The organism is Raoultella sp. T31 (genome assembly GCF_002806725.1).
In the GTDB taxonomy this organism is placed as follows: Bacteria; Pseudomonadota; Gammaproteobacteria; order Enterobacterales; family Enterobacteriaceae; genus Klebsiella; species Klebsiella electrica.
In genome coordinates, this window is the sequence record NZ_PIBO01000006.1 from 1 (window position 1) to 115,343 (window position 115,343).

99 protein-coding genes, 3 tRNA genes, 1 other RNA gene and 5 pseudogenes (1 of these 108 running past the window's edge) are annotated in these 115,343 nt (G+C 55.1%); 39 read left to right on the forward strand and 69 right to left on the reverse strand.

Translation table 11 applies throughout. The features are described from left to right. The 4 genes from CWM52_RS05785 to CWM52_RS05800 all read left to right on the forward strand — a co-directional run. Positions 1-157: non-coding RNA, RtT sRNA (locus CWM52_RS05785), on the forward strand; the annotation flags it as partial. A 40-nt stretch (positions 158-197) separates the two neighbouring features. Further along, a tRNA-Val gene (locus CWM52_RS05790) sits at positions 198-273 on the forward strand. Between the two features lie 46 nt (positions 274-319). After that, positions 320-395, forward strand: a tRNA-Val gene (locus tag CWM52_RS05795). Positions 396-398: 3 nt separating this feature from the next. Further along, positions 399-474: transfer RNA gene (locus tag CWM52_RS05800), tRNA-Lys, on the forward strand. Between the two features lie 212 nt (positions 475-686). Here the strand turns inward: CWM52_RS05800 and CWM52_RS05805 are convergent. Continuing rightward, positions 687-1,613: a LysR family transcriptional regulator gene (locus CWM52_RS05805; protein ID WP_100683213.1), complete on the reverse strand. Its 927-nt coding sequence runs from the start codon at positions 1,611-1,613 to the stop codon at positions 687-689. An 89-nt stretch (positions 1,614-1,702) separates the two neighbouring features. On the opposite strand from CWM52_RS05805, the gene CWM52_RS05810 reads away from it, so the two are divergent. After that, entirely contained in the window at positions 1,703-2,701 is a 999-nt protein-coding gene (locus tag CWM52_RS05810) for a bile acid:sodium symporter family protein (protein WP_100683214.1), read from the forward strand. Here the strand turns inward: CWM52_RS05810 and CWM52_RS05815 are convergent. The 3 genes from CWM52_RS05815 to zipA all read right to left on the reverse strand — a co-directional run bounded on the left by CWM52_RS05815 (position 2,698) and on the right by zipA (position 6,036). Beyond that, complete coding sequence (locus tag CWM52_RS05815; protein WP_013878164.1) at positions 2,698-2,916, reverse strand: DUF3820 family protein; 219 nt, start codon at positions 2,914-2,916, stop codon at positions 2,698-2,700. The two genes, CWM52_RS05810 and CWM52_RS05815, sit on opposite strands and share 4 nt — an antisense overlap. Position 2,917: 1 nt before the next feature. Then, positions 2,918-4,933, reverse strand: coding sequence for an NAD-dependent DNA ligase LigA (gene ligA / locus CWM52_RS05820; protein WP_100683216.1), 2,016 nt, complete (start codon positions 4,931-4,933; stop codon positions 2,918-2,920). Positions 4,934-5,007: 74 nt separating this feature from the next. After that, positions 5,008-6,036 (reverse strand): cell division protein ZipA, encoded by a 1,029-nt coding sequence (gene zipA, locus CWM52_RS05825; RefSeq protein ID WP_165785350.1) that lies wholly within the window; start codon positions 6,034-6,036, stop codon positions 5,008-5,010. Between the two features lie 230 nt (positions 6,037-6,266). Here zipA and cysZ point away from each other — a divergent pair, with 230 nt between their 5' ends. The 5 genes from cysZ (at position 6,267) to crr (ending at position 11,162) form a co-directional block, all read left to right on the forward strand. Beyond that, a complete protein-coding gene (cysZ, locus tag CWM52_RS05830; protein ID WP_100683383.1) occupies positions 6,267-7,028 on the forward strand; it encodes a sulfate transporter CysZ in 762 nt (253 codons plus the stop codon). A 201-nt stretch (positions 7,029-7,229) separates the two neighbouring features. Next, the gene (gene cysK, locus CWM52_RS05835) at positions 7,230-8,201 is read left to right on the forward strand and encodes a cysteine synthase A (protein WP_095100420.1); all 972 of its coding nucleotides are present in this window, start codon (positions 7,230-7,232) and stop codon (positions 8,199-8,201) included. 379 nt (positions 8,202-8,580) lie between these two features. Continuing rightward, positions 8,581-8,838, forward strand: coding sequence for a phosphocarrier protein Hpr (gene ptsH / locus CWM52_RS05845; protein WP_000487600.1), 258 nt, complete (start codon positions 8,581-8,583; stop codon positions 8,836-8,838). A 44-nt stretch (positions 8,839-8,882) separates the two neighbouring features. Next, positions 8,883-10,610 carry a phosphoenolpyruvate-protein phosphotransferase PtsI gene (gene ptsI, locus CWM52_RS05850; RefSeq protein ID WP_100683219.1) on the forward strand — a complete coding sequence of 576 codons (1,728 nt, stop codon included), beginning with the start codon at positions 8,883-8,885 and terminating at the stop codon, positions 10,608-10,610. Between the two features lie 42 nt (positions 10,611-10,652). Next, positions 10,653-11,162, forward strand: a complete 510-nt coding sequence (gene crr, locus CWM52_RS05855; RefSeq protein ID WP_003861316.1) for a PTS glucose transporter subunit IIA — start codon at positions 10,653-10,655, stop codon at positions 11,160-11,162. Positions 11,163-11,203: 41 nt separating this feature from the next. Here crr and CWM52_RS05860 read toward each other — a convergent pair whose 3' ends face one another. Next, positions 11,204-11,443: a cytoplasmic protein gene (locus CWM52_RS05860; RefSeq protein WP_100683220.1), complete on the reverse strand. Its 240-nt coding sequence runs from the start codon at positions 11,441-11,443 to the stop codon at positions 11,204-11,206. Further along, on the reverse strand, positions 11,440-12,306 hold the full coding sequence (pdxK, locus tag CWM52_RS05865; RefSeq protein ID WP_100683222.1) for a pyridoxine/pyridoxal/pyridoxamine kinase: 867 nt from the start codon (positions 12,304-12,306) through the stop codon (positions 11,440-11,442). The genes CWM52_RS05860 and pdxK overlap by 4 nt, the downstream gene beginning before the upstream one ends. Before the next feature lie 82 nt (positions 12,307-12,388). On the opposite strand from pdxK, the gene ptsJ reads away from it, so the two are divergent. Beyond that, positions 12,389-13,684 (forward strand): transcriptional regulator PtsJ, encoded by a 1,296-nt coding sequence (gene ptsJ / locus CWM52_RS05870; RefSeq protein ID WP_100683223.1) that lies wholly within the window; start codon positions 12,389-12,391, stop codon positions 13,682-13,684. Positions 13,685-13,816: 132 nt separating this feature from the next. Continuing rightward, positions 13,817-14,218, forward strand: a complete 402-nt coding sequence (locus CWM52_RS05875; protein ID WP_100683225.1) for a YybH family protein — start codon at positions 13,817-13,819, stop codon at positions 14,216-14,218. On the opposite strand, the gene cysM is transcribed toward CWM52_RS05875, so the two are convergent. The 9 genes from cysM to CWM52_RS05920 all read right to left on the reverse strand — a co-directional run bounded on the left by cysM (position 14,215) and on the right by CWM52_RS05920 (position 21,739). Next, positions 14,215-15,126, reverse strand: a complete 912-nt coding sequence (gene cysM, locus CWM52_RS05880) for a cysteine synthase CysM (RefSeq protein WP_100683226.1) — start codon at positions 15,124-15,126, stop codon at positions 14,215-14,217. The two genes, CWM52_RS05875 and cysM, sit on opposite strands and share 4 nt — an antisense overlap. Positions 15,127-15,245: 119 nt before the next feature. Beyond that, the gene (cysA, locus tag CWM52_RS05885) at positions 15,246-16,340 is read right to left on the reverse strand and encodes a sulfate/thiosulfate ABC transporter ATP-binding protein CysA (RefSeq protein WP_100683227.1); all 1,095 of its coding nucleotides are present in this window, start codon (positions 16,338-16,340) and stop codon (positions 15,246-15,248) included. Next, positions 16,330-17,205: a sulfate/thiosulfate ABC transporter permease CysW gene (gene cysW / locus CWM52_RS05890; protein WP_100683229.1), complete on the reverse strand. Its 876-nt coding sequence runs from the start codon at positions 17,203-17,205 to the stop codon at positions 16,330-16,332. Before cysW ends, cysA begins: the two co-directional genes overlap by 11 nt. Then, positions 17,205-18,038 carry a sulfate/thiosulfate ABC transporter permease CysT gene (gene cysT / locus CWM52_RS05895; RefSeq protein ID WP_100683231.1) on the reverse strand — a complete coding sequence of 278 codons (834 nt, stop codon included), beginning with the start codon at positions 18,036-18,038 and terminating at the stop codon, positions 17,205-17,207. Before cysT ends, cysW begins: the two co-directional genes overlap by 1 nt. Beyond that, entirely contained in the window at positions 18,038-19,054 is a 1,017-nt protein-coding gene (locus tag CWM52_RS05900) for a sulfate ABC transporter substrate-binding protein (protein WP_100683232.1), read from the reverse strand. Before CWM52_RS05900 ends, cysT begins: the two co-directional genes overlap by 1 nt. 192 nt (positions 19,055-19,246) lie before the next feature. Next, complete coding sequence (locus CWM52_RS05905) at positions 19,247-20,146, reverse strand: Dyp-type peroxidase (protein ID WP_100683234.1); 900 nt, start codon at positions 20,144-20,146, stop codon at positions 19,247-19,249. A 94-nt stretch (positions 20,147-20,240) separates the two neighbouring features. Further along, positions 20,241-20,816: an RpoE-regulated lipoprotein gene (locus tag CWM52_RS05910; protein WP_100683235.1), complete on the reverse strand. Its 576-nt coding sequence runs from the start codon at positions 20,814-20,816 to the stop codon at positions 20,241-20,243. Positions 20,817-20,877: 61 nt separating this feature from the next. Further along, positions 20,878-21,327 (reverse strand): DUF2919 domain-containing protein, encoded by a 450-nt coding sequence (locus CWM52_RS05915; protein WP_100683236.1) that lies wholly within the window; start codon positions 21,325-21,327, stop codon positions 20,878-20,880. Next, positions 21,314-21,739: a GNAT family acetyltransferase gene (locus tag CWM52_RS05920; RefSeq protein WP_100683238.1), complete on the reverse strand. Its 426-nt coding sequence runs from the start codon at positions 21,737-21,739 to the stop codon at positions 21,314-21,316. Before CWM52_RS05920 ends, CWM52_RS05915 begins: the two co-directional genes overlap by 14 nt. A 210-nt stretch (positions 21,740-21,949) precedes the next feature. Here CWM52_RS05920 and amiA point away from each other — a divergent pair, with 210 nt between their 5' ends. Further along, positions 21,950-22,825, forward strand: coding sequence for an N-acetylmuramoyl-L-alanine amidase AmiA (gene amiA, locus CWM52_RS05925; protein ID WP_100683240.1), 876 nt, complete (start codon positions 21,950-21,952; stop codon positions 22,823-22,825). Further along, entirely contained in the window at positions 22,822-23,721 is a 900-nt protein-coding gene (hemF, locus tag CWM52_RS05930; protein ID WP_100683241.1) for an oxygen-dependent coproporphyrinogen oxidase, read from the forward strand. Before amiA ends, hemF begins: the two co-directional genes overlap by 4 nt. A 377-nt stretch (positions 23,722-24,098) precedes the next feature. On the opposite strand, the gene maeB is transcribed toward hemF, so the two are convergent. Then, positions 24,099-26,378, reverse strand: coding sequence for an NADP-dependent oxaloacetate-decarboxylating malate dehydrogenase (gene maeB / locus CWM52_RS05935; protein WP_100683243.1), 2,280 nt, complete (start codon positions 26,376-26,378; stop codon positions 24,099-24,101). A gap of 288 nt (positions 26,379-26,666) precedes the next feature. Between maeB and tkt the strand changes: the two genes are divergently transcribed. Next, the gene (gene tkt, locus CWM52_RS05940) at positions 26,667-28,661 is read left to right on the forward strand and encodes a transketolase (protein WP_100683244.1); all 1,995 of its coding nucleotides are present in this window, start codon (positions 26,667-26,669) and stop codon (positions 28,659-28,661) included. On the opposite strand, the gene CWM52_RS05945 is transcribed toward tkt, so the two are convergent. The 3 genes from CWM52_RS05945 to aegA form a co-directional block, all read right to left on the reverse strand. Next, complete coding sequence (locus tag CWM52_RS05945) at positions 28,630-29,697, reverse strand: DUF1176 domain-containing protein (RefSeq protein ID WP_100683246.1); 1,068 nt, start codon at positions 29,695-29,697, stop codon at positions 28,630-28,632. The two genes, tkt and CWM52_RS05945, sit on opposite strands and share 32 nt — an antisense overlap. A gap of 66 nt (positions 29,698-29,763) precedes the next feature. Then, complete coding sequence (nudK, locus tag CWM52_RS05950; RefSeq protein WP_100683247.1) at positions 29,764-30,360, reverse strand: GDP-mannose pyrophosphatase NudK; 597 nt, start codon at positions 30,358-30,360, stop codon at positions 29,764-29,766. A 57-nt stretch (positions 30,361-30,417) separates the two neighbouring features. Continuing rightward, complete coding sequence (gene aegA, locus CWM52_RS05955; protein ID WP_100683249.1) at positions 30,418-32,400, reverse strand: formate-dependent uric acid utilization protein AegA; 1,983 nt, start codon at positions 32,398-32,400, stop codon at positions 30,418-30,420. A gap of 376 nt (positions 32,401-32,776) precedes the next feature. Here aegA and acrD point away from each other — a divergent pair, with 376 nt between their 5' ends. Beyond that, entirely contained in the window at positions 32,777-35,890 is a 3,114-nt protein-coding gene (gene acrD, locus CWM52_RS05960; RefSeq protein WP_100683250.1) for a multidrug efflux RND transporter permease AcrD, read from the forward strand. Positions 35,891-36,027: 137 nt separating this feature from the next. Here acrD and ypfM read toward each other — a convergent pair whose 3' ends face one another. From ypfM to CWM52_RS05975, 3 genes are all read right to left on the reverse strand, one after another. Then, complete coding sequence (gene ypfM, locus CWM52_RS05965; protein WP_100683384.1) at positions 36,028-36,087, reverse strand: protein YpfM; 60 nt, start codon at positions 36,085-36,087, stop codon at positions 36,028-36,030. A 617-nt stretch (positions 36,088-36,704) separates the two neighbouring features. Next, complete coding sequence (locus tag CWM52_RS05970; protein ID WP_100683385.1) at positions 36,705-37,280, reverse strand: recombinase family protein; 576 nt, start codon at positions 37,278-37,280, stop codon at positions 36,705-36,707. 178 nt (positions 37,281-37,458) lie between these two features. Next, positions 37,459-38,334 carry a hypothetical protein gene (locus CWM52_RS05975; protein WP_100683252.1) on the reverse strand — a complete coding sequence of 292 codons (876 nt, stop codon included), beginning with the start codon at positions 38,332-38,334 and terminating at the stop codon, positions 37,459-37,461. Positions 38,335-38,932: 598 nt separating this feature from the next. On the opposite strand from CWM52_RS05975, the gene CWM52_RS05980 reads away from it, so the two are divergent. Continuing rightward, positions 38,933-39,751 (forward strand): chaperonin, encoded by an 819-nt coding sequence (locus tag CWM52_RS05980; protein WP_100683254.1) that lies wholly within the window; start codon positions 38,933-38,935, stop codon positions 39,749-39,751. 80 nt (positions 39,752-39,831) lie between these two features. On the opposite strand, the gene CWM52_RS05985 is transcribed toward CWM52_RS05980, so the two are convergent. The 9 genes and pseudogenes from CWM52_RS05985 to CWM52_RS06025 all read right to left on the reverse strand — a co-directional run. Continuing rightward, positions 39,832-40,611 carry an SMODS domain-containing nucleotidyltransferase gene (locus CWM52_RS05985; protein WP_100683256.1) on the reverse strand — a complete coding sequence of 260 codons (780 nt, stop codon included), beginning with the start codon at positions 40,609-40,611 and terminating at the stop codon, positions 39,832-39,834. Further along, positions 40,608-41,117 (reverse strand): SLATT domain-containing protein, encoded by a 510-nt coding sequence (locus CWM52_RS05990; protein ID WP_100683257.1) that lies wholly within the window; start codon positions 41,115-41,117, stop codon positions 40,608-40,610. The genes CWM52_RS05985 and CWM52_RS05990 overlap by 4 nt, the downstream gene beginning before the upstream one ends. Before the next feature lie 67 nt (positions 41,118-41,184). Beyond that, the gene (locus CWM52_RS05995; RefSeq protein ID WP_100683259.1) at positions 41,185-41,652 is read right to left on the reverse strand and encodes a DUF6392 family protein; all 468 of its coding nucleotides are present in this window, start codon (positions 41,650-41,652) and stop codon (positions 41,185-41,187) included. Beyond that, the gene (locus tag CWM52_RS06000) at positions 41,652-43,331 is read right to left on the reverse strand and encodes an S-type pyocin domain-containing protein (protein ID WP_100683260.1); all 1,680 of its coding nucleotides are present in this window, start codon (positions 43,329-43,331) and stop codon (positions 41,652-41,654) included. Before CWM52_RS06000 ends, CWM52_RS05995 begins: the two co-directional genes overlap by 1 nt. A 17-nt stretch (positions 43,332-43,348) precedes the next feature. Continuing rightward, a complete protein-coding gene (locus tag CWM52_RS06005) occupies positions 43,349-44,047 on the reverse strand; it encodes a hypothetical protein (protein WP_100683262.1) in 699 nt (232 codons plus the stop codon). A gap of 168 nt (positions 44,048-44,215) precedes the next feature. Continuing rightward, on the reverse strand, positions 44,216-44,572 hold the full coding sequence (locus CWM52_RS06010) for a hypothetical protein (RefSeq protein ID WP_100683264.1): 357 nt from the start codon (positions 44,570-44,572) through the stop codon (positions 44,216-44,218). A gap of 11 nt (positions 44,573-44,583) precedes the next feature. Continuing rightward, positions 44,584-45,084, reverse strand: a pseudogene (locus tag CWM52_RS27070) (hypothetical protein); the annotation flags it as partial. A gap of 37 nt (positions 45,085-45,121) precedes the next feature. Next, a pseudogene (locus CWM52_RS06020) lies at positions 45,122-46,631 on the reverse strand (IS3 family transposase). 47 nt (positions 46,632-46,678) lie between these two features. After that, positions 46,679-47,125 (reverse strand): annotated as a pseudogene (locus CWM52_RS06025) (recombinase family protein); the annotation flags it as partial. Between the two features lie 49 nt (positions 47,126-47,174). Between CWM52_RS06025 and CWM52_RS06030 the strand changes: the two are divergent. Genes CWM52_RS06030 through CWM52_RS06040 form a run of 3 tightly spaced genes read left to right on the forward strand, consistent with a single transcriptional unit; the run spans position 47,175 to position 48,892 of the window. Further along, positions 47,175-47,531 carry an ArsC family reductase gene (locus tag CWM52_RS06030; protein WP_100683267.1) on the forward strand — a complete coding sequence of 119 codons (357 nt, stop codon included), beginning with the start codon at positions 47,175-47,177 and terminating at the stop codon, positions 47,529-47,531. Positions 47,532-47,534: 3 nt separating this feature from the next. Then, positions 47,535-48,662 (forward strand): succinyl-diaminopimelate desuccinylase, encoded by a 1,128-nt coding sequence (gene dapE, locus CWM52_RS06035; RefSeq protein ID WP_032695538.1) that lies wholly within the window; start codon positions 47,535-47,537, stop codon positions 48,660-48,662. 29 nt (positions 48,663-48,691) lie between these two features. Then, a complete protein-coding gene (locus CWM52_RS06040) occupies positions 48,692-48,892 on the forward strand; it encodes a YpfN family protein (RefSeq protein ID WP_004866145.1) in 201 nt (66 codons plus the stop codon). A 91-nt stretch (positions 48,893-48,983) separates the two neighbouring features. Here the strand turns inward: CWM52_RS06040 and ypfH are convergent, their stop codons facing one another. The 6 genes from ypfH to dapA all read right to left on the reverse strand — a co-directional run bounded on the left by ypfH (position 48,984) and on the right by dapA (position 55,638). Next, positions 48,984-49,682, reverse strand: coding sequence for an esterase (gene ypfH / locus CWM52_RS06045; protein WP_100683268.1), 699 nt, complete (start codon positions 49,680-49,682; stop codon positions 48,984-48,986). Positions 49,683-49,758: 76 nt separating this feature from the next. Continuing rightward, entirely contained in the window at positions 49,759-51,759 is a 2,001-nt protein-coding gene (locus tag CWM52_RS06050) for a tRNA(Met) cytidine acetyltransferase TmcA (RefSeq protein WP_100683270.1), read from the reverse strand. 12 nt (positions 51,760-51,771) lie between these two features. Next, positions 51,772-52,644, reverse strand: coding sequence for a neutral zinc metallopeptidase (locus tag CWM52_RS06055; protein WP_100683271.1), 873 nt, complete (start codon positions 52,642-52,644; stop codon positions 51,772-51,774). 121 nt (positions 52,645-52,765) lie between these two features. Continuing rightward, the gene (purC, locus tag CWM52_RS06060) at positions 52,766-53,479 is read right to left on the reverse strand and encodes a phosphoribosylaminoimidazolesuccinocarboxamide synthase (protein ID WP_100683273.1); all 714 of its coding nucleotides are present in this window, start codon (positions 53,477-53,479) and stop codon (positions 52,766-52,768) included. Between the two features lie 229 nt (positions 53,480-53,708). Then, positions 53,709-54,743: an outer membrane protein assembly factor BamC gene (bamC, locus tag CWM52_RS06065; RefSeq protein ID WP_100683275.1), complete on the reverse strand. Its 1,035-nt coding sequence runs from the start codon at positions 54,741-54,743 to the stop codon at positions 53,709-53,711. A gap of 16 nt (positions 54,744-54,759) precedes the next feature. After that, complete coding sequence (gene dapA / locus CWM52_RS06070) at positions 54,760-55,638, reverse strand: 4-hydroxy-tetrahydrodipicolinate synthase (protein WP_100683277.1); 879 nt, start codon at positions 55,636-55,638, stop codon at positions 54,760-54,762. Positions 55,639-55,791: 153 nt separating this feature from the next. On the opposite strand from dapA, the gene CWM52_RS06075 reads away from it, so the two are divergent. Next, a complete protein-coding gene (locus CWM52_RS06075) occupies positions 55,792-56,361 on the forward strand; it encodes a glycine cleavage system transcriptional repressor (RefSeq protein WP_165785351.1) in 570 nt (189 codons plus the stop codon). Between the two features lie 3 nt (positions 56,362-56,364). Beyond that, positions 56,365-56,835: a thioredoxin-dependent thiol peroxidase gene (gene bcp / locus CWM52_RS06080; RefSeq protein ID WP_100683280.1), complete on the forward strand. Its 471-nt coding sequence runs from the start codon at positions 56,365-56,367 to the stop codon at positions 56,833-56,835. Between the two features lie 79 nt (positions 56,836-56,914). Here the strand turns inward: bcp and CWM52_RS06085 are convergent, their stop codons facing one another. Beyond that, on the reverse strand, positions 56,915-57,982 hold the full coding sequence (locus tag CWM52_RS06085; protein ID WP_100683281.1) for an AI-2E family transporter: 1,068 nt from the start codon (positions 57,980-57,982) through the stop codon (positions 56,915-56,917). 225 nt (positions 57,983-58,207) lie between these two features. Here CWM52_RS06085 and bepA point away from each other — a divergent pair, with 225 nt between their 5' ends. Both bepA and arsC read left to right on the forward strand, forming a co-directional pair. Continuing rightward, positions 58,208-59,671, forward strand: a complete 1,464-nt coding sequence (gene bepA / locus CWM52_RS06090; RefSeq protein ID WP_100683282.1) for a beta-barrel assembly-enhancing protease — start codon at positions 58,208-58,210, stop codon at positions 59,669-59,671. 9 nt (positions 59,672-59,680) lie between these two features. Then, a complete protein-coding gene (arsC, locus tag CWM52_RS06095; protein WP_100683283.1) occupies positions 59,681-60,040 on the forward strand; it encodes an arsenate reductase (glutaredoxin) in 360 nt (119 codons plus the stop codon). 96 nt (positions 60,041-60,136) lie between these two features. Here arsC and CWM52_RS06100 read toward each other — a convergent pair whose 3' ends face one another. From CWM52_RS06100 to bglK, 5 genes are all read right to left on the reverse strand, one after another. Continuing rightward, the gene (locus CWM52_RS06100) at positions 60,137-60,838 is read right to left on the reverse strand and encodes a DnaA inactivator Hda (protein ID WP_071824600.1); all 702 of its coding nucleotides are present in this window, start codon (positions 60,836-60,838) and stop codon (positions 60,137-60,139) included. Positions 60,839-60,932: 94 nt separating this feature from the next. Continuing rightward, positions 60,933-62,222 (reverse strand): uracil permease, encoded by a 1,290-nt coding sequence (uraA, locus tag CWM52_RS06105; RefSeq protein WP_100683284.1) that lies wholly within the window; start codon positions 62,220-62,222, stop codon positions 60,933-60,935. A gap of 96 nt (positions 62,223-62,318) precedes the next feature. Then, positions 62,319-62,945 carry a uracil phosphoribosyltransferase gene (gene upp, locus CWM52_RS06110; protein ID WP_100683285.1) on the reverse strand — a complete coding sequence of 209 codons (627 nt, stop codon included), beginning with the start codon at positions 62,943-62,945 and terminating at the stop codon, positions 62,319-62,321. 183 nt (positions 62,946-63,128) lie between these two features. Continuing rightward, on the reverse strand, positions 63,129-64,559 hold the full coding sequence (locus tag CWM52_RS06115; RefSeq protein ID WP_100683286.1) for a 6-phospho-beta-glucosidase: 1,431 nt from the start codon (positions 64,557-64,559) through the stop codon (positions 63,129-63,131). A gap of 10 nt (positions 64,560-64,569) precedes the next feature. Beyond that, positions 64,570-65,463, reverse strand: coding sequence for a beta-glucoside kinase BglK (gene bglK, locus CWM52_RS06120; RefSeq protein ID WP_100683287.1), 894 nt, complete (start codon positions 65,461-65,463; stop codon positions 64,570-64,572). 265 nt (positions 65,464-65,728) lie between these two features. Between bglK and purM the strand changes: the two genes are divergently transcribed. From purM to ppx, 4 genes are all read left to right on the forward strand, one after another. Beyond that, positions 65,729-66,766, forward strand: a complete 1,038-nt coding sequence (purM, locus tag CWM52_RS06125; protein WP_100683288.1) for a phosphoribosylformylglycinamidine cyclo-ligase — start codon at positions 65,729-65,731, stop codon at positions 66,764-66,766. Further along, complete coding sequence (purN, locus tag CWM52_RS06130; RefSeq protein ID WP_100683289.1) at positions 66,763-67,404, forward strand: phosphoribosylglycinamide formyltransferase; 642 nt, start codon at positions 66,763-66,765, stop codon at positions 67,402-67,404. Before purM ends, purN begins: the two co-directional genes overlap by 4 nt. A gap of 274 nt (positions 67,405-67,678) precedes the next feature. Beyond that, on the forward strand, positions 67,679-69,739 hold the full coding sequence (gene ppk1 / locus CWM52_RS06135; protein ID WP_100683290.1) for a polyphosphate kinase 1: 2,061 nt from the start codon (positions 67,679-67,681) through the stop codon (positions 69,737-69,739). Between the two features lie 3 nt (positions 69,740-69,742). Beyond that, positions 69,743-71,281 (forward strand): exopolyphosphatase, encoded by a 1,539-nt coding sequence (gene ppx, locus CWM52_RS06140; RefSeq protein WP_100683291.1) that lies wholly within the window; start codon positions 69,743-69,745, stop codon positions 71,279-71,281. Positions 71,282-71,324: 43 nt separating this feature from the next. Here the strand turns inward: ppx and CWM52_RS06145 are convergent, their stop codons facing one another. After that, positions 71,325-73,562: an EAL domain-containing protein gene (locus CWM52_RS06145; protein ID WP_100683292.1), complete on the reverse strand. Its 2,238-nt coding sequence runs from the start codon at positions 73,560-73,562 to the stop codon at positions 71,325-71,327. A gap of 353 nt (positions 73,563-73,915) precedes the next feature. On the opposite strand from CWM52_RS06145, the gene CWM52_RS06150 reads away from it, so the two are divergent. Next, positions 73,916-74,107 (forward strand): YfgG family protein, encoded by a 192-nt coding sequence (locus tag CWM52_RS06150; protein WP_049268412.1) that lies wholly within the window; start codon positions 73,916-73,918, stop codon positions 74,105-74,107. 42 nt (positions 74,108-74,149) lie between these two features. Here CWM52_RS06150 and CWM52_RS06155 read toward each other — a convergent pair. Beyond that, a pseudogene (locus CWM52_RS06155) lies at positions 74,150-75,069 on the reverse strand (LysR family transcriptional regulator). A 72-nt stretch (positions 75,070-75,141) separates the two neighbouring features. Between CWM52_RS06155 and CWM52_RS06160 the strand changes: the two are divergent. Next, positions 75,142-76,344: an MFS transporter gene (locus CWM52_RS06160; protein WP_100683294.1), complete on the forward strand. Its 1,203-nt coding sequence runs from the start codon at positions 75,142-75,144 to the stop codon at positions 76,342-76,344. 26 nt (positions 76,345-76,370) lie between these two features. Here CWM52_RS06160 and CWM52_RS06165 read toward each other — a convergent pair whose 3' ends face one another. Further along, a complete protein-coding gene (locus tag CWM52_RS06165) occupies positions 76,371-77,255 on the reverse strand; it encodes a LysR family transcriptional regulator (RefSeq protein ID WP_100683295.1) in 885 nt (294 codons plus the stop codon). Between the two features lie 94 nt (positions 77,256-77,349). Between CWM52_RS06165 and CWM52_RS06170 the strand changes: the two genes are divergently transcribed. Further along, positions 77,350-78,342: a nitrilase family protein gene (locus CWM52_RS06170; protein ID WP_100683296.1), complete on the forward strand. Its 993-nt coding sequence runs from the start codon at positions 77,350-77,352 to the stop codon at positions 78,340-78,342. 65 nt (positions 78,343-78,407) lie between these two features. Here the strand turns inward: CWM52_RS06170 and guaA are convergent, their stop codons facing one another. Further along, a complete protein-coding gene (gene guaA, locus CWM52_RS06175) occupies positions 78,408-79,985 on the reverse strand; it encodes a glutamine-hydrolyzing GMP synthase (RefSeq protein ID WP_100683297.1) in 1,578 nt (525 codons plus the stop codon). A gap of 65 nt (positions 79,986-80,050) precedes the next feature. Continuing rightward, positions 80,051-81,517, reverse strand: coding sequence for an IMP dehydrogenase (gene guaB, locus CWM52_RS06180; RefSeq protein ID WP_100683298.1), 1,467 nt, complete (start codon positions 81,515-81,517; stop codon positions 80,051-80,053). Positions 81,518-81,675: 158 nt separating this feature from the next. Between guaB and xseA the strand changes: the two genes are divergently transcribed. From xseA to CWM52_RS06195, 3 genes are all read left to right on the forward strand, one after another. After that, a complete protein-coding gene (gene xseA / locus CWM52_RS06185; protein WP_100683299.1) occupies positions 81,676-83,049 on the forward strand; it encodes an exodeoxyribonuclease VII large subunit in 1,374 nt (457 codons plus the stop codon). 68 nt (positions 83,050-83,117) lie between these two features. Next, positions 83,118-84,143, forward strand: coding sequence for a M4 family metallopeptidase (locus tag CWM52_RS06190; RefSeq protein WP_100683300.1), 1,026 nt, complete (start codon positions 83,118-83,120; stop codon positions 84,141-84,143). After that, entirely contained in the window at positions 84,144-84,494 is a 351-nt protein-coding gene (locus CWM52_RS06195) for a protealysin inhibitor emfourin (protein ID WP_100683301.1), read from the forward strand. On the opposite strand, the gene CWM52_RS06200 is transcribed toward CWM52_RS06195, so the two are convergent. Further along, positions 84,491-84,712, reverse strand: coding sequence for a zinc ribbon domain-containing protein (locus tag CWM52_RS06200; RefSeq protein ID WP_100683302.1), 222 nt, complete (start codon positions 84,710-84,712; stop codon positions 84,491-84,493). The genes CWM52_RS06195 and CWM52_RS06200 overlap by 4 nt on opposite strands. Positions 84,713-85,150: 438 nt before the next feature. Here CWM52_RS06200 and CWM52_RS06205 point away from each other — a divergent pair, with 438 nt between their 5' ends. Genes CWM52_RS06205 through CWM52_RS06220 form a run of 4 tightly spaced genes read left to right on the forward strand, consistent with a single transcriptional unit; the run spans position 85,151 to position 90,228 of the window. Further along, a complete protein-coding gene (locus CWM52_RS06205; protein ID WP_227521264.1) occupies positions 85,151-86,704 on the forward strand; it encodes an ABC transporter substrate-binding protein in 1,554 nt (517 codons plus the stop codon). Continuing rightward, positions 86,682-87,647 carry an ABC transporter permease gene (locus CWM52_RS06210; RefSeq protein WP_100683304.1) on the forward strand — a complete coding sequence of 322 codons (966 nt, stop codon included), beginning with the start codon at positions 86,682-86,684 and terminating at the stop codon, positions 87,645-87,647. The genes CWM52_RS06205 and CWM52_RS06210 overlap by 23 nt, the downstream gene beginning before the upstream one ends. Further along, complete coding sequence (locus tag CWM52_RS06215; RefSeq protein ID WP_100683305.1) at positions 87,637-88,497, forward strand: ABC transporter permease; 861 nt, start codon at positions 87,637-87,639, stop codon at positions 88,495-88,497. The genes CWM52_RS06210 and CWM52_RS06215 overlap by 11 nt, the downstream gene beginning before the upstream one ends. Next, the gene (locus CWM52_RS06220; protein ID WP_100683306.1) at positions 88,498-90,228 is read left to right on the forward strand and encodes an ABC transporter ATP-binding protein; all 1,731 of its coding nucleotides are present in this window, start codon (positions 88,498-88,500) and stop codon (positions 90,226-90,228) included. Between the two features lie 102 nt (positions 90,229-90,330). On the opposite strand, the gene der is transcribed toward CWM52_RS06220, so the two are convergent. From der to CWM52_RS06270, 10 genes are all read right to left on the reverse strand, one after another. After that, positions 90,331-91,809: a ribosome biogenesis GTPase Der gene (gene der / locus CWM52_RS06225; protein ID WP_100683307.1), complete on the reverse strand. Its 1,479-nt coding sequence runs from the start codon at positions 91,807-91,809 to the stop codon at positions 90,331-90,333. Between the two features lie 191 nt (positions 91,810-92,000). Continuing rightward, positions 92,001-93,179, reverse strand: a complete 1,179-nt coding sequence (gene bamB, locus CWM52_RS06230; RefSeq protein WP_100683308.1) for an outer membrane protein assembly factor BamB — start codon at positions 93,177-93,179, stop codon at positions 92,001-92,003. A 10-nt stretch (positions 93,180-93,189) separates the two neighbouring features. Beyond that, the gene (locus CWM52_RS06235; RefSeq protein WP_100683309.1) at positions 93,190-93,810 is read right to left on the reverse strand and encodes a YfgM family protein; all 621 of its coding nucleotides are present in this window, start codon (positions 93,808-93,810) and stop codon (positions 93,190-93,192) included. Between the two features lie 34 nt (positions 93,811-93,844). Beyond that, the gene (hisS, locus tag CWM52_RS06240; protein WP_100683310.1) at positions 93,845-95,119 is read right to left on the reverse strand and encodes a histidine--tRNA ligase; all 1,275 of its coding nucleotides are present in this window, start codon (positions 95,117-95,119) and stop codon (positions 93,845-93,847) included. 91 nt (positions 95,120-95,210) lie between these two features. Then, a complete protein-coding gene (gene ispG / locus CWM52_RS06245) occupies positions 95,211-96,332 on the reverse strand; it encodes a flavodoxin-dependent (E)-4-hydroxy-3-methylbut-2-enyl-diphosphate synthase (RefSeq protein ID WP_100683311.1) in 1,122 nt (373 codons plus the stop codon). A 26-nt stretch (positions 96,333-96,358) separates the two neighbouring features. Beyond that, a complete protein-coding gene (gene rodZ, locus CWM52_RS06250) occupies positions 96,359-97,345 on the reverse strand; it encodes a cytoskeleton protein RodZ (RefSeq protein ID WP_100683312.1) in 987 nt (328 codons plus the stop codon). A 272-nt stretch (positions 97,346-97,617) separates the two neighbouring features. After that, on the reverse strand, positions 97,618-98,784 hold the full coding sequence (locus CWM52_RS06255) for a bifunctional tRNA (adenosine(37)-C2)-methyltransferase TrmG/ribosomal RNA large subunit methyltransferase RlmN (protein WP_100683313.1): 1,167 nt from the start codon (positions 98,782-98,784) through the stop codon (positions 97,618-97,620). A 334-nt stretch (positions 98,785-99,118) separates the two neighbouring features. Then, positions 99,119-99,550 (reverse strand): nucleoside-diphosphate kinase, encoded by a 432-nt coding sequence (gene ndk, locus CWM52_RS06260; RefSeq protein WP_100683314.1) that lies wholly within the window; start codon positions 99,548-99,550, stop codon positions 99,119-99,121. Positions 99,551-99,710: 160 nt separating this feature from the next. Further along, positions 99,711-102,035, reverse strand: coding sequence for a peptidoglycan glycosyltransferase PbpC (pbpC, locus tag CWM52_RS06265; RefSeq protein WP_100683315.1), 2,325 nt, complete (start codon positions 102,033-102,035; stop codon positions 99,711-99,713). After that, a complete protein-coding gene (locus tag CWM52_RS06270) occupies positions 102,036-106,985 on the reverse strand; it encodes an alpha-2-macroglobulin family protein (RefSeq protein ID WP_100683316.1) in 4,950 nt (1,649 codons plus the stop codon). A gap of 209 nt (positions 106,986-107,194) precedes the next feature. Between CWM52_RS06270 and sseA the strand changes: the two genes are divergently transcribed. Further along, positions 107,195-108,043 carry a 3-mercaptopyruvate sulfurtransferase gene (sseA, locus tag CWM52_RS06275; RefSeq protein ID WP_100683317.1) on the forward strand — a complete coding sequence of 283 codons (849 nt, stop codon included), beginning with the start codon at positions 107,195-107,197 and terminating at the stop codon, positions 108,041-108,043. A 99-nt stretch (positions 108,044-108,142) separates the two neighbouring features. Here the strand turns inward: sseA and CWM52_RS06280 are convergent. The 10 genes and pseudogenes from CWM52_RS06280 to iscS all read right to left on the reverse strand — a co-directional run. Beyond that, positions 108,143-108,274 (reverse strand): annotated as a pseudogene (locus CWM52_RS06280) (enhanced serine sensitivity protein SseB); the annotation flags it as partial. Between the two features lie 76 nt (positions 108,275-108,350). After that, positions 108,351-109,127: an enhanced serine sensitivity protein SseB gene (sseB, locus tag CWM52_RS06285; protein WP_100683318.1), complete on the reverse strand. Its 777-nt coding sequence runs from the start codon at positions 109,125-109,127 to the stop codon at positions 108,351-108,353. A 97-nt stretch (positions 109,128-109,224) separates the two neighbouring features. Continuing rightward, positions 109,225-110,511, reverse strand: coding sequence for an aminopeptidase PepB (gene pepB / locus CWM52_RS06290; protein WP_100683319.1), 1,287 nt, complete (start codon positions 110,509-110,511; stop codon positions 109,225-109,227). 191 nt (positions 110,512-110,702) lie between these two features. Continuing rightward, positions 110,703-110,903: a Fe-S cluster assembly protein IscX gene (gene iscX, locus CWM52_RS06295; RefSeq protein ID WP_100683320.1), complete on the reverse strand. Its 201-nt coding sequence runs from the start codon at positions 110,901-110,903 to the stop codon at positions 110,703-110,705. A 1-nt stretch (position 110,904) separates the two neighbouring features. Next, positions 110,905-111,240 carry an ISC system 2Fe-2S type ferredoxin gene (gene fdx / locus CWM52_RS06300; RefSeq protein WP_004866372.1) on the reverse strand — a complete coding sequence of 112 codons (336 nt, stop codon included), beginning with the start codon at positions 111,238-111,240 and terminating at the stop codon, positions 110,905-110,907. 1 nt (position 111,241) lies between these two features. Further along, positions 111,242-113,092, reverse strand: a complete 1,851-nt coding sequence (gene hscA, locus CWM52_RS06305) for a Fe-S protein assembly chaperone HscA (protein WP_100683321.1) — start codon at positions 113,090-113,092, stop codon at positions 111,242-111,244. Positions 113,093-113,107: 15 nt separating this feature from the next. Continuing rightward, positions 113,108-113,623, reverse strand: coding sequence for a co-chaperone HscB (gene hscB / locus CWM52_RS06310; RefSeq protein WP_100683322.1), 516 nt, complete (start codon positions 113,621-113,623; stop codon positions 113,108-113,110). A gap of 193 nt (positions 113,624-113,816) precedes the next feature. Continuing rightward, a complete protein-coding gene (iscA, locus tag CWM52_RS06315) occupies positions 113,817-114,140 on the reverse strand; it encodes an iron-sulfur cluster assembly protein IscA (RefSeq protein ID WP_004866380.1) in 324 nt (107 codons plus the stop codon). A gap of 15 nt (positions 114,141-114,155) precedes the next feature. Further along, on the reverse strand, positions 114,156-114,542 hold the full coding sequence (gene iscU / locus CWM52_RS06320; RefSeq protein WP_004866383.1) for a Fe-S cluster assembly scaffold IscU: 387 nt from the start codon (positions 114,540-114,542) through the stop codon (positions 114,156-114,158). A 26-nt stretch (positions 114,543-114,568) separates the two neighbouring features. After that, positions 114,569-115,343, reverse strand: partial view of a cysteine desulfurase gene (gene iscS / locus CWM52_RS06325; protein ID WP_100683323.1) — the 3' portion only. It continues 440 nt past the right edge of the window; the window shows 775 of its 1,215 coding nt (coding positions 441-1,215); its start codon lies off the right edge, out of view — the gene reads right to left on this strand; it ends in the stop codon at positions 114,569-114,571.

Genomic DNA, 115,343 nt, shown 5'->3' on the forward strand with positions numbered 1-115,343 from the left:
GAGCAGTTGACTTTTAATCAATTGGTCGCAGGTTCGAATCCTGCACGACCCACCACTCACTACCACGGTGGAACGGTAGTAAAACGTGAAGGATAACGTTGCATTAGCAACGGCCCACAGGGCAAGGCGAAGCCGAGTCATCCTGCACGACCCACCGCTTACTTTGATTAGTAAGATGTTGTATCCAGCGCAGTATCGGGTGATTAGCTCAGCTGGGAGAGCACCTCCCTTACAAGGAGGGGGTCGGCGGTTCGATCCCGTCATCACCCACCACTTTCTCGCCAGCTGGATTTCTTGTCAAAATGTGAAGTACCGAAGTGGGTGATTAGCTCAGCTGGGAGAGCACCTCCCTTACAAGGAGGGGGTCGGCGGTTCGATCCCGTCATCACCCACCACTCGGGTCGTTAGCTCAGTTGGTAGAGCAGTTGACTTTTAATCAATTGGTCGCAGGTTCGAATCCTGCACGACCCACCAATGTAAAAAGGCGCCCTAAAGGCGCCTTTTTGCTATGCGCAGAATTTAACGATTCGAACCTGCGGCAGGTTCGACAAAATCGTCGGGAACGATTTTGCATCGCCGCCTGCGGCGACCCGTAGGGCGAGTCTCAGGATGAGACGAGTGATATCCTGCACGACCCACCCGCTCTCCCCCTCACTTTTCTGTTATTTCTTAGCGCCACACCGACCTCACCGCTGATACAGCGGATCGTCGGTTCTGCCTGCGGTCAGCGTATTTCCCTCTTCACGCACGACTTCCCACAGCGCCTGCGCGGCGGTAGAGAGTGAGCGGTTTTTACGCTGCGCCAGCATCAGCTGACGCTCAACAACCGGGGTGAGTCGCTTGACCCGCAAATGACTGCCTTGGGGCAACGGCAGCGCCAACGCCGGTAGAATGCTGATGCCAATGCCTGACTCCACCATTGGAAAGAGCGTAGCAGGATGCCCAATCTCCTGCACAATACTGGCGTCAATGCCAAAATGCGCCAGGGCGGCATCAATCAACGGTCGGCTACCAGAGGCATAATCCTGCAATACCAGTCGCTGGTGGTGAAGCTCCTGCCAGCTAACCGATGCCCTTTCGGCAAAAGGATGATCCTCCCGACATAAAAGCAAAAAAGGTTCCGCCAGCACCGTTTCACATTGCAGATCGGTCGCCGCACCGGGATCGATAACAATACCGAAATCCACCTCCCCCTGGCGAATGCTTTCCAGCACCCATTGCTGCGGACGATCGTGCAGAACAAAGTCGATCTGCGGATAACGTTGATTACTGTGCGCAATACATTGTGGGATCAGGTGCGCTGAAATCGTCTGACTGGCGGCTACCCGTACGGTTCCGGTTAACTGCTGTCCGACCCGTCCGGCATCACGCAGCGTACTGTTCAGTTCATCCAGCAGCCGCTCAAGACGACCGGCCAGCTGCTGTCCCGCCTCCGTCAGCACCACCTCCCGGGTCGTACGGTCGAGCAAACGAACGCCGGTTTGGTGTTCCAGCTCTTTTACACTATGGCTGACCGCAGACTGACTAAGACCAATCATCTCCCCTGCCCGGCTGAAGCTTTTTGCTCTGGCGACGGTGACGAAGACCTTTAACTGGCGAAGCGAATAATTCATCTTTTTTATTCATGAATGGATGCAATAAATTAATTTTATTTCTCAAAATAGAAAAAGCACAATAGCGATATCGATTTTCAGGAGCGTTTATGAAACTTTTCCGCATTCTTGATCCCTTTACTCTGACTCTTGTCACCGTGGTGCTGCTGGCCTCTTTTTTCCCGGCCCGCGGCGAATTTGTTCCCTTCTTTGAAAATTTAACCACCGCCGCTATTGCGCTGCTGTTTTTTATGCACGGGGCAAAACTCTCCCGCGAGGCCATCATCGCCGGCGGCGGCCACTGGCGCTTGCATCTGTGGGTTATGTGCAGCACGTTTGTGGTGTTCCCGGTTTTAGGCGTTCTGTTTGCCTGGTGGGCGCCGATTAATGTCGACCCTGCGCTGTATACCGGATTTGTCTATCTGTGCATTCTGCCTGCAACCGTTCAGTCGGCTATTGCCTTTACCTCGCTGGCGGGTGGTAACGTCGCGGCAGCCGTCTGCTCTGCATCAGCTTCGAGTCTACTGGGGATATTTATTTCGCCACTATTGGTCGGTGTGCTGATGAATCTGCATGGCGCTGGCGGCAGCCTGGAACAGGTCGGCAAGATTATGCTGCAACTTCTGCTGCCGTTCGTTCTTGGCCACCTCTCTCGCCCATGGATTGGCGATTGGGTTGCCCGGCATAAAAAGTGGATCTCAAAAACCGACCAGACTTCGATTCTGCTGGTGGTCTATTCCGCATTCAGCGAAGCGGTTGTGAACGGTATCTGGCACAAAGTCGGCGTCGGTTCGTTGCTCTTCATCGTCGCCGTCAGCGTGGTTCTGCTGGCTATCGTGATTGCCATCAATATCTTCGTCGCACGCAAATGTGGCTTTAACAAAGCTGATGAAATCACGATTGTTTTCTGCGGTTCGAAAAAGAGCCTGGCAAACGGCATACCGATGGCCAACATTCTCTTCCCGACTTCGATTCTGGGGATCATGGTGCTGCCGCTGATGATTTTCCACCAGATCCAGCTGATGGTGTGCGCCGTACTGGCCCGACGCTACAAACGGCAGGCTGAAGCACGGCTGGCGCAGGAGAAAACCCGCGCCTCTGAGGCCTAACGCGGCTGCTTCAAGGGCTGAACCAACTGGGTCAGCCCTTCCGTTTTAATCAATAAGGTTAATGCCATCAGCTCGCCAAGATGGCCGGCAGGAAACTGGTCTTTACGGGCAAACCACAGCAAATACTCTTCCGGCACATCAATCAGGCGACGGCCTTTGTATTTGCCAAACGGCATTTCCGTATTGGCAATCTCTATGAGCTGAGCTTTATCCACGTTATTCTCCCAGCAGCCGCAGCATTTCGGCTTCGTCAATGACGGCAATGCCCAGTTCCTGAGCTTTAGCAAGCTTAGAGCCCGCCGCTTCACCGGCAATCACCAGATCCGTTTTCTTCGAGACGCTGCCGGCGACTTTCGCCCCCAGCGCCATCAGCCGCGCCTTCGCATCATCGCGAGAAAGCTGGCTGAGACTGCCGGTCAGGACAACCGTTTTACCGGCAAACGGACTGTCAATTCCCTCGGCATTAACCACCACCGGCGCAGGCCAGTTGACCCCTTCGGCGCGAAGCTGCGCGATCACATCGCGGTTGTTCTCTTCAGCAAAGAAGTGAAAGACGTGCGTGGCCACGACAATCCCCACATCCGGAACTTTTTGCAGTTCCTCAATAGAGGCCTGCTCCAGCGCTTCAATCGTGGCAAAACAGGACGCCAGCCCGGCGGCCGTTGCTTCGCCGACTTCGCGAATGCCTAATGCGTAGAGAAAACGAGCAAAGGTGGTTGCTTTCGATTTTTCCAGGGCATTAACCACGTTTTGTGCTGATTTAGGCCCCATACGATCCAGGCCGGTGAGCTTCCCGGCGGTTAAGCGAAACAGATCCGCCGGGGTGTGGACGTACTCTTTTTCAACCAACTGGTCGATAATTTTGTCCCCCATGCCCTCCACATCTAACGCGCGGCGGGAGACGAAATGTTTTAATGCTTCCTTGCGCTGAGCGCCGCAAATCAATCCGCCGGTACAGCGCGTTACCGCCTCGCCTTCGACCCGCTCGACATCAGAGTTGCACACCGGACAATGGGTCGGGAAGACGATTTCTCGCGTCTCCTCCGGGCGCTCTGAAAGTACGACGTTGACGACCTGCGGAATCACGTCCCCCGCGCGGCGAATCACCACTTTATCGCCAATTCGCAGCCCCAGACGCTCTATTTCATCGGCGTTGTGCAAAGTAGCATTGCTCACCAGAACACCGGCCACATGCACCGGCTCCAGGCGAGCCACCGGCGTGATGGCTCCGGTACGCCCCACCTGAAACTCTACGTCGCGCACGAACGTCATTTGCTCCTGCGCCGGGAACTTAAACGCCACCGCCCAACGCGGCGCACGGGCCACAAAGCCAAGCTGTTCCTGAAGCACCAGGGAATCGACTTTGATGACCACGCCATCAATATCAAAACCTAAATTCGGACGGTCTTCTTCAACTTTACGATAGTAAGTGAGCACTTCCTCTGGGGTATGGCAAAGTTTCACCCGGTCGCTCACCGGCAGCCCCCATGCTTTAAACTGCTGCAGACGGCCGGAATGACTCTCCGGCAGCTCACCGCCATTCAGCGCGCCTACGCCGTAGCAAAAGAAAGTAAGCGGTCGCTTCGCCGTAATTCGCGGATCGAGCTGACGCAGAGAGCCTGCCGCCGCGTTGCGTGGGTTAGCAAACACTTTCCCTCCGCTACGACGGGCCTCTTCGTTAATTTTTTCGAAGCCGGCCTGTGGTAAGAAGACCTCGCCGCGAACCTCCAGCCGCAGTGGAATATTATCGCCACGCAGTTTCAGCGGAATGGCGCGAATGGTCCGGACATTGGCGGTGATATCTTCGCCGGTGGTGCCGTCGCCACGGGTTGCCGCCTGAATCAGCACGCCGTTCTCATACAAAATGCTGACCGCCAGCCCGTCCAGCTTTAGCTCACAGCAATAAATCAGGTCATCACTGCTCTTCAGTCGATCCTGAACGCGCTTATTGAAGGCAAGGAAGCTCTCTTCATCAAAGACGTTGTCCAGCGACAGCATCGGAACCTCATGGCGAACCTGGCTGAATGACGCCAGCGGGGCCGCGCCCACGCGTTGGGTTGGGGAGTCAGGGGTAATCAGTTCCGGGTGCTGAGCTTCAAGCTCGCGCAGTTCGCGCATTAAGCGGTCATATTCCGCATCGGCAATCTCCGGGGTATCCATAACGTGGTACAGATATTCATGATGGCGAAGCGTGGTTCGCAGTTCAGTTAGCTTTTGTTCGATCGGTTCCATATCACACCATCAATGATAAAAAACCCCCGGCAGGCGGGGGTTCTGGATTGGTAGACGAAACGCCGGGGAATAAATCAGGCGTTAGCCTCTTTAACTTCACGAATACGGTCCTGATATTCGCGCAGTTTTTGCGGGGTCATCATCCGACGCTGATCGTCCAGCACCACACCACCGACTTCATCGGCAATATACTGTGCGGATTGCAGCATCAGTTTAAAGTTCTGTAGCTCATCACCAAACGACGGCACCTGCATAAAGATCGTGACCCCAGGCGTGGTCATATCGGCCATACCGTCAGGGTTGAAGGTACCCGGTTTAACCATATTTGCCAGGCTGAACAGAACCTGACCGCTGCCGTCCGGGCTGAGATGGCGATGAAAGATATTCATATCACCAAATTTAAAGCCCGCCTGCTGGATGCTGTTAATCAGCACTTCGCCGTTAATCTGCGAGCCCTGATGCGCAGAAACGTTCATGACGATAACCGTTTCTTTGCGTTCTTTTGGCTGCGGCGCTGGCTGCTGAGGCTCGGAGACCTGCGGTTCAGTTGTTGGCTGAGGCTGTGCGGCGACAGGCTGCGGCGCCGGCTGCTGTACCTGAGCAGGCTGCGGCGGCGCACTCTGAACAACCGCCTGCCGAGGCGCTTGCTGAGGCTGATACTGCGGCGGCACAGGTTGCTGCGGCGCGACAGGTTGCGGTGGCTGTTGCACCTGAGGAGACGGCACATGAGGCTGTGGCGCCTGATGCTGAGCGGGCTGCTGCCGTACCGGTTCTTCCGCACGCACAGGCTGCTGCACCTGACGCTCGTAAGGAGGCTGATATTGGTGTTGCGGCGGCGCCTGACGAGGTGCTTCTTGCTCCCCATGCACGCCATTTGGGGCGTGGTTAACCCGGTGAACGCGAACTTCACCTACGCCTTCAACATCGTCATCAAAGTCATCGTTCTCAGACTCTTCGTCATCGCGAGACTTCATACGTTTCAGTGGGCGATCGCGAAACATCGAAGAACGTTCTTTACGGCTGGTCCAGAAACCGTGTACCAGTAAAGCGAGTATGGCGATCGCGCCAACAATGATTAATATCAGACGCAAATCCTGCATCATTATATTCTCTGTTGTTCTAACACCTTGCCACCACGGCAAACATTTACTCACTAAGAGTATTTGCCGATTACGTCGAGTGCAAGTGTGTCTACCGCTTTCACTACATAAAGATGAACTAAATCGTGCTTTTTGCTGTTTTTTCGAACATTTCCTAACTGGTTATTGTCTGGCAACCCGATAAAATAAGCGCGCATTCAGTTAGGATGTCAAAAGAGGAGCATCGCCTGACCATGGTTTCAACATCCGCATCTACCCCGCGTAGCGGCGTCTACTATTTTTCGCAGGGCTGGAAACTGATCGGGCTGCCGGGGATTCGTCGTTACGTTTTTTTGCCTTTGTTAGTTAACATCATTCTGATGGGCGGCGCCTTCTGGTGGCTGTTCACCCGCCTGGATAGCTGGATCCCATCCTTAATGAACCATGTCCCGGACTGGCTACAGTGGCTGAACTATCTGTTGTGGCCCATCGTGGTCATCTCTATTCTGTTAGTGTTCGGTTACTTCTTCTCCACCATCGCCAACTGGATTGCCGCGCCGTTTAGCGGCCTGCTCACCGAGCAGCTCGAAGCCCGTCTGACCGGCGCCACGCCGCCGGACGTGGGCATTTTTGGCATCATGAAAGACGTGCCGCGCATTATGAAGCGTGAGTGGCAGAAGTTTGCCTGGTACCTGCCGCGCGCTATCGTACTGCTGATACTCTATTTCATTCCTGGGATTGGACAGACTCTGGCACCGGTACTGTGGTTTCTGTTTAGTGCGTGGATGCTGGCCATTCAGTATTGCGATTATCCGTTTGATAATCACAAGGTCCCTTTTAAAACTATGCGCGAGGCGCTGCGTACCCGTAAGGTCACCAATATGCAGTTTGGCGCTCTGACCAGCTTATTTACGATGATCCCGGTGTTAAACCTGGTCATTCTGCCGGTCGCCATTTGCGGCGCAACGGCCATGTGGGTCGATTGCTATCGCGATAAACACGCCATGTGGAAATAGCCGTCCTCTCCTTGCGTCTCAATGCTTCAGGCCAACAAAAGCGCGGCCTGAAGCACAGCGGCTATATACCGCGCCTTATTCCTTCTGGCTTACCATTATTCCCCTTCCGAATATAGATATGCTAAATCCTTACTTCCGCATATTCTTTAAGCGGGTATGCTGAAGCCGTACTCCCAAATTTCATACAGTTAAGGACGGGCCATGAGTAAGATTTTTGAAGACAACTCCCTGACTATCGGCCACACGCCGTTAGTACGACTGAACCGAATCGGTAACGGGCGCATCCTGGCAAAGGTTGAATCACGCAACCCGAGCTTCAGCGTAAAATGCCGAATCGGTGCCAATATGATTTGGGATGCCGAAAAACGCGGTGTACTGAAAGCAGGCGTTGAACTGGTTGAACCGACCAGCGGCAACACCGGTATCGCTCTCGCCTACGTTGCGGCAGCGCGCGGTTATAAGCTGACGCTGACCATGCCGGAAACCATGAGTATTGAACGTCGTAAGCTGCTGAAAGCACTCGGTGCGAATCTGGTGCTGACCGAAGGTGCGAAGGGCATGAAAGGCGCCATTCAGAAAGCAGAAGAGATTGTCGCCAGCGACCCGGAAAAATATCTGCTGCTGCAGCAATTCAGCAATCCGGCAAACCCGGAAATTCATGAAAAGACCACCGGTCCGGAGATCTGGGAAGATACGGACGGCCAGGTGGATGTCTTTATCTCTGGCGTCGGCACCGGCGGTACGCTGACCGGCGTGAGTCGCTATATCAAAGGCACTAAAGGCAAAAAAGATCTGATCACCGTGGCGGTTGAGCCGACCGACTCCCCGGTTATCGCGCAGGCGCTGGCAGGCGTTGAGCTGAAGCCTGGTCCCCATAAAATTCAGGGTATCGGCGCCGGCTTTATTCCGGGCAACCTTGATCTGAAACTGGTTGATAAAGTGGTGGCTATCACCAACGAAGAAGCCATCTCTACCGCACGTCGTCTGATGGATGAAGAAGGCATTCTGGCCGGTATCTCATCCGGCGCGGCCGTCGCTGCCGCACTTAAGCTCCAGGAAGATGAGGCCTTTACCAATAAGAATATTGTGGTTATCCTACCGTCCTCGGGTGAGCGTTATTTAAGCACCGCGCTGTTTGCCGATCTCTTCACCGAGAAAGAACTGCAACAGTGATGCCAGTTCGTTAATATTGTGTAAAAAAGCACCTTTTCAGGTGCTTTTTTGTGGCATACGTCAAAGTTTTACCCCTCCTGGCATTGATTCACCGCGTAGGGTCTGGTATTTAACCAACACATTTATTTTGATGCGCGAAATTATTCATAATTGGATTTCCATAAGCTGAATCGATTTTATGATTTGGTTCAAGACTTCCTTTCGCTGCATAATGTTTAATGACGTGCCAGACGTCCACGGCCAGATGGTCTGCACAGCGAATATGCTGCTGACAACTTAGCCAGACACGTAGTGCCGACGCTAACAATACAGGCTAAAGCCTTGCCGTTAGGCTAGACTTTAGGTCCACAACACTAAACCTATAAGTTGGGGAAATATAATGTTCCAGCAAGAAGTTACCATTACCGCTCCGAACGGTCTGCACACCCGCCCTGCTGCTCAGTTTGTTAAAGAAGCAAAAGGCTTCACTTCTGAGATCACTGTAACCTCCAACGGCAAAAGCGCCAGCGCCAAAAGCCTGTTCAAACTGCAGACTCTGGGTCTGACTCAGGGTACCGTCGTCACCATCTCCGCTGAAGGCGAAGATGAGCAGAAAGCAGTTGAGCATCTGGTAAAACTGATGGCTGAACTCGAATAAGTTCACGGGTTCTTTTTAATATCAGTCACAAGTAAGGTAGGGTTATGATTTCAGGCATTTTAGCATCCCCGGGTATCGCTTTCGGTAAGGCTCTCCTGCTGAAAGAAGACGAAATTGTCATCGACCGGAAGAAAATTTCTGCCGATAAGGTTGATCAGGAAGTCGAACGTTTCCTGAGCGGCCGCGCCAAGGCCTCCGCCCAGCTGGAGGTCATCAAAACCAAAGCTGGTGAAACTTTCGGTGAAGAAAAAGAAGCCATCTTCGAAGGGCACATCATGCTGCTGGAAGATGAGGAGCTCGAGCAGGAAATCATAGCCCTGATTAAAGATAAGCAGATGACTGCCGATGCGGCAGCAAATGAGATTATCGAAGGTCAGGCCACTGCCCTGGAAGAGCTGGATGATGAATACCTGAAAGAACGTGCGGCTGACGTACGTGACATCGGTAAGCGCCTGCTGCGCAACATCCTTGGTCTGGCTATCATCGATCTGAGCGCGATTCAGGAAGAAGTTATTCTGGTTGCCGCCGATCTGACTCCGTCAGAAACCGCACAGCTGAACCTGAACAAGGTGCTGGGCTTCATCACCGACGCCGGCGGCCGTACCTCCCACACCTCTATCATGGCGCGTTCCCTTGAACTGCCTGCCATCGTGGGCACCGGTAGCGTCACCACCCAGGTGAAAAACGGCGATTATCTGGTCCTTGATGCGGTGAATAACCAGGTTCTGGTTAACCCGACCAACGAACAAATCGAAGAACTGCGTAAACTGCAGGTCCAGGTCGCTGAAGAGAAAGCGGAACTGGCCAAACTGAAAGATCTGCCGGCGATTACGCTGGACGGACATCAGGTTGAAGTCTGCGCCAACATTGGTACCGTCCGTGACGTCGATGGCGCAGAGCGCAACGGCGCGGAAGGCGTAGGTCTGTACCGTACCGAATTCCTGTTCATGGACCGCGATGCGCTGCCGACTGAAGAAGAGCAGTTTGCCGCCTATAAAGCGGTTGCCGAAGCGTGCGGTTCGCAGGCCGTTATCGTTCGTACCATGGACATTGGCGGCGATAAAGAGCTGCCGTACATGAACTTCCCGAAAGAAGAGAACCCGTTCCTGGGCTGGCGTGCCGTGCGTATCGCGATGGATCGTAAAGAGATCCTGCGTGACCAGGTACGCGCCATCCTGCGCGCCTCTGCGTTCGGTAAGCTGCGCATCATGTTCCCGATGATCATCTCTGTTGAAGAAGTGCGCGCGCTGAAGAAAGAGATTGAGATCTACAAACAGGAACTGCGTGACGAAGGTAAAGCATTCGACGAAAAAATCGAAGTCGGCGTGATGGTTGAAACACCGGCAGCGGCAACGATTGCCCGTCATTTAGCGAAAGAAGTGGATTTCTTTAGTATCGGAACCAATGATTTAACACAATATACTCTGGCAGTTGACCGTGGTAATGATATGATTTCACATCTTTACCAACCAATGTCGCCATCTGTTCTGACGCTGATTAAGCAAGTTATTGATGCTTCCCATGCCGAAGGCAAATGGACTGGCATGTGTGGTGAGCTTGCGGGCGATGAACGTGCTACACTTCTGTTGCTGGGTATGGGTCTGGACGAATTCTCTATGAGCGCCATTTCCATCCCGCGTATCAAGAAGATTATTCGTAACACGAACTTCGAAGATGCGAAAGTATTAGCAGAGCAGGCTCTTGCTCAACCGACAACGGACGAGTTAATGACGCTGGTTAACAAGTTCATTGAAGAAAAAACAATCTGCTAATCCACGAGATGCGCGGCCCAAATTACTGCTTAGGAGAAGATCATGGGTTTGTTCGATAAATTGAAATCTCTGGTTTCTGATGACAAAAAAGACTCCGGAACTATTGAGATTGTTGCTCCGCTCTCTGGCGAGATCGTCAACATCGAAGACGTGCCGGATGTGGTTTTTGCGGAAAAAATTGTGGGTGATGGCATTGCCATCAAACCTACCGGCAACAAAATGGTTGCGCCGGTAGACGGTACCATCGGTAAAATCTTTGAAACCAACCATGCATTCTCTATTGAATCTGATAGCGGCATTGAGCTGTTTGTTCACTTCGGTATTGATACCGTTGAACTGAAAGGCGAAGGCTTCAAACGCATTGCCGAAGAAGGTCAGCGTGTGAAAGTCGGTGACCCGGTCATCGAATTCGATCTGCCGCTGCTGGAAGAGAAAGCCAAGTCAACCCTGACTCCGGTTGTTATCTCCAACATGGATGAGATCAAAGAACTGATCAAACTGTCCGGTAGCGTGACCGTGGGTGAAACCCCGGTTATTCGCATCAAGAAGTAATTCTTGCCGCAGAAAAAATGGCGCCTTTTGGCGCCATTTTTCTATAGGATCGATTTTACCGGCTGAAAGTATTTCTCCCGGGAGAGCACCTTCATCCCCTCCGGCCCACTTTCCAGAATCCGCCGTTCGCTATCTGAAACCAACAGTTCGCACTGGTATCCTCCTGTCACGCCAAACAGCGACCGGGCTACGCAGACATCCTCCAGGGCATCATGACCGGTGGTATCAAAATAACCGACAATACGCCCCTGCTGACGTACGACTAAACGATAGCTCTTCATGCGCTCACCTCCAGCGGTGGCAGGATCAGTTCATCGCACCCCTGCCGATCGGTCCAGGTCATGACAGCCAGCACACGCTGCGCCGCAGCCTTCGTCGCCGCGCCCAGCGCCAGCCCCGATAGCAGGCCGCTAATCAGCTCGGCGCAAAACAGGTCGCCGGTTCCCTTCAGGTCCGTTTCAACTCGTGGATGAACCACCACCTCAACCGAATCAGCCGTCACCACCAGAACGTTAATCGTTGCGCTGTCCATTCCCGGAGCGCTGGTAATCACCACCCACTTCAGCGAGTCGGATAGAAGACTGCGCGCGGCAGCGATGGCCTCCTGCTGATGACGGCAGGGCATCCCGCTCAGCGTTTCCAGCTCAAACAAGTTAGGCGTTATCCCCTGCGCCAACGGCAGCAGATGAGTACGATAGGCATCCGGAATTTCCGCCTTCACGTAAATCCCGCTATCAACATCGCCAATGACCGGATCAACAAGAATACAGAGCTGCGGGTGAGATTCGCGGATCCGGCGTAACCACTGCGCCAGACGTTCTATCTGTACCGCACTGCCCATATAACCCGTGGTCACCGCCCGTAATTCGCGCAGCGCGTCACGCTCTTCCAGCGCCTGCAGGTAGCCCACAAACCACTCTTCCGGAATCACGCCGCCATAGAAGGTATCGTAGTGTGGCGTATTACTGAATAACACCGTCGGCACGGCCATCACCCGCAGTCCATGCAGCTTAATGGCCGGTACCGCGATACTGTTACCGACGCTGCCGTACACGACCTGCGATTGCACGGCGACGATGTCGACCTCTAGCGCCCGGCTCTTGTCGTTGAAGAGCACTGATTGTATTTCGTCTTGTTGGCCCATCCCTTCTCCCTCCGCTGGACAGCGGGTCATACTCTGATTATCATTCGTCCTATGCTAAAATTCATTTTGTCATAGGTCAATAATGATCGTTGGAAAAACCGCCGGTGAAATTTTTGATAACATCCGCCATCTGATCCAAAGCGGAGTATTAAAACCCGGAGAAACGCTGCCTCCGGTGCGTGAGCTGGCTGCTGAACTGACGGTTAACCGCAACACCGTCGCTGCGGTCTATAAACGGCTGGTCACCTCCGGACTGGCCGTCAGTCAGGGGCGCAACGGTACCGTCATTAAATCGGCGAATGCCCCCCTGGCGCAGGAAGGCGGAGATCCTTCTTCCCCCCTCAGAGACATCTCCGGCGGCAACCCTGATCCCCGCCGCCTGCCGGATCTCGCTCGCTACCTGAATCAGCTCTCGGTGACCCCACACCTGTACGGCGATGCTGCCGTGGAACCGAATCTGGCGGCCTGGGCACAGCGCTGGATGCACCAGGATCTGGGAATCCATGCGGAGATTAACCTGACCAGCGGCGCCATCGACGCGCTGGAGCGGTTGCTTTGCGCCCTGCTTCTGCCCGGCGATGACGTTGTGGTTGAAGACCCCTGCTTCCTCAGCAGTATCAATATGCTGCGCTACGCCGGATTTAATGCCTGCCCGGTAGCCGTCGACGAAGAGGGGATATTGCCTGACGGGCTGGAGCAGGCTTTACGCAGCGGCGCGCGAGCCGTCATTTTGACCCCGCGTGCGCACAACCCGACCGGCTGTAGCTTCAGTGAAGCCAGGGCCGCGGCTGTTCGCGAGATTCTGACTCGCTACCCGCAGGTGCTGGTGATTATTGATGACCACTTCGCATTGTTATCGGCAACGCCCTGGTACTCCCCTCTGCCCGCCACCACTCAGCGCTGGGCGCTGGTACGCTCCCTGTCAAAAACGCTTGGGCCGGACCTGCGCCTGGCGTTTGTCGCCAGCGACAGCGCCACCTCGACCGCGCTACGTCTGCGGCTCAATGCCGGAAGCCAGTGGGTCAGTCATCTGCTGCAGGGTTTTGCCTTTGCCTGCCTGAATGATAGCGCTTTTAGCGCCTCGCTGACGGAGAGTCGACGCCATTATCGTCGGCAGAATGAAAAACTGGCCGCCGCCCTGGCCCAGCGCGGTTTTCCCTCTTACCCGCCGGGAGATGGCCTCAATTTCTGGCTACCGCTAACGGAGCCGAGTCAGCCAATAGCTTTGCGCTTAGCGCGCGCCGGCTGGTTAGTCCGCGAAGGGGAAGCGTTCGGTATTCGTACGCCATCGAACGGTCTTCGGCTATCGCCGGGGACGTTAAGCGATGACGAGATTGAGCGCCTGGCTGATGATTTACACCTTGTTCTACAGCCCTGACGCAAGTGGCCAGCGCTTTATCCGTTCCGCACAGGAGATCCGCTGCCAGGATTATCGCGAGATGAGCCAGAAGCGGTGGACATTTCTCGCTAATCTGCTGACCCATTTTCTACGCTACCCCCGGAGGCATTCATGGTAAACCCGCCGCTCAAAGCCGTCATTGAAGCGTGTGACCGCGCGATATCGCAGGAAGACTACGAGACGTTAATGGACTATTACGCCGAGGATGCCCTGCTGGTGGTGACGCCGGAACGGGTCGTGAAAGGCAAGGAGAACATCCGTAAAGCCTTTCTCGCCATTGCCGACTACTTTCAGCACCGGCTGGTGGTGACGCAAGGCAGGATGGAGATACTGGAAGGCGGCGACACTGCGCTGGTGATTATGGAAACCCGGCTGGATATCCCGACGACGGAGGGGGGAACCACCCAGGTCACGCGCCACGCCACCTATGTTTTTCGCCGCCAGGAGCAGCGCTGGCTGTGTACCGTAGATAACTCCTACGGTACCGACCTGCTGGACTCGCCTGCCCGTTAAATGCCCGCCCCCTGGCTAAAGTGCTCTTCGCCAAACACCCCGGTAGACAGGTAGCGATCGCCGCGATCGCAGACGATCGCCACCACGACCGCGCCGGGGTTTTCACGCGCGATGCGTAACGCGCCGGCTACCGCACCGCCGGAGCTGACGCCGCAAAAAATCCCTTCCCGCACTGCCAGCATACGCATGGTGTTTTCCGCGTCCTGCTGATGAATATCCAGCACCGCATCAACCAGCGAAGCATTAAAAATTCCCGGCATATACTCTGCCGGCCAGCGCCGAATCCCCGGAATGCTGCTGCCCTCTTCCGGCTGTAATCCCACGATGCTCACCGGCTTATTCTGTTCACGCAGAAAACGGGACACGCCGGTAATCGTGCCGGTGGTGCCCATACTGGAGACAAAATGGCTGATTCGCCCGGCGGTCTGCTGCCAGATTTCCGGCCCGGTGGTGGTGTAATGCGCATAAGGGTTGTCGGGATTATTGAACTGATCCAGCAATTTCCCTTCGCCGCGCTGAGCCATTTCCGCCGCCAGATCGCGCGCGCCTTCCATCCCCTGCTCTTTGGTGACCAGAATCAGTTCGGCACCGTAGGCCAGCATCGCGGCGCGGCGTTCCTGGCTCATGTTGTCCGGCATCAGGAGCTTCATCTGATAGCCTTTCAGCGCGGCAATCATCGCCAGCGCGATACCGGTATTCCCGCTGGTGGCTTCTATCAGGACATCGCCGGGCTTTATTTCACCGCGTTTTTCGGCTTCAACGATCATTGAAAGCGCGGCGCGGTCCTTGACTGAACCCGCCGGGTTGTTGCCTTCCAGTTTGACCCAGATTTCACTGCCGTTGTCCGGTCCCATGCGCTGAAGCTTGACCAGAGGGGTATTGCCGATAGTGTGTTCAAGTGTATTCACGATTTTTACTCAATAAAAAAGCCGGGTTGCGCGCAGCGATCCCGGCCTACAAGACGTAGTGATAACTGTAGGCCCGGTAAGCGCAGCGTCACCGGGCGATAAACATATTCAATAAACTATCAGGCTGACTCCGCCAGAGCAATATCCTCACGCGGCTCTATCCGCTGATTGCCGTTATACAGTCGCGCATTCTGTAAGCCGACGAACAGTCGCTCACCGCGATACGGCGCGACATCGCCCGGCAGCACGACGGTCAGCGGTTCGTCATACCACCCCAATGGCTGAACAACTAATTGGGTGTAGTGCCCTTTCGGACTGGCTTCCAGTACCTGGACCGGCAGCGGTGAATCGAGGCTGGTACGGCGACTGATATCCACTTCCCACGGGCGCAGGAACAGATCCACCGGCCCTTGATAAGCCGGGGTATACCCCAGCGGCCAACGATGGGCGCCGACATGGAACTGACCGCCGCGCACAATCCCTTTCAGGCGGTTAACCTCGCCCATAAACTCCAGGACAAAGCGGGTGGACGGTTCACGCCAGACCTGTTCCGGCGCATCGGCCTGCTCGATATTGCCCTGGCTCATGACCACCACGCGATCGGCTACTTCCATCGCTTCCTCCTGGTCATGGGTCACGAATACGCTGGTAAACTTAAGCTCTTCATGCAGTTGACGCAGCCAGCGACGCAGTTCTTTACGCACCTGAGCGTCCAGCGCGCCGAAGGGTTCATCGAGCAGCAGAATTTGCGGCTCCACGGCCAGCGCACGTGCTAACGCCACGCGCTGCTTCTGCCCGCCGGAAAGCTGCGCCGGGTAGCGATCGGCAAGATGAGCCAGCTGCACCATTTCCAGCAGCCGGGTGACTTTCGCTTTGATCCCGGCGGCATTCGGACGTTCACGGCGCGGCAACACCGTCAGCCCAAAAGCGATGTTCTCAAAGACCGTCATATGACGGAACAGCGCATAGTGCTGGAAAACAAAGCCCACTTTACGGTCACGGGCGTGAACGCGGCTCACGTCGGTGCCATGAAAACGAATATGGCCGCTGGATTGATTCTCCAGGCCGGCAATAATACGCAGCAGCGTGGTTTTGCCGGAGCCGGATGGCCCCAGCAGCGCGACCATCTGTCCGGAAGGGATATCCAGAGAGATATCATTCAGCACCTGAGTGCGTCCAAAAGATTTCTTAATATTGACAATCTCAATGCTCATGATTCCCCTCCAGTTGCGCGCGTTTTTCCTGATTGGCCAGACGCCATTGCAACATACTCTTTAAAAACAAGGTCAAAATAGCCATTAACGTCAGCAGAGCGGCGGCGGTAAAGGAACCGACGGTGTTGTAATCCTGCTCCAGCAATTCAATCTGCAGCGGCAGCGACAGAGTTTCACCGCGAATCGAGCCCGAAACCACCGAAACGGCGCCGAACTCCCCGATAGCGCGCGCGTTGGTCAACACCACGCCGTACAACAGCGCCCAGCGGATGTTCGGCAAAGTCACCCGACGGAACATCTGCCAGCCGGAGGCGCCGAGCAGAATCGCCGCTTCATCTTCGTTACTCCCCTGACTCATCATCACCGGAACCAGCTCACGCACCACAAACGGGCAGGTAACGAAGATGGTGGCCAGCACCATGCCCGGCCAGGCGAACATAATTTGCAGGTTATGCGCATCCAGCCAGCCACCGAGCGGGCCGTTGGAACCGTAGAACAGCAGATAGACCAGACCCGCCACCACCGGCGAGACGGCAAAAGGAATATCCAGCAGCGTCAGTAGCAGCTGGCGGCCTGGGAAGTTAAAACGCGTCACCAGCCATGCCAGCAGCGTACCGAAAACCAGGTTAACCGGTACGGTAATCAGCGCAATCATCACCGTCAGCCAGATTGCATGCAGCATGTCCGGGTTAGCCAGATTTTGCAGCACCGGCATCAGCCCTTTGCTGAAGGCCTGGACGAAGATGTAGACCATCGGCACGATCAGAATGAAGGCAGAAACCAACATTCCGGTGCCAATCAGAAACCATTTCCTCCAGTTGATGCGGGGAGCATCGTAACGCTTCAATTGAGTAACTTCCGCCATTAGTGACCTACCACACGTCGACCAAAGCGACTTTGCAGGGTGTTGATGGAAAACAGCAGCAGCAGCGAAGCCGCCAGGATCACCGACGCAATCGCGCTCGCCGCCGGGTAATCAAACTCCTGCAAACGAATAAAAATCATCAGCGAGGTGACTTCGGTTTTCCATGCGATGTTGCCGGCGATAAAAATCACCGCGCCGAATTCGCCCAGGCTGCGGGTAAACGATAGCGCAATCCCAGCCAGCAGCGCCGGAGAGAGCTCAGGCAGCACCACTTTGCGGAAACTCTGCAGGCGGGTGGCGCCCAGCGTTTCCGCCGCTTCTTCATATTCCGGCCCCAGCTCTTCGAGTACCGGCTGTACGGTACGTACCACGAAGGGGATGCTGGTAAAGGCCATGGCGACCGCGATACCGAGCCAGGTATAGGTCACCTTGATATCAAACTTCGCCAGCCACTCGCCGTAAAAACCGTTAACCGAAAACAGGGAAGCCAGAGTCAGACCGGCAACCGCCGTCGGCAGGGCAAACGGCAGATCCATCAACGCATCGAGCAGCGTACGGCCCGGAAAACGATAGCGCGTCAGAATCCACGCCATCAGCAGGCCAAATACGCCATTAAAAATTGAGGCGACAAACGCCGACAGCAGGGTCACTTTATAGGCCGCTACCACCTGCGGGTTGGTGACGACATCCCAGTATTGACTCCAGGTCATCTGCGCCAGTTGCATCACCAGCGCACTCAGGGGGAGCAGTAAAATCAGACAGACAAACAGCAGGCTGGTGCCGAGGCTCAGGGTAAACCCCGGCAGCACGCGCTTAGATGCAGCAGCAAACATTACTTACGCCCCGCCGCCAGTAGTTTGTCCAGCTCGCCGCCGCTGGCAAAGTGGGTTTTCATCACGTCTGGCCAGGAGCCAAACTGGTCTTCGACGCGGAACAGTTCGGTCTGCGGGAATTTATCTTTCAGCGAATCCATTACCTTCGGGTTATTCACGCGATAGTAATAGTCGGTGACGATGGTCTGCGCCTGCGGGCTGTAGAGCCAGTTCAGATAAGCCTTTGCCGCCTTCTCAGTCCCGTTGGCCTTGACGTTTTTGTCCACCCAGGCGACCGGGAACTCCGCCAGAATATTGACCTTCGGCACGACGACTTCGAAGCCCTGGTCCTCATACTGTTTGCGAATATTGTTCACTTCCGATTCAAAGGTAATCAGCACATCGCCGAGTCCACGTTCAACGAAGGTGGTGGTCGCGCCGCGACCGCCGGTATCAAATACCTCGACGTTTTTCAGGAACTGGGTCATGAACTGTTCGGTTTTCGCTTTATCGCCGCCGTCGGCTTTATCTGCGGCTCCCCATGCCGCCAGATAGGTATAGCGCGCGTTGCCGGACGTTTTCGGATTCGGGAAAATCAGCTTCACGTCCGGGCGCACCAGATCGCTCCACTCATGAATATTCTTCGGGTTCCCCTTACGCACCAGGAACGCCATGGTGGAATAGAACGGCGAGCTGTTGTTCGGCAGACGGCTTTGCCAGTCGGCGGGAATCAGATTGCCTTTGTCATGCAGGATCTGTACATCCGTCACCTGGTTATAGGTCACCACATCGGCTTTTAAGCCCTGCAATATAGCCAGCGCCTGTTTAGACGAGCCGGCATGAGATTGTTTGATAGTCAGCTTATCGCCGCCGTTATCTTTCGCCCACTGCTGTTCAAACGGCGGATTAAGGGCAGCAAACAGCTCACGGGAGACATCATAAGAGCTGTTCAGCAGCTCAGTCGCCTGCGCCTGCGCAACCAGCAGCATCGAAGCAGCCAGTGCCAGATATCCTTTGTTCAGTGATTTAACTGCCATTGCGCACCCTTATCAATTTGATGATTTTCTGCTGATCATCATATTTATAACGGCGATGAAAGGAGTAACGGTTTTATATACCGTTTGGCGATTTGGAAGTCGAAAAGAGAATAAGCAGTTGGCAAAGCTTTGCCGAAAGCGACTCACCCCGCTCCTTTCCCGTCCAGGAGAGGCTCAGGGTGAGGGGAAAGGTTACAACGCCTGAATACGATCCAGCGACGGAGCGAAGTAGTAGCCGCCGGTCACCGGTTTGGTAAAGCGCAGCATGGCGTCGCGTTTACCATCGGTATCGCCAAACATGCTCAGCAGCTGCTGTTCAATGTTGTGGATACGCGCGCAGTAAGCGCAGAAATAGAGGCCGTGTGTGCCGCTGGCGGTACCGTAAGGCAGGCTCTGACGTACAATCTTCAGCCCTTTGCCGTCTTCTTTTAAGTCGACGCGGCTCAGGTGCGAGGTTGCCGGGCGGTCGTCGCCATCAATCTCTTCGTTGGCTTCTTTGGTGCGGCCAATCATCATTTCCTGATCCGGCACGCTCATGCGATTCAACTGCCTGAGGTTATGCTCCCAGCGCTGAACGAACACATAGCTGCCGCCGGCATCCACGCCATCTTTGATAATCGCCACGTCACGACGAGTCTCAAGACCGGCCGGGTTTTCCGTGCCGTCGACGAAACCGCTCAGGTCGCGCTCGTCAATCCAGCGGAAACCGTGAACCTCTTCTTGCACTTCAATCACATCGCCAAAGGCCGCCACGGCAGCCTGGGCAACGGAGAAATTCACCTCATGACGCGCGGAGAGGATATGAATCAGGACATCGTACTGGGTGGATGGCGCCAGACCCTTGCCGTATACCGGGAAATCTTTAAGCTCTTCGGCACCGACACCGCCGCTCAGCTGGCGCCAGACGTTATTGCCAAAAGCCACCACGGCGCCCAGCTGCGCATCCGGAAATTGCGTTTGAAAGGTCGCTAATTTATCAATAAAGACTTTGCTGGCTTCGCGCAGGGCATTGACGTCCCCTTTGACATTGGCTTCAATCCAAATCGCCGCACGGCAATGTTCCGGCAAAATGCCGCTCTGAACCTGAGACATCGCTCCTCCTGAAATGATACAACCACAACACTGTGGCACTTTTATCGCGCTATTGTACCCGTTTTTTCCCTGTGCCGTGTCCCTTCAGATCAAATTAGCCGCGCCAGATAATTTTGCTGATTTTCCAGTTTTTCAGCGTGTCGTCGGAAGGCATCAGCTCTTCCGGACCATTCCAGTGGCCGGTAAAGGCGTAGCTGATATGCTGACTGCCGTCCGCCTTGCACTCCACCACGGTGCCATTATCGCTTGCGCCTTTCTGACAATGACCAAAGGCTTTGCTGTACAGCTCGCTAAACGGAGTGCCAACCTGAACGCCGCGCTCCGTTTTAATCTCGCTATCCCGCACTTCGATACGGTTGATGGTTCCCCCGTCGCCGTTAATGGTCATCGCGACTTTGTCATCTTTCAGCGCCTCAAAGTAGCGCACGATATTACCGTTGGCCGCTTTCATGCCGCTGCGCAGGCGATAACTCCCGCCAAGCGCATCGCTGATGGCCTGTTCATTGAGCGGCGTTGCCGCCGTCAGTTTACCCACGCCCTGCTCGGTCACTTCCATTGAGGAACCAAACCAGTTCCACGGATAGGCTGCTGACCAGTTAACCGTACTCATCGTGGAGCAGCCGGTTAATGCCAGCGGTAGCGCGCAGAGAAGTAAACGTAGCGATTTCATGACACGGTCCTTTCTTGTTTATTTGACGCCTGTTGGAGTGCAGGATCGGCAAAAAGTGCCGTTAAACTCGATCTTCCTGAAAACAGGCTTTGAGCCGACGGTTGGCTAACAGCCACCAGAAGGCATAGAGATCGGCGACCAGCAGGCCGATAGTCAGCATCGATGGCGACTCGCCGCTCAGCCATAGCAGCGGTTGCCAGAGCAGCAGCAGTGTCTGAGAAAGCACCAGCAGCCAGCGCATTAGCGGCCAGAGACGGGGAAAACGCTGCCGCTGCCCGCTGACGATAAACGCCGCTACCGCCGGAATACCCGGCAATAACCCCAGCCAGAAATTATTGTGATCGGGATAGAACAGGTTCAGTAACACATCGCCCTGTTGACGGGAGGCCCCCGCCATAATGAACAGCACCCAGGTCCGCGCCTGCAGCAGCAGGACGCACCAGAACAGAAACGGCAGCCTGAGCCGACCGTGGGCATCAAAATCAGAGGGGATAAACTCAGTATTCTTCATCTTCAATCAAACGTTTACCCAGACTCAGGACATCGGCATATTCGTAACCAAGTCGTTCATACATCCCCTGCACCACCTCATTATCATCGCGAACCATGATGTTAATTTTCGGGCAGCCGCGAGCAATGAGCTTTTTTTCCAGCCGGTTCAGCAGCGCATTGGCGATACCGCGGCCGCGGTATTCCGGATGCACGCCCAGGTAGTAGGCGGAACCGCGATGACCGTCATAGCCGCCCATCACCGTGCCAACCACCTCGCCATTCACTTCCGCGACCAGAAACAGGCTGACATCGTGGTTAACCTTACGCTCAATGTCCATTTCCGGGTCATTCCACGGGCGCAGAAGCTCGCAGCGCTCCCACAGCGTAATCACTTCTTCGAAATCTTGCTGGCGAAAAACGCGTATCTCCATGGTATTCCCCATTTTTCAGGCTTAAAAACAGCGATTATGGCGCGATTTCAGCGGATAGCCAATATCAGGCGAAATGAAGTGGAAAAAATGGCATAATACGCACTGTCATGTATTGAAATGAAAAGTAAAACAATTCTTATTTTGAATGGTCGTAACGAGAAACGCGATACGATATAACACCAGGTACCACTTGTTTGCAATTCAGGCCGAATGAGCACTTTTAAACCCTTAAAAATACTTGCTTCGCGCCGCCAGGTGCTGAAAGCAGGACTGGCTGCCATGACCCTTTCCGGGGTTTCATCGCAGGTCATCGCAAAAGAACAACCGCTGACAACGTCCAATGGCCACAGTAAACCGGCGGCGAAAAAGGCGGGCGCAAAACGTATCGTTATGCTCGACCCGGGTCATGGCGGTATTGATACCGGCGCTATCGGTCACAACGGTTCCAAAGAGAAACACGTCGTACTGGCGATTGCTAAAAACGTCCGCAGCATCCTGCGCAGCAACGGCATCGATGCACGCCTGACGCGTTCCGGCGATACCTTTATCCCGCTGTACGACCGCGTGGAAATTGCCCACCAGCACGGCGCCGATCTCTTTATGTCGATTCACGCCGACGGCTTTACCAATCCCAGCGCCGCCGGCGCGTCGGTATTTGCCCTCTCCAACCGCGGCGCGAGTAGCGCCATGGCGAAATACCTCTCCGACCGCGAAAACCGCGCCGATGAGGTCGCCGGTAAAAAAGCGACGGCGAAGGACCATCTTTTGCAGCAGGTGCTGTTTGACCTGGTGCAGACCGATACCATTAAAAACAGCCTGACGCTGGGCTCGCATGTCCTGAAAAATATTAAGCCGGTGCATAAGCTGCATAGCCGTAACACTGAACAGGCCGCCTTCGTGGTATTGAAGTCGCCGTCAATCCCGTCCGTACTGGTTGAGACCTCATTTATCACCAACCCGGGCGAAGAAAAACTGTTAGGCACCACCGCGTTCCGGCAAAAGATCGCCAGCGCGATCGCTTCCGGCATTATCAGCTACTTCCACTGGTTCGATAACCAGAAGGCCCACTCAAAGAGACGTAAATGAAGCCCGACGCGCAGCAGGTAAAACGCTATCTCCTCCAGCTCCAGGAGACCATTTGCCAGAAACTGAGCGCCGTTGACGGCGCGGAATTTGTCGAAGACAGCTGGCAGCGCGAAGGCGGTGGCGGCGGTCGCAGCCGGGTTCTGCGCAATGGCGGCGTGTTTGAGCAGGCGGGCGTGAACTTCTCCCACGTTCACGGCGACGCCATGCCAGCTTCGGCAACGGCGCATCGCCCGGAACTGGCCGGCCGTAGCTTTGAGGCGATGGGCGTTTCTCTGGTGGTGCATCCGCGGAATCCCTATGTGCCGACCAGCCATGCCAACGTGCGTTTTTTCATTGCTGAAAAACCCGGCGCAGAGCCGGTGTGGTGGTTCGGCGGCGGGTTTGACCTGACGCCGTTCTACGGCTTTGAGGAGGATGCGATTCACTGGCATCGCACGGCTCGCGATCTGTGCCAGCCCTTCGGCGAAGAGGTGTACCCGCGCTATAAAAAATGGTGCGATGACTACTTCCACCTTAAACATCGCCACGAGCAGCGCGGAATTGGCGGCCTGTTTTTTGACGATTTGAATACCCCGGATTTTGACCACGCCTTCGCCTTTATGCAGGCGGTGGGTAACGGCTATACGGATGCCTTTCTGCCGATAGTTGAGCGGCGCAAAGCCATGCCATATGGCGAGCGCGAGCGGAATTTTCAGCTCTATCGCCGCGGCCGCTACGTGGAGTTCAATCTGGTGTGGGATCGCGGGACGCTGTTTGGCCTGCAGACCGGCGGGCGCACGGAGTCGATTCTGATGTCGATGCCGCCGCTGGTGCGCTGGGAGTATGACTACCAGCCGGAAGAAGGCAGCCCGGAGGCTGCCCTGAGTGAGTTTATCCAGGTCCGCGAGTGGATTTAAGCCGGGCGGCGCTTCCGCTTGCCCGGCCTACGTTATCCCGCAGAGCGGGCTTGCCCGGCTCACGTTATCCTGCTGCCCGGCCCGCGCTATCCTGCTGCTGGCACGCACTATCCTGTAGGTCGGGTTAGCGTAGCGCCACCCGACAAATCTCCTACAACGGCTGAGTCTGCGCCTCGACCACCGCCAGGTTTAATGCCGGGCGGCGCTTCCGCTTGCCCGGCCTACATTATCCCGCAGAGCGGGCTTACCCGGGTCACGTTATCCCGCAAAACGGGCTTGCCCGGCTCACGTTATCCTGCTGCCCGGCCCGCACTATACTGTTGCCCGGCCCTCACGCTCCTGTAGGTCGGGTTAGCGTAGCGCCACCCGACAAACCCTTACAGCGGCTGAGTCTGAGCCTCGACTACCGCCAGCGCGACCATATTGACGATGCGGCGCACGGAAGCGATCGGCGTCAGAATATGTACCGGCTTCGCCACTCCCATCAGCACCGGTCCGACGGTCACCCCTTCCGAACTGGAGACGCGCAGCAGGTTATAGCTAATGCGCGCGGCCTCCATATTCGGCATCACCAGAATGTTGGCCGAGCCTTTCAGCGGGCTGTCCGGCATCCGCTCATGGCGAATACTTTCTACCAGCGCCGCATCGCCGTGCATTTCACCATCGATCATCAGATCCGGCGCCAGCGCTTTTACGCGCTCCAGCGCTTCGCGCATTTTACTGGCTGACGGGCAGTCAGAAGAGCCGAAGTTGGAGTGCGACAGCAGCGCCACGCGCGGCTCAATACCAAAACGACGCACGCTTTCCGCCGCCATCAGCGTGATTTCCGCCAGCTGCTCCGGCGTTGGATCGTTATTGACGTAGGTATCGGCGATAAAGGTGTTGCCGCTTGGCAGCAGCAGCGCATTCATGGCCCCTGCGGTACTAACGCCGTCACGGTAGCCGAACAGCGGTTGAATGACCCCATAATGCTCATGGTAGTCGCCGATGGTACCGCAGATCATGGCATCCGCCTCGCCACGGTGCACCATGATTGCACCAATGACCGTCGTATTGGCAATCACCGCTCTCTGCGCCTGTTCCTGAGTCACGCCCCGGCGTTTCATGAGCTGGTAATACTCGCCCCAGTACTCTTTAAAGCGCGGATCGGATTCATTATTGACGATCTCAAAATCCACGCCGGCTTTGATCTGCAGCCCCAGCTTCTGGAGGCGCATTTCAATCACGCTCGGACGGCCGATCAGAATCGGTTTTGCCAGCCCCAACGACACCAGCTCCTGGGTTGCGTGCAGAACGCGCGTCTCTTCGCCTTCCGCCAGCACCACGCGCTTAGGTTCTTTGCGCGCCTGCGAGAAAATCGGCTTCATGAACAGGTTGGTTTTGTAGACAAACTCACTGAGCTTCTCAATATAGGCGTCAAAGTCGGCAATCGGACGCGTGGCTACGCCGGAGTCCATCGCCGCTTTGGCGACCGCCGGGGCGATCTTGACGATCAGCCGCGGATCGAACGGTTTCGGAATGATATATTCCGCGCCAAAACTCAGATCCTGATCGCCGTAGGCCGAGGCGACCACTTCGCTCTGTTCGGCATGCGCCAGTTCAGCTATTGCGTGGACCGCCGCCAGCTTCATCTCTTCGTTAATCGCCGTGGCGCCAACGTCCAGCGCGCCGCGGAAAATGAACGGGAAGCACAGCACATTGTTGACCTGGTTCGGGTAGTCAGAGCGCCCGGTGCAGATGATGGCATCTTCGCGGACCTGCTTCGCCAGCGGCGGCAGAATCTCCGGTTCCGGGTTAGCCAGCGCGAGGATCAGCGGCGCGCGGGCCATTTTTTTCACCATCTCCGGCGTCAGCACTTTCGGGCCTGAACAGCCGAGGAAGATATCCGCCCCGTCAATCACATCGTCCAGTGTGCGTTTGCCGTCATCCTCTACCGCATAGGCCGCCTTGGTCTCTGCCATGTGAGGCTCACGGTCTTTGTAGATAACGCCCTTCGAGTCGCAGACCACGATATTGTGTTTCTGCATCCCCAGCGCCACCAGCAGATTCATGCAGGCAATCGCCGCCGCCCCCGCACCGGATACCACCATCCGGACGTCGGAGAGATTTTTCTCCACCACTCGCAGGCCGTTAATAATTGCGGCGGTGCTGATAATGGCTGTACCGTGCTGATCGTCATGGAACACCGGAATGTTCATGCGCTCACGCAGCTTTTGCTCAATATAGAAACACTCTGGCGCCTTGATATCTTCGAGGTTGATGCCGCCGAAAGTGGGCTCCAGCGCCGCCACAACATTGATAAACTTATCCGGGTCCAGCTCATCGACTTCGATATCGAACACATCAATACCGGCGAATTTTTTAAACAAAACGCCCTTGCCTTCCATCACCGGCTTACCGGCTAGCGCACCGATATTCCCCAGCCCCAGCACCGCGGTACCGTTGGAGACAACGGCTACCAGGTTGCCACGGGCGGTATATTTGTAGGCGGCCAGCGGATCTTTCTCGATTTCCAGACAAGGTGCCGCCACGCCTGGCGAGTAGGCCAGCGCCAGATCGCGCTGGGTGGCCAGAGGCTTGGTAGGGACAACCTGAATTTTCCCGGGGACGGGAAACTCATGGAAATCGAGGGCGCTTTGTTTCAACTGCTCATCCATTTTATTGTTCCTTTCACGTATCGGTCGTAGGGGGTGTGCGTAATGACTATCCTGGTGCCCACCCTAAGGTGGCGCATAGTATCTCGCCTGACGGCTTTTCAAACTTTGAACACCGCCAAACTCTCGCCATCGCAATGGTATATTTGTTATCGATTTATAATATTTATGTAACCTGATTGCGAAAGCAACAAGAGTCCCGTCTGCTATGCTTTTTAGTTATCCACCCCATCAACGCCTCGACCGACAAGCAACAAAAACTCATGCAACATCTTGTTTCAGGAGTCCATTATGTCCCGAAGAGAACTTGCCAACGCCATTCGCGCCCTGAGCATGGACGCCGTACAGAAAGCCAACTCCGGCCACCCCGGCGCCCCAATGGGGATGGCGGATATCGCCGAAGTCCTGTGGAATGATTTCCTTAAACACAATCCCGTGAATCCGCACTGGTACGACCGTGACCGCTTTGTACTCTCTAACGGTCATGCGTCGATGCTGCTGTATAGCCTGCTGCATCTGACCGGCTACGATCTGCCGCTAGCCGAATTGAAAAACTTTCGCCAGCTCCATTCGAAAACGCCCGGCCACCCGGAGCACGGATATACCCCCGGCGTCGAGACCACCACCGGCCCGCTTGGCCAGGGGCTGGCTAACGCCGTCGGCATGGCGATTGCCGAACGCACCCTGGCGGCGCAGTTTAACCGTCCCGGCCATGACATTGTCGATCACTATACCTGGGTGTTTATGGGCGATGGCTGTCTGATGGAGGGGATTTCCCACGAAGCCAGCTCGCTGGCGGGGACGCTGGGGCTCGGCAAGCTGATCGGTTTCTACGACCATAACGGCATCTCAATCGATGGTAAAACCGACGGCTGGTTCACCGACGATACCGCCGCGCGCTTTCGGGCCTATCACTGGCACGTGATTGGCGATATTGACGGCCACGACCCGCAGGCAATGAAACAGGCGATTCTCGAGGCGCAAAGCGTCACGGATAAACCTTCGCTGATCATCTGCCGCACCGTGATCGGCTTTGGTTCACCGAATAAAGCCGGTTCGGAAGAGTCCCACGGCGCAGCGCTGGGGGAAAAAGAGGTCGCCTTGACCCGCGAGAAGCTGGGCTGGAACTATCCGCCGTTCGAGATCCCCAAAGAGATTTATCAGCAATGGGACGCCCGGCCGCGCGGCGAGCAGGCAGAACAGAGGTGGAATCAGCGGTTCGCCGCTTATCAGCAGCAGTATCCTGACCTGGCGGCGGAACTGAAACGCAGAATGGACGGCGCGCTGCCGGAGAACTGGGGCGATGCGGTGCACGATTACATCGCGCAACTGCAGGCCGAACCGGCGAAAATTGCCAGCCGTAAAGCGTCGCAAAATGCCCTGAACGCCTATGGCCCGCTTCTGCCGGAGCTGCTGGGCGGCTCGGCGGATCTGGCGCCGAGCAACCTCACCATCTGGTCCGGTTCAACATCCATTAAAGAGGACGTCGCGGGCAACTATATTCATTATGGCGTGCGCGAGTTCGGCATGACGGCGATCGGCAACGGCATTGCCCTGCACGGCGGTTTTATCCCCTATACGTCCACCTTCCTGATGTTTGTCGAATATGCGCGTAACGCGGCGCGCATGGCGGCGCTGATGAAGGCCAGACAGATAATGGTCTATACCCATGACTCGATTGGGCTAGGGGAAGATGGCCCCACTCATCAGGCGGTCGAACAGCTGGCCAGTCTGCGGCTGACGCCGAACTTCAGTACCTGGCGCCCCTGCGATCAAGTCGAAACGGCGGTCGCGTGGCAGGCGGCGATTGAACGACAAACCGGTCCCACCGCGCTGATTCTGTCGCGGCAAAATCTGGCGCAAATGGCGCGGACGCCGCAACAGGTGCAGGACATTGCCCGCGGCGGCTACGTGCTGAAAGACGCGGGGGGTAAACCGGATTTAATCCTGATAGCCACCGGTTCCGAAGTGGAGATAACCGTGCTGGCGGCGGAAAAACTGCTCGCCAAAGGGGTTAACGTGCGGGTTGTCTCTCTGCCCTCAACCGATGTTTTCGATGCGCAAGATGAGGCATATCGGGAGTCGGTTCTTCCGGCTAACGTCAGCGCCAGAATTGCCGTTGAGGCCGGTATCGCCGACTACTGGTATAAATATGTCGGGCTGAAGGGCGCCATCGTGGGCATGAGAAGCTACGGTGAATCGGCGCCGGCGGATAAACTCTTCCCGTTCTTTGGCTTCACCGCCGAGCATATCGTCAGTCTTGCGGATGAAATATGTAACGGGTAACCCATAGCGTGGGCCAGGCATCTGGCCCCTGCCAGTTATCGCACTGCGGCTGCTGCGCATAGCGAACCAGGCTAAACCGCTGGCCATCATAGCGCCAGCGGGTCTGAACCCCGCAATCGCCGGGGCCGCGCCCTTTATCCAGCGTCACCAGCTCATGACGTCGCTCATCAATACTGGCATTAATCAGTTCAATATCACGCTCCGCATTGCCCGGCGGCTGGAAGGGCAGCGTCAGACGGACCGGACAGGCCACATACGGCTGCTGGCGCGACACCAGCCAGGCCAGCCAGATGGTGTTGTACGCCCCGGCTTCGCAGCTGACCATCAGTAATACCTTCTCATCCGTCAACGCGGTGAGGCGAATCTCGCGGCGGAGAGGGTCCAGCGAACAGGCGCTGTTGTTCATCCGCTCGTTGCCGTAATCCATCAGGTCATTAAGCTCCTCCCGACTGAGCGGTGATGGCGAAAAGTCGACTTTGCCAACCGCCCGCAGCGCAGGTGCCGGCGGCACGCTAAGCGGCGGCCCTTCGCCCTTCCCCACCCAGGCGGTTTCGCTGCCGACACGCTTTTGATGGCTATCGATGAACAGCAACGCGGCCTTCAGCCCTTGCAGAGAAACACTTTGCAGACCGTTAACCAGGGTTATCGCCCGCCCTTCCTGCACCTGCTGGAGAAAAGCATCGATCGTCACGCTATCCCCGGTGTTGATCAGCTTATCCGCAACCTGCCAGTGTTTATCGGTCAACGCCAGCGGTTTACCGTCAAGCAGAAGACGAGGCGCGATCGGCGCCAGAGCGGCAACCGGATTACCGATACCGCCCAGCTCAATGCGCAGGCTGGCATCGGTAACGGCGCCGGCGCTGCGGCTGAGGGTCATCACCAGCCCATGATGCAGACCAACGTTGCGGGCGACGCAGAAATTCTGATTATTGCAGGTGACCAGCCAGTCACCGAATAGCCGTTGCACCGGCGCCGCCCACGCTCGCGACGTCGGTAGCAAACCGCAAAACAGAAAAAAAAGAACCCGATAAAGCATGCGCGGCACAACCCCAGAGAAGAACGCTCAGAACAGCGGTCATCTTCACCAACGGCAGCACGTTACTCAATCAGATTTATCAGATAACCCCGCCATCAGTCCCGATGTTTGCAGGTATTGCAGCAGGATCACCGCCTTTCCATCGCGTATCTCGCCGTTGGCAACCATCTGCAACGCCTGGTTGAAAGGCAGCTCCAGCACATCGATATCTTCATCTTCAACGCCGCCGCCGCGCGTTTTACGCTGCGCATCGCTGTACTCGGCGATAAAGAAGTGAACAATTTCGGTCACCCCGCCGGGAGACATATACAGCTCGAACAGCTTATGCGCATCGCCCACTTCGTATCCGGTCTCTTCGATGGCCTCTTTGCGGATACAGGCTTCGGGCTCGTCGTTATCCAACAACCCGGCGCAGGTTTCAATCAGCATCCCGTCCTCGTTACCGTTGACCCAGGTGGCGACACGAAACTGACGGACCAGCACGACGGTTTGCTTACGGCGGTTATACAACAGCACCGTAGCGCCGTTGCCGCGATCGTACACCTCGCGCTTATGACGGACCACGCTGCCGTCGCTACGCGTCAGCTCGTAGGTCATATTGCGCAAAATAAAGTAGTTTTCAGAGAGGAGTTTATCTTTGATAACGTTGATGTTGAGTGACATACGGCCCCGCAGCGTGGAATGACGCTGTCATACTACGCTGCGCAGCCGGGTTTGTCGTTAGTGAAGCAGCGCCGATTTTACGCCGAGATAATCCATAATCCCCTGCGCAGCATGACGACCTTCGGCCATCGCCGTCACCACCAGATCGGCGCCGCGCACGGCATCTCCGCCGGCAAAAATTTTGTCGTGCGTGGTCTGATAGCGGTAGCGGCTCTCGACGCTGGCCTTAATCCGCCCCCGGCTATCGAGCTGTACGCCGACGGACTCCAGCCACGGCATCCCGTGGGGATGGAATCCAAAAGCCATGATCACCGCATCGGCCGGCATCACGAACTCGCTGCCCGGCAGCGGCGATGGGCTGCGACGCCCCTGCGCATCCGGTTCGCCCAGCTGGGTGCGCAGAAACCGTACGCCGTTGACCCGGCCGTCGCTATCCCGCTCCAGCGTCACCGGCTGAACGTTAAATTCGAACTCCGCCCCCTCTTCACGCGCGTTTTTCACCTCTTTTTTCGACCCCGGCATATTGGCCTCATCGCGACGATAGGCGCAGGTCACCTTTTTCGCCCCGTGACGTAGCGCGGTGCGCACGCAATCCATCGCCGTATCGCCGCCCCCCAGCACCACGACATTCAGTCCGCGGGTATTGATGTATGGCTCTTCCGGTTTCTCGCTCAGCCCCATAACCTGCTTAGTATTGGCAATCAGGAACGGCAGCGCGTCATAAACGCCTGGGGCCTCTTCATTCGGCAGCCCCGCTTTCATGGAACGATAGGTTCCGGCGCCGATAAATACCGCGTCGTACTCGGCCAGCAAGGTGGTTAACGCCACGTCCTTGCCCACTTCACACTCCAGTTCAAAGCGGATACCCATTTCAGTAAAAATCTCCCGGCGCCGGGCCAGCAGCGACTTTTCCAGCTTGAAGGCCGGAATGCCGAAAGTCAGCAACCCGCCAATTTCCGGATGACGGTCAAAGACCACCGGCTGCACGCCGTTTCGGATCAACCGGTCAGCGCAGGCCAGCCCCGCAGGCCCGGCGCCGATAATGGCGACTTTTTTTCCGCTGTCGACAACCCGGGAGAGATCCGGCCGCCAGCCTTGCGCCAGCGCCTGGTCGGAGATATAGCGCTCGATGTTGCCGATGGTCACCGCGCCATGTTCATCACGCAGCGTACAGGCCCCTTCACACAGGCGATCCTGCGGGCAAACGCGGCCGGTTATCTCCGGCAGGCAGTTGGTCTGATGGGACAGCGTCACGGCGGCGTCGATATCCCCCGCTTGTACCCGTTCAATCCACTGGGGAATATGGTTATGCAGCGGACAGGTCCATTCGCAGATACTGTGTTCACCGCACTGCAGGCAGCGCGCCGAGGCCTGCTGCGCCTGTCCGGCGTTAAAGGGCTGAACTATCTCGGCAAAATCCCTCTTACGGACCGCTGCGGCCCGTTTATCCGCCTCGTTGCGCGATGGCGTTGCCGCCATCTGGCTGACTTTGGTGACAGCTTCCGCTAATGGCATATCGACTGGATGCGCATGCCACGGCTGCGCATCCAGCCGCGCCGTACTCAGGCGCCGCTGTCTGGCCATCGTGGAAAGGGTCGCTTCCGTCGCCAGCTGCAGCGCCTGCGCCGGACAGTGTTGCACGCAGGATGGCCCGCCTTCACGGCCGCTGCACAGATCGCATTTATGCGCGCTGGCTTTCACTTTCCCCGGCTCCGCCGGTAACAGCACGATCGTCATGACGCCAAACGGACAGGCCACCATGCAGGATTTACAGCCGATGCACTTTTCCTCGTCAACCTGCACGCTGTCATTTATCTGGTGAATGGCATCATTCGGGCAACTGCGGGCGCAGGGGGCGCTTTCACAATGGCGACATGTTATTGCGTTACGTTTTTGCTCGTGCTTCATCACGGTTATGCGCGGTAAGAAGCGCTGCGGGGTCAGGACGTGCTGTTCGCCGTTGTGCGCCATCACGCAGGCCACTTCGCAGGCTTTGCAGCCGATGCATTTGCGACTATCGCTGATAATAAAGTGGTTCATGGTATCCTTCGGTCTTCGGTTAATAACCCCTCAATTCGCATGACTATTTATTACCCGACAAAACGGGGCAGGAACAATGTTCATTTGCCCGGAATATTATTTTTCTCGCGATAACCCGTTTTGGATCAAATTCTTTGACTTAAATGAAATTGCGTTTTATTTAACGAAGCAAGCAGAAAAAGTCTGACCATGACAAGCAGACTCGGGGTATGTTGGGGTTTTGCGCAGAGAGTCGGAAAGTTATTTACAGTGTCGCTAAAGCCACACGATAAATTACACTATCTCCTTAATTTCTCCACGTTTGTCGGTGGAGTTGCCTATAGAGTGTCACAGACTGTGCGGTAATAAAAATGTACACAATGAGGTCTCAATTCTGATGGCGAATTTTTTTATCGATCGCCCCATTTTCGCGTGGGTTCTGGCGATCCTGCTCTGTCTGACCGGCACGCTCGCAATCTTGTCACTTCCCGTTGAGCAGTATCCCGATCTTGCGCCACCTAATGTGCGCATTACCGCCAATTATCCGGGGGCCTCCGCGCAAACGCTGGAAAATACCGTCACCCAGGTTATCGAACAAAACATGACCGGCCTCGATAACCTGATGTATATGTCTTCCCAGAGCAGCTCTTCGGGTCAGGCGACGATTACGCTGACCTTTACCGCCGGAACGGACCCCAACGAAGCCATGCAGCAGGTACAAAACCAGCTGCAATCGGCAATGAAAAAACTGCCCCAGGATGTGCAAAATCAGGGGGTGACGGTACGTAAAACCGGTGATACCAACATTCTGACTATCGCGTTCGTCTCGACTGACGGCAGCATGGATAAGCAGGATATCGCCGACTATGTGGCCAGTAATGTTCAGGAGCCGCTCAGCCGCGTTAACGGGGTTGGCGACATTACGGCCTACGGCTCGCAATACTCAATGCGCATCTGGCTGGATCCGGCCAAACTCACCAGCGTACAGATGACGGCAAAAGATGTCACCGACGCCATCAAATCGCAGAACGCACAGATTGCGGTCGGCCAGCTTGGCGGTACGCCGTCGGTTAATAATCAGTCGCTCAATGCCACCATTAACGCCCAGTCGCTGCTGCAAACGCCGCAGCAGTTCCGCGATATTACGCTGCGGGTTAATCCGGACGGTTCGCTGGTGACGCTCGGCGATGTGGCGAAAGTCGAACTGGGCGCGGAAAGCTACGATTACCTCAGCCGCTACAACCGCAACCCGGCCTCCGGCCTGGGCGTGCAACTGGCCTCCGGGGCAAACGAAATGCAGACCGCGGAGCTGGTGCTCAATCGTCTGAATGAGCTGTCGCAGTATTTTCCGCACGGCCTTGAATATAAAATTGCCTACGAAACCACCTCCTTCGTCAAGGCCTCTATCCATGACGTGGTGAAAACGTTGCTGGAAGCTATCGCGCTGGTTTTCCTGGTGATGTACCTGTTCCTGCAAAATATCCGCGCAACGCTCATCCCAACTATTGCCGTACCGGTGGTTCTGATGGGGACCTTCGCCATCCTGTTTGCCTGCGGCTACAGTATCAATACCCTGACGATGTTCGCGATGGTGCTGGCGATAGGCCTGCTGGTGGATGACGCTATCGTGGTCGTCGAGAACGTTGAGCGCATCATGAGCGAAGAGGGTCTTTCGCCGCGTGAAGCGACACGAAAATCCATGGGCCAGATTCAGGGGGCGCTGGTCGGGATCGCCATGGTGCTGTCGGCGGTCTTTATCCCGATGGCCTTCTTCGGCGGCACAACCGGCGCCATTTATCGCCAGTTTTCTATTACCATCGTCTCGGCGATGGTGCTGTCGGTACTCGTGGCCATGATCCTCACCCCGGCACTGTGCGCCACCTTGCTAAAACCGATGAAGAAGGGCGAGGAGCACGGGAAAAAAGGCTTCTTTGGCTGGTTTAACCGTATGTTCAACCGCAACGCCAGCCGCTACGAAACCGCGGTGGGCAAAATTCTTCACCGTTCGCTGCGCTGGATAGCGATCTACGCGCTGCTGTTGGGCGGGATGGTCTTTATGTTCTTACGCCTCCCGACTTCGTTCCTGCCTCAGGAAGACCGCGGCATGTTTCTGACCTCCGTGCAATTGCCGAGCGGCGCAACGCAACAGCAGACCTTAAAAGTCGTGCAAAAAGTTGAGGACTATTTCTTTAGCCACGAACAGGCCAACGTTGCTTCGATTTTCGCTACCGTAGGTTCTGGTCCGGGAGGCAACGGTCAGAACGTCGCGCGCATGTTTATCCGCCTGAAAGACTGGGATGAACGCGATGCGAAAACCGGCACCTCGTTTGCGATCATTGAACGCGCGACAAAAGCCTTTAACAACATTAACGAGGCGCGCGTCTTCGCCACTAACCCACCGGCAATCAGCGGGCTGGGCAGTTCCGCCGGTTTTGATATGGAACTTGAAGACCACGCCGGCAACGGGCACGCGGCACTCATGGCAGCCCGCGACACGCTGCTCGATCTGGCGGCGAAAGATGAGCGGCTGACCCGGGTGCGCCATAACGGCCTTGACGACAGCCCGCAGCTGCAGATTGATATCGATCAGCGAAAAGCCCAGGCGCTGGGCGTTGCCATTGATGATATCAACAACACCTTGCAGACCGCCTGGGGCTCAAGCTACGTAAACGATTTTATGGACCGCGGTCGGGTAAAGAAAGTCTACGTGCAGTCCGCCGCCCCTTACCGCATGCTGCCTGACGATATTAATCAGTGGTACGTGCGCAATAGCAGCGGCACGATGGTGCCCTTCTCGGCATTTGCCACCTCGCGCTGGCAAACCGGTTCCCCGCGCCTGGAACGCTATAACGGCTACTCGGCGGTGGAAATCATCGGTGAAGCGGCTCCGGGCATCAGTACCGGTACCGCGATGGCTATCATGGAAGATCTGACCAGACAGTTGCCCAACGGCTTTGGGCTCGACTGGACGGCCATGTCCTACCAGGAACGGCTGTCCGGCGCGCAGGCCCCGGCGCTGTACGCCATTTCGCTGCTGGTGGTGTTCTTGTGTCTGGCAGCGCTGTACGAGAGCTGGTCTATCCCCTTCTCGGTCATGCTGGTGGTGCCGCTGGGCGTTATCGGCGCCCTGCTGGCTACCTGGATGCGCGGCCTTGAAAACGACGTGTATTTCCAGGTTGGTCTGCTGACGGTCATCGGCCTGTCGGCGAAAAACGCCATTTTGATCGTCGAGTTTGCGAATGAGCTCAACGAGAAAGGGGAAGATTTACTCGCCGCCACGCTGTCGGCCTGTCGCCAGCGTCTGCGTCCGATCCTGATGACGTCGCTGGCCTTTATTTTTGGGGTCCTGCCGATGGCGACCAGCACCGGCGCCGGTTCTGGTAGTCAGCATGCCGTCGGCACCGGGGTGATGGGCGGGATGATTTCCGCCACCATTCTGGCTATTTTCTTCGTTCCGCTATTCTTCGTACTAGTACGTCGACGCTTTCCGCAAAAAGAGCGCCCGCAATAACCTGGCCGGGCCCTGAGCGCCCCGTTGCTTGCCCGCGAAATAACAAAAAGGCGACCATAATAGTCGCCTTTTTTATCTGCTTACAACCGCCAGGCTATTATTTTAGCCGTTCTGTTGCTCTGCTCTCATTGAGGATTTTATCTACGCAGCATACCTTCAATAAAATCTTTCCAGTTCCCTAGTTCATGTTCAATCATAATAGCCTCTCTTATTATTATGGGTAATTTTATGCAAATCGGTTTGGGAAAGGAAGCACGTTAAAGTTATCGCTGCAATTGCTGATAACCTCTTCTACGCTATCATCTCTCGGATTTGCTGCTACTATGAGCCTGAAAATGTAATTTTAATGTGATGCATAGCAACATTTCGCAACATTAGGCCTGTTTTCAGAAAAATTCTACTACCGATATTCTGCTCCTTTCCCCCGTCTGCAGGTAATTTACCGATTATCGTTAACCGTCTGGTTAATATTCGTGCAATGCCTATATCGAGGGTAAAAAGGGATATTTATTCACGCGATTGACGTATTATTTTATACCTCCTTGTGCATTCGGAAATTTCTGAGTTAAGCGCTTAAATCAACGAAAAAGAAAAGGTTTCATTATGCTGACGATGTACGGAATCAAAATACCATAAAACTTACACAAACTTTTCCAGATTAAAGAATTTACTTCTACAATCAATGTATTACTGGAATTACTTCATCGGTGAGTAGAGCGAGATTAGTGCTTCATTTTAATATAACTCTTAGATATCAAAAGGATACATTATTGATGATTTGCCATGTATCCTGTCCCTGTCCCCTTACGCTATATCAGTCTGCAATACTGCCAGTACTGGCAAGCATCTCTTTCTTCACGCGAAACACAGTGGCCCTCCCGCAATCGCACAATTTTGCGATCTCATCTGGTGTGTTCTTCCCTACTTGAAGCATCTCAATGATTTTACTGTGCAATTCTTTGTTCTTTTGCTTGCCCTTGTACTTCTTAGCTTCTTTAGCAAGGGCAATTCCTTCGTTGCGGCGTGATGCGATCATCCCTCGCTCGAATTCCGCGACTGCTCCCATCATGGTTAAGATCAAACGAGATTGTGGGGTGTTATCAAAACTCATTGAATTAGCGAGGAACTGAACAGTGATCCCACGTCCTACGAGGCTGTCAATCATTTCCAGTAAATCGCGGGTATTACGTGCAAGGTGGTCGATTGAATGAGTAATGAGGGTATCACCTTCGCGGAGGTGTGAAAGCAGGTTCAACAATTCAGGTCTTTCGCTGGTGGACTTTCCTGATTCCTTCTCTGTAATAACTTTGTCGCAAACAGGTTCCAGTACTGCCAACTGACGATCAAGACTCTGATCCTTCGTTGAGACTCTCGCATAACCAAAAATCATTTCCCTGCCCTCACTACCGATGAGTATCATTTGAATTGATTGAATGATACAGTATCATTTAAATGTATTCAACATCTAAATGATACTAAACGAGACGCTAAAGCGGAGTATCACAAGGGAGTACCCAAAATAGATCTGCAGCAAATTACACAAAATTAAAATGTTACACTGAGTTTACTTAATCCAAAAAATCTTCAAATACTGTTAAACCAAAACCTTTGTTTATAGAAAATCCGCCAAGAAGACCGATCTCTTCGTAAGAGAAACCGAGAAATGGAAAGTAACCATCTTTTGATAAAACTGGGATGTACATAGTTAAAGATTTTAAATGCGATGCTGTACATATTTGTAAGTGCCCACCAATTGTTGTTGACAGTTCATTTTTGATTATCTGCTGGAGTGCAATTATTGGACCTCTTCCTGTCTGGTATCGAGTTGATAGACATAATTCATTTTTTATTTTTATCATATCTAAAACCTCATTCTTTTTATCTCCTAAAATAACATAAGGAGACTGTTTTAAGTTTTTCTCATCAACTATGATATTATCTGGGTGATTAGGAGTATTTCTGATTACGAATGTTTTGTATGCTTTGTTTTTTTTACAATAACCAAAAAGTACAATTTCACATTTTGCATTTACGGGATGATAATACCCCATGCTCATTATATATTTTTTAGCAATTCTTCCAGTAAGAAATGCTATATCTTCAATACTGGGCATTCGTTCATCTATTGATAGTTCTACTTCTTCACTATCACGAACATGTGATATTTCCGAAAGATTATCTAAGCACATTGTTAAAATATCTTTTACGGCTGTCCCAATTAAAGTACTTCCGGCAAAGCCGTATCCGATATTCAACAAGTTAGTGGGGTTTTGCTTGAATATACTGTCGCCAACATCATACAAGTTGACAGGTAAAGGAAATAATTTAGGTAACGCGTCAGTAATTGGTTCTGCACCACTACACACAAGTGAATCTGAAACAGCCCAAATTCCAGGGAAAAACTCATCTTCATCAGTATTCAACCAACATATAATCGATGTCATTAAAATCAACCTCAAGCATATTAATAAAGCTATTATACATTATCAGAATAAAATCACCCAGTGCTACATTTTCTAATTTATTCTAATATATCCATGAACAAAATTTTTATTGTGCCGCCCCTATACTGCAACAATAGATTCGATATAAGTAAGTAACATTACATAACCTACAATACTTAGCAGTTTATATTCATAAAACTGAATGCGTGGCATAACATTATATACGGAAGTGAGTACAAATGAATCTGTATCCAAAAGAGATTTCTGATCATTCGTTTTTTAGTTAATATAGGCTTAGTGAAAAGTTCGGTACTGGGATCTGAGTAAATGACATTTGGTCGGCGGCGTTGAACCTGATCAGACGAACGAGATTTTAAATCGTGCAGAAAAATACTGACTGTACTTTTTCCTGAGTAAAAGATTACTTAAGGTTTTTTGTCAAAAATCGGGATGCCTGGGACTTGATTATTTTTTGCACTAAAGGCGGGTACCTTAGCCACATGATTAAACGCGAAGGCTGTAAAGTAGACTAAGATAGAAATGCATAGGTTACCCATTTACGATAAAATCAGTCAAGATTGCTATTCCGAGGTTTCTTATGGGTAAAATTTCCGAACGTTTGAGACATGCAAGAATTAGTGAGGGGCATTGCGTCATTTGCGGTTCATATGGTCTATTGAGTAAGGATCATGTGCCACCTCGTTGTGCAACGACTATTCAACCAATGTTTCAAAAAACAGTGTCTGAACATTATTCCTCTGATGAAATAAAACCAATAAATGCTCATGCCGGAGCGACATTTAAAACCATATGCAAGAATTGTAATGGCAACATACTTGGGAGTTTGGATCATGAGATCAAGGTTCCCATCGAGAACTTCATAAATCTAATTAGGCAATATTTAGCTGGTGTTCATTTTTACGGAAATGTTATCTCTACGCCTTTCAATGCAGTACCTTTTTTGCGTGCAATGGTGGGTCATCTGCTCGCGGCAACATCCGTAGAAGTATGCAAAAATGATCTTATTGATAGTGAATATTACACGCCATTAAGAAAATTTGTTTTAGGAGAAAATAATAAAATAGAAGACACTCATGATTTTTATTATTGGTTTTATCCTAACAGGACACAGATAACTGCTCAGCAAACTTCTTTTTTTAACGATGGTCATCTATGTCATTGCAGCTGCATGCACTTCTTTCCCATAGCTTTTTTAATTACATTTAAAGATGAAGGGACATATCCTGCTCATGCATCAAAATTAAAAACTGATGACAAAAAATTATATTTTAATATGACTCAAGGAAATTTGGATTATGTAGCATTTCCCTTCACACCATTGAAAGGGAATCAAATGATGCTGATGACAGATACTTTCACTTCAGCAAGTTACCCTCAAAATAAGCACTTTCTATAGAAAATTAGTACTAATAATATTCAATCTAAGAAATTATAAAGCACAAGGGAAATGCTTGTGCTTTATATAAAATTTCAAGATTAAATTTCAGGCAAAATATTTTTTATTTCTGATTCAGCAGAATAAGGCCATCCACCACTTTCATATGCCTTAGCTGATGATACTGTATTCTTTAATTTATTCACAGCATTTTGCTTCCACTGAGGGGACCAATAGGAACAATGGAGTTGCTCAACAGCATAATAAAAATAGTCTTTGATGTTATAACAAAAAAGAAAATTAATACCTACTATTTTTTGCTCAAGATCATATGACTCAAAAACATAATCTGCATTTGCATTCCAGTACTTTAGTATTCGTATTAATGGCTTGATCAAAGAATAATTACTTCTATTTTTATCTGTTAGCTTACTATTAAAATCATTAGGGTCAGTACTTATCCATGTTTCAAAGTTATTTGCTGGTGCCGGAATTTGATATCCGTAAAACACATTATATACAGCCGGAACCAATTCAAACGTAATATGGTTGAGATTTAGCCTTATTGTTGGATGGCTTTGTTTTCGTTCAGAAGCAGAATAATAACGTTCAACGAAATACTTCAGCCGATTTAGATATGTTTGAGGCTGATACCCTGTGTTATTAAACACAACCATATAATCCACATCAGATTGCGGATCGTATTTTCTTGGCAGCATTGTATATCTGGTGTTAGAACCAAATGTGAAATGATTTATCACATCTGAACTATCAAAATAATATCCAAGTCTATTTTTAAGTGTACTGATAGATGTTGTAATAGTACTATCTTTCAAAATAGCATTCTTCGCAATAGAATCTAAATATGACTGAACGCTCATTCCTTTTCCTTGTCGATAGAATATTGAGTAAAACCATTATTGACATCAGACTGTGTTTTTTCATAAGCCCATCTTGGTATAGTCGGCGAACTTATGTTTAGCTGATTTCTGCGATCAGAAAAGACCTTTATTTTGTCTTTTAGCTCTTTATCTGGGAAATTAATTTCAATTAATTCAATCTCTCGAAAAAGACGTACATCGTTTTTAAGATTATTATACTCTCCTGCTGCAGACTTATGATGCCCTGCTCGTTTGCTTGGATTTAAAGCGGTATTTATAGCAGTTAAACATGTAAGTAAAAATGATATTACTATTGTAATGGTAGTCATATCCTTCAGAGCACTCAAACCTGCTATAGCAGACAAAATAGCTATAGGTATCCCAATGAATAAATTGCATTTTTCCCAAGGGGAAGATGCATTATAATGAGATTTAGAAGAATAAAGAGCATCTTCCTCAATGCGTAAGCATTCTTCTTTTATTTTTTCAATAAGTTGATTGCTCATATCATACCCTATATCCCAATTTATTCAGAAGAAGCAACAGTCCCTAAAAGAAACTGCTGCATAGTGACTACCAGCGAAGTTCTGATGTAGGCAAGAAAGTAACTGCAACAACCATATCTGCCATGTCATAGCGGATTTGCATTGTGATTGGGATATGGAAATCTTCAACAGTAAACCGCTCAATCCTTCCGATTTCCTGCTTCATAATTACTCTCGGCGGGATGCTATTTTCTGGTTCACCAAAGTTTTCATGAACCCACTGGCGAGACATGCTTTTCTTAAGTGGCATTGGTAATTCGTTAGGGAATGTCCAATCACTCAAAGTATCATGTTGTATGCTTAATGTAATTTCTTTAAGCAAACGACCATCACGTTTGAACGCTAAAAAGACGCCCTCTTTCGCCATATCAAGACTAATTGTTGGTGAACCTGATGCTCCTTTGGGATCGCTTTTATAGGTTATCAATCCAGAATCAATCAAATCTTTATAAGATTTACCTAAACTACGGATCAATGCTTCAACATTTACTGTCATTAGTACAATCCTTGCTCTGTATTCAGCTTGTGCATTTTAGCTCTGGCGGATTCAAGTTGTTCTTCAGTAGCCCCATACTCTTTAAGAGTCGGTTTTATTGCATCAAAATTCCGATCCAGGGCACTCCTCAAATTCTTCGCATCTCTTGCAATTTGGTCTGGTTTGTTACGCCCACCGTAAGTTTGACTGATTTTCTGGTGAACTTCTTTTGGCACAACAATCGCAGCTACCTGACCTGCCATTTTCCTGATCAGTTTTTGATCAAGCCCAGGGTACTCATCCATTAAGAATTGTTCAACTGCGGCTCTTGACGGCATATGATCAGCCTCATACTTGCCCTGTCGTGAACGCCCTGTGAAATCCTTGTACAATTCAACTTCCAGTAGCTCTACTGGGGGCTTGCTGAGGTAGATGTAGATCGGCGGGTTTATGTTCCCCGGAAACACCAGAATGTAATCCCGAAAATCCTTTTCTTCCGGTACTGGCGTTGTGGTGATAGTTACGCCCTGAATATCAGGATGTTCAAGCCCCGGAATCGTTACAGTACCCGCCTGTGGGCTGTTATTGCCTGTATTCCAGCTAACTTGCGATCCCGGCGTACTCGCTGGTGTCCACGTGATCAGTGGTTTATCGCTTAGCTCGTCGCCCCAAAATTCATAGCTACCATCCCTTTGTTTTTCCAGTATACGAACACGAACCTGATCATGCCCGCTTTCAGTACTGGTATGATAACCAACGGCTTTTAACCGCCCGGTTTCATCGTCAGTTATCCAGTTATAGCGTACTCGGGTTGGTACGGTTCCTTTGCTGTGTGCGACTTCCAGTAATTTTTCAGGCGTAAGCAGATCGCTCTTTTCACCCTTGAGTTTTGACTGAACAATCGCCCCCATAACAACAAACGGTAAATTCATCGCAAGCGAGCCGCTCCAGACTTCCGGGCCTGAAAGGTGCTTCATGGTATGCGTAAGGGCTTTGGCTGCGTCCTGATTCGCTTTTGCTGTAGCCACTCCTGCCGCTGCTGCCATTCCGGCTTCGGCTGAACCGCCCATAACAACCGGAGGTGGGGGAAGTGGCATTGCTTCCGCTTCACCAAAGAAGAAGCCAGTTACTTTATCGAACAGTGATTTTTTCTTCGGTGGCTCTGGCGGTGGTGGTGAAGTTTTTTTCTTCTTCGCGGCTTGTGCGTGCTGTTCTGGCTCAGGGACTGCCTGCGATGGAGCAGACTGATAGAAACTCATCTCGCTAATGTTAGCTTGTGGCTCGTCTGCCGTTCCTGCATCAGTATTGCCAGTACCACGAAGTATTGATTTAGCGAATACCGGAACGGCTGATACAGCAGCATTACTACCCGTAAACGATGATGAAGGGGCGATATTTGCTGATGTAGCAAATGCTTTCCTTTCTGGTGAAGAATGTCCCGTATAACCAGATATTGCTATGACATAGTTATCTTTACAATTACAAAGGACTTGATCGCCGTCACCGACTAAAAAATCACTATCGGTATACCCTGAATAAGTTGCATTGATTTCAAAGGAAGCCTTACATACATCACACCATGCCTTATCACCATTGACCACGAGGGGGTCACGGCCATCAGTAATCGTTGACGATGCACTAACAATATGACCTTTTGTTGTTTTGTTACCTAATTTGGCAATCTGCCTTTGTCTTCCCATAACAAAATCCCTTTAATTTAGTGTACTTTTGAGGACGCAACACCTTCAGGTGACGAAACAACCCATTCACCCCGAAAATAAGTCATGACACTTACATGAGTATTGGCAGTCAATAGCGGTTTATCGGTCACATTGGCCTGTGATATTGCTTTTCTTGCCATCTCTTCAATACTATTTTTCGACATTTCATTCAGGTGCTGAATGTTCTGACAGTAAGCGTTAAAATGTACTTTCCAGTATTCGTCTACAGACTCAAAGAAATCTTCTGAAAAATTTAAAATCGCGGGATTGGTGTTTTGATCGATAACGTCACTAATGGGGAATCCAACAGGGAAGTACACAGTACGGTATATCCCGGTGGTTTTGATCAAACGTCTGAAATCATCCCCGGTAAAGCCAAAAATAATCATAACCCAGTACTTTGATTGTTTGGCCTTTCTTTCAAGCATCATCTGAGTGACGTTGAAATCGGTAAACGGATAGACAGCCCAAACGTCACCATCCCGTTGATTCATGACCAGGCTATTGATAGTCGCATCAAGTCTGGATGTGTAGAGGGCGAGGCCATCCGGTACGTCACCATGCCCTCCGACCCATTGCGGCTCGAGCCACGGTGTACCGTTAGCCATTTCAGAAACGCGAGCCACGCCCCACAAAGGGAGCATTGAATAGTACTGGTTTTCACCGGGGGAGCAAAAATAGAGTTCCTGTTCCATAACATCCTGTACTTACGCTATTTTTTGAGCTGTTATTGTCACATGACTGGTAAGGTTATGTACAGTCTTTGTACAGTACAATGAGTGCTACAGAGGATTCAAAAAATTAAAAAAGCACAGCATTACCATTAAAAAAGGCCGCTTTCGCGACCTTGTTTAGCACCATGCTCATTGAGAACGATCAAGTACCATGTATGTTGGTTGGCACATGCTGCCTCGCTCCTGTAGCCAGTAATAATCCAAATCGGCTACACGCACATTCAGTCCTGAATCTACGCGATTGATCTGTAATTTTAACCCTACAGTTTCCTTGTACGATAAACCAGATTTAACGACGTACTTGTACTTAACGCCGCTTTCTTCCTCAAAAGATTTGAGATAAGGGGTACTCTGCTTCTGGATTTCTTTCAGACAAATAACTTCCCCATCAATTACGAACGGCTTTTCAGTTTTCCCGTCTGGTACTGCCGCTATTGACGAAACAGAAACACAAAATAACATAGCTGCGATAGAAGCCTTTTTCATTTCAATATTCCTTATTGAAGGTCAGTACTTAATACTTCACCAGTGTCAGCATTGAACGTACAGGAGTACGCTATATTTTTAAAAGCCCCAAAGCCGTTTTGAGCCTGTGCTCTGTGCCCGTAAAGAGTGACTAATTTCCTGCTTTTGTCGTACCAGCTATATGACGAGAATTTTGGTTCAGTAATTCCATCAGTCCATTTAAACTGGTATTGAGCAGACTTTTCAACAGCAACCTTACAAATATAATCCCCGCCCTCATGTTTCGAGGCATAGCAATAAGCATCATCAAAACATTTAGCTTCTTCTTCCTTCGCTTTCCGTTCTTTTTCTGCGGCAAGTACAGCATCCTGAGCCGCCTTATCTGCTGCTTTAATGCGTTGTTCCTCGGCAAATTTGGCGTAATCAGCAACATTCGAAATATTATTTTCACGGGCAACAGAAAACTCTTTCCCGTCTTTAAAACCAAGTTTTTGTGCTCTGGCCTCATCGCTTGAGGGGCGGGCAGCACTTGCCCGGTAAGTGTCAAGATAGTTGGCACCCCCGGTTGATTTAGGCTGCCTGTTTTTCCCGCTCGGGATTCAGCATCACCTTGCCTGTCGGTTGCCAGTTCCGTGTCCTGCCTGACCAGCGTTCAGGCCGTTGCGCTTTTGCCATCTGGTACACTTCATCCCGCTTCTTCAGCACCCTGCCATCTTCACCTCTGTGCCGTTGGCCTGGCGTCACATATCTGATGCCGCTATGTCGATGCGTTTCGTTATACCAATGGGTAAAATTCTCTACCCATTCACGCGCATCATCTAACTTGTCGAACCCCGATGACGGCCACTGCGGCACATATTTCAGCGTCCTGAACAGCGATTCCACATACGCGTTATCGTTACTGACCCCTGTCCTGCTGTGAGACGGCGTTATTGCCAACTCATGAAGCTTCATTTGCAACGTCTGCGACTTCATCGCCGCTCCATTGTCCGCATGCAGCACTGGCGGACATGGCCAGCATCCTTCCCGACGTACCGTGCGTCGTATCAGGGCTGCTGCCTGCTCACCACTTTCTGTTTCATGTACTTCATATCCCACTATTTTCGGCTGGAGAGGTCTTCCACCAGATACAGGTAGAACCAGCGACCCTTTACGGTTGACGGAACCCATGTGATGTCCCATGTCCACACCTGATTCGGCCCACTGGCTTGCCAGCTCCTTGCCGGGGTGACTTTCTGTGCCGCTCGTTGTCGTCCCCGGCGATGCGCCTCTCCATGCCGACGCAGCACTCGACAGAAGGTTGACTCACTCGCCAGATATATTCCTTTATCAGCCAGCTCCGGGACGATTTGTGACGGTGGCAGACTGGCATACGCGGGTTGATGGCACACCGCCAGTCTCTGTTGCTCTTCTTGCGCACTTAACCGGTTCGCCGGAGATGACCTGACTGCGCCAGTGCGTTTGTCTTCTGTCGAGGTTTGCCAGCGTCGCCACGTTCGCTCACTTAACCCGGCTTCAGTGAGCGACACCGACAACCGGGCTCCTGACACCATCGCTTCGCGCACATAACCTGTCAGGACCTGTCGCTCTGTACCGGATGTCAGTCGTCCTCGTCGGTTTCCCCGTAGTAGTGCAACTGCTTTCGCAGTACCAGTATCGCTGCCGCCTCCGCCAGCGCTTTTTCCTTACGTATCAGTTCGCGTTTTAGTTGCTTGTTTTCTTTTTGTATCGGCTTAAGCGCGACTTTGTCATTGGGCGAAGATACCTGCAAAAACCCTTGTTTCCACTGACTAATCTGCTCAGGATAAAGCCCTTTCTTACGGCAGTATTGCGCAAGTTCTGCTTCACTGAGTGTGGCCGTTTCGATAATCACAGCCAGCCGGACATCAGCTGACCATTGGTCGGTAGTTTTGTTTGCGCCTGGCACCGGTATTCCCTCTGCTTTCGCCTTATTACGCCAGTAATAGAGGGTAGCTTCCGATATCCCTTCCCTCTGTGCAACGGCGGTGACGGTCATGTTGTAGGGCGGTAGTAATTTAGCCAGTGCGGCTGATTTACGTTCTGGTGAAATACGCTTCACTGTTTGTTCCCATCTTGTCATTCGTGTTTTCGATGGGGGGGTGACAACTATCCTGACAGAGGGGGTTCCGACTTAATCTTAGATTCTTCATAAGCACGTTCGGCCACCATCATCGCAAAACTTAGTGAATTAGGGTACCTACGCCCAATTGGTAGATTTTTACTCACATCAATCAGTTCAATCTGTGACCGATCTAACTCAGACAGATACTGAACACATTTAAACGGATTTTCACGAGAAAATCTGTCTAAGGACTCCACAAGAAGTACGGACCCCTTTTCAATCAGTCCTTCTCTGACCTGAGCAAAAAACCTTCCCAAACCAGCGGTATCGTGCAAATGTTCTGCTTTAAACGCGGACAAACCTTTATCAATAATCAACTCATACTCTGGATCGAAATCCTGTGCTTCGGCATTATCATTGAAGTACTTGATCAGCATCGATTCTTGCCGATCTAAACCATCACCCTGAACTTGTCGTTCTGAACTGACACGTAGATATAGGTATCACTTATTCATGACTACTAATCCATCTCAAAAAAGTTTGTGTACTCTTTATGGTATCAAAAACTGCGACACCATTAAAAAGGCCCGCCGCTGGCTGGAGGCGAATCAGATGGCCTATCAATTCCATGATTATCGTGCCGATGGTCTGGATCGCGAGCTGTTAAACACCTTTATCGCCGAACTGGGCTGGGAAGCCCTGCTCAACACCCGCGGCACAACCTGGCGCAAACTGGATGAAACAGTGCGTGCCGGTATCAATAACGCCGATGCTGCCGCCGGGTTGATGCTGGAAATGCCGGCAATTATCAAACGCCCATTGCTCTGCGCGCCCGGGCAGCCTATGCTGCTGGGTTTCAGTGAACTCACTTATAAGAAGCTTGTTAACGAGGTATAGTCTATGTCTTGCCCGGTCATTGAGCTGGCTCAGCAGCTTATTCGCCGCCCTTCCCTCAGCCCCGATGATGCGGGATGTCAGGCGTTAATGATTGAACGCCTGCGTGCGATTGGTTTTACCGTCGAACCGATGGATTTCGGCGATACCCAAAACTTCTGGGCCTGGCGCGGGCGCGGTGAAACGTTGGCCTTTGCCGGCCATACCGATGTTGTTCCGGCCGGCGATGCCGACCGTTGGATTAACCCGCCCTTCGAACCTACTATCCGCGACGGCATGCTGTTCGGCCGCGGCGCGGCAGATATGAAAGGCTCGCTGGCAGCCATGGTGGTTGCCGCCGAGCGCTTTGTCGCCCAGTATCCGAACCATAAAGGTCGTCTGGCCTTTTTGATCACCTCTGATGAAGAGGCCAGCGCGCACAACGGCACGGTGAAAGTCGTCGAAGCGCTAATGGCCCGTAACGAACGTCTGGACTACTGTCTGGTCGGCGAGCCGTCAAGCACCGAAGTCGTCGGCGACGTGGTCAAAAACGGTCGTCGCGGCTCACTCACCTGCAACCTGACCATTCACGGCGTGCAGGGCCATGTCGCTTACCCGCATCTCGCCGATAACCCGGTGCACCGCGCGGCTCCTATGCTGACGGAGCTGGTGGGGATCGAGTGGGATAAAGGCAATGAATTTTTCCCTCCCACCAGCATGCAGATAGCCAACGTACAGGCGGGTACCGGGAGCAATAACGTGATCCCCGGCGACATGTATGTTCAGTTCAACTTCCGCTTTAGCACCGAACTGACCGACGAAATGATCAAAGCCCGCGTCGTCGAGCTGCTGGATAAATATCAGCTGCGCTATACCCTGGACTGGTGGTTGTCTGGCCAGCCGTTCCTCACCAGCCGTGGCAAACTGGTCGAAGCGGTGGTGAATGCCATTGAGCACTATAATGAGATCAAACCCCAGCTGCTGACCAACGGCGGCACCTCTGACGGCCGCTTTATCGCCCGCATGGGTGCGCAGGTGGTCGAGCTGGGTCCGGTGAATGCGACAATTCACAAAATCAATGAATGTGTTAACGCCGCCGATCTGCAGCTGCTGGCGCGGATGTATCAACGCATCATGGAACAACTGGTCGCCTGACGACCTCGACCTGAAAAGAGGAAGCGCACATGGAATGGCTAATCAACCACTGGTGGATTCTGGTGCTGGTATTTTTGGTGGGCGTCATGATTAACGTGATTAAGGATCTTAATCGCGTTGACCACAAAAAGTTTCTCGCCAATAAGCCGGAGCTGCCGCCCCATCGCGATTGTAACGATAAGTGGGACGATGACGACGACTGGCCGAAGCACGACCAGCCGAAGAAGTAAGACCCCCGGTCAATCCCACCCCTCCGGGAGTCCCCCGGATAGCGGCGTGATACGCCTTATCCGGGGAGTACGTTCACGAGATAATATTCGATTAGAGCAATTCGATAATATCGTCGTCTTTCGGCGTACTGCCGCTTAACGCCTCGTCAAAATAGTGCTTCGGCACGGTATAGCGCAGACGTTCAAGGGCAAACTGTATGCTGCTATCGTCAATCGCATGCCCCAGATCCTCGACGATATCCAGCGTCACATCGCCGCCAGCCTGCTGGAGCGCCTCCTGGGCCGAAACCGCCCACGCCAGATCGATAACGCGATCTTCGCCGCCGTGGATCAGATGGATGGTCGTGGCGGTGGTCGCCGACTGCGGAAGCGTCGCATACCGTCCATTAAAGGCGATAACCCGCGATGCCAGCCCCGGCTCGGCTTTGATGCTCTCCAGAGACATAATCGCCCCCTGCGAGAAACCAATCAGCGCCGTCGCCCGCGGGCCGACGCCGCTCTGTTTTTGCCAGTAGCGAACGGTCTCAATAAAAGTCGGCATAATGGCATCAATCCGCGACTGACGATTTTCTTCCGTCACCCCCTGAACCGAGAACCACTGGCGGCCCGGCGGCGGGCCGCAAGGCTCGGCACCACCGATGCTGACGATCAGCGCATCCGGGAACTGCGGCGCAAACAGACTGCCGATTTGCCCCATTGCAACCGGGTTATCGCCGACGCCATGAAACAGCAACAGCAGCTGTTGGGCAGGTGTCGCAGGGCTTTGCACAATAAAATGGTCGTGTTTCATGGCTGTCTCCTTAGTTTACGTGGGCAGTTTACGCCGCGCGCGGAATATAACCATGACATTTAACTGAATGAGTTAGTTAAAAAAATTGCAGTTGCCCGACCTGCTGGCGCAGCCTCTGCGCCCGCGATGCGTCCAGGTCCAGCAGCGCCAGTCCCGCTTCTTCGCGCAGCCTGACCAACAGCGCTTTGCGTCCGGACAGACCCAGCCCGGTACAAATCTCCACTTCATCCTGGCGCTGCAGACGGGCGCGAAGTGCCGGAAGCGGCAGCCCGGTGTGTAACAGTAGCCGATTCAGGCTGCCAACCACCGCCGGCAGCGGGCGATGGGCAAACGCGAAGCCCGCCACATCCAGCCAGTCGTCTTCCGTAAGCATAGCTGCTGGCGCCTCCGGCTGCGGAAATAACGCTTCCCGCCACTCCCGCAGCCAGAACTCATCGCGCGCCAGGCGCTGCGACTCCCGCAGCACCAGTTCGTGCCCCGCAGAGCTTAACGGATAAAGCGCCATCGCCGTGTAGCACCCGCTGCTTGCCTCGCGATGGGTCCCTAAACGTACCAGCGTAAAACCGCAGCGCTGCCAGAAGCGCCCTAACTCCGGCGTATAGCCAAAGCTGACCGAAAGATAATCGAGGCCGTCGCTTTGCGCGACCGCACGGGCGACCAGAGCCTGACCAAGCCCCTCGCGCTGGCGGGCCGGGTGCACGGCGATACGGGTGATTCGCTGCGCCAGTAGCGTGGGCGCCAGCGGGCTTCCGCCGTGGGCGGCCAGCGACTGCGCCACCAGATTGCCGCGCGGGCGGCGAAAGCCGGCCCATACCGCCCGGCTCAGGGCGGGATCAAGCCCGCCCTCTTCCACCCGCCATAGAGCCCCGGCCACGCCATTCTCCGTGCGGGCGCAGGTAAAATGCTGGCCCGGCGCATCCATCATCCGCCGCAAATCCAGCGGCGATGTGCGGTAATGCGCGCCGGAGAGCAGTTGATACATAGCCTCGGCGAGCCCGGCATGTTGCCGCCAGCTGTCCTGCTCCACCGCCGCAAACGCGACCTCTCCCGATGGAGTGTGGGCAAAAGCTTCGTCGCCAAACAGCAGCAATTCGCTGACCAGCGCTTCCAGCGGGCACCCCGGAGCCCAGCGAACGGGCGTGACCAGATTAAACTGGCGCAAGTGGGGAAAGCTGGCGCAAAATTTGAGCAAAAAGCCGCGCCCGGTGCCTTCATAGCCCTGTACGGTCGTGGTCAGTAAGGTGCGAGGAAAACGGGCGACCAGTTGGCGAAGCAGCGGCGCGGGAATGGCTGCCGCTTCATCGACGACCAGCCATGATGCCTGAGCATTGCTGGCCAGCAATGCATCCGGTGCCATAAAGCGAAAAGCGTCTCCAGCGAAGGTCGCCATCACCTCGGTTGCGCCGCGCGCCGGGGCGGTGACGATGGCATCGCCCGCCAGCTGACGAATCAACATTCCCGCCAGCGCGGATTTTCCCCGTCCGCGCTCGGCGGTGACCACGGCAATGCCCGCAGGGAGCGTGCTCAGACTGGCCAGAATAGCGGCCTGCCCGGCCTGAGGATGGCCGTCAGCCGGATGCCAGTGCGGTCGCGGCACGTCGTCCGGTAGCGTCAGTGGTTCATTCTGACGCCAGACGATCGCCTCACGATTCGCGCAGACCCGCTGACAAAAACGGTGGACAAAATGGGGCGTCGGAATGGGCTCAGGCGCGTCGCTCCAGCGCAGAGAATCCGCATCTGGCCGCGTCGGCCAACAGGTGAAAGGCGGCGTCAGCAGGATAAGCCAGCTTCCCGCTTTCAACGTCCCGCTCAGCGCAGCAAAGGCCGCCGCGTCGAAGCCGCTGCGGGCATCAAAGAAGGCGTGGTGGTATTCACGCCCAAGCAGAGATTTGAGGGCCTCCGGCGAGATACAGGGTTCTTCCATGGGCTGCGGCCCCACCCACAAACCATCGCCGGCCAGCCGTTTACGCAACAGTAGCGCCTGCTGCAGGCACCACGCATCGTCGCCGCTGAGCACCAGCAGGCGACGAATCCCCTCTTGCGCCATCTGCGCCGTCAGGCTAAGCAGTTTATCCATGGGCGAACGCGATCAGAGCGCGCGGCCAAAGGTGTTGCACTGCGCCGGATCGCCGCTGTCGAAACCGCGCTTGAACCAGGTGTAGCGCTGTTCAGAGGTGCCATGCGTGAAGCTGTCCGGAACCACGCGTCCCTGACTCCGCTGCTGCAGGCGATCGTCGCCGATGGCTTCTGCGGCATTGAGGGCTTCCTGCAGGTCGCCGGTCTCCAGCACATCCTGTTTCTGCATGTTATGGCCCCAGACCCCGGCAAAACAGTCGGCCTGCAGCTCCATTTTCACCGACAGGCGGTTGACTTCCGTCGGCGACGCATTCTGTTGCAGCTGGCGCACTTTCGATTCGATCCCCAGCAGCTTTTGCACGTGGTGGCCGACTTCATGGGCGATAACATAGCCCTGAGCAAAATCGCCATCCGCCCCGAGCTTATTCTTCATTTCGTCATAGAAAGAGAGGTCAATATAGACAGTGCTGTCCGCCGGGCAGTAGAACGGTCCCATAACCGATTGCCCGGTTCCACAGCCGGTCCGCGTAGCGCCGCGATAAAGCACCAGCTTCGGCTGCGGATATTGACGCCCCATCTTTTCAAAAATGGGCCCCCAGGTATCTTCGGTTGTCGCCAGAATAACCGAGGTAAACTTCGCGGCTTCATTGTCTTTCGGGCTGACTGAACGCTGGGTCGTCGTTTGCTGCTGGCCGATCGGTTCTCCCGTCAGCATGCCGGTCAAATCCACGCCGTAATAGCCCGCAACCAGCACGATAATCAGCAGGACGATCCCGCCCTTGCCGCTGGGAAGACGGAAACCACCGCCACCGCCGCCCAGAGGCGAGCCGGAATCATTACGTCGATCTTCTACATTGTCGCTTTCGCGACGTCCTTGCCAGCGCATAGGCACCTCAATCCATCAAGTTCTCGAATATGAGAGATCGTAGGCGCTTAAGAGGAGAATTACCACAGGAAACAACAACAAGAGCGCCAGAAGACGGGATCGTCCTCTGGCGAAGGGAGAGTTAGTCCAGCTTAACGCCCAGGCGATGGGCGACTTCTTCATAAGCTTCAATCAGGCCACCCAGGCTCTGACGGAAACGGTCTTTGTCCATTTTGTCGAGGGTATTTTTATCCCACAGACGGCTGCCATCTGGCGAGAACTCATCGCCCAGCACCACTTCGCCCTTGAACAGACCAAACTCCAGCTTGAAGTCGACCAGGATCAGGCCGGCGTCATCAAACAGTTTTTTCAATACGTCGTTGGCTTTGAAAGTCAGTTCCTGCATGCGCGCCAGGTTTTTTTTGCTTACCCAGCCAAAAGTCTCACAGTAAGACTCGTTGACCATCGGATCGTGCATCGCATCATTTTTCAGGAACAGGTCAAACAGCGGCGGATTGAGTTCAATGCCTTCTTCAATACCCAGACGTTTAACCAGAGAACCGGCTGCGCGGTTACGGACCACACACTCCACCGGAACCATCTCCAGCTTTTTCACCAGACATTCGGTATCGGAGAGCAGCGCTTCCATCTGAGTCGGGATGCCAGCTTCTTGCAGTTTGCTCATAATGAAATGGTTAAATTTGTTGTTCACCATGCCTTTACGATCGAACTGCTCAATGCGTGCGCCATCCCCTGCTGAAGTATCGTTACGGAATTCGAGGACCAGCAGATCCGGATTCTCCGTGCTGTAAACGGTTTTCGCTTTACCACGATACAACTCAGCTTGCTTTTTCATCTTTCACCACTCCAGTGATATTAAGTCAAAAAATACGTTTCCGCCCGTACACGAAATCCTTCAAAGCGCATCGCGGCGGCAGCTACGCGAATCCTCAGGAGCTTACATAAGTAAGTGACTGGGATGAACGAAGGCAGCCAACAAAGAGACAATTTGAAGGATGATGTGTATACGCACACGTTTGCGTCACTATACATTAAAAAGGGCCGGATTGCTCCAGCCCTGTTTATTACTTACTGAATGCGGCCTGGAATACGGCTACCAGGGCGTCATTCTGCGACTGCGTCAACGTATGACCTTTCGGGTCGATGAACTGCAGACTGCTGCGGTTATCGAGGTCGCCGACCTGCAGTTTGTAATCACCTGAAACCAGCTGCGGATCGCTGGCACCCAGCGCCTGCCAGCTGCTGTCAGACAGCGGCTTGTAGGTCAGCGCCATGCTGCCTTGCGAGCGGGTGCTATCCGTTACCTTCATGCCCACTTTTTCCAGTGCGCCCGGCAGACGTTGCCACACCAGGTTGAACGGTGCGCGAACAACCAGCATGGGCAGACCCGTATCGTCGGCAGCGCTCTGCACATCGAAGGTCGCGCCGGCATTTTTCTGCGCCGCGTTCTGCGCGCTGGTGGCGTTCATATCCAGACCTTCGGAAATGACGTTCAGCATCGACGTACTGTAGCGTTGCAGAGAAGCCGGATCGGATACCGGTTTCCCGGTCTGCTCAAGGTTCACCAGCTTCACGATAACCGCCTGCTGATAACCCTGCGGTTTCACTGAGATTTGATAGCGACCCCGATACTGCTGGTCTTCATCGAGGCGATTCCACTCAACCCAGTCGGTATTCAGCGTCTGGCTGGCATCGTCGCGTTTGGTGATGACATAGTTCTTAGACTGTACGATGCTGGCGACCTGCGCCCACAGCGAACCGCTACGACCATTCTCGACCATCAGCGTGGCGGTATCACCGTTAAACTGAGTACGAGCGCCGCTCACCAGTGCCAGAGGCTGAGCCGGGGGACGGATGTCCAGAGCTTTGCCCACTGCGCCTGCGCTGGTCGCAACCGGAATATTAAAATCCCCAACCTGAACCGGCAGAATCATGCCCGCAGGCGCGTGCAGTTCACTGAGCGGCGTAGCTTGCAGATAAGTCTCATCGCCTCCCACCTGACGTTTGTAGCGTGAGTCGGAACTACAGGCCGCGAGAAGCAGGACCAGTGAAACACCCGCAACCTTCGTCAGGCGCGACTTCTGTACTGAGTAAGCCATCAAATCTCCCTAAACTTTACAGCAAACCGGCATGCTTCAGCGCTGCGGTAACGGCCTGAGTACCCTGTTCGGTAATCGGCGTCATCGGCAGACGCAGCGTATCGGTTGCCACAAGACCCAACGCCTTACATGCCCATTTCACGGGGATCGGGTTGGGTTCGACAAATAATTTTGTATGCAATGGCATCAGACGTTGGTTAATTGCGCGAGCTTGCGCAAATTGGCCTTCCGCAGCCAGTCGGCACATATCCGCCATTTCGCGAGCCGCCACGTTCGCCGTTACGGAAATCACGCCCTGACCGCCGAGCTGCATAAAGTCCATTCCGGTGGCATCATCGCCGCTCAACAGAATAAAGTCATCTGAAACCAGCTCTTTGATCTGATGAACACGACTTAAGTTCCCCGTCGCTTCCTTAATACCAATAATATTTTTTACTTCCGCCAGGCGACCGACGGTTTCCGGCAGCATGTCGCAACCGGTACGGGACGGCACATTATACAGAATTTGCGGCAGGTCGGTGTGTTCGGCGATGGCTTTAAAGTGCTGGAACAGCCCTTCCTGGGTCGGACGATTGTAATAAGGAGTGACCGTCAGGCAGCCGACAACGCCGCTGTTGTTAAAACGTTTGGTCAGGCTAATCGCCTCTGCGGTTGCATTTGCACCGGTACCAGCGATGACCGGGATACGCCCGTCAGCCAGTTCAAGCGTCATCATCACGACAGCGCCATGTTCTTCATGGCTTAAGGTCGCAGATTCTCCGGTAGTCCCTACCGAAACGATCGCCGAGGTTCCGCTGGCGACATGGTAATCAATCAGTTTTTTCAGGCTTGACCGGCAGACATTACCGTTTTCATCCATCGGCGTGACAAGCGCTACAATACTTCCCGTGAACATGGGCCATCCTCAGAGCTGAAGTGCGACAAGATTCTCAATGTTACGTTTGGTCCCGTAATAAAAGCAAGAGACCCGATGCCATCAGGGATGTTGTATGCCGGTTTTTTTTATGCTTTCCTAATGTTACCTCACCTTTTTGAAGGAAGAACAGGTTTGACCGCCTCATTACAACACTATCTGGTTATTACCGCTTTGGGCGCTGACCGTCCCGGCATCGTGAACACTATCACCCGCCACGTCAGCAGCTGCGGCTGTAATATCGAAGACAGCCGGCTGGCCATGCTTGGTGACGAGTTTACGTTTATCATGCTGCTTTCAGGTTCATGGAACGCGATTACGCTTATCGAATCGACCCTGCCGCTGAAAGGAGCTGAGCTGGATTTGCTGATCGTGATGAAGCGGACGACCGCACGACCTCCTCAATCCATGCCAAACACCGTCTGGGTCCAGGTTGAGGTACCGGACTCGCCGCACATTATCGAGCGTTTCACTGCCCTGTTTGACGCGTGGAATATGAACATCGCCGAACTGGTTTCTCGTACCCAGCTCAGCGGTGATGACGATTCAGCGCAGTTGTTTATTCAGATAACCGCACACAGCCCGGCCACACAAAATGCATCAAATATCGAACAAGCGTTCAAAGCCCTATGTACAGAACTGAACGCACAAGGCAGTATTAACATCGTTAATTATTCACAACATGATGAACAGGATGGAGTTTGAGTAATGAATCCACTGAAAGCCGGTGATATTGCACCGAAATTTAGCTTACCGGACCAGGACGGCGAGGAAGTAAATTTGACCGACTTCCAGGGACAGCGTGTTCTGGTTTATTTTTACCCGAAAGCCATGACCCCGGGTTGTACCGTTCAGGCCTGCGGCCTGCGCGATAATATGGATGACTTAAAAAAAGCGGGTGTTGAGGTCCTGGGTATCAGTACCGATAAACCGGAAAAACTCTCCCGTTTCGCCGAAAAAGAGTTGCTGAACTTCACGCTGCTGTCGGATGAAAACCACCAGGTGTGTGAGCAGTTTGGCGTCTGGGGCGAAAAATCGTTTATGGGGAAAACCTACGACGGTATTCACCGTATTAGCTTCCTGATCGATAGCAACGGCAAAGTCGAACACGTATTTGATAACTTTAAAACCAGCAATCACCACGATGTGGTGCTGAACTGGTTGAAAGAAAACGGCTAACGCACGACCTGACGCAGGACGCCGGGTCGTGATTCACTGACCCGGCGTCCGTTTTCATTTCCGCGTTTCCAGCCACGGACTATTTCTCGTCTTCCACCGCCAGGCCATCCGGCCACGCGTGCACCACCGCTTTGATAAGGGTTGCCAGCGGAATCGCAAAAAAGACGCCCCAGAATCCCCACAGCCCGCCAAAGATAACCACCGACAGAATAATCACCAGCGGATGCAGGTTGACCGCTTCGGAAAACAGCACCGGTACCAGCAGGTTACCGTCCAGCCCCTGAATAATCAGGTACACCGCAAACAGACTCCAGAACTCCGTGCCTGCGCCAAACTGGAACAGCGCCACGCCGACGACCGGAATGGTCACCACGAAGGCGCCGATGTACGGAATCAGCACCGAGAACCCGACCAGCACCGCCAGCAGCAGCGAATAGTTGAGATCAAACAGGATAAAGCCAATCCACGTTGCCACGCCGACGACAATCATCTCAAGCACCTTACCGCGGATATAGTTGGTGATCTGCTGGTTCATCTCTTTCCATACCTGCCCCGCCAGCCCGCGGTTGCGCGGCAGCACGCGGCGCACGGCATTCAGCATCTGCTCTTTGTCTTTTAGCAGAAAGAACACCATCAGCGGTACCAGCACCAGATAGACCGCCAGAGTCAGTAAACCGACCAGCGAAGCCAGAGAATATTTGACCACCGAATCGCCGACGGTGAGCACGCGGTTGCGCATATTATCCGCCATGGCGTCGAGAATACCGGCGTCCATCAGCGCCGGGTAACGGCGCGGAACCGTGGCGGCAAAATCGGAAAGCTTATTGAGCATGCCAGGCATATCGCGAATCAGATAGATGCCCTGCTGCCAGGCGACGGGCATCACCACAAACGCCATTAGCAACAACACGCCGACGAACAGAATCAGCACTAACGAAGTTGCCCAGGTTCGCGAAAGCCCTACGCGCTCCAGCCTGACAGTCGGCCATTCCAGCAGATAAGCCAGCACGATGGCGACCAGCAGTGGCGCCAGCAGGCCGCTGAAAAAGAACATGATCCCGAACCCGGCCAGCAGAATAACCAGCAGCGCTATCGCTTCCGGATCGCTAAACCGACGACGGTACCACTGCATTAACATCTCAAGCATAAAACCCTTCCCTGAAGCGCTTAGCGGCAAAAAACCGAGGGAATTGTATCTAAATGTCACCGGAAAGACTTCGCTTTTATTAGCAAAGCCACAAACATTCCCCCTGGCGTGAATATCATATTTTCAATAGCCCCAACGCCAGCTAAACTCGCATGACGCGCGGAAATGGAACATTACGCCGCCCAACCGGTCAAACTGGCACACCCACATTACAGGACAGAGGTTATGTTCAGGCAGTTAAAGAAAACGCTGGTGGCAACCGTCATAGCGTCGCTGACGCTGGGTTCAATTTTGCCTGCTTTTGCTGACTCCGCAGATACCCTGCCCGATATGGGAACCTCTGCGGGAAGCACGCTCTCTATTGGCCAGGAAATGCAGATGGGGGACTACTATGTGCGTCAGCTACGCGGTAGTGCGCCGCTCATCAACGACCCTCTGCTGGTGCAATATATTAATGGATTAGGTATGCGTCTGGTCGCGCACGCTAACTCTGTTCGCACCCCTTTTCACTTTTATCTGATTAATAACGACCAGATTAACGCCTTTGCTTTCTTTGGCGGCAATGTCGTGCTGCACTCCGCTCTGTTCCGCTATTCCGATACCGAAAGCGAACTGGCGTCGGTCATGGCGCACGAAATCTCCCACGTGACGCAGCGCCACCTCGCGCGGGCGATGGAAGATCAAAAACGCAACGCCCCGCTGACCTGGGTCGGTGCGCTGGGCTCGATTCTGCTGGCGATGGCCAGCCCGCAGGCCGGTATGGCGGCGCTCACCGGTACCCTGGCGGGGACCCAGCAGGGGATGATCAGTTTTACCCGTCAAAACGAAGAAGAGGCTGACCGCATCGGGATTCAGGTGCTGCAGCGCTCCGGCTTTGATCCGCAGGCGATGCCGGCCTTTATGGGGAAACTGCTCGACGAGTCGCGCTACTCGACCCGTCCGCCGGAAATGCTGCTGACTCACCCCCTGCCGGAGAGTCGTCTGTCTGACGCCCGCAACCGCGCGAACCAGATGCGTCCTGTGGTTGTCCAGTCTTCCGCCGATTTTTACCTCGCCAAGGCCAGAACCCTGGGAATGTATAACTCCGGGGAAAATAAGCTTGGCGATGATCTGCTGAACGCGTGGGCGAAAGGCAATATCCGCGAACAGCACGCCTCCCAGTACGGGCGAGCGCTGCAGGCCATGGAAAGCAATAATTACGATCTGGCGCGCAAAACGCTGCAGCCTCTGCTGAGCGCCGATCCACAGAATGCGTGGTATCTCGACCTGGCAACCGATATCGATCTCGGACAGAAGAAAACGGCCGATGCGATTAACCGCCTGAAAAATGCCCGCGAAATTCGCACCAACCCGGTTCTGCAGCTGAACCTTGCCAACGCATATTTACAGGGCGGGCAAGCGGCGGAAGCGGAGAAAATCCTCAACCGGTATACCTTTAGCTACAAAGATGACAGCAACGGTTGGGATCTGCTGGCGCAGGCTGAAGCCGCGCTCGGCCATCGTGACCAGGAGCTGGCGGCACGCGCAGAAGGTATGGCGCTGGTCGGCAAGCTCGATCAGGCGATTACTCTGCTGAGCAGCGCCAGTTCGCAGGTGAAACTGGGCAGTTTGCAGCAGGCGCGCTACGACGCGCGTATCGACCAGCTGCGCCAGCTGCAGGAACGATTCCGCCCGTATCAAAAAATGTAAGGAGACGACATGTCCGACGCGGTAAAAATCTATCACAATCCCCGCTGCTCCAAGAGCCGCGACACCTTAAGCCTGTTGAAAGCTAACGGTATCGATCCTGACGTCGTACTCTATCTGGAGACGCCGCCGGATGCAGACACCCTGCGCCAGCTGTTGAAAATGCTCGGCATGGCCAGCGCCCGCGAACTGATGCGTCAGAAAGAGGAGCTGTATAAAACCCTGCAGCTCGCCGACCCGCAGCTTAGCGAGGACGCGCTGATTCAGGCCATCGTCGATAACCCGAAGCTGATGGAGCGCCCGATCGTCGTCAGCCATGACCAGGCGCGGATCGGCCGACCGCCGGAGCAGGTTCTGGAAATCGTCAACTGATACCGATGCGCCATCGCGGTTTGTCGTGATGGCGCAGCGAGTAACCTCTTCACGCGAGGGTCACGGATTGGGGGCGATAGCAGAGATCCAGCCCGGCTAGAGTTTGAGGATCTCTTTGACGAAAGGAATGGTCAATTTACGCTGCGCGGTGATCGACGCATGATCGAGCTGATCGAGGGTCATAAACAGCGAGCGCATTTCACGATCTAACCGCTTGAGCAAGAAACGACAGACATCTTCCGGCATCTCAAAACCCCGCAGGCGCGCGCGCAGCTGTAGCGCCTGCAGCTTATCTTCATCCGACAGGGGCTGTAGCTTGTAGATTTGCCCCCAGTCGAGGCGCGACGCCAAATCCGGCAACCCGAGATTCAGCTGGCGCGGCGGACAATCGCCGGTAATCAGCAAGCGCGTTTTACCCGATTCGAGGATCCGGTTATAGAGGTTGAAAATGGCCATTTCCCACGGCTCGTCGCCGGCCACGCACTCGATATTGTCAATACAGACCAGCGAAAGCTGCTCCATCCCGTCGAGCACTTCCGGTACAAACCACGTACGCTTATCCAGTGGAACATAGCCCACCGCGTCGCCGCGCTGGGAAAGCTCCGCACAGGCGGCATGTAACAAGTGACTGCGCCCCGCCCCTTCGCGTGACCAGATATAGATGTATCCGCTATGTTCCTGCCGCAACACATTCTGTAAGGCAGCAAGAAGAGAAGGATTATCACCCGGCCAAAAACTTGCGAAAGTTTCATCATCGGGAAGATACAGTGGCAGAGAGAGCTGTGCCGGTGCGTTCAGATGGACCTCATCATAGGCTTACAGAAAAACGCGGAGAGTTTATCACGAAGTATGCCTTGAGAGAACCGGGCGGGATCGCCGCCCGGTTGTCGGATCAATGTTTTACTTCTGTACTGTCGGCCGCATCCAGCACAACCTCTTCCGGGCGCAGGACGCCGATCAGTTTGAAAATCAGGCTCAGGCCCACGCCGACAATTGTCGCCAGCGCCATGCCTTTCAGCTCCGCCGCGCCAATGTGTACTTTCGCGCCGCTGACGCCAATGATCAGGATCACGGAGGTCAGAATCAAATTCTGCGCCTTGTTGTAGTCCACTTTCGATTCGATCAGCACGCGAATCCCGGAGGCACCAATTACGCCGTACAGCAGCAGCGAAACGCCGCCCATTACCGGCAGCGGGATTATCTGAATCGCCGCCGCCAGCTTGCCGACGCAGGAGAGCAGAATGGCGATAATCGCCGCCCCGCCGATAACCCAGGTGCTGTAGACGCGGGTGATCGCCATGACGCCGATATTCTCACCGTACGTGGTGTTGGGCGTCGAGCCAAAGAAGCCAGAGATCATCGTCGACAGGCCGTTAGCAAACATCGAACGATGCAGCCCCGGATCGCGGATCAGATCTTTTTTAACGATATTCGCCGTTACCACCAGGTGGCCGACGTGCTCGGCAATCACCACCAGCGCGGCGGGCAGAATGGTGAAAATCGCAAACCACTCAAAGCGCGGCGTGTAGAACGTCGGCAGGGCAAACCAGTGCGCCTCGGCAATCGGCGTGGTGTCGACAACGCCCATCACAAAGGAGAGCGCGTAGCCCACCAGCACGCCAATCAGAATCGGGATAATGGCGAGGAAACCGCGAAACAGCACCGAACCGAAGACCGTCACCGCCAGCGTCACCATCGAAATAATGATGGTTTTGCTATCCGGCGATTGCCCGTCGGCTGGTAGCAAACCGGCCATATTCGCCGCGACGCCCGCCAGTTCGAGACCGATAACCGCGACAATGGCCCCCATGGCCGCCGGCGGGAACATCACGTCCAGCCAGCCGGTGCCGGCTTTTTTGACAATAAAGGAGACGATGCAGAACAGAGCGCCGCACATAATGAAGCCACCCAGCGCCACTTCATACCCCAACGGCAGCAGCAGCAGAACCGGGGAGATAAACGCGAAGCTCGATCCGAGATAGGCCGGGATTTTTCCCTTACAGATGAAAAGATACAGCAATGTCCCAATGCCGTTAAACAGCAGAACGGTAGCCGGGTTGATATGAAACAGAACGGGCACCAGAACCGTTGCGCCAAACATAGCGAACAGATGCTGCAAACTCAGTGGGATAGTCTGTAAAAGCGGCGGTCTTTCACTCACCCCGATTGCGCGGCGCGTCATAGCGTTTTCCTCTAAGAGTCGTTTATTAGTTGCTGTGAGTTTGTTTTATTCAAAAAAAAGCCGACTCTTAAAGTCGGCTTCTTATTATCGATGCAATCACTTGGTACCAAAAATCTTATCGCCGGCATCGCCGAGCCCCGGAATAATGTATCCGTGCTCGTTGAGGCCCTGGTCAATCGATGCGGTATACATCTCAACATCCGGATGCGCTTTCTCCAGCGCGGCAATCCCTTCCGGCGCCGCCACCAGAACCAGCACCTTAATGCTGGAACAGCCCGCTTTTTTCAGCAGGTCGATGGTGGCGATCATCGAACCACCGGTTGCCAGCATCGGGTCAACCACCAGCGCCATGCGCTCATCGATATTCGACACCAGCTTCTGGAAATAAGGCACCGGCGCCAGCGTCTCTTCGTCACGATAGATCCCCACCACGCTGATACGCGCGCTCGGTACGTGCTCCAGAACCCCTTCCATCATCCCCAGACCGGCGCGCAGAATCGGCACAACGGTGATTTTCTTCCCTTTGATCTGCTCGATTTCTACCGGGCCATTCCAGCCTTCGATGGTGACTTTCTCTGTCTCCAGATCGGCAGTGGCTTCATACGTCAGTAAGCTACCTACCTCAGAGGCAAGTTCACGGAAGCGTTTGGTGCTGATGTCGTGCTCACGCATCAGGCCCAGCTTGTGTTTGACGAGCGGGTGTTTCACTTCCACAATCTTCATTTTCTTTCTCCTCTGAGGGGCAGCCACAAAAAAAATCGCGGGATTATACCGCTTTTTTCCATTTGCGCCATAGCCGATATGTTTGACCGGGATCAACCAAAATGCTTTGCGCTGCCTGAGCCAGTATAAATCAAAATAAAAAAACCCCGCACGGGCGGGGTGGTACGAAGCCTGAGGAGCGTTTTACAACGTTTCGCCGTTGCTGCTGATAACCTGTTGATACCAGGAGAAAGAGCGCTTCCGGCTGCGATCCAGCGTTCCGTTGCCTTCATTATCTTTATCAACGTAGATAAAGCCGTAGCGTTTTTTCATTTCACCGGTACCGGCGGACACCAGGTCGATACATCCCCATGGGGTATAGCCCATCAGGTCGACGCCGTCCTCAACCACCGCTTTTTTCATCTCGGCAATATGCGTGGAGAGATAATCGATACGGTAGCGATCGTCCACCGTGCCGTCAGCTTCGCGCACATCGATGGCCCCAAAGCCATTCTCCACAATAAACAGCGGCAACTGGTAATGATCCCAGAACCAGTTCAGAGAGTAGCGCAGGCCAACCGGGTCAATCTGCCAGCCCCAGTCTGACTTCTGCACGTACGGGTTGGAGACCAGGCTCTTCGTCTCGTCATAATCCAGCAGCGGATTATCATCGGTCGCTTTCGTCGCAAACGACATATAGTAGCTAAAGCCAATATAGTCGACGCAGCCTTCGGTCAGCGCCTGACGGTCTTCTTCAGTGATATCCAACTCGAAACCGCGACGCGCAAAGTAGTTCAGCAGATGCTGCGGGTACTTGCCACGGACGTGAACGTCGGTAAACCAGTAACGGCGATGCATGGCGTTCATTGCCATCATCACATCGTTCGGGGCGCAGGAGAACGGATAAATCGGACACATGGCAATCATGCAACCCACCTGCAGCGAGGGATTAATCTCGCGGGCGGCTTTTACCGCCAGGGCGCTGGCCACCAGCTCATAGTGCGCCGCCTGATACATCACCGGCTCGCGATCTTCATCCGGCAGATACTTCAGACCGGAGTTGGTGAACGGGGCAAAATCTTCGTGGAAGTTAGCCTGGTTATTGATCTCATTAAAGGTCATCCAGTACTTCACTTTGTGCTGATAGCGCTCGAACACCACTTTCGCAAAGCGGACGAAGAAGTCGATCAGCTTACGGTTACGCCAGCCGCCATACCCGGTCACCAGATGGTAAGGCATCTCGAAGTGAGAGAGCGTAATCACCGGTTCAATACCGTACTTCAGGCATTCATCAAACAGGTCGTCATAGAACTGGAGCCCCGCTTCATTAGGCTCAGACTCATCACCCAGCGGGAAGATACGTGTCCAGGCAATCGAAGTGCGGAAGCATTTAAAACCCATTTCGGCAAACAGCTGAATGTCTTCTTTATAGCGGTGGTAAAAATCAATCGCCTCATGGTTGGGATAATTTTTCCCCGGCAGTACGCCATGGGTGATTTCACGCGGCACGCCGTGCGCGCCGGCGGTCATCACATCGGCCACGCTGACACCTTTACCGCCTTCCTGCCAACCGCCTTCCAGCTGATGCGCCGCTACCGCGCCGCCCCACAGAAAACCTTCTTTAAATCCAGACATGTTCTCTTCCTTATGAGCAATCGCCGCTAAGCGATCGATTTTGCTGATTAAAATGGTAAACAGCCCCCAGCAAACCTGCATCGTTGCCGTGGCTGACGGCGTCGAGATAGTCGGCGATACCGAACCAGGCAAGATGTTCACGCAACTTCGGCAAAAAGCCCGGTCGTTCGACAATGCCGCCGCCGATGAAAATGGCCTGCGGATCAAAAATGTTCACCAGGTTGTACAGACCGGTACCGAGACCGTTGAAAAAGTCAGCCACCAGCCGCTGGCAGACCGCGTCGCCCGCCTCGTAGCGATCGAAGATCTCTTCGCCGGTTACCGCTTCCGGCGATTTACCGACATGCCCGGCATAGCGGTGCCGCAAGACGCGCATCGTGCTGTTTTCATTCATTGAATAGCGGCGGACATCGCGAGCGCCTGGGCGTTCGGTCTGCATATAGCCAAATTCGCCCGCGCGAAAACGCGCGCCATGCACCAGCTGGTTGTGACAAAAAATCGCGCCGCCAATGCCGGTGCCGATCGTCAGAACCAGAAAGTCGCTCATGTCGGCCGCTTTACCCTGCCAGCGCTCGGCGAGCAGAACGCAGTTCGCATCGTTTTCGATGGCGACGGGTAGCCCGGTCTGTTGCTCCAGCCAGTGTTTAATCGCGAAATTATCGAACTTACGGATTGCGCCGCCCATTTCAATAAAGCCGGTGTGCGGGTTGACATAGCCGGGCGCGCCGATCGCCACACCTTCGCACTCCGGGTGAGCGGCAATCCATGCCAGCATCGCCTGTAGTATCTGGTCGCCGTCGCTGTCACTTATCGACTGCTTATCTTTTTTAAGCAGTTCGCCCGCAGCGGTGCTGACGCCCATTTTTAACGCCGTTCCGCCGATATCAAATGCGGCAATGTTCATCCCGTCTCTTCCCCCTGAATCCCCGCGGAATCTACCTTCGGCTCTCCTGAATAAAAAAAGAAACCGGTTTCATAGGCATGATGGCTATTCCCGATGTCTGAGGCAAGTACAAGAATGTACCCGGTTCCATTTTCGTGAACCGGTTCAAATTTGTTCATATCGCTGCCGATTCACGCCGACTGCAAAGCAGGCTCGCAAACGTTTGCTTTCCCTGTTAGAATTGCGCCGATTTTTCTTGCTACCGCAAATGTGTGGAGATTTCGCAGTGACCGATAAAACCTCTCTCAGCTATAAAGATGCCGGCGTAGATATTGATGCAGGCAACGCGCTCGTCGACCGTATCAAGGGTGTGGTGAAGAAAACCCGCCGCCCGGAAGTGATGGGTGGACTGGGCGGATTCGGCGCACTGTGCGCATTGCCGCAAAAATACCGCGAGCCGGTTCTGGTTTCCGGCACTGACGGCGTCGGCACCAAGCTGCGTCTGGCAATGGACCTGAAACGCCACGATACTATCGGTATTGACCTGGTGGCGATGTGCGTCAACGACCTGGTGGTCCAGGGTGCAGAACCCCTGTTTTTCCTCGACTACTATGCGACCGGTAAACTGGATGTCGATACGGCAGCCAGCGTGATCAGCGGCATCGCCGAAGGCTGCCTGCAGTCCGGCTGCGCGCTGGTTGGCGGCGAAACGGCAGAAATGCCGGGCATGTACCACGGCGAAGACTATGACGTCGCGGGCTTTTGCGTCGGCGTAGTAGAAAAATCAGAAATTATCGATGGCAGCAAAGTTGCCGATGGCGACGTGCTGGTCGCGCTGGCCTCCAGCGGCCCGCATTCCAACGGCTACTCGCTGGTGCGTAAAATTATCGAAGTCAGCGGCGTCGATCCGCAGACGACCGATCTGAACGGTTCGCCGCTGGCTGACCATCTGCTGGCGCCGACCCGCATCTACGTTAAGTCGGTGCTGGACCTGATTGCTAACGTTGAAGTTCACGCGATCGCTCACCTGACCGGCGGCGGCTTCTGGGAAAACATTCCGCGCGTGCTGCCGGACAACACCCAGGCAGTCATCGACGAGTCCTCCTGGCAATGGCCGGAAGTCTTCAACTGGTTGCAGCAGGCCGGTAACGTCAGCAGCCATGAAATGTACCGTACCTTTAACTGCGGCGTCGGCATGGTTATCGCCCTGCCGGCAGACGTCGCCGACAGCGCTATCGCGCTGCTGAACGAGAAAGGTGAAAACGCGTGGAAAATCGGCTATATCAAAGCTTCTGATTCCGAACAGCGTGTGGTCATTGAATGAAAAACATAGTGGTGCTGATTTCCGGTAACGGAAGCAATTTGCAGGCGATAATTGATGCCTGCGGCCGAAAGCAGATTAACGGCACCCTGAGAGCGGTATTCAGCAATAAAGCCGACGCGTTCGGCCTTGAACGCGCGCGTGAGGCCGGTATTCCGGCCCATGCGCTGTCGGCCAGCCAGTTCGCCAATCGCGAAGCTTTCGATCGCGAACTGATGCATGAGATCGATGCTTATGCGCCGGATCTGGTGGTGCTGGCAGGCTACATGCGGATCCTTAGCCCGGCGTTTGTCGCCCATTATCAGGGGCGTCTGCTGAATATCCACCCGTCGCTGTTGCCAAAATACCCGGGGCTGCATACCCATCGCCAGGTACTGGAAAACGGTGATGAGGAGCACGGTACATCGGTGCATTTCGTCACCGATGAGCTCGACGGCGGTCCGGTAATTCTGCAGGCCAAGGTGCCGGTTTTTGCCGGGGATAGCGAAGACGAGATTACCGCTCGCGTGCAGACTCAGGAACATGCCATCTACCCACTGGTGGTGAGCTGGTTTCTGGACGGCCGTCTGCGTATGGAAGGGAATGTGGCCTGGCTTGATAACGTCCCTCTGCCGCCACAGGGCCATGCGGCTGAAGAATAATCATCAGCGCCTCCGGCTCTCCGCCAGAGGCGTATTTTATCGATGCACCGCCTGCCGCTTCCCTCCTATGTTGTTCAAATCAGAGATGATTTTTGCCCCGTTTATCTCCGGGAATGGCCTTGTTTTGTACACAAAACCGGCACTCGCTCGCCATCGTTTTTGTTCACAGCATATTGAAAGAAAACTGTCATACTTCTTTGACATAGTTGGACATTCAATGGCAAAGCTCGCCATAATGAAAAAGCAACATCAATCAACCGGAGTGTGAGTTGTAATGGGCCAGGAAAAGCTATATATCGAGAAAGAACTCAGCTGGTTGTCCTTTAACGAACGCGTACTTCAGGAAGCCGCGGATAAAAGTAACCCACTGATTGAACGCATGCGCTTTTTGGGCATCTACTCCAACAACCTCGATGAATTTTATAAAGTGCGCTTCGCTGAACTTAAGCGCCGCATCATAATTAGCGAAGAACAAGGCAGTACCGCCCATTCTCGCCATTTGTTAGGCAAAATTCAGGCCCGCGTACTGAAGGCCGATCAGGAATTTGACAGCCTGTATAATGAGCTGCTGCTGGAAATGGCGCGTAATCAGATTTTCCTGATTAATGAACGCCAGCTATCCGTCAATCAGCAGTCCTGGCTGCGTAATTACTTTAAGACGTATCTTCGCCAGCACATTACGCCAATCCTGATTAATCGCGAAACGGATCTGGTGCAATTCCTGAAAGATGATTACACCTATCTGGCCGTTGAGATTATCCGCGGTGAAACCATCAATTATTCCCTGCTGGAAATTCCGTCAGATAAAGTTCCGCGTTTTGTTAACCTGCCGCCGGAAGCTCCACGCCGACGCAAACCAATGATTCTTCTTGATAATATCCTACGCTATTGTCTGGATGATATCTTTAAAGGTTTCTTCGATTACGACGCGCTCAACGCTTATTCGATGAAGATGACCCGTGACGCTGAATATGATTTGGTGCACGAGATGGAATCGAGCCTGATGGAGCTCATGTCCTCCAGTCTGAAACAGCGTCTGACCGCAGAGCCCGTGCGTTTTGTCTATCAGCGCGATATGCCGGATGCGATGGTTGAAATGTTGCGTGATAAGCTCTCTATCTCCAACTATGACTCCATGCTGCCAGGCGGCCGCTACCACAATTTTAAAGACTTTATCGGCTTCCCGAATGTGGGCAAAGCCAATCTGGTCAACAAGCCAATGCCGCGCCTGCGTCACCTGTGGTTTGATAAATTCCGCAACGGATTTGACGCTATTCGCGAACGCGACGTGTTGCTTTACTATCCGTACCATACCTTTGAACACGTGCTGGAATTACTGCGTCAGGCCTCTTTCGACCCGAGCGTACTGGCTATCAAAATCAATATCTACCGTGTAGCCAAAGATTCGCGCATTATTGACGCCATGATTCATGCCGCCCACAACGGTAAGAAAGTCACCGTCGTTGTGGAACTGCAGGCGCGTTTCGACGAAGAGGCCAACATTCACTGGGCCAAACGTCTGACCGAAGCGGGCGTACACGTTATCTTCTCGGCACCGGGGCTGAAAATTCACGCCAAGCTGTTCCTGATCTCGCGTAAAGAGGGTGAAGAAGTCGTCCGCTACGCGCATATCGGGACCGGTAACTTCAACGAAAAAACCGCCCGTCTGTACACCGACTATTCGCTGCTGACGGCAGATGCGCGTATCACCAATGAAGTGCGCCGCGTCTTTAACTTTATCGAAAACCCATACCGCCCGGTGAGCTTCGATTACCTGCTGGTTTCGCCGCAGAACTCGCGCCGCCTGCTGTATGAGATGATCGACAGAGAAATCGCCAACGCCCAGAATGGCCAGCCTTCCGGCATCACGCTGAAGCTGAATAACCTGGTCGATAAAGGCCTGGTGGACCGGCTGTATGCCGCGTCAAGTTCCGGGGTTCCCGTTAACCTGTTGATTCGTGGCATGTGCTCTCTGATTCCTGGGCTGGAAGGGATCAGTGAAAACATTCGCGTCATCAGTATCGTCGACCGTTTCCTTGAGCACGATCGTGTCTATGTTTTCGAAAACGGCGGTGATAAACAGGTTTGGCTCTCCTCTGCTGACTGGATGACGCGCAATATTGACTACCGTATTGAGGTCGCCGTGCCGCTGCTGGATCCACGTTTAAAACAGCGCGTACTGGATATTTTTGATCTCTTATTCAACGATACGGTCAAAGCACGCTATCTTGATAAAGAACTGAGTAATCGCTATGTACCGCGCGGCAATCGCCGTAAAGTGCGCGCACAGCTGGCGATCTACGACTATCTCAAATCACTCGAACAACCCGACTAACCTATGCCAATAAACGAAAAAACCCCTCGTCCGCAGGAGTTCGCTGCGGTCGACCTTGGTTCAAACAGTTTTCATATGGTGATCGCCCGTGTCGTCGACGGAGCCATGCAGATCATCGGTCGCCTGAAACAGCGGGTTCACCTGGCCGATGGACTGGATGAAAATTCCGTGCTCAGCGAAGAGGCGATCGCCCGCGGGCTGAACTGCCTGTCGCTGTTTGCCGAACGCCTGCAGGGTTTTTCTCCCTCCAGCGTCTGCATCGTCGGGACACACACCTTACGCCAGGCCACCAACGCCGCGGAATTTCTTAAGCGCGCGGAACAGGTGATGCCCTATCCGATAGAGATAATCTCCGGTAACGAAGAAGCGCGGCTGATTTTTATGGGCGTCGAGCATACGCAGCCGGAACGGGGCCGTAAGCTGGTCATCGATATCGGCGGGGGGTCGACGGAGCTGGTGATCGGCGAGGATTTCGAACCGCGTCTGGTTGAGAGCCGTCGTATGGGCTGTGTCAGCTTCTCGCAGATCTATTTCCCTGGCGGCACCATCAATAAAGAGAATTTCCAGCGCGCGCGCCTGTCGGCCGTGCAGAAACTGGAAACGCTGGCGTGGCAGTTCCGCATCCAGGGCTGGAATGTGGCGCTGGGCGCATCCGGCACCATCAAAGCGGCACAGGAAGTGCTGATCGCCATGGGTGAGAAAGACGGTTTTATCACTCCGGAGCGCCTGGAAATGCTGGTGAGTGAAGTGTTGAAGTATAAAAACTTTGACGCGCTCAGCCTGCCGGGTCTGTCGGAAGAACGCAAAGCGGTGTTTGCTCCGGGTCTGGCTATCCTCTGCGGCGTTTTCGATGCGCTGGCGATCAAAGAGCTGCGCCTGTCCGATGGCGCGCTGCGCGAAGGCGTGCTGTATGAGATGGAAGGACGTTTTCGCCATCAGGATATTCGCAGCCGCACCGCGCAAAGCCTGGCAAACCAGTACAATATTGACCGCGAGCAGGCGCGTCGGGTACTGGAAACCACGACCCATATGTTCGAACAGTGGCAGGAACAGAACCCCAAACTGGACAACCCGAACCTGTCGGCATTGCTGAAATGGGCGGTGATGCTCCACGAAGTGGGGCTGAATATTAACCACAGCGGAATGCACCGTCACTCAGCTTATATTCTACAAAACAGCGATTTGCCTGGCTTCAATCAGGAGCAGCAAATGCTGATGGCGACGCTGGTTCGCTATCATCGTAAAGCGATAAAACTGGACGATTTGCCCCGCTTTACGCTGTTTAAGAAAAAGCAGTTCCTGCCGCTCATTCAGCTTTTACGCCTGGGTATTTTGTTGAATAACCAGCGTCAGGCGACCACCACACCGCCAACGCTCAAGCTGAAGACCGAAGCCAGTCACTGGACGCTGGTCTTTCCGCACGACTGGTTCAGCCAAAATGCGCTGGTGCTGCTCGATCTGGAAAAAGAGCAGCAGTACTGGGAAGGCGTTCCTGACTGGCTGTTGAAAATCACCGAAGAAGGGCCGGACAGCAAAAACTAGTCCCGAGGCCGGGTTAACCTCACCCGGCCTGTTTTCTCCCCCGTTAGCTCGCTTTAGCCGTTGCCGCCGTCGCCAGAGACGCCAGTGGAACCGGCAGACCAATTTCATACCCCTGCAGATAATCAATCCCCAATGACAGCGCCGCCTGCCGAATCTCCGGCGTTTCCACGCACTCCGCCACCACCTGCATATTTTTCATCCGCGCCAGATGGCAAATCGATGCCACGACCTGATAATCAAGACTGCTGGAGTGCAGGTTGCGGATAAAGCTGCCGTCAATTTTCAGCAGATCGACATTCAGGCTTTTAAGACGGGCATAGCTGGCGTAGCCGGTACCAAAGTCATCGATGGCCACCCGACACCCCAGCGTCTGCAAATGCGCCAACGTTTGCCGGGCCTGTTCAGGATTGTTGAGCGCATGGTTTTCCGTTAACTCAAACAGTAACTGCCACGGTTCAACATGATACTGCGCCAGCAGCCGTTCCACTTCGCCGGGGAACGGGCTCCTGCTGACGGAGACCGGCGAAAGATTAACCGCCAGCCGCAGCCCGGGTAAAATTTTCCGCTGCTGGTTCATAAAGGCGAGCGTATGCTCCAGCACCCACAGGTCAATACGTGATGACAGGCCAAACTCGTGCGCCAACGGGAGGAACTTATCCGGGTAAATGATCTTCCCGTCATCTCCCGTCATTCGCAGCAGAACTTCATAATAGTTGTCACCGCGAATACCGACGATCGGTTGCGCCATCAGGCAAAAATGGTTTTGCTCCAGCGCCTGCTGGATCTGATTTATCATCACCACTTTATCCCGTAAGCCATGCTGGATATGTATAGCGCCGCGACGCTGCATATTTTCTGGCTGGCCGCTGGTCAGGGACATATCAGCAATATTATTCAGCTCGCCTAAAAGCAAATAGGGATGCTTCACCGGTGAGCGAACGCTGCAGTAACTTATCCCTACCGCAGGCTGCAGAGGCATTCCATCCCAGATAAAGCGAAACTGTCGGATACGTTCATCCAGTGCGGCAATACGCGGCTTATGATTGCTGCTGTTCAGACGGAGTACCAGATCGTGTCCGGCCAGATGATGAACGGCCTCGTCCGGCTGCAGTAAGTCGGCCAGGTGTTCAGCCAGCTTTTGCTTATATTGAATGCGCAGCATAACGCCATAATGGCGCCCCAGCAATTCCAGCTCCGGAATACGCAAAAAGCACAGCACCGACCACCTTGAACCGTCCAGCGACCGGGTCAACGCCCGTAAATTGGGCATATGAACAACCGGATCGAGAAAAGCCATCCGCCGTACCCTGGCATAAATCAGGCGCTGCTGGGTCGCCAGCATGGCCATACAGGCAATAACAAAAGAGAACACCAGATAGCTCGAAGAGGTAATGGCCAGCTGATTGTCATATCCCGGAGCAAAGGGCAAATAACGATAATGAAAGTGAATAATAATGATTAAAACCGGCGTCCAGATTATTGCGATACAGCGATAACCGAAGCGCATCGCCCCCCACAACATAACCGGCATAAGTAATGATAATGTATAGTTTGTGCTAAATATCGTACTCAGACCATTCAGTGGTATTAATAATAATACTAATAATATTAACAATGACAGCGACCATAAAACAAATTCACCCCATTTAATTTTGGGATCAACCTGTAATTTTGTCTGTGAGACAAAACTCCGCAGATAAAAGGGATTGCGTAGCATACGTATCAACAAATAGCACAGCGGAACCCCGGTAAGCCCCCCCACCATCAAGGCCTGAAACGTAATTAGTGAGCGCAAACTTAGCGGATCGATCCCGGTCAGTCCCGTCGTCCGCGGGTGCATGCCAAGATACTCGGCAACCTGAGAAAGCACGAGGAAAATGAGTGAGGGCAGCAGCATTTGCCAGAACAGACGATATGGCATCAGACTCACACTACCGTGGTAAACATGCTGTCGGCGCGGCACAAAAATCCGATAGCCGCCCCAGCATAATACGGCCGGGATAAGAAAGTGGAAAATGACCTCAATCGATTCCCACAGGTTCATTCCCCGGGCCACGGTGCACAGCAGACCAACAATAATGCCGGGCAACGCTGCCACATCAAAAAACAGCATAAGACTCTGGACCAGCGCCAACGGCAAGTAGTAAAGCGAAACTTCATTACCGTTCAGCTCCGCGTAAGTATTTGCGCCTCGTGCCAGAGGCAATAAAAGCAGGGGTAAGATCAGCGGAAGCGCCCACCATTTATCCCGATACTGTCTGTATTGTTTAATTATGTTCATTGATGCTCTACAGATAACCCAAATTCCCGCAGGGTATATTCAGGCAGGCATCCAACCCAACCATCTTAGCCGCATAAGGAATACTTACACGGAACAGGCAAGAGATTTTAGTTATCAGCACACACGGGCTGTTGATATAAATCAACAAACCCTTTAGCTATGATTAATAAAGCTTATTTTTTATGCGTCTGAGTGAATGAAAGAAAAAAGATGTGAATGCGATAATTATCTTATATAACATTAAGTAATGTTTGAACGGCGGATTTTTCCATCCTCATCAATTGACCCTGCCGCATTCCTGTGCCTTAATACCCTTATCGCCCCGGTTATGGGTATACCTCAAGGAACCTTTTGTGAGTCAGGCACCCAGTATGCGTAAACGACATCGATTTAACCGTCGCATGACCCGTATCGTACTGCTTATCAGCTTTATTTTCTTTTTTGGACGCTTTGTCTACTCTTCTATTGGCGCCTGGTATCATCATCAGGACAAGATCGAGTCCCAGCAATCGACGCTCCCGGTTGATACCACGCCGCGGGAATAAGCCAGCACATTACGGTGCCAGCCAGTACGGTACAACATTGCTTTAAACGGTAAACTGCACCTCCCGCAGCAGGCGCAGCATTTCGCCGATCCCTTTGCTGAGAATTTTATCCTGACGCATCACGACCCCCAACTGACGGTGGAGTACTGGCGTCAGCGATTGAACGCGTAACCCTTGCCGATCGTCATGATGCGCCACCGCCATACGTGGAACAATGCTGTATCCCAGCCCGGCACGCACCATGCGCTTGATGGCCTCAATGCTGCCCAACTGCATTATCGGCGAAATATCCCGCCCGCAAGCGCGAAACCAGCCATCAATCAGCTCCCGGGTTCCGCTCCCGGCCTCAAAAGCAATCAGCGGCAGCGCCTGCAGCACCTCCGGCGTCAGTTCCAGCGGCAGCGCATCCTGCCCACAGGCAAAAACAGACACAAACTCCTCCTCCACCAGCGGAGCTATTGCCAGACTGCGCCCATACGCCGGAAGGGTGACCAGTCCGAGATCGAGCCGGTTCTCCTCCACGGCGCGCACAATATCCACCGTATTTCCGGTCGTCACCCCGACCGTCAGCAGCGGATGCGCCTGCCGCAGCTGCTGTAAGACCGGCGGTAAGAGATGGATACAGGCCGTGGCCCCCGTTCCGAGCGTTATCGCGCCGCTGATTTCGCGATTAAACTCGCTCACCGACTGCACCGCCGCGCTGACCGCTCGCTCAATATTGTCACCGTGAGCCAGCAGGGCCATACCGGCCGCCGTCGCTTTAATCCCTCGTCCGGTCCGCTCAATCAGCCGGGTCTGCAGAAACTGCTCCAGCTGACGGACCTGCAGACTGACCGCTGGCTGCGATAGCCCCAGGACATCCGCAGCAGCCGAGAAGCTCCCCCGCTGTACCACCAGCCGAAAAGTCGCCAGATTTCCCAGATTAAGCGTCGTCATCTCAAAGTTTCTCTTATAAGGGTCATAAACCAACGAGTCTGCCTGCACAATAGCGCGCAGGTTATGCTGCCGACAACTGCATAACAGACTGAGATACGATGAAAAATATGGAAAACAGACGCGCCGCGTCCAGCATGATGACGCTTGCCGCTGGATGTAATCAGCTGATTAACTGGGGAATTTCATTTTATATGCCAGGCACTTTTGCCCGGGCTATCGAGCACGACACCGGCTGGCCAGCGACGCAAATCTACCTCGGCCTGACGCTCGCCATGTTGATAATGGCGCTGCTCTCCCCGTTTGTCGCCCGCCTGCTGGCCCGATTTGGCGGCCAGCGAGTTGTGGTCAGCGGCACGCTGGCGATCGCCGCAGGATGTTTCATCATGGCGGCTGCACCTACCCTCTCCGGTTGGCTGGGCGCCTGGCTACTTACCGGTATCGGAATGCGTCTGGCGCTGTATGATACGCTGTTCGCCGCGCTGGTGAATCTGTACGGTCAGCAGGCAAGACGCACTATTTCCCGCGTGACGCTGGCTGGTGGCCTGGCTTCCGTTCTGTTCTGGCCACTGGGCGCATTTTTGCTGACGATGATGAGCTGGCGAGAGGCGTTGCTGGTTTATGGCCTGCTGGGCCTGTTCAGCGCGCTGCTGCTCTGGCGAATGCCGAACGCCAGGCGACCCGCGGCGATACGGCCAGAAGCGCACCGGCCCGCTTCCCACCAGCAGAGACACGTTGGTCTGCTGTATGCGGCGCTGATCGCGCTGGTGACATTTGTTTCTAACGGAACCTCCACCCACTTGCCGGAATTTATCGCCCACTACGGTCTGCCGGTGGCGGCGGGGATGCTTTGGGGCATTGGCCAGACTGGCGCCCGCTTTCTGGAGGTCGCCTCGGGTTCGGTGCTCACGCCGCTTCGCCTTACGCTGCTGACCACGTTGCTGATGCCGGTCTGTTTCGCCCTCGGCCTGAGCGGGCCTTATCTCCTCTGGGCAGCCGGCGGATTTGTGCTGGGCTATGGCGCCATCAATGGGTTAACGACGGTGTTTAAGGCCACGCTACCGCTAGAGCTTTTTGCCGCCGAGGAGTACGCCAGGCTCACCGGTATCCTGTTGCTCCCCGCCCAGCTGCTGGCTGCCGCCTCGCCGTTTGCCTACGCGTGGTTAAATCAGCAATTTGGAGTTCAGGGGAGCTTAGGTTTTTCCGCTGCGCTGACGCTGGTGGTCGCCGCGCTGGCGCTGGCCATTGCCCGGGGCCAGCCCCGTCGGCCACCCGAGGCGATGCCGGCAGCCATTGATTCCTGAGCTTCGTGGCGATACCTGCACGCTCCTTAGCGGGGAGGTATCGCCACGTTTTTCCGACAGACCATCGCGATAAAACGATCGCGGACGGCGTCCGCCATCTGAGGGTTCCAGGCAAGACCGACCTGCCATCGCGCGCCCTCCCCCGTCATGGTAATGAGCTTTATGCCTGCCGGCAGCAGATGACATGCGCCGGCAGGAAGCAGCGCAACACCATTTCCGCCGGCAACCAGCGCCAGCAGCGTATGAATATCATCAGCATCGGCCACGATATCAGCGGTAAGGTGGTTGATTTGCAGGAAAAGCGCCGTTTGCTCTGCCAACCCGCGCCCACGCTTTGGGTTAATTTGCAGCAGCGGGAACTGTCGGAGCACGGAGGCGATATCCGGGAACGCCTCCGTTGCGCCTGCGGGCACAGCAAGCACCAGGCTCTCTTCCATTAGCGCCTGCGCTTCCAGAGCGTCCGGAACTGGCATCCGCACAAACCCGGCATGCAGTTGCCCCTCCAGCAGCATTCGATACTGCTCGTGGGAAGCGATATCGTTGAGGGAGACGTCAACATCGGGAAACTGCTGACGAAAGGCTTTAACTTGCGTCGGGGCCATCTGGAAGGTTGAGATGCCGAACCCCAGCGCCAGTGTGCCGACGTTCCCGCGCCGGACCTGCTCCGTCCAGGCACAAAACTGGTCATGCTGCTCGACAAAATGACAGGCCTGAGAATAGATAGCCTCCCCCGCCGCAGTCAGCTGAGCGCCCTGCCGCCCCCGCTGAAAAAGGGTCATGCCCGTCATATGTTCCAGGGTCTGGATTTGTTTCGTCAACGCTGGTTGGGTCAAACAAAGCCGCTCCGCCGCCGCATGGTAGCGTCGCAGCTGGGCCAGAGTGACGAACGCCCGTATTAATCTGATGTCCATTCCCGTCCCTTATCAAACGCGGAGAAAGCGTGATTATACATCCGGTGTCTCTGCTGGCGTAATGAGCTCAGTTTTTCGCAACGAGAAGAGACCTATGAACAACGAACTCCAGGTGGCTACGGTACAGTTCTGCCACCGCGCTAATGATAAGTCCTATAACCTGGGCATTATGGAACGCTTTATTCATCAGGCAGCCGGCGAAGGGACCCGCATTCTGGCCTTTCCCGAAATGTGCATTACCGGCTACTGGCACGTTATCGATCTCAGTGCCGAGGAGGTAGGCTCGCTGGCCGAGCGCATTGACGACAGCCCTTCCCTGGCGAGAATTGCCCGCCTGGCGCAAAGTTATGAGATGGCGATTGGCGTAGGGCTGATTGAAAGAGCGAGTGACGATCGCCTGTATAACACCTACGTCGTTTGTATGCCGGATGGCCAGAGGCATATTCACCGCAAGCTGCACGCCTTTGAACATCCGGCGATAGACCAGGGGAATAGCTTCACCGTCTTCGATACGCCGTGGGGAGTGAAAGTTGGCGTTCTGATCTGCTGGGACAATAACCTGACGGAAAATGCTCGGGCTACCGCGCTGCTGGGCGCGGATATTCTGCTGGCTCCTCATCAAACCGGCGGCACCAACTCCCGCAGCCCGTTCGGTATGCAGCCCATCCCCGTAGCCCTTTGGGAGAAACGGTATCAGGATCCTGACGCGCTGAAAGCCGCATTCCAGGGCCGTAACGGTCGGGAATGGTTGCTCCGCTGGCTGCCCTCAAGAGCGCATGATAACGGGATGTTTATCTTATTCAGCAATGGCGTCGGGCTGGACAACGGGGAGGTGCGTAGCGGAAATGCGATGATTATCGATCCCTATGGCCGCATTATTGCAGAGACCGATGCGTTTGAAGACACCCTGGTCTGCGCCACGCTGGATTTAAGCCTGCTGGCCATGTCCACAGGCCGACGCTGGATCCACGGCAGACGCCCCGACCTCTATGCGATCCTGAGCCAGAATCAGGGTTATGAACGCGATGCCCGCAGCGCGCGTTTCTCCACGGAAGTGCCGCAGTTCAGCGATAAAACTCAGCATTAATCCGGCGGCATAAACGAAAAAGCCCTCTGTAAAAACAGAGGGTTTCGTTTAACAACGCCGGGGAGTTATTCCCACTCGATGGTAGCCGGCGGCTTGCCGCTGATGTCATACACCACGCGGGAGATACCGTTCACTTCGTTGATGATGCGGTTGGAAACGCGGCCAAGGAAGTCATACGGCAGGTGCGCCCAGTGGGCGGTCATAAAGTCGATGGTTTCGACCGCACGCAGGGAGACCACCCAGTCGTACTTACGGCCATCGCCCATCACGCCGACAGAGCGGACCGGCAGGAACACGGTGAACGCCTGACTCACTTTGTTGTACAGATCGGCTTTATGCAGCTCTTCGATGAAGATAGCATCCGCACGACGCAGCAGGTCGCAGTACTCTTTCTTCACTTCGCCCAGTACGCGCACGCCAAGACCCGGTCCCGGGAACGGATGACGGTACAGCATGTCGTACGGCAGACCCAACTCCAGACCAATCTTACGCACTTCGTCTTTAAACAGCTCACGCAGCGGTTCAACCAGCCCCATCTTCATCTCTTTCGGCAGGCCGCCGACGTTGTGGTGAGATTTGATGACGTGCGCTTTACCGGTTGCGGATGCAGCAGACTCGATCACGTCCGGGTAGATAGTCCCCTGCGCCAGCCATTTAACGTCTTCCAGCTTCAGCGCTTCTTCGTCGAACACTTCGACGAATACACGACCGATGATTTTACGTTTAGCTTCCGGATCGTTCTCGCCCGCCAGCGCGTCCAGGAAGCGTTTCTCGCCTTCCACGTGAACGATGTTCAGACCGAAGTGGTCACCGAACATGTCCATCACCTGCTGGGCTTCGTTCAGACGCAGCAGACCGTTGTCCACGAATACACAGGTCAGGTTTTTACCGATCGCGCGGTGCAGCAGCATCGCGGTCACGGAGGAGTCCACGCCGCCGGACAGGCCGAGGATCACTTTGTCATCGCCAACCTGCTGACGGATACGCTCAACGGCATCGTCGATGATTTTTGCCGGCGTCCACAGGGCTTCGCACTGGCAGATATCACGCACGAAGCGTTCCAGCATACGCATACCCTGACGGGTGTGGGTCACTTCCGGATGGAACTGCACACCGTAGAAGCGTTTTTCTTCGTTCGCCATAATGGCAAACGGGCAGCTTTCGGTGCTGGCAACGGTCACGAAGTCAGACGGGATCGCGGTGACTTTGTCGCCGTGGCTCATCCACACATCCAGCAGCGGTTTGCCTTCAGCGGTCAGGGAGTCTTCAATACCACGCACCAGCGCGCTATCGGTAACAACTTCAACCTGCGCATAGCCGAACTCGCGCTCATTAGAGCCTTCTACGTGGCCGCCCAACTGCATTGCCATGGTCTGCATGCCATAGCAAACGCCAAATACCGGTACACCGGCTTCGAAAACATACTGCGGCGCGCGCGGGCTGTTATGTTCAGTGGTGCTTTCCGGGCCGCCTGAAAGAATGATGCCGCTAGGATTGAACTCACGAATCTGAGCTTCCGTAACATCCCAGGCCCACAGTTCGCAATAAACCCCTAATTCACGTACGCGACGCGCAACCAACTGGGTGTACTGAGAACCGAAGTCCAGGATGAGAATGCGATGTTTATGAATGTTATCCGTCATTGACGTTTATTCCAGAGCAGTAGCGATTAAATAAAATCGCCCGGCGCATGACCGGGCGATGAAAATCAGGAGCCCATGCGGTAGTTCGGGGATTCCTTGGTGATCGTCACGTCGTGAACGTGGCTTTCCTGGATGCCCGCGCCGCTGATACGCACGAATTCCGCTTTAGTACGCAGGGTGTCGATGGTACCACAACCGGTCAGCCCCATGCAGGAGCGCAGGCCGCCCATCTGCTGGTGGATGATCTCTTTCAGGCGGCCTTTATAAGCAACGCGGCCTTCGATACCTTCCGGCACCAGTTTGTCCGCGGCGTTGTCGCTCTGGAAGTAACGGTCGGAGGAGCCTTTGGACATCGCGCCCAGAGAACCCATACCACGATAGGATTTGTAAGAACGGCCCTGGTAGAGCTCGATTTCACCCGGGGACTCTTCGGTACCCGCCAGCATGGAACCGACCATCACCGCCGCCGCGCCAGCAGCGATCGCTTTGGCGATATCGCCGGAGAAACGGATACCGCCATCGGCGATAACCGGAATGCCGGTACCTTCCAGCGCTTCCACCGCGTCGGAAACAGCGGTGATCTGCGGAACACCTACGCCGGTAACAATACGGGTAGTACAGATAGAACCCGGGCCGATACCCACTTTCACCGCGCTCACGCCCGCTTCCGCCAGGGCACGTGCGCCAGCGCCGGTCGCCACGTTGCCGCCGATGATTTGCAGGTCAGGATATTTAGCGCGGGTTTCACGAATGCGCTGCAGTACGCCTTCGGAATGGCCGTGGGAGGAGTCGATCAGCAGCACGTCAACGCCTGCAGCAACCAGCGCATCAACGCGCTCTTCGTTGCCCGCGCCTGCGCCAACCGCGGCACCGACGCGCAGACGACCCTGCTCATCTTTACACGCATTCGGTTTACGTTCCGCTTTCTGGAAATCTTTAACGGTAATCATGCCGCGCAGATGGAAGCCAGCATCAACAACCAGCGCTTTTTCAACGCGTTTTTCATGCATTTTGGCAAACACTACTTCACGGGCTTCGCCTTCGCGTACGGTGACCAGACGCTCTTTCGGCGTCATATAAACGCTGACAGGCTGGTTCAGGTCGGTCACGAAGCGGACGTCGCGACCGGTGATGATACCGACCAGTTCGTTGTCTTCGGTCACTACCGGATAGCCAGCAAAGCCGTTACGCTCGGTCAGCACTTTTACTTCGCGCAGGGTGGTTGTAGGCAATACGGTCTGCGGGTCGGAAACCACGCCGGACTCATGTTTCTTCACGCGGCGAACTTCTTCCGCCTGGCGCTCGATGGACATGTTTTTGTGAATAAAGCCAATGCCACCTTCCTGTGCCAGGGCAATTGCCAGGCGCGCTTCTGTTACGGTATCCATGGCTGCGGAGAGCATAGGAATATTCAGACGAATGGTTTTCGTCAGCTGGGTGCTGAGATCGGCAGTATTCGGCAGAACGGTAGAATGAGCGGGAACGAGGAGGACGTCGTCAAACGTCAGAGCTTCTTTAGCGATACGTAGCATGGGCAATATCTCGACCAGGGTGGATAAATATTGCCGTGGCATTATACAGAGCGTAACCGATTGCATCTACCCTTTTTTGAAAATAATACTTGCGATTGTCTATCAGCAGGTTACTATCGACTGAATAACCTGCTGATTTAAAATTTGATCTTGCTCACATGTTGCCATCTCAATCCCCTGCAATTTTCACGGTCAGCGGCCTGAATCAGACGGTTCGCCTGCTGCTGGAACAGGAAATGGGCCAGGTCTGGATCAGCGGCGAGATCTCTAACTTCAGCCAGCCGTCTTCCGGCCACTGGTACTTCACCCTCAAAGACGATAACGCCCAGGTGCGCTGCGCGATGTTTCGCAACAGCAACCGGCGGGTCACTTTTCGTCCGCAGCACGGACAGCAGGTACTGGTGCGAGCCAATATCACGCTGTATGAACCGCGCGGCGACTACCAGATTATCGTCGAGAGCATGCAGCCTGCCGGCGAAGGGCTGTTGCAGCAAAAATATGAACAGCTAAAAGCGCTGCTGGCGGCGGAAGGCCTTTTCGACCAGCAGCATAAGCAAGCGCTCCCCTCTCCTGCGCGCTGCGTGGGCGTCATCACGTCGAAAAGCGGTGCGGCGCTGCACGACATTTTGCAGGTGCTGAAAAGACGCGATCCGTCGCTGCCGGTGGTTATCTATCCCACGTCGGTTCAGGGCGACGACGCGCCGGGACAAATCGTTCGCGCCATAGAATTAGCCAACCTTCGCGAGGAGTGTGATGTGCTGATCGTGGGCCGCGGCGGCGGTTCGCTGGAAGATCTATGGAGCTTTAACGATGAGCGGGTAGCGCGGGCGATTTTTGCCAGCCGCATTCCGCTGGTCAGTGCCGTCGGCCATGAAACCGACGTCACCATCGCCGATTTTGTCTCTGACCTGCGGGCGCCAACGCCTTCAGCCGCCGCGGAGATTGTCAGCCGCAATCAGCAGGAGCTGCTGCGCCAACTGCAGTCCGGACAACAGCGTCTGGAGATGGCGATGGACTATTTTATCGCCAACCGCCACCGTCGTTTTACCCAGCTGTTCCATCGTCTTCAGCAACAGCATCCGCAGCTGCGGTTAGTGCGCCAGCAAACCGCGCTGGAAAGGCTACGGGAGCGGATGCGCCTTGCACTCGAAACGCAGATGAAACGCGCCGATCAGCGTCAACAGCGCGTCATTCAGCGCCTGAACCTGCAAAATCCGCAGCCGCGCATTCACCGCGCGCAGACGCGTATTCAGCAACTGGAATACCGGCTGGCGGAAAATATTCATACCCGTCTGAGCGAACAGCGCGAACGTTTCGGCAACGCGGTTACTCACCTGGAGGCCGTCAGCCCGCTGGCAACGCTGGCCCGCGGCTATAGCGTGACCTCAGCCAGCGATGGCAAAGTGCTGAAGCAAACCAGACAGGTGAAGGCCGGCGATCTGCTGACCACGCGTTTAAATGATGGCTGGGTCGAAAGCGAAGTCAAAACCATCACCGCGGTGAAAAAAACTCGCGCCCGTAAAAAAGCATAAATTTCCGTCGCGCACTATACTGCTGTCATACCCTTTTAAACGGTTTCATCCGGATAAAGGAGCGCGATATGCAATATTATCATTACCGCTGCGTTGTTCCCCCCTATATTCTGCGGCGCATTGTTGACCACGGTTCCACGACTCAGCAACGCTGCGCGCAGCAAACGCTGACCCACGTACAGGCGCTAATGGCCCACGTTCCCGGCCAGCCCACAGCCGCGCATGTCTCCACTCCAGGCCAGCTGGAACGCGATATTTATGATGCGCAACAGACCCAGGATTTGCCCGGTACCCAGGTGCGCTTTGAAGGTCAATTATCCAATGGCGATGTGGCCGTTGATGAAGCTTACGATTATCTGGGCATCACTCATGAATTTTTCTGGCGCACCTACCACCGCGACTCGCTGGACAACCGCGGTCTGAAGCTTATCGGCACAGTGCATTACGGCAGAGAGTACCAGAACGCATTCTGGAATGGTCAGCAAATGGTATTCGGCGACGGCGATGGCGAGATCTTTAATCGCTTTACAATAGCGATTGACGTTGTCGCCCACGAACTCAGCCACGGGGTAACCGAAAGCGAGGCCGGGCTTATCTATTTCGCCCAGTCGGGCGCATTGAACGAGTCGCTTTCCGACGTCTTCGGTTCTCTCGTGAAACAGTATCATCATAAGCAAACTGCGGATCGGGCGGACTGGATTATTGGCGCGGGGCTGTTAGCCAGGGGGATCCACGGTAAAGGGTTACGCTCAATGTCACACCCCGGTAGCGCCTATGACGATCCGCTGCTGGGGAAAGACCCGCAGCCTGCCCACATGAAAGATTTTGTCCACACCCGGCAGGATAACGGCGGCGTTCATCTGAATTCAGGTATACCTAATCACGCCTTCTATCTTGCTGCCAGCGCTCTGGGCGGGTTTGCCTGGGAAAAAGCCGGTTACGCCTGGTATGACACCGTCTGTGATCGCGCGCTGAAGCAGGATGCGGATTTTGCGGATTTCGCTCAGTTAACCATCACGCATGGCGAAAAACGCTCAGGCACCGCGACGGCGGCGGCCATCGAGCAGGCGTGGAAAACCGTAGGGGTGCTGTAAATGAAGGTACCGGAACTGGCTGATGATGCCGTCATCGAACTGGCGCGGGAAGGCGGCTTCGCGTTTATTCCTGGGTTAAGCGGAGAGCGCAGAATCACGTTGTCATCCCTGACGCAGGCGCAACGCCAGCGCATCGTGGATATTCTGCAGCAGTCATTTCCGTTCGGCTTGCCGCCCGGGCGAGCCAGTTCTCCAGGCCGCGGCGATCGGCGCTATTTTCGTATTCAGATTCTGCGGGCGCAGCACAATCAGGCGCAGTATACCGATATCATTGTGCTGATCCCGGAAGAGGACGCGCCGCCGTCGCTGGTTGAACTGTGGCAGAAAGGCGAAGGCTGCGTTGGCGATTAAGACGCCAGCGGCACAAACTCGACACGCTTTCTGGAAATCATCCCGTGGCCGTTCTGGCAGAAATAATCGACCGCGCCGCAGGCCTTCAGCACTTGCAGCGGCTTATGGCAATCCGGGCAGCGGGCTTCCAGCGTAAAGTCCATCTGACAACCTTCACAATGCGCACCGCTCTCCGTGCCGGAGAGTGTTTTACCGCAGACCGGGCAGTTGAGTTCCATTAATTTCTCCGGATATCTATGACGGGGATATTCTCCGCCGTTTTCATTGAGTGCAATACACAACAGGGTAAACAGCGACTGATTTTAAATAATTTCTAAATGCATAACATTAACAATATGCGTCGGTTGCGCAAAACGGTTCAGCGGTTAAATACCGACAATCATTGCTTAACGCTGTGCTCAGCATGCAGTCAGTGACTCGCCCTCAGCCCTGGTGGTTCCTCCATTACTCTCAGATTAAGACGCCGGTTTAAATGTTCTGGCTGGCAATAAGAATGATTTTTTGTTCTTTTACAGTCCCTTTGCCACTTACTAAGATGCAACCACAATAGACCCGGCAATCACAAAGGAATGCGCGTGAAAGAATATCGCTTTTTAACGAGTCGCTGGTTTCATCCCGGCGCCATCGCGGCATCAGGGTTGACGCTTTTAGTCGCCATGACCACCTCCGCGTGGGCGGTGAACAATGTCAATGACAAACCCGTGGCTGGCGGCATACTGCATGTCGCCTTGGGCAGCGATACGCCCACTATCGACCCGTCTACCACCGCCTATTCCGTCGCCGCGCTGGTGACGCGCAATGTGCTTGATTCACTGGTCGGGCAGGCTGAAGATAACCACTTTACGCCCTGGCTGGCGCAACGCTGGGAAGTCAGCAATGATAACAAGCTATACACTTTCCATTTGCGCAAAGATGTGACGTTCAGCGATGGCACCAGACTCGATGCTGCGGCGGTCAAATATAACTTCGACCGTATTCTGGATCCTAAAACCATCTCCCCTTATTCCAAATCGCTGCTCGGGCCGGTAGACAGTATTGAAACGCCGGATGACTCAACCGTCGTCATCCGTTATAAAACCGCCTTTGCGCCATTATTACAAGGACTCAGCCTCCCCTATCTGGGGATTCAGTCGCCGACCTATTTAAAAAATACGCTAAATACCAGCAATACCGTCGTCGGCTCCGGCCCTTTTATTCTGGATTCGTTCGTCAAGGGTAGCGGCAGCCGCCTGAGTAAACGTGCTGATTATCACTGGGGACCAGGATATGCCACTCATCAGGGTCCGGCCTGGCTTGACGGCATTGAGTTTAAATATCTGCCGGAAACCGCTGTGCGTTTGGGGGCACTGAACAGCGGGCAAGTTCAAGCCATTGATGCTATTCCGCCGGTTAACTACGCTCAGGTGACGAAAAACACCAGGCTACAGGTCATCACGCGCGAAAACCCCGGGGTTAACCGGGTTCTGTATCTTAATATTGCGCAGGGACCGTTCCAAGACGTCAAGGTGCGCCAGGCTTTCCAGAGCTCAGTAAACAGCGAAGCGGCAGTACAAGCCACGTTCTTCGGTACAGTGAAACCGGCACATAATGTGCTGGGTCCCACCACGGTCGACTACGATCCGAGCGTTGCCGCCAGCTGGGGGTTCGATATCAATAAAGCTAACCGCCTGCTTGATGAAGCGGGCTGGAAGAGCAAAGACGGCCAGGGCTATCGCACGCGGGACGGTCATCGTCTTACCGTACGCTTTATCTACGTCCCCGGAAACGTCGAGTCGGCTGATGTGGCGCTGTTTCAGGCGGTACAGTATCAGGTGAAGCAAACCGGTTTCGACCTGCAGCTTGACCCGGTAGATGCGGGGATTTTTGCGAGCCGCACGGCCAGTAACGACTATGACATCGCCTCCAACTTCTTTGTCCGCCCTGAGCCGGATATTTTGCGGACCGTCTTTCATTCCTCTTTCATTCCTCCTCAGGGCAACAACCACGCCCGGGTGAATACGATCGACGATAAGCTGGAACGCGCCGTGGGCGCCGGCGAAGAGGAGCGCAAACGGCTGTACCATGAGATTCAGCATCAGGTCATCGACCAGGCCTATGTCGTCCCGTTGTATATTCCCGCTTTCCAGCTCGGTTTATCCCGAACTGTGCATAGCGTTAACTGGGCCACCAATGCCAAACCGAACTTCTATGATGCCTGGATTAGTCGTTAGTCTTAAGGGAGGCGCTAAGCGCCTTCTGACGATTGTCGCGGTGCTGTGGGGCGCCGCAACACTGACGTTTATCGCCGTTAAGCTCATCCCCGGCGATCCGGTGTCGATTATCATCGGCGGCGGGGATGCGGTTGTCGATCCGGCGTTTCGCGCGGAGTTAATCCGCAAATTTGGTCTCGATCAGCCACTGTGGATTCAATATCTGCGTTACTGCGGCCAGGCGCTCAGCGGCGATCCCGGTATCAGCTATCAGTTTCGCCAACCGGTAGTGTCAGTGATAGGCGCCGCATTAAAACAAACTCTGCCCCTGGCGCTCAGCGCGCTGGTTCTGGCGTTGACGCTGGCCATCGTTAATGCGCTGGCGACGTCCGGCCGCCAGCACCGGCTACGCGGGCTGCTGTCCGGCGTGGAGCTGATCCTGCTCAGCACACCGGTATACTGGATAGGTATTCTGCTGCTCACTATCTTTAGCTTTAAGCTGCAATGGTTTCCGGTTACCGGCAACGAGGGCATTGCCTCATTGGTACTGCCCGCTCTCACCCTAAGCCTGCCGCTGACGGCCATATTCAGCCAGGTGCTGCGGGATGGTCTGGAAGAGGCGCTGGCGCAACCCTTCGCCTTGACGGTACGCACTCGCGGCGTCAGCGAAACCAGGTTACGCCTGCTGCATGCCTTACGCCACGGCGCGCTGGCCCTCTCGACGCTCACCGGGACATTACTGGCTGGCGTACTGGGGGGATCGATTCTGACAGAGACGGTGTTTGGGCGCGCCGGTATCGGCCAAATCACGCTTCTCGCTATCGAAAACCGCGACATGCCATTGGTTCTTGGGATAGTGATGTTTTCCGCTTTTCTGTTTGTCGTCATTAACCTGATCCTCGACGCGCTGTATTTGCTTATCGACCCGAGGCTAAGCGTCAAGGAGTCTACCGATGAGCAGTAATTCTCTGAAGCTACCGCAATGCCGACGGGCAGCTTATCGCAGCCCCTGGCTGACGCCGGGTACACTGCTTCCCGCGATGATCGTCGTGCTGCTGTTACTGGCGGTATTCTTCCCGGCGTTGTTGACGCCCCATGCGCCAAACGATATAGACTTCGCCGCGGTATTACAGCCTCCCAGCCTTGCGCACTGGTTTGGCACCGACCAGCTCGGGCGCGATGTGTTTGCCCGCGTGGTGTATGGCACATCGCTGTCCTTGTCTATCGGCGTCGGCGCCACTCTGCTGGCCTGTGCGGGCGGTATTGTGCTCGGTACGGCCGCTTCGCTGGGGCCACGAATTTCACGCCAGCTGCTGGTACGTTTGCTGGATATTCTGCTCGCCTTTCCTGAGCTCCTGCTGGCATTACTGGCTATTGCCGTATTGGGCCGCGGCCCGGAAAATACGTTGTTTGCTGTCGGCCTGGCCGCTATTGCTGGCTATGCGCGCCTGGTACGCTCTCAGGTATTACAGGTCAAACTGTCCGGCTACGTCCAGCATGCTGTCACCCTGGGAGAATCCCCCCTGACGATCATCGTGCGCCATATAATTCCTAATACCATCCGTCCACTGTTGATTCTGGCGACTATCGGTATCGGACAGGCGGTACTCGCCGCCTCCGCCATGAGCTTTCTGGGGCTCGGGGTGACGCCGCCCACCGCGGAATGGGGCGCGCTGCTCTCCGAAGGCCGCAACTTTCTGGACAGCGCTCCCTGGGTCAGCCTTTTGCCGGCCACCGTCATTGCGCTCTCCGTCATCTCCATCACGCTCCTCGGGCGTCGTTTGCAAACTCTTCTGGCCAAAGGCAGCCTGTAAATGGACTATCAATCCACGCTTTCACCTCTGCTACGCGTAGAGGATCTGCACGTCAGCTTCCCGTCAAAGCAGGGCGTAACGGTCGCCGTCAAATCGCTCTCTTTTACCGTCAACGCCGGAGAAATCCTGGCGCTGGTTGGCGAATCGGGTTCCGGCAAATCAGTCACCGCGCGAACGCTGGTCGGGCTACCGGGTACAGGGGCTCAGGTTCAGGCTCATGCCATCGAACTGCGGCGTCATGACGGTGGCGTTGATGATTTACTCACCCGCGACAGCAAAACCTGGCAGCGTATACGAGGGCGGGAGATAGGTTTTGTTCTGCAGGATGCCTTGACGTCGCTCGATCCCTTGCGCCGTATCGGGCAGGAGGTCGCCGAACCAATACTGACCCATCGCCTGTTGCCGCGCGTCAAGGTGGCGGAGCGGGTTCAGACGTTGCTGACTGACGTGGGTATTGCCGATGCAAAAAACCGGGCGGCGCAATATCCGCACCAGCTTTCCGGAGGATTGCGCCAGCGCGCGCTGATCGCCTCGGCGCTGGCGGCCGGTCCTCGCCTGTTAATTGCCGATGAACCAACCACGGCCCTCGACGCGACGGTACAAAAACAGGTGCTGAACATATTCAAAATGCTGGCCGAAGCCGGACACGGCATCCTGCTGATTACCCACGATTTGGCCGTCGTGGCCGATATTGCTGACCGCGTCGTTGTCATGCGCAACGGTAGCCAGATTGAACAAGGAACGACGCGAAACGTCTTGTTCGCAACGCAGCATCCCTATACCCGGCGGCTACTGGCCGCCGTACCCACCGCCGGCACACGGGGACACTGGCTTTCCGGTCAGGACCCGCTCGGCGCAACGCTTCTCCCTGAGCCGTCGACAGCAACAGACGACAGACAAGCGCCTGTGCTGAAGGTTAACAATGTTTCCGTCACCTTCGCTTTACCTGACGGTATGCCGTTACGCGCGGTGAATCGAGTTTCATTGGCGGTGGCCCGCGGTGAAACGTTGGGGATTGTGGGAGAGTCCGGCTCGGGGAAAACAACCCTCGGGAAAATGGTGCTCGCCCTGCAGAGTCCGGACGAGGGAGAGATCCAGCTACTGGGCTCCCCCTGGAGTAAGCTCCCCGAGCGCGAACGACGTCCTCGCAGAGCGCGGATTCAGACAATTGTGCAGGACCCGCTGGGTTCGTTCGATCCTCAGTACAGCGTTGAACAGCTGCTTGAGCAACCGCTACGGCTACATTTTCGCCTCAGCGCCCGTCAGCGCCAGCAGCGAATCGAGGAGCTGCTCTCTCTGGTCGGACTGAGCCCCGATTTACTGCCGCGCCGTCCAGTCTCTCTTTCCGGCGGCCAGCGGCAACGCGTATCTATCGCCCAGGCGCTGGCAAGCGAGCCCGACCTGCTGGTATGCGACGAACCGGTATCAGCCCTGGACGTAACCACTCAGGCCCAGGTTCTGGATCTATTGATCTCTTTGCAGCGCAGGCTGCATCTTTCGATGCTGTTTATCTCCCATGATTTGGGCGTGGTGCAGCATATGAGTCACCGGATCGCGGTGATGAAAGCCGGTGAAATTGTCGAAACCGGCACCGTCGAGCAGATATTTCAACAGGCGCGTCATCCCTACACCCGATTATTACTGTCATCGGTGATACGTGAGCCTGTCGCCCCCCCAGGAAGCCGTGTTCATAACAAAACGCCCCCGACCATCAAGGCCGAGGGCGGTTAAGATGTCAAAAACCCGCTATCCGGTGAAACGCAGTACCGCTCCACTTAAGTGAACGGCATTGCGGCAGATGCGGGCTTTGGGGTTTTCATGCGGGCAAATAGCTTATTTGCTTTTCTTGATGTGTTTAATCAAGCGCTTACGCTTACGCATCTGGTTCGGCGTCAGGGTATTGCGTTTGTTGGCAAACGGGTTTTCCCCTTCTTTGAACTGGATACGAATCGGCGTACCCATTACGTCCAGCGACTTGCGGAAGTAGTTCATCAAGTAACGCTTATAGGAGTCCGGCAGATCTTTGACCTGGTTACCGTGGATGACCACAATCGGCGGGTTATAACCACCGGCATGGGCATATTTCAGCTTCACGCGACGACCACGCACCAGCGGCGGCTGATGATCTTCTGCCGCCATGGTCATGATACGGGTCAGCATCGCCGTCCCGACGCGACGGGTCGCGCTGTCATACGCTTCGCGTACGGATTCGAACAGGTTACCTACGCCGCTACCGTGCAGGGCGGAGATAAAGTGGATGCGTGCAAAGTCAATGAATCCCAGACGGAAGTCCAGCGTCTCTTTAACCTGCTCTCTCACTTCCTGGCTCAGGCCATCCCACTTGTTGACCACAATCACCAGCGAGCGGCCGCTGTTGAGGATAAAACCGAGCAGAGAAAGATCCTGGTCGGAAATCCCTTCACGCGCATCGATAACCAGCATCACTACGTTGGCGTCTTCAATCGCCTGCAACGTTTTGATGACCGAGAATTTTTCGACCACGTCGGTAATTTTACCGCGCTTACGTACGCCCGCGGTGTCGATGAGCACGTATTCACGTTCGTCGCGCTGCATCGGAATATAGATGCTGTCGCGCGTGGTACCCGGCATGTCATAGACCACCACGCGGTCTTCGCCCAGGATACGGTTGGTCAGCGTGGATTTACCGACGTTCGGACGGCCGACAATCGCCAGCTTAATCGGCAGATCTTGCGGATTGAAGTCGTCTTCCGGCTCTTCAGCTTCTTCACCGTTCTGTTCCGCTTCAAACTGCGCCCAGTATGCCGCATCTTCATCGACTTCTTCTGACGGGTCGATCGCTTCGGCCCACGGCAGCAGAACGTGCTCCAGCAGGCTGGTCACGCCACGACCGTGAGACGCAGCGATCGGATGGATATCTCCGAGGCCCAGCGACCAGAAGTCGGCAATCGCCTGATCGGCATCAATGCCGTCGGTTTTGTTCGCCACCAGGAAAGTCGGCTTTTCGCGCGAGCGCAGATGTTTGGCGATCGCGGTATCGGCAGGCATCAGCCCCGCGCGCGCATCGACCATAAACAGCACAACGTCCGCCTCTTCAATCGCCAGCAGCGACTGTTCAGCCATACGGGTTTCAACGCCGTCTTCTGTGCCATCGATACCACCGGTATCGATACAGATAAATTCACGACCTTCAACTTCAGCACGACCGTACTTACGGTCACGAGTCAGCCCCGGAAAATCCGCGACCAACGCATCGCGAGTGCGCGTCAAACGGTTGAAAAGCGTGGATTTTCCAACATTAGGGCGCCCGACAAGCGCGACCACAGGTATCATGTTAAATGCCTCTTACAAATTGCTATGCAACGTCGATTTAACGACGTTTTTAAAAAAGTCAAAACGGCCCCTGTCTGCCAGGAGCCGTTTCTCAATTCGCACTATACCCGTTGTCTCTTAGTGAACTTCGCTGCCGGCCGCGTTGCCAGTCGTCGCGAAGAAACTCAAGAGCCGCGGGTAAGCCGCCACGACTAACGCGTAATTGAATACAGCGTGCCGTCGGTTGCCTGGATCAGCAGTCGACCATCGGCTACTACCGCGTCGGTACGGAAGCCGGAGCTATCCACTTTCTGCTGGGCCACAAAGTGACCATCTTCCGGGTTCACCCAGTGCATATAGCCTTCGCTATCACCGACCACCAGGTTGCCATTATACAACACCGGCGCGGTCAGCAGGCGATGCAGCAGATCGCTCTGCGTCCACAGCGTCACGCCACCTTCGGTGGAGAGCGCCAGGATGCGGTCATTCTGATCGACGAGGTAGATACGGTTGCCGTCAACGATAAAGTCATTCACGGAACCCAGCTCACGTTTCCACATGATCTGGCCGCTGCGCAGATCCAGCGCGGTCAGGTTGCCGTTATACGCCAGCGTGTATGCCACACCGTTGACGATAACCGGGGTCGTATCGACGTCATTCAGACGATCGATTTCCGTCGGTCCGGTCGCCTGGGAGATACGCTGCTGCCAGATAATCTGCCCTTGCTGCATCAACACGGCGCTCACGCGACCGTTATCACCGCCAACGATGGCTGCGCCATAGGCGGTCGCCGGGGCGGATTCACCGCGCAGAGACAGCGCCGGCATATCCAGGTTAACGGTCCACTTAACCGCCCCATCCGCTTCACTCAGCGCCTGCAGCTGACCGTTACTGGTGTGCACCAGAACCATGCCGTCGCTGACGACCGGACGAGAAATCGCTTCACCCGCAACGCGAGCCTGCCACGCCACGCTACCATCGCTGGTATTCAGGGCGAACAGCTGCGCTTTTTCGCTGCCGATATAGACATGGCCGCCGGAAACGGTGACGCCGCCAGAGAGTAGCGCAGGCGTGCGAGAGAACCAGCCGTCTTTTTCAGCCAAGTTAACCGACCACACCTCTTTGCCGTCGGCAGCGTTCAGCGCTTTGACGGTACCCTTACGATCGGCCGCATAGACGACGCCGTCGGCAAAAGCCGGATGCAGGTTAGAATAGAAATCGCCGATACCATCGCCAACAGAGGTACTCCAGGACGTGGACGGCGTAAACTGATTTTCCACCGTCGGCAGCGGTGACATTTTCACCACATCTTCTTCGCTGTTAAACAACGAACAACCGCTTAATAAGGTAACGGAAAGCAGCCCTGGCAAAAGTAATTTACGCAATTGCATCGAGTCCCTCTCAGATGGACAGATTATTTATTTTCATACGCATCATTTCGCTGAGCGCAGGTGAAGCATCGCTTTTCACACCCGCTTCCCAGGCCGCGCGAGCGCCTTGCTTATCGCCTTTGTTGAGCAGAATCTCACCACGGAGATCGGCGACAATAGCGACCCAGCCTTCACCTTTAATACCATCAAGGGTTTTCAGCGCTTCATCAGGTTTTTTCAGCTGTAGCTGCACACGCGCAAGACGCATATTGATAACCGACTTCAGGTTATCATCCGACGCGGCGGCCAGGCCCTGCTGAAGCTGCTTTTCGGCATTTTGCAGATCGTTGTTATCGACAAAACGCTGGGCCAGCTCCAGAGAAGCAAACGCGCCGTAGCTGTTTTTGCTATCGGCAGCAAACTTTTCCGCCGAGCTCAGCGCTTCCGGCGTGTTTGATTTGAGCGCGGAAATGGCGTTTTCATAGGCTAAAGAGGATTCTCTCGCCGTATCCTGCTGATGAGAGCTCCAGTAGCGCCAGCCAACCAACGCGCCAATCCCTAAAATCACACCGACGGCCAGCGCCTTGCCATTTTCGGCAAAGAAACGCTTGAGCGCATCGACCTGATCGTTTTCGTTGTTATACGTTTCCACGCAGTCCTTCTCCTGACTAATGATTCCCGGGAGATTACCCCAGAAGTGCGCGCAAATGCGCAGCAACGCTATCCTGCGTTACGGTAGTTTGCTCACCTGAGCGTAAATCCTTCACTACCACGTTTCCGTCAGCAATTTCTGATTCACCGACCACCAGAGCAACGCGAGCGCCCCATTTATCCGCGCGGGCAAACTGTTTCTTAAAGTTGCCGCCGCCGTGGTTGGTCATCAGCTTAGCGCCGGGCAGCTCATCGCGAACCCGCTCAGCCAGACGCATCGCTGCAGACTGGGTATCGGTTCCGGAAGCCACCAGGTATATATCGACAACAGGATCGGCTTTAAATTCCGGATTGACCGCCTGAACCAGTAAAACAAGACGCTCCAGCCCCATCGCGAAGCCTACGGCCGGCGTCGCACGCCCGCCCAGTTGCTCTACCAGACCATCATAACGACCACCGGCACAGACCGTTCCCTGGGAACCGAGGCTGCTGGTGACCCACTCAAACACGGTACGGTTATAATAATCCAGCCCGCGCACCAGACGCTGGTTGACGGTATAGCGAATACCGGCATCGTCCAGCAGGGCACACAGCCCGGCGAAATGCGCTTTGGAGTCTTCATCCAGATAGTCGCCCAGCGCAGGCGCGTCGTTGAGCAGCGCCTGCACTTCCGGGTTTTTGGAATCCAGGACGCGCAGCGGGTTGGTATACATGCGGCGTTTGCAGTCTTCGTCGAGCTTATCTTTAAACTGCTCAAGATAGGCGACCAGCGCATCGCGGTAGGTCGCGCGCGCTTCCAGCGAACCGATGGAGTTCAGCTCCAGCGCAACGTGGTCAGCGATACCCAGCTCACGCCACCAGCGGGCGGTCAGCATGATCAGCTCGGCATCGATATCCGGGCCCTGCAGGCCAAAGACTTCAACACCCATCTGATGGAACTGGCGATAGCGTCCTTTCTGCGGACGTTCGTGGCGGAACATCGGCCCGACGTACCACAGACGCTGTTCTTGATTGTACAGCAGACCATGTTCGATGCCGGCACGTACGCAGCCCGCCGTCCCTTCCGGACGCAGCGTCAGGCTGTCGCCATTGCGGTCCTCAAAGGTGTACATCTCTTTTTCAACCACGTCGGTCACTTCGCCGATCGCGCGTTTGAATAACGGGGTCTGCTCTACAATCGGCAAACGGATTTCGCTGTAACCGTAGCTGCCGAGCACCTGTTTCAGTGAGCCTTCAATGCGCTGCCAGAGAGCGGTCTCGCCCGGCAGATAATCGTTCATGCCACGGATGGCTTGAATGTTCTTTGCCACGTTTATTCTCTTTATCTATATACAAAAATGAACCCCGACGCCGCGCGTCTGCGGGTTCAATCATACACGGGAAGTGATACACCGCCCCGGATTATTTCTCTTCAACCTGCTGAACATTGATGCGACGCGCTTCATCAAGCATCGAGGCTTTCGCACGGATTCGCGCTTCCAGCTGATCGATCATATCGTCGTTGTCCAGCCTGTCTTTACGCACGCCATCTTCATAGAGGCCGCTTTTTTTATTGCCGCCGGTCACGCCAAGCGTCGAAACCAGCGCTTCGCCCGGACCGTTCACCACGCAGCCGATAATCGAAATGTCCATAGGCGTAATGATGTCTTCCAGACGCTGCTCCAGCGCGTTCACGGTGCCGATCACATCGAACTCCTGACGCGAACAGGTCGGGCAAGCGATGAAGTTGATCCCGCGGGCGCGGATGCGCAGGGATTTCAGAATGTCGAAACCCACCTTGATCTCTTCCACCGGATCCGCCGCCAGGGAAACGCGCAGGGTATCGCCGATCCCTTCAGACAGCAGCAGCCCCAGACCGATCGCCGATTTCACCGCGCCGCTACGCGCGCCGCCGGCTTCAGTGATCCCAAGGTGCAGCGGCTGATCGATCTGCTTCGCCAGCAGGCGATAGGACTCGACGGCAAGAAACACATCCGACGCTTTTACGCTGACTTTGAACTGTTCGAAGTTGAGACGATCGAGATGATCGACATGGCGCATAGCGGATTCCAGCAGCGCCTGCGGCGTAGGTTCGCCGTATTTTTCCTGCAGATCTTTTTCCAGCGAACCGGCGTTAACGCCGATACGGATAGGAATATTTTTATCGCGGGCGCAATCAACCACCATGCGGATACGTTCTTCGTTACCGATGTTACCCGGGTTGATACGCAGACAGTCCACACCGTACTCCGCCACTTTCAGGGCGATACGGTAGTCAAAGTGGATATCGGCGACCAGCGGGACGTTGACCTGCTGCTTGATGAGCCTGAACGCTTCCGCCGCATCCATCGTCGGAACGGAGACGCGGACGATATCCGCGCCAACGCGCTCTAAGGCTTTGATTTGGTTTACCGTCGCAGCCACATCGGTGGTGCGAGTATTGGTCATCGACTGTACGGCGATGGGCGCGCCATCGCCAATCGGCACATTCCCAACGTAAATACGTTTTGATTTTCTACGTTGAATCGGAGCCTGGTTATGCATGAAAAATCTCCCGCGTTACCCGTCTGTTACTGCGCCGGTGATGTTTCGGCATTAAGGGTCAGACGCGCAACCTGGTTAGTTCTGATAAAACGACTTAAATCGACGGGTTTACCCAGATACTGAATCTGTACCGCTGCCGGCGCACCAATTTTCAGTTTATAAGGCGCCTGACCGCTCAGGTTCAGATTACCGCCTTTACGTTGCAAACCGCTGAACAGTTTCTTGCCGGTGGCATCGCTCACTTCCAGCCAGCAGTCGGCAGAGAAATTCAGGACCAAATCCTGGGCCGCAGCGGCCGTAGCGGCTGCGTTAGCCGGAGCGGTTGGCAGTGGAGAAGTCGGCGTAGCGGCAGCCGGCGCGCTATCCACATTCGCCTGAGACGGTGCCACAACGGCGTTATTATTAACCGGTGCCTGGGTAGAGGCCGTCGGTGCAGTTGTGGTATCAACCGGCGCGCTGTTGGCGCTGTTGGCGCTGTTGGCGGTGCTGTCCGGCGCCGTGTTGCTGGCACCGGTATCCAACGGAATACTCTGGCTGCTGTCGCCCGCATTCAGCTCAGCGCTTGACTGGTCGGCCATCGAGGTAATCTCTTCCTGCTGGGCCTTATGGTCTTGCCACCACCAGGCGCCGCTGAGGCCAATGACCACAAACAGCACCAGCCAGGTGAAACTCATCAGCCAGCCGTCACGCTTTTTACGGCGTTTTCCCAGCGAGAAGCTCTGCATCGGCGCGACTTTCGCCGCACGAATCGGGGCCTGTTTTGCCATCATTGGCAGCAGTTCATCTTCCGGAATGTGCACAAGGCGCGCATAGGAGCGGATGTAACCGCGCAGGAATGTTGAGGCCAGGTCGGCAGGCGCCTTGTCGTCTTCAATATCACGAACCGTGGAAACTTTCAGGCATAAGCGCTCCGCCACCGCTTGCTGGCTGAGTCCGAGTTGTTCACGGGCGTGACGTAGACGCGCGCCCGTCGTATTTGCTTGTTGATGGTCTTGAGTGGCTTCAGTGTTCATTCGACAACTACTGGTACGTGAATTTAAAGTTCAGCGCCGGTTAAACCCGCGCCGCGAAACATCTGCTAAACGTCATACGAAAAGTATAAGTCCGTATGACCCACTATCACAGATACTTATCAATATTGAATGCTAAGCGGTTGTAGTGCCGCTACATACTGCCTCAAAGTCGACAAAAACGCACCGTAATTATTGCCCGAATCAGCGTATTTCGCCTGGCGATTAGGCATAAATCCGCAGCGCATGCTTCATGCCATGCGCTGCGTCATTTATCAGACCGTCTTCACATCAATGGCTTCGCCCTGCATGCGTTTACGCAGCGTACGTTTGGTCCGGTCGATAACGTCGCCGGCCAACTGCCCACAGGCGGCGTCAATGTCATCGCCGCGCGTTTTACGCACGATAGTGGTAAAGCCATATTCCATCAGCACCTTGGAGAAACGGTCGATACGGCTGTTGGAGCTGCGGCCATACGGCGCCCCCGGGAACGGGTTCCAGGGAATCAGGTTGATCTTGCACGGCGTATCTTTTAACAGCGCCGCCAGTTCATGGGCATGCTCGGTACCATCGTTGACGTGATCGAGCATGACGTACTCAATGGTGACGCGACCCTGGTTGGCGTTGGACTTCGAAATATAGCCGCGGACCGAATTCAGGAAGGTCTCAATGTTATATTTCTTGTTGATCGGTACGATTTCATCACGAATTGTATCGTTAGGCGCGTGCAGGGAAATCGCCAGCGCCACGTCTATCATATCGCCGAGCTTATCCAGCGCCGGGACCACGCCTGAAGTAGAAAGCGTCACGCGACGTTTCGACAGGCCAAAACCGAAATCGTCCAGCATGATTTCCATCGCCGGGACGACGTTAGTCAGGTTCAGCAGCGGCTCGCCCATCCCCATCATCACCACGTTGGTGATCGGACGTTGACCGGTAATTTTGGCCGCACCGACGATTTTCGCCGCGCGCCATACCTGGCCGATAATTTCTGAAACCCGCAGATTGCGGTTAAAGCCCTGCTGCGCCGTCGAACAGAATTTACACTCTAATGCGCATCCTACCTGCGACGAAACGCACAGCGTCGCACGATCGTCTTCCGGAATATAAACCGTTTCCACGCGCTGATCGCCAACGGCAATCGCCCATTTAATGGTCCCGTCGCTGGAGCGCTGCTCCTCAACGACTTCCGGGGCGCGGATCTCCGCGACTTCCTTCAGCTTGTTGCGCAGCACCTTGTTGATATCGGTCATATCATCAAAGTTGTCGCTGCAATAGTGATACATCCATTTCATCACCTGATCGGCGCGGAAGGGTTTTTCACCCATGTTTTTGAAAAACTCGCGCATCTGCTGACGGTTCAGGTCCAGCAGGTTGATTTTGGCATCGTTGTTCGGCACCGTCAGAGCGGCGGTATCAGGTGTGACAATATGTTCAGACATAATCTATTCCGGCCTCGTTGTTACACGTTATGGCCCCAGGAGGGTTGAAAAAAAGAAACGCCCCTATGAACGAGTGCTCGTCCAGGGGCGCTGCATTGTACAAATTCTGCTGCATCAATACCACGTTTGCACGCGGCAATGATGAAAAAATCTGTTACTGCGTACTTAATCCTCTATGGCTTTTCGATTGTCGAAAAGACGAGGACCAGACTCTCCAAAGTATTTCAGGTCACGGCGAGGCGGCAAGTTCGCAAATCCCCGGGAACATAGATAGCTATGTTCCCGGGGTGTGCGAATGACGCCAACAAAGCAGTGGCCTGAAAGACGCAGGAGATTAGCGAGTGCGCGGGCAAACCTCGCCTTCTGCAAAGAAGAACGCGATTTCGCGAGCCGCAGACTCAACGGAATCGGAACCGTGGGTGCCGTTCTCGGTGAAGCTGTCGGCGTAGTCTGCGCGCAGAGTGCCTGCCAGCGCGTTGTCCGGGTTGGTTGCGCCCAGCAGGTCACGGTGACGCTGAACGGCGTTTTCGCCTTCCAGAACGGAGACCACGATCGGGCCGGAAGTCATGAACTCAACCAGGCCGTCGAAGAACGGGCGACCTTCGTGCTCAGCGTAGAAACCGCGAGCCTGTTCAACGGTCAGGTGCAGCATTTTGGTGCCGACGATTTTGAACCCTGCTGCTTCAAAGCGGGAAAAGATGCCGCCAATAACGTTTTTTGCCACCGCGTTTGGTTTGATGATGGAAAAAGTACGTTCAATAGCCATGATTACCTCTAATAAAATGTTCTGTTGTTGCGCATACGATCGTATGGCCTGGCGCGCATTATAATGAGCAACACCGGCGCTGCCTATGGATGAAGGTAACATTTTGTTAAAATAAGACGAGCTTTAGCAACACATAAAACAGGGGATTGGGCATTTCGCGCTATTGCAGCGTAAAATTCGCCGTCGCCACCTGGCCACTCTCGTCCATGACCACCAGTTGATAACGGTCGGGCCGCTCCAGCGGCAGCGTCGCACTGGCACCGGCGGCGGTCTGTGGCTCACCATTGAGAAACCACCAGCGCCGCCCTTCGCCACCGGTGGTCTGCAGCGCCAGCATGACCCGCGTCGTTCCCGGTAAACGTTTAATCACCGCCCCCTCACGCACGCCCGACAGCACCAGTGGTGCCACGTCCGTCGCCTGCGGCGGCGGGCAGTCCGGCGAAACCGGGCCTGAACGGGCAGCGCGCCGCTCCGCAGGGGGCAGCCAGGGCTCCAGCGGCAGCGGCCAGACATCGATTATCTTCCGCACGGCGCCGGGACAATCCGCCGCCACCCGCCGCCCCTGCCCATCTAACCAGACAGGGAAGCGAATACCGCGCCCCTCTTCCTGGCCCGGCAACAGCAGCGTCGGCGGCTGGCTGTCATCCAGCAGCCATGTCGCCAGTCGACGTCGGCAGTTACTATCGCCTGGCGCCAGATTCTGCCCGCCAGGCCAGCAGATCGTTGCCGCGCTGACCGTCTGCGGACGCGGGTCGGTAGGCAGACCGCCACGTCCCGTGGCCGGGCGCGCCAGCAGCATATTATTGACCTGGTTCAGCAGAGGTACCGCGCTGGCAAACCCAAACTGCCCCACCACCGGAGTGCCGTCAGGCCGCCCGGTCCAGATGCCGATCAGGTAGCGGGCATTGACGCCAATGGCCCAGGCATCGCGATAGCCGTAGCTGGTGCCGGTTTTCCACGCCAGCGGAACCACCTGCACCAACGAAGCATCCGGTACCGGCTGGGCTTCGCCCGCCAGAATTCGCCGGATTATCCATGCCGCGCCCGGCGACAACAGTGGTCTTTCCACCAGCGGGGCGTCCGGTGTCATCCGCAATCGCGCGACCTTGCCATGACGGGCGAAGGCGCTGTATCCGGCCACGATATCTTCCAGCTTTGTCCCCGCCCCGCCGAGGATCAGCGACAGGTTGGGTTCCGCACCGGTCGGTAATATCAGCGGCAAACCGGCATTGCGTAAGGTGGCGGCGAAGCGCTTCGGCCCGTAGGCTTCAAGCACCTGAACCGCCGGAAGGTTCAGCGAACGCACCAGCGCTTCGCTGGCGCTGACCGGGCCATGAAAACCGCTGTCAAAATTTCCGGGACGGTAGTCGCTAAAACGGCGCGGCACATCCTGTAATAAAGAGGCCGGATGAATAAGCCCGTCATCCAGCGCCATACCGTAGACAAACGGTTTTAAAACCGACCCCGGCGAACGAACCGCCGAGACCATATCGATATGCCCGAAGCGGCTATCGTCGGAAATATCCGCCGAACCGACCCAGCCCCGCACTTTCATATTGGTATGGTCAACAACCACCATCGCCAGCGAGCTGCGCGGCGGCAGGCGCGATTTCCAGTTGAGCGCCAGATCTTCCAGCTGCCGCTGGAGCCCGGCATCGAGCGTCGTCACCACTTTCTCTTTGCGGCTGCTCGCCAGTATCCGCCGGGAAAAAAGCGGCGCCAGCTGCGGCATCTGTCGTGGAAACAACCATACCGGTTCTTCAATCGCTTCCTGTACCGCCTTAGCGGGCCAGACGCCCTGGCTGCGCATCCGCGCCAGGACTTTATCCCGCGCGGCCTGAGCCCGCTGCGGCCAGCGATCGGGACGTAAACGACTTGGCGCCTGCGGCAGCACGGCCAGCAGCGCCGCTTCGCCATAGCTGAGTTGCGCGGGGGGTTTGCCGAGATAGGCCCAGCTGGCAGCACCAATCCCCTGCAGCGTCCCGCCAAAGGGAGCGCGGTTAAGATACAGCGTCAGGATCTCGCTTTTTGATAAATGCCATTCCAGCTGCAGCGCGCGCCAGAGCTGGCGCAGCTTGCCGCCGAAGGTGCGGGGATGAGGATCGAGCAGCCTCGCAACCTGCATGGTCAGGGTGCTGCCGCCGGAGATGACTCGCCCGGCGGTCAGGTCCTGCCAGGCCGCGCGAAAAACCGCAAACGGATTTACGCCCGGATGCCGCCAGAACCAGCGATCTTCATACTGGATCAGCGCCTGCAGATAGCGCGGCGACACATCATTGAGAGCGACCGGATAGCGCCAGACGCCCTGCTGATCGGCAAAGCGCCACAGCGGCGTGCCATCTTCCGCGACCACCACCCGGGCCGGTGCCACCTCCTGCAGCGGTAACGGCCACAGACGATCCGCCGCCAGCACCGCCAGCCATAGCATCACGATCAACGCCGCCAGCCAGCGCCAGCGGCGTTTTACCTGTCGCAACGCCCGCATTTACGGGGTAACAGTCAGCGGGCCGCTGGCCGCGCCGGTCGCCCGCCACTGCGGAATATACATCGACTCCACCTGCGGCTGCGGAACCTGATATGTTCCCGGCGTGACCGCGCGCGCCAGGTACACCAGCGTCACCGGCTGCCCTTCGTTAATCGCCACGGCGGCGACGAAGCGATCGTCACGGAACTCGATATGTTGAATATCCGCCTGCTGCATCTGGCTAAGCAGGTTCTGCACCGCGTCGCCGTTCTCCTGCAGGCTGGCGCTGCTGTTCGCCAGGTTCTGGTTTTCCAGCTCCAGTCCCGCCGGCAGCAGGTCCACCACCAGCGCATCCGGAACGTTGCGTTTGGCGGTGACCTCCAGCTTCACCAGCACCAGCTCGCCGCTACGCAGCGAGGTCAGCGATTTCTGCTGACCGCGGGTGTCAAAGATTTGACGTTCAATACCCAGAACGTTCCCCGTGGCCTGCGGCGCAGCGAGCGGGTATCCGCTGCTGTCAAGACGCAGCCAGAGCGGTCGATCGCCGGTATTGCTGACCTGCAGGGAGGCCAGTTGTTCAGCGCTCAGGTTGCGGGTCTGCGCTTTATCCGCCGAGAGCGGCTGCGCCTGTAGCGACGTTTGCGCCTGCCAGTTGCCGGGTAAATCCTGTAATGTCCGGCCGGCCAGGAACAGCGCGTTAGTCTCCTGGGTTGAAAGCCAGCGCTGACCGTAGGCCTCTTCCGCGAGGTTGCTCAGTAGGGTGTTCTGCGCATCCGGCAGCAGTTGGTTCTCCTCCAGTAGGGCCAGCTTCAGCGCATCGTCGCGCAGCGCGCTACCATAATCGCCCAGCCAGCGATCCGTATCCTGACGCGGCGTGCTCATCGCCAGCGTCAACGCCTGCTCAGCGCGCGGCGCATCGCCCATCGCTTTGAGGGCGATACCCAGTTGCAGCAGAGGCAGGCCAGAACGCGCCTGCTCATGGCGGCTCCAGATTTCGCGTAGGGCGCCAAGGGGCGCTTTTTGCTGACGGGCCAGCACCAGGGCCGCATAGGCCTGAGCGGCGAAACGGCTGGCCGCCGCGTCATCGCTGTAACGAACGGTCATCAGCCCCGGTTCCTGCAGATAGCGCAGCAGGCGCTGGTTACCGTTATTCATCGCCTGAGCCGGTACGCTATAGCCCTGCTCGCCTGCTCTCACGAGGAAATCCATGGCATAAGCGGTCAGCCAGTACTCTTCCGGCCCTTCTTTGTCCCACAGGGCGAATCCGCCATCGTCACGCTGCATATGCAGCAGTCGGGAAATACCGATGTCCACCGCCGCACGACGTTTTTCATCGCTGTCGCCGACGATACCCAATGCTTTGAGCTGCGCGGCATTGGTGTAAAGCGACGGGAACAGTCCGCTGGCGGTCTGCTCCAGGCAGCCATAAGGATAGGCTTTCAGGTCGCGAATGTAGCGGGCGAGATTTAGCGGCGGCTTCCCGCTGAACACCAGTTGCCCCTGCAGCGTCGCCGGTGAGAAGCCCTGCGTTTGCCCGACAGGCGCCTGCCAGCTTTCCCCCGGTTGCAGCACCACGCCGCTATTCACGGTCTGCGCCGGGAAGGCCGGGCGCACGCCAATTTTCCACTGTTTGCGCATCGGGGTGAAGGTCTCGCCCGGCAGGGTCACGCCGGTAATCGTGGCGTTCACCTGACCATCGCCGAAGCCATCGCGGGCGCTCACCGGGACAAACAGCGTGCTGCGCGCGCCGGGTGCCAGCTGTAGCGGAGGAATGGCCGCGCCATCGAGCTGCAGCAAACCGCTGGCGCTCAGCGCGACATTCAGCGTTTGCGGCTTGTCGGTGAGATTACGCAGATCCAGCGCCAGTCGGGTTGCGTCGCCGCTGGCAAGGAAGCGCGGCGTATTCAGATCGGCAATCACCGGCGCGGCCACCACCACTTTCTCGTCGCTGCTGCCAAAATCATCGGCGGTCCACGCCTGCGCCATCACCCGCAGTTCGCCGTTGAAATCGCCAATCGGCAGCGTCACCGCCCCTTCGCCACGCTCATCAAGTACCACCGGCTGCGCCTGCTGGGCAATAATCGTGACGTGGTTAACCGGCGGTTTTCCGCCGCGTTTGAGTTCGTCGCCGTCGCCGCCGAAACGCAGGCTGGCGAGACGCCCCTGCCCTTCAATCACCTGACCGTAGATATCATAAATATCCGCGCCGTAACGTTTCTGACCAAAGAAGGCATCCCACGGATCCGGAGTGGCGTAATCGGTGATGTTCAGCACCCCGCTGTCTACGGCGGAGAGCAGCACATTGACCTGTTTCGGCACTTCCCCCTGCGCCACGCTGGCTTTGATTTTCACCGTCAGCGGCTGATTCGGGCGCATTTTTTGTGGAGCATCCAGCGCCAGCGTCAGGCGCCGGTTTTCATCGCCCAGCGGCAGGTGCAGCAGGCCAACCGCCCGTTTCGGCGTCGCCGAGCGGGATTTATCTCCGGGGCGAATCACCAGGGTGCTGAGGTAGAGATCGTGACGGTTCCAGGTTTTATCGACCGGAATCGACAACTCCATGCCATTCGCCGGGACGTCAATTTCCTGCCACCACAGCGGCCCTTCGCTCGATTCCACCATCGCATAGCCTTTCCCCGCCGCCGGGGCGGCGATATGCAGTTTGATGGTATCGCCGGGTTTATAGGCGGCTTTGTCCAGCTTCATGGTGACCCGATCCGGACGCGCTGCGCCTGTGCCATCGCTGTTATCCTGCCAGCTGTAGCCCGCCCAGAAGCGCACGCTGCTGATGACGTCATCGGGGCCTTTCACTTCCAGGCGGTAGGAGCCCCATTCCACCGGGAAACTCACTTTCGCCGTTTGTCCGGCCTGCAGATCCAGAGATTGTTCGCCTTCCTGCAGATCTTTTTGATCGAACTGCGACTGCCAGCCTTCGCTGTCAGACCAGTTCCAGTAGTAGTCGCGGCGCTCGCGAATCAGCCGCACCTGTAGCCCGGAGACCGCTTTTTTCTCGCCTTTGGCATCGGCATAAACAATCTCAAACGCCGCGGTGCTGTTTTCATCCACCACCGGCTGTTTCACCGTTGTGTCGGTGCGATAGTCGTAGACCTCTTTGAGGGCAAACTCCGGGCGAATGCCTGGCAGCGTATCGGCAGGCCAGATCGGCTGCTGCACGGTGCGGGTAACCGGTCGGCCGCCTGATTCCAGCAGGCTGGCCTGTAAAACCACCTGCAGCGGCGAATGGCTATCCTGCCACTGGCTGGCGGTGGTGACGTCGGCATGGCCTTTTTCATCCAACGTCGTCTGGACTTCATCCAGGCTGCGGGAGAGGTTTTCTTCGGCAATATCACCAAACTGGAAGCCCGGCAGCGCCGCAACCGCATCGCGCAGCGGGCGCAGGAACAGTTTCCCCTGTAGCTGATTGCCGCTGGCCGGGGCGCCATACAGATAGGCGCCGACGACGCCGAAGTGCACATCGGCATCCGTGGCCAGCGGCGCGTTTTGCGGCGTAAGATTCAGCGCCATCCGCTCAGGCATAAAATCTTCAACGTGGAAATCCCACTCGCGCGGCTGATTGTCGCCGGTACTGGCGCGGATATGCCACATCCCGGTCGGTGCCCCGCTATCAAGCGGCCAGGTAAACTGATACAGACCATTGACCGGTTTGCTGACCAGCGAGCGGATCACCTGCCCGTCCGGCTGCACCACGTCGAATTTCACCGGCTGCTCGGCCAGCGGCTTGCCGTCGCCGTCACGAAGCAGCGCGTTAAGGATGACCGTTTCTCCCGGGCGATACAGATCGCGCGGACCAAACATAAAGAACTGCTTGCTGAATCCCGGGGCGCCGGCAATCGAGAACTCGGCCAGATCCAGGGCGGGAAGTTTGAGATCCAGCAGGGTGGTCTGCCCGTCTTTTCGCGCCAGCAGCAGCGCCGCGTCTTTATCATTAGTTTGCAGAGTCACATGACCCTGGCCGTCGCTTTTCGCCTCGGCGAGGGTTTGCCCTTTCGCATTCAGCAACAGCACATCGATACCGGATTGCGCCGCACCGTCCTCCAGGCTCTGGGTAAAGACATCCAGCCGGTTGTGATAACGGTGCGCCGATACGCCGATATCGCTTAGCGTAAACAGCGTCGCGGCGTTGCTATAGCTGTAGCGCCCCGCCGGGTTCATCACCGCAACGTAGACACCCGGCTGCTGCAACGGCTTAATATCGGCCAGCGGCAGCAGCAGTTTCTCCCGCGTGTTGCGCGCCGGATTGAGATCGAAACGCCCGGTATAGACCAGATCGGCCATTTTCAACAGCTCGTCAGACTCCCAGTTACTCAATGAGTTACGGTATTCCCACTGGCTGACGAAAGCGGACAGCGACTCCGGCTTGATACGGAAAAAGTTGACGTCAACATTGTCGACGTTGAGCGCCATGACCGGCAGTCCGGCAATCACTTTGCCCGGAAGCAGCGAGCCGCGGCTGGCGAAACCGACGCTCGGGGCAATATCGCGGGTGGTAATGGTTTTTTCAAAATGGCTATCAAAGGTCGCCGCGTTCAGCGCACTCAGCGTCGGGTCAACGGTGACAATCAGTTCGCGTTTCGGCTCAAGATGGCGTAGCCGCAGCGCTTTCAGATCCGGCGACAGTTCCCAGGCGCCATCCACCTTGCCGCTTTTTTTATCGACAAGATGCACGCTGCGTGAGAAATCCTGATCGGGATTAAGCGGTACAGAGAAGGTGAGCACCATCGCCGCCGCGCCGTCCAGCTGGAGTTCCGAGGCGTCCAGCAGCGTCAGCGCTTTACCTTTGCTTTTTTCCGCCAGCGCCGCCAGCTGCGCGCTGTCCGGTTTTGTCGCGCCGGTTTGCGCAGTGGAAGAGTCGGCTGGCGAGACGGCCTGCGGTTTACCGCTGTCATCGCATCCGCTGAGAGAGAGTGCCGTCAATAGCGCCAGCGACAGCGCCGCTAAACGAAATGGTTTCATCCTTTAACCCCTTGGCCAAAACAGCCAGTGCCTGTAGTGAACTCATTATTATGTGCTAACGCTGGAATTACCAACAGCCACCCTGCCAGAATCTGACTATCACTATTTTATCCTCCATGACCGCGTCGCAACTTCGTCCTCCATAACTTGTCAGGCACCGAGAAAACGTCGACAATTCATTGATTGATGAATAATAAAACGGAGTCTCCATGTCTACCTCGTTTTTCGTCGCCGCTGACTGGTTAGCGGAACATATTGATGACCCGGAAATTCAGATTATCGATGCGCGAATGGCGCCAGCAGGCCAGGAAGCCCTGCGCGATATGGATGCGGAATATCGCGCGGGCCATATTCCCAACGCCGTATTTTTCGATATTGAAGCGCTCTCCGACCATACCAGCCCGCTGCCGCACATGATGCCGCGAGCGGAAGCCTTCGCCGTCGCAATGCGCGAGCTGGGGGTCTGCAGCGATAAACATCTGGTGGTTTACGATGAAGGCAATCTCTTCTCCGCCCCGCGCGCCTGGTGGATGCTGCGCACCTTTGGCGTCGAAAATGTCTCGATTCTCGCCGGCGGCCTGGCCGGCTGGCAGCGCGATGAACTGCCACTCGAACAGGGCGTTGCCGATATTGCGGAAGGCGAATTTGACGGACGCTTCGATCCGCAGGTGATCAAACGGCTGACCGATGTGCTGCTGGTCAGCCATGAGGGATCGGCGCAGATCGTCGATGCGCGTCCGGCCGCGCGTTTTAATGGTCAGGCGGATGAACCGCGTCCGGGGCTACGTCGTGGCCATATTCCCGGCGCGCTTAACGTGCCGTGGAGCGATCTGGTGATTAACGGCGAACTGAAAACCGTGGATGAGCTGAATGAGATTTTCATTCGCCAGGGCGTGAATTTCGAGCGACCGATTATCGCCAGCTGCGGCTCCGGCGTCACGGCGGCGGTGGTGGTGCTGGCGTTGACCACGCTCGGCGTTAACGGCGTGTGCCTGTACGACGGCTCGTGGAGCGAATGGGGCGCCCGCACGGATTTGCCCATCGAACCGGCGCAGTAACCGTGAACATTCCCGGATTGCGGCGTACCGCCTTATCCGGGCTACACCAGGGCACTAAACCGTAGCCCGGGTAAGGCATAGCCGCTACCCGGGAAAAAGTTAAATAATGCGGTTCTGTTTAAAGTCGCGCAGGAAACTGCCCCAGCGCTTTTCATAAAATGGCGTGATATGGGCAATCATAAAATGGCTGCTCCCCTTCTTGCCTTCCACCACCTGACAGATATCAATCGGCTCATCGCCAGGTAACGGCTACACCAGGGCACTAAACCGTAGCCCGGGTAAGGCACAGCCGCTACCCGGGAAAGAGTTAAATAATGCGGTTCTGTTTAAAGTCGCGCAGGAAACTGCCCCAGCGCTTTTCATAAAATGGCGTGATATGGGCAATCATAAAATGGCTGATCCCCTTCTCGCCTTCCACCACCTGACAGATATCAATCGGCTCATCGCCAGGTAACGTATCGGTCGCCACGCTGCCGGTCGCCTGGATAACCTCTGCGATATCACCTTCGGCTTCAATACCGATCAGCAGGTTTGCCGGCGCATCAGCGCTATCTTTAATCGAGCAAAGAAACGCCCGCCTGACGGTCTTCAACGTTTTAAACAGCGTGGTCAACGAGTCAATCATCTGCGCCGGCGGCTCGGCGACTTCAGACAACAGCAGAGACTCGCCGCCTTCGAGCACGGTTTGCGTGCTGAGCGGGCTGCCCTCTTCCCCCAGCAGATGGCGGATCTCATTGGGCATAAACTCTTTACCGGTTGCCAGCTTTGCATTGAGGAACAGCGTTTCGCCGAGCGTCATCGCAAACAGCGTCCGTGCCGGCATCACCACAAACGATTGTTCATCTTCAACCGCCTGCTGCAGCGCTTCCAGAGAAGTGAAAAACGGAATCACCGAGGCGCCATCGTCTTTCTCCCAGTGCTGCAGATCGACGGCACTCTCTTCGACAATCTGCTCGCCTTCCGCCGCCGCTCCCGGAACCCACACGGTGGACTCCAGCAGCGTACGGAAAAATGCCGGGCGGTGGCCCGGCTCGGTCGCCGCCTTTTCCAGCAGGGTTTCTAATTCATTTTTAGTTTCGGACATAGTTTGGCTACTTCACAATTGCCCGGCGGCGCTACGCTTGCGCGGGCCTACGGGTTCTGTAGGCCGGGTAAGCGTAGCGCCACCCGGCAAAAAAAGATTACTCGGCCGTCAGCAAATTCGCTATGGTACGCACGCCGAGGCCGGTAGCGCCAGCAGACCACTGCTCAACCGCCGCTTTACGATAGGTCGCCGAGCAGTCGATGTGCAGCCAGCCCTGATGATAATTTTCAACGAAATGCGACAGGAAACCGGCTGCGGTGCTGGCACCAGCCGGATAGGCCGCGCTGCCGGTGTTGTTCAGTTCGGCGAAGTTAGACGGCAGTTGACCGCGGTGGAACTCGGCCAGCGGCAGGCGCCAGAAGGCTTCATTTTCCGCCTGCGCACTCGCCAGCAGGCGGTTAGCCAGCGGGTCATCAAAGCTGAACAGCGCGTGGTAGTCGTTGCCGAGCGCGGTTTTCGCCGCCCCGGTCAGGGTGGCAGCATCGATGATCAGTTCAGGTTTCTGCGCCGAGGCGTCAATCAGGCCATCCGCCAGCACCAGGCGGCCTTCGGCATCGGTGTTCATGATTTCCACGGTCTTGCCATTGCGATAGCGAATAATGTCGCCCAGTTTAAAGGCGTTACCGCTGATCAGGTTGTCTGCACAGCACAGATACAGCTTCACGCGTTTGTTCAGGCCGCGGGTAATCGCGAACGCCAGCGCGCCGGTAACCGTTGCCGCGCCGCCCATATCGGATTTCATCGAATCCATAAACGCGCTTTGTTTGATGCTGTAGCCGCCGGAATCGAAGGTGATGCCTTTCCCGACCAGGCAAGCGTACACCGGGGCTTCTTTATCGCCGGTTGGGTTGTAATCCAGCGCCAGCAGCACCGGAGGACGCTCGGAGCCACGGCCAACGGTATGCAGGCCAAGATAGCCTTGCTCGCGCAGGTCTTCGCCTTTTGTAATACGGTAAGTCACGTTGTCGCAGGCGACGCCGCACAGCAGATCGACCGCGCGCTGAGCCAGCTGTTCCGGGCCGAGCTCTTCCGCCGGCGCGTTAATGGTGTCCCGCACCCAGTCAATAATCGTCAGGCGATTGTCCAGCTCGCTTTTCTGCGCGTCATCCAGCGCCGGCCATTCCACCTTGCGGCTGCCTTTCGGCCCTTTGTAGCCGGCCCAGAATGCCCACGCGCGGTCGGTATCCCAGCCTTCGCCGCTCAGCGCGACGTGCTTGATCCCCATCCCGTCGACTTTACGCGCCGCGCGCTGAATCAAACCGAGATCGTCTTTACCGTTCAGATGCAGGGTGATGCCGTCATTATTAATGCTGTAAGCCGCTTTTTCTCCCCAGCGCACGTCGGCAGGTTGGGTCGTCAGCGTAATCTTCATGGCTTCGGTCATTTTATCTTTATCCTTATTTGGCAAAGGAGCCGCATTTGGCAAAAGGGCCGCCAAAAGGCAGCCCATATTATTTTTCCGCTGATTCACACTGAGGAGAAGGCACTCAGCCGCTCATTCCCCGGACTCAAACTGTGCGGCGGGAGTGAGCAACCACGACCCACGCATCTGCGGCGTGAAGCATGTTGCGGAAATTATTCTGCTTCATCTAACCAGACTAGCAGAATCGCCTCCAGAATTTTTTCATTGGATGCGGTCGGATTATCATCAAACTCTTCCAGCTCGCAAATCCACTGATGCATATCGGTGAAGCGCACGGTTTTCGGGTCGAGATCCGGGAAGGCGTCATACAGCGCTTCGCCAATTTCACGACTATCGGTCCATTTCAGTCCCATATTAATGCTCGCGTGCGTGGTTGATAGTATAACGCGGGATCTCGACGACCAGATCATCGTGGGTCACGCGCGCCTGGCAGCTCAGACGGCTGTCGGGCTCCAGCCCCCAGGCCTTATCCAGCATATCATCTTCATCTTCGGTACTTTCGGCCAGCGAGTCAAAACCTTCACGCACGATGCAGTGGCAGGTGGTGCAGGCACAGGATTTTTCGCAGGCGTGTTCAATCTCAATGCCGCTGCGCAGAGCAGCATCCAGAATGGTCTCACCGATCTCAGCTTCCACAACTACGCCATCCGGGCACAGGTCCTGATGGGGCAGAAAAACAATCTTTGGCATATTAAACCTCGTCCACGGATTGGCCTTTCAGCGCAGTACGGACCGACTGGTCCATGCGGCGTGCGGCAAATTCCTGGGTTTGTGTGTCTGTATTTTTAATCGCATCTTTAATCGCGTCGGCGTCATCGCCTGCGGCAACCGCACGCAGCTGCGCCGTCGCTTCATCGATAGCCTGACGTTCTGCGGCGCTTAGCAGCGCGGCATCGGCGGCCAGCGCACTTTCCAGGCTCTCAAGAACGCGCGCGGCTTCGACTTTTTGCTCAGCCAGCATCCGCGCCTTGATATCCTGTTCGGCGTGACTCATCGAATCTTTAATCATGGTGGCGATTTCGCTGTCGGTCAGGCCGTAGGAGGGCTTGACCTGAATGGAGGCTTCGACGCCGGTCGATTTCTCCATCGCGGTGACGCTCAGCAGGCCATCGGCGTCGACCTGGAAGGTAACGCGAATGTGCGCTCCGCCCGCCGGTAGCGCCGGGATACCGCGCAGCGCAAAGCGCGCCAGCGAACGGCAATCCTGCACCAGTTCGCGCTCGCCCTGCATGACGTGGATAGACATCGCCGTCTGGCCATCTTTAAAGGTGGTGAACTCCTGCGCACGCGCCACCGGAATCGTGGTGTTGCGCGGGATCACTTTCTCCACCAGACCGCCCATCGTCTCCAGCCCTAAAGAGAGCGGAATAACATCGAGCAGCAGAAGTTCGCTATCCGGTTTGTTGCCCACCAGAATATCGGCCTGAATCGCGGCGCCAATGGCCACCACTTTGTCCGGATCGATGGTGGTCAGCGGCGTGCGGCCAAAGAACTCACCGACGCGCTCACGAACCAGCGGCACGCGGGTTGAACCGCCGACCATGACCACTTCCAGCACCTCTTGCGCCGCCACGCCCGCATCTTTCAGCGCGCGACGGCAGGCTAACAGCGTGCGTTTCACCAGCGGCGCAATCAGCTCGTTAAACTGGTCACGGGTAATATCGCCTTGCCAGCCGTCAACGTTGACGCTGATCGAATCGGCATCGCTGAGGGCGATTTTCGCCGCAATCGCTGCATCCAGCAGTTCGCGCTGCAGGCGGTTGTCGCGACGATCGCTCAGCCCCGCCTGTTCACGCAGATAATCCGCCAGCAGATGGTCAAAGTCATCGCCGCCCAGCGCGGAATCGCCGCCGGTCGCCAGCACCTCAAAGACGCCGCGGCTTAAGCGCAGCACCGAAATATCAAAGGTGCCGCCGCCAAGATCGTAAACCGCGATCACCCCTTCCTGGCCGGAATCGAGGCCGTAGGCAATGGCCGCGGCGGTCGGCTCGTTCAACAGGCGCAGTACGTGCAGACCGGCCAGACGGGCGGCGTCTTTGGTGCCCTGGCGCTGGGCGTCGTCAAAGTAGGCCGGGACGGTAATCACCACGCCGTCGAGTTCGCCGGACAGGGCTTCCGTTGCCCGGGCAGCCAGAGCCTTCAGGATGTCGGCGGAAACGCGAACCGGGTTGAGCAAACCGCCGGCGGTCTGAATCATCGGCAGACCATTTTCGCTGGCCTGCAGCTGGTAAGGCAAATGGGGGTAACGCGTCTGGATATCGGCCAGCGAGCGCCCCATCATCCGTTTTACGGAGCTGATGGTGTTAACCGGGTCGAGGGCCGCATTGTGTCGGGCGTCGTAGCCGACGCTCAGGCCAGATTCATGGTAGTTCACCACGGAAGGCAGCAGGTAGCGCCCCTGATGGTCGGGCAGAGTTTCGGCCTGACCGCTACGCACGGTAGCGACCAGCGAATTGGTGGTGCCCAGGTCAATCCCCGCCGCCAGACGACGCTGGTGCGGCGCGGCACTCAGACCAGGCTCACTAATTTGTAATAAGGCCATAATTGCTTCCGAAAATTAAAAATCGAGCAGCTTTTCTTCGAGTTGTTCTGCAACGCTCTGAAGTTTATCGAGAAAACGCAGTTTACGCACGGTATCCGCCGCCGCGTCCCACGTCTCGCTATTTAATTGTTCGACAACCTGCTGATGACGAACGTCGTACATCCCCTTCACGCGTTTAATAAATGCCGCCAGACGTTCTTCATCCTGCGCTTTTTCAATCTCATCCAGCTCTTCGCGCAGCTCCAGCTGTTCCATCAGGAAGGCGGTATCGCGCACGGTGTGCTGCTCGCTGGCTAAGTCATAGCCGTGGAGCGAAAGGAGATATTCGGCGCGGGTCAGCGGGTGACGGAGCGTTTGCCACGCCTGATTGATCGTGGCGGATTGCTGCACGGAGGCGAGCTGTTCGGCCGCGCTCGCGCTGGCGAACTTGTCGGGATGATACTGGCGCTGCAAATCCTGGTACCGGACAGCCAGCTGTTCTTGCGAAAGGGTATAACTGACCGGTAACCCGAAGAGGGTGAAATAGTCCATAGTAACCTCAGGGTTAACGAGATAAAGCAAACCCCACTCACGGTTCACCGCGGTGGGGTCCTCTACCCGTGCATGCCGGGCCGCCTCTGCGTGGGCTGTCGTCGTTTACCCACAGGGCCGACTGCTGTCAGCCCCCGGGATTCACGCGTTTACCGCCCTGATGCGGCCTGAAACACGTCGGATAGTGGCGGGATTATACGTTAAAGCTTTCGCCGCAACCGCACTCATCTTTGACATTCGGGTTAGTGAATTTAAACCCTTCGTTCAGGCCTTCTTTGACGAAGTCCAGCTGAGTGCCGTCGAGGAACTGCAGGCTTTTGCCGTCGATCACTACCTTGACGCCTTTATCTTCAAACACGGTGTCTTCTGCCGCCGGCTCGTCAACAAATTCCAGCACGTAGGCCATACCTGAGCAGCCCGAAGTGCGGACACCCAGGCGCAGACCGAAGCCTTTGCCGCGGTTGGCCAGGAAGGAATTAACTCGCGACGCTGCGCTGTCGCTAAGAGTAATCGACATACAATAACCTCTTAATTATTTCGCTTCACGTTTGCTTTTATAATCCGCAATCGCGGCTTTAATCGCGTCTTCCGCCAGGATCGAGCAGTGAATTTTCACCGGCGGCAGTTCCAGTTCATCGGCGATATCGGTGTTCTTGATAGCCTGAGCTTCGTCTAGGGATTTCCCTTTCACCCATTCGGTCACCAGGGAGCTGGAGGCGATAGCAGAACCGCAACCATAGGTCTTGAAGCGCGCGTCTTCAATGATACCTTCATTGTTGACTTTAATCTGCAACTTCATCACGTCGCCGCACGCCGGTGCGCCAACCATGCCGCTGCCGACGCTGTCGTCGCTGTTGTCAAAAGAGCCGACGTTGCGCGGATTCTCGTAATGATCGATAACTTTTTCGCTGTATGCCATGATGAATTCTCCTTATACCCTACCGATTAATGATGTGACCATTCGATGCTGTTCAGATCCACGCCCTGCTTGAACATATCCCACAGCGGAGAAAGATCGCGCAGACGGCCGATGGATTTACGAACCAGATCAATGGTGTAGTCAATCTCTTCTTCGGTAGTGAATCGACCTAAAGAGAAACGGATAGAACTGTGTGCCAGTTCGTCAGTCATGCCCAGTGCGCGAAGCACATAGGACGGCTCAAGGCTTGCGGAGGTGCAAGCAGAACCGGAGGAAACGGCCAGGTCTTTCAGCGCCATAATCAGCGACTCGCCTTCAACATAGTTGAAGCTGACGTTGAGAATGTTCGGCGCGCCCTGCTCGAGGTCGCCGTTGAGGTAAACCTCTTCCATATCTTTTACGCCGTCCCACAGACGGTTACGCAGACCGCGCAGACGCGCCATCTCGGTTTCCATCTCTTCTTTGGCGATACGGTAAGCTTCACCCATACCGACGATCTGGTGGACTGGCAGAGTACCGGAACGCATGCCGCGCTCGTGACCGCCGCCGTGCATCTGCGCTTCAATGCGGATACGCGGTTTGCGACGAACGTACAGTGCGCCGATACCTTTAGGACCATAAATTTTGTGACCGGAGAAGGACATCAGGTCAACTTTCAGCTGGCTCAGATCGATAGGCAGTTTGCCCACGCTCTGGGTGGCGTCAACGTGGTAAATGATGCCACGCGCGCGGCACAGTTCGCCGATGGTGGCGATATCCTGCACCACGCCGATTTCGTTGTTGACGTGCATGATGGAGACC

Bases quoted from the DNA above. Each gene is read 5' to 3' on its own strand.
- acrD (WP_100683250.1), top strand. From the start codon at position 32,777: ATGGCGAATTTTTTTATCGATCGCCCCATTTTCGCGTGGGTTCTGGCG.
- purN (WP_100683289.1), top strand. From the start codon at position 66,763: ATGAAAAACATAGTGGTGCTGATTTCCGGTAACGGAAGCAATTTGCAG.
- CWM52_RS05810 (WP_100683214.1), top strand. From the start codon at position 1,703: ATGAAACTTTTCCGCATTCTTGATCCCTTTACTCTGACTCTTGTCACC.
- CWM52_RS06165 (WP_100683295.1), bottom strand. From the start codon at position 77,255: ATGGACATCAGATTAATACGGGCGTTCGTCACTCTGGCCCAGCTGCGA.
- CWM52_RS06010 (WP_100683264.1), bottom strand. From the start codon at position 44,572: ATGAAAAAGGCTTCTATCGCAGCTATGTTATTTTGTGTTTCTGTTTCG.
- CWM52_RS05945 (WP_100683246.1), bottom strand. From the start codon at position 29,697: ATGCTTTATCGGGTTCTTTTTTTTCTGTTTTGCGGTTTGCTACCGACG.
- ligA (WP_100683216.1), bottom strand. From the start codon at position 4,933: ATGGAACCGATCGAACAAAAGCTAACTGAACTGCGAACCACGCTTCGC.
- CWM52_RS05990 (WP_100683257.1), bottom strand. From the start codon at position 41,117: ATGAGCAATCAACTTATTGAAAAAATAAAAGAAGAATGCTTACGCATT.
- CWM52_RS05900 (WP_100683232.1), bottom strand. From the start codon at position 19,054: ATGGCAGTTAAATCACTGAACAAAGGATATCTGGCACTGGCTGCTTCG.
- cysK (WP_095100420.1), top strand. From the start codon at position 7,230: ATGAGTAAGATTTTTGAAGACAACTCCCTGACTATCGGCCACACGCCG.
- cysZ (WP_100683383.1), top strand. From the start codon at position 6,267: ATGGTTTCAACATCCGCATCTACCCCGCGTAGCGGCGTCTACTATTTT.
- ptsJ (WP_100683223.1), top strand. From the start codon at position 12,389: ATGATCGTTGGAAAAACCGCCGGTGAAATTTTTGATAACATCCGCCAT.
- zipA (WP_165785350.1), bottom strand. From the start codon at position 6,036: ATGATGCAGGATTTGCGTCTGATATTAATCATTGTTGGCGCGATCGCC.
- rodZ (WP_100683312.1), bottom strand. From the start codon at position 97,345: ATGAACACTGAAGCCACTCAAGACCATCAACAAGCAAATACGACGGGC.
- purC (WP_100683273.1), bottom strand. From the start codon at position 53,479: ATGAAAAAGCAAGCTGAGTTGTATCGTGGTAAAGCGAAAACCGTTTAC.
- xseA (WP_100683299.1), top strand. From the start codon at position 81,676: ATGTTGCCATCTCAATCCCCTGCAATTTTCACGGTCAGCGGCCTGAAT.
- CWM52_RS06050 (WP_100683270.1), bottom strand. From the start codon at position 51,759: ATGGATAAACTGCTTAGCCTGACGGCGCAGATGGCGCAAGAGGGGATT.
- hscA (WP_100683321.1), bottom strand. From the start codon at position 113,092: ATGGCCTTATTACAAATTAGTGAGCCTGGTCTGAGTGCCGCGCCGCAC.
- CWM52_RS05970 (WP_100683385.1), bottom strand. From the start codon at position 37,280: ATGATTTTTGGTTATGCGAGAGTCTCAACGAAGGATCAGAGTCTTGAT.
- uraA (WP_100683284.1), bottom strand. From the start codon at position 62,222: ATGACGCGCCGCGCAATCGGGGTGAGTGAAAGACCGCCGCTTTTACAG.
- arsC (WP_100683283.1), top strand. From the start codon at position 59,681: ATGTCCGACGCGGTAAAAATCTATCACAATCCCCGCTGCTCCAAGAGC.
- CWM52_RS06115 (WP_100683286.1), bottom strand. From the start codon at position 64,559: ATGTCTGGATTTAAAGAAGGTTTTCTGTGGGGCGGCGCGGTAGCGGCG.
- tkt (WP_100683244.1), top strand. From the start codon at position 26,667: ATGTCCCGAAGAGAACTTGCCAACGCCATTCGCGCCCTGAGCATGGAC.
- iscU (WP_004866383.1), bottom strand. From the start codon at position 114,542: ATGGCATACAGCGAAAAAGTTATCGATCATTACGAGAATCCGCGCAAC.
- bamC (WP_100683275.1), bottom strand. From the start codon at position 54,743: ATGGCTTACTCAGTACAGAAGTCGCGCCTGACGAAGGTTGCGGGTGTT.
- bglK (WP_100683287.1), bottom strand. From the start codon at position 65,463: ATGAACATTGCCGCATTTGATATCGGCGGAACGGCGTTAAAAATGGGC.
- cysW (WP_100683229.1), bottom strand. From the start codon at position 17,205: ATGGCGGAAGTTACTCAATTGAAGCGTTACGATGCTCCCCGCATCAAC.
- amiA (WP_100683240.1), top strand. From the start codon at position 21,950: ATGAGCACTTTTAAACCCTTAAAAATACTTGCTTCGCGCCGCCAGGTG.
- bcp (WP_100683280.1), top strand. From the start codon at position 56,365: ATGAATCCACTGAAAGCCGGTGATATTGCACCGAAATTTAGCTTACCG.
- CWM52_RS06270 (WP_100683316.1), bottom strand. From the start codon at position 106,985: ATGAAACCATTTCGTTTAGCGGCGCTGTCGCTGGCGCTATTGACGGCA.
- CWM52_RS06170 (WP_100683296.1), top strand. From the start codon at position 77,350: ATGAACAACGAACTCCAGGTGGCTACGGTACAGTTCTGCCACCGCGCT.
- guaA (WP_100683297.1), bottom strand. From the start codon at position 79,985: ATGACGGATAACATTCATAAACATCGCATTCTCATCCTGGACTTCGGT.
- bamB (WP_100683308.1), bottom strand. From the start codon at position 93,179: ATGCAATTGCGTAAATTACTTTTGCCAGGGCTGCTTTCCGTTACCTTA.
- dapE (WP_032695538.1), top strand. From the start codon at position 47,535: ATGTCTTGCCCGGTCATTGAGCTGGCTCAGCAGCTTATTCGCCGCCCT.
- CWM52_RS06005 (WP_100683262.1), bottom strand. From the start codon at position 44,047: ATGGAACAGGAACTCTATTTTTGCTCCCCCGGTGAAAACCAGTACTAT.
- CWM52_RS06040 (WP_004866145.1), top strand. From the start codon at position 48,692: ATGGAATGGCTAATCAACCACTGGTGGATTCTGGTGCTGGTATTTTTG.
- cysA (WP_100683227.1), bottom strand. From the start codon at position 16,340: ATGAGCATTGAGATTGTCAATATTAAGAAATCTTTTGGACGCACTCAG.
- CWM52_RS06200 (WP_100683302.1), bottom strand. From the start codon at position 84,712: ATGGAACTCAACTGCCCGGTCTGCGGTAAAACACTCTCCGGCACGGAG.
- nudK (WP_100683247.1), bottom strand. From the start codon at position 30,360: ATGTCACTCAACATCAACGTTATCAAAGATAAACTCCTCTCTGAAAAC.
- CWM52_RS06160 (WP_100683294.1), top strand. From the start codon at position 75,142: ATGAAAAATATGGAAAACAGACGCGCCGCGTCCAGCATGATGACGCTT.
- cysT (WP_100683231.1), bottom strand. From the start codon at position 18,038: ATGTTTGCTGCTGCATCTAAGCGCGTGCTGCCGGGGTTTACCCTGAGC.
- der (WP_100683307.1), bottom strand. From the start codon at position 91,809: ATGATACCTGTGGTCGCGCTTGTCGGGCGCCCTAATGTTGGAAAATCC.
- CWM52_RS06255 (WP_100683313.1), bottom strand. From the start codon at position 98,784: ATGTCTGAACATATTGTCACACCTGATACCGCCGCTCTGACGGTGCCG.
- sseA (WP_100683317.1), top strand. From the start codon at position 107,195: ATGTCTACCTCGTTTTTCGTCGCCGCTGACTGGTTAGCGGAACATATT.
- CWM52_RS05985 (WP_100683256.1), bottom strand. From the start codon at position 40,611: ATGAGCGTTCAGTCATATTTAGATTCTATTGCGAAGAATGCTATTTTG.
- iscA (WP_004866380.1), bottom strand. From the start codon at position 114,140: ATGTCGATTACTCTTAGCGACAGCGCAGCGTCGCGAGTTAATTCCTTC.
- CWM52_RS05805 (WP_100683213.1), bottom strand. From the start codon at position 1,613: ATGAATTATTCGCTTCGCCAGTTAAAGGTCTTCGTCACCGTCGCCAGA.
- CWM52_RS06055 (WP_100683271.1), bottom strand. From the start codon at position 52,644: ATGCGCTGGCAAGGACGTCGCGAAAGCGACAATGTAGAAGATCGACGT.
- CWM52_RS05910 (WP_100683235.1), bottom strand. From the start codon at position 20,816: ATGAAATCGCTACGTTTACTTCTCTGCGCGCTACCGCTGGCATTAACC.
- CWM52_RS05915 (WP_100683236.1), bottom strand. From the start codon at position 21,327: ATGAAGAATACTGAGTTTATCCCCTCTGATTTTGATGCCCACGGTCGG.
- iscX (WP_100683320.1), bottom strand. From the start codon at position 110,903: ATGGGACTGAAATGGACCGATAGTCGTGAAATTGGCGAAGCGCTGTAT.
- ispG (WP_100683311.1), bottom strand. From the start codon at position 96,332: ATGCATAACCAGGCTCCGATTCAACGTAGAAAATCAAAACGTATTTAC.
- hemF (WP_100683241.1), top strand. From the start codon at position 22,822: ATGAAGCCCGACGCGCAGCAGGTAAAACGCTATCTCCTCCAGCTCCAG.
- sseB (WP_100683318.1), bottom strand. From the start codon at position 109,127: ATGTCCGAAACTAAAAATGAATTAGAAACCCTGCTGGAAAAGGCGGCG.
- CWM52_RS06210 (WP_100683304.1), top strand. From the start codon at position 86,682: ATGATGCCTGGATTAGTCGTTAGTCTTAAGGGAGGCGCTAAGCGCCTT.
- ptsI (WP_100683219.1), top strand. From the start codon at position 8,883: ATGATTTCAGGCATTTTAGCATCCCCGGGTATCGCTTTCGGTAAGGCT.
- pdxK (WP_100683222.1), bottom strand. From the start codon at position 12,306: ATGGGCCAACAAGACGAAATACAATCAGTGCTCTTCAACGACAAGAGC.
- ppx (WP_100683291.1), top strand. From the start codon at position 69,743: ATGCCAATAAACGAAAAAACCCCTCGTCCGCAGGAGTTCGCTGCGGTC.
- upp (WP_100683285.1), bottom strand. From the start codon at position 62,945: ATGAAGATTGTGGAAGTGAAACACCCGCTCGTCAAACACAAGCTGGGC.
- CWM52_RS06215 (WP_100683305.1), top strand. From the start codon at position 87,637: ATGAGCAGTAATTCTCTGAAGCTACCGCAATGCCGACGGGCAGCTTAT.
- CWM52_RS06220 (WP_100683306.1), top strand. From the start codon at position 88,498: ATGGACTATCAATCCACGCTTTCACCTCTGCTACGCGTAGAGGATCTG.
- CWM52_RS06205 (WP_227521264.1), top strand. From the start codon at position 85,151: ATGACCACCTCCGCGTGGGCGGTGAACAATGTCAATGACAAACCCGTG.
- pbpC (WP_100683315.1), bottom strand. From the start codon at position 102,035: ATGCGGGCGTTGCGACAGGTAAAACGCCGCTGGCGCTGGCTGGCGGCG.
- aegA (WP_100683249.1), bottom strand. From the start codon at position 32,400: ATGAACCACTTTATTATCAGCGATAGTCGCAAATGCATCGGCTGCAAA.
- CWM52_RS05995 (WP_100683259.1), bottom strand. From the start codon at position 41,652: ATGACAGTAAATGTTGAAGCATTGATCCGTAGTTTAGGTAAATCTTAT.
- ypfH (WP_100683268.1), bottom strand. From the start codon at position 49,682: ATGAAACACGACCATTTTATTGTGCAAAGCCCTGCGACACCTGCCCAA.
- fdx (WP_004866372.1), bottom strand. From the start codon at position 111,240: ATGCCAAAGATTGTTTTTCTGCCCCATCAGGACCTGTGCCCGGATGGC.
- guaB (WP_100683298.1), bottom strand. From the start codon at position 81,517: ATGCTACGTATCGCTAAAGAAGCTCTGACGTTTGACGACGTCCTCCTC.
- hscB (WP_100683322.1), bottom strand. From the start codon at position 113,623: ATGGACTATTTCACCCTCTTCGGGTTACCGGTCAGTTATACCCTTTCG.
- pepB (WP_100683319.1), bottom strand. From the start codon at position 110,511: ATGACCGAAGCCATGAAGATTACGCTGACGACCCAACCTGCCGACGTG.
- ndk (WP_100683314.1), bottom strand. From the start codon at position 99,550: ATGGCTATTGAACGTACTTTTTCCATCATCAAACCAAACGCGGTGGCA.
- CWM52_RS05920 (WP_100683238.1), bottom strand. From the start codon at position 21,739: ATGGAGATACGCGTTTTTCGCCAGCAAGATTTCGAAGAAGTGATTACG.
- CWM52_RS05980 (WP_100683254.1), top strand. From the start codon at position 38,933: ATGGGTAAAATTTCCGAACGTTTGAGACATGCAAGAATTAGTGAGGGG.
- CWM52_RS06190 (WP_100683300.1), top strand. From the start codon at position 83,118: ATGCAATATTATCATTACCGCTGCGTTGTTCCCCCCTATATTCTGCGG.
- ptsH (WP_000487600.1), top strand. From the start codon at position 8,581: ATGTTCCAGCAAGAAGTTACCATTACCGCTCCGAACGGTCTGCACACC.
- CWM52_RS06085 (WP_100683281.1), bottom strand. From the start codon at position 57,982: ATGCTTGAGATGTTAATGCAGTGGTACCGTCGTCGGTTTAGCGATCCG.
- CWM52_RS06000 (WP_100683260.1), bottom strand. From the start codon at position 43,331: ATGGGAAGACAAAGGCAGATTGCCAAATTAGGTAACAAAACAACAAAA.
- CWM52_RS05905 (WP_100683234.1), bottom strand. From the start codon at position 20,146: ATGTCTCAGGTTCAGAGCGGCATTTTGCCGGAACATTGCCGTGCGGCG.
- CWM52_RS05860 (WP_100683220.1), bottom strand. From the start codon at position 11,443: ATGAAGAGCTATCGTTTAGTCGTACGTCAGCAGGGGCGTATTGTCGGT.
- bepA (WP_100683282.1), top strand. From the start codon at position 58,208: ATGTTCAGGCAGTTAAAGAAAACGCTGGTGGCAACCGTCATAGCGTCG.
- maeB (WP_100683243.1), bottom strand. From the start codon at position 26,378: ATGGATGAGCAGTTGAAACAAAGCGCCCTCGATTTCCATGAGTTTCCC.
- CWM52_RS06195 (WP_100683301.1), top strand. From the start codon at position 84,144: ATGAAGGTACCGGAACTGGCTGATGATGCCGTCATCGAACTGGCGCGG.
- CWM52_RS05975 (WP_100683252.1), bottom strand. From the start codon at position 38,334: ATGACATCGATTATATGTTGGTTGAATACTGATGAAGATGAGTTTTTC.
- crr (WP_003861316.1), top strand. From the start codon at position 10,653: ATGGGTTTGTTCGATAAATTGAAATCTCTGGTTTCTGATGACAAAAAA.
- dapA (WP_100683277.1), bottom strand. From the start codon at position 55,638: ATGTTCACGGGAAGTATTGTAGCGCTTGTCACGCCGATGGATGAAAAC.
- CWM52_RS05875 (WP_100683225.1), top strand. From the start codon at position 13,817: ATGGTAAACCCGCCGCTCAAAGCCGTCATTGAAGCGTGTGACCGCGCG.
- ppk1 (WP_100683290.1), top strand. From the start codon at position 67,679: ATGGGCCAGGAAAAGCTATATATCGAGAAAGAACTCAGCTGGTTGTCC.
- CWM52_RS06145 (WP_100683292.1), bottom strand. From the start codon at position 73,562: ATGAACATAATTAAACAATACAGACAGTATCGGGATAAATGGTGGGCG.